Genomic DNA, 111,711 nt, shown 5'->3' on the forward strand with positions numbered 1-111,711 from the left:
TGGCCAGATCCAGCGTCCAGTCCTCGAAGCGCAGCAGCTTGCCGCCCTCCCCGCCCGGCGCCGCGGGGCCGGAGGCGCGGCGCAGCACCGCCTTGATGCGGGCCAGCAGCTCGCGCGGGCTGAAGGGCTTCGCCAGATAATCGTCGGCGCCCATCTCCAGCCCGACGATGCGGTCGGTTTCCTCCCCCATGGCGGTCAGCATGATGACGGGGGTCTGCGCCGTCTCCGGCGCGGCGCGCAGACGGCGGCACAGGCTGAGCCCGTCCTCCCCCGGCATCATGAGGTCGAGCACGATCATGTCCACCCGCGCGGTGTCGAGCGTGCGCATCATTTCGGCACCATCCTTGGCGCCGGTGACGCGGAAGCCGTGGCGCGTCAGGAACTGCGCCAGCAGCGAGCGGATTTCGCGGTCGTCGTCCACGACCAGGAGGTGGGGCGTGCGGTCCATGGCCCGCATGATCCGACGCGCGGGCGCGGGGGTGAAGGGAAAATGTGTAACGGCGCGTAACGGCCGGGGCACCTGTTACACAGCGTTACCAAATGACCGGTCGCCGGACATCAACCCGCAACGTAGGCGGCGCAGTCTCAGGCCATCGGGAAGGCACAAAGCCTTTCGAGAACGCCTTCGAAAACGAGGAGCACCACCATGAAACGCGCCATGATGACCACCGCCGCTCTGGCTCTCGGCCTCGGCCTCGCCGTGCCGGTCTTCGCCCAGCAGCAGCCCGGTCCCGGCGCCGGTCCGGGGGCTGGTCCGGGCGCCGGCCGCGACCACGGCCGCATGTTCTCCCGGATGTGCGAGGACCAGGACGCCCGGCTCGCCGGCATGCTGGCCTTCGCGGAGAAGAAGCTGAACATCACCGACCAGCAGCGCGCCGCCTGGACCAAGTTCGCCGACGCGGCGAAGGGTGCGGAAAAGCCGATGCAGGACCTGTGCGCCAAGTACAAGGACCAGCCGATGCCGACCACCGCGCCGCAGCGGCTTGAGCGCATGGAGGCGATGACGGCGGCCCATCTGGCCCAGATCCAGCAGGTCCGCCCGGCGGCGACCGACCTCTACGCCCAGCTGACCCCCGACCAGCAGAAGATCGCCGACCAGTTCATGAACCGCGCCGGCGGAGGCTTCGGCGGCCATCGCGGCATGCATCACGGCATGGGCGGGCATGGTATGGGTGGCCATGGCTTCGGCCCGGCGAACGGCCCGGCCGGCGGCCCTGGCCCCCGCAACGGCTGATCTCGCGCATCAGCCTTTCAAAAGACGGGCCGCCGGTTCCCCCCGGCGGCCCGTTTTGCGTGTCAGATCACTCCGCTCCCGGGACGCCCTTCGAGGTCGAATACTCGAAATGCAGCGCCTCGCCCGGGTGGACCAGCGGGTGGATGGCGTGGGCGGCCTGCGCCGCCTCCGAAAAGCCGCAGAGGATCAGCTTCAGCTTGCCGGGGTAGGTGGCGATGTCGCCGATGGCGTAGACGCCGGGGGCGCTGGTGGCGCAGCCGGGCAGGCTTACGCCGATGTGGCTGCGCTCCAGGTTCAGGCCCCATTCGGCGATCGGGCCGAGGTTCATCGACAGGCCGAAGAAGGCCAGCAGCGCGTCGGCCGGCAGGTCCTTCTCGGCCCCGTCCATCGTGGCGACGCGCACGGCCGACAGCTGGCCGTTCTCACCGACGAGGCCCGCCAGCTGGTAGGGCACGACCATCTCGACCTTGCCCTCGCGCGCCAATGCGTCCATGCGGGCGACGCTTTCCGGGGCGGCGCGGAACTTCGGGCGGCGGTGGATGACGTAGACTTTCTCCGCCACGTCGGCCAGCGACAACGTCCAGTCCACCGCCGAATCGCCGCCGCCGGCGATCACCACGCGCTTGCCGGCGAAGTCCTGCTTGCGGCGGACCATGTAGAAGACCGACGTGCCTTCATACCGCTCCAGCCCGTCCAGCGGCGGGCGGTTCGGGCCGAAGGCGCCGCAGCCGGCGGCGATGATCACCGCCTGCGTGTCGATTCGCGTGCCGATGCTGGTTTCCACCAGCCAGCGCCCCTCGTCCGTGCGGGTCAGCTTTTCGACCTGCTGGCCCAAGTGGTAGGTCGGCGCGAAGGGTGCGGCCTGCTCCGCCAGCTTGTCGATCAGGTCGGCGGCCTCGATGGCCGGGTGGGCCGGGATGTCGTAGATCGGCTTTTCCGGGTAGAGCGCGGTGCACTGCCCGCCCACCATGTCCAGCGCGTCCACGACGTGGCAGCGCATCTTCAGCATGCCGCATTCGAAGACGGCGAACAGGCCCACGGGGCCGGCGCCGACGATGACGACATCGGTGCGATGGACGGTCTGCGGCATGGAAGCGCTACCCTTTGTTCCGAAAGTCCCAAGCGATGTGCCGCATTCAATGGGACGTTTTCGGGGTTGCGGTCAAGGCCGTCGCGACCGTCATGCGCCTTTGGCAGAGGAGGCGCGCGCAGAAATCGCACTTTTGTCTAAAATTTCTAATTTAACGCCCTTCATACTGGAGTAGGGTATACTCCATGCATCGCCGACCGGAGCTGCTCTCATGAAGGAATTGCGCTGCCTCGTGTTCACCGACCAGGAAGTGGTGAAGGCGGTGCTCGACCGCCGGCGGCGGATGCGCGAGCCACTGCCGCGTGGGACCGTCGGCACGGTGACCTACCGCATGAACCAGGGCGTCGAGACGGTCATCCAGGTCACCGGGGATGAGGGCGACGACCGGACCATGGTCCTGCACGAGGCGGAGGTGGCCGCCGCCATGGTCGCCTACTGCATGGGGCGCAAGATCCCCCTACCAGTCGATTCCGACAAGATGCTGCACGTGATCAACGACAGCCTGACGCTGATGATCACCATGAACTTCAACAAGGCCCCGCGCCTGGTCGAGGGCAAGGCCGGCGAGGACAGGCAGGCCGCAGACAAGCAAGCAGACGTGGAAACCATCGCGCCCCATGCCCTGAAGGCCCGCCGCCCGGCCACCGCCCGCATCTGACTTCGGTCATTTCCGGCCGGGTCGTGACCTTGGTCGCGGACCCGCCTTTCCGGCTTGCGGGCGGTGCCGCCGTTCCCCCACAATCCGGCGCCATGACACAGCCGCCCCCTTCCCCGCCCGCCCGGCGCACCGTTCTCTTGCCCGATGAGGCCACGACCGCGCGGCTCGCTCAGCGGCTGGCGTCGGCGCTCGCCCCCGGCGACCTCATGGCGTTGCGCGGCGATCTCGGCGCCGGCAAGACCGCCCTGTCGCGTGCCCTGATTCGCGCGGTGACGGAAGAAGAGGCGGAGGTGCCCTCCCCCACCTTCACGTTGGTGCAGACCTACGAGACGGACATCGGCCCGGTCTGGCATTTCGACCTCTACCGCCTGTCCGGCCCCGACGAGGTGACCGAGCTGGGCTGGGACGAGGCGCGCGCCGAGGCCGTGCTGCTGGTGGAATGGCCTGACCGGCTGGGCCCACTGCTGCCGGCCGATCGTCTCGACATCACAATGACCTTCACCGGCCCGGACAGCCGCCAAGCCGACCTGATCGGCCACGGCATGTGGGAAGACCGCCTCCGCACCTTCGACCTGTCGGGACTGGAGCAGCCGTGACTGACCGCGCATCCGCCATCGCGGCCTTCCTCGCCCACCACGGGCTGGACACGGCCAAGCGGCAACCGCTGGCCGGCGACGCCTCCGCCCGTCGTTACGAGCGCGTAACAACCACGGATGGCGGCACGCTGATCCTCGTGGACACGCCGGCCCCGGCCGAGGATCTGCTGCCCTTCATCGCCATCGGCGACACGCTGTGCGGCCTGGGATTCTCCGTGCCCGGCATCGTCGCGGCGGAGGTGGAGGCCGGGTTGGCGCTCCAGGAGGATTTCGGGGACGACACCCTGTCGCGCCTGCTGGCTGCCGGTGCGGATCCGCGCCCGCTCTACGAGTTGGCGACCGACGTCCTGATCGAGCTGCACCGCCGCTTCCCCGTGAAGGAGGCCGCCCGCCTCGGCCTGCCCAGCTACGACGCCGCCCTGTTCGCGCAGCAGGTCGCCCTGTTCGCGGAGGTGTACGTCCCCGCCGCGACCGGAAAGGCAATTTCCGACACGGTCCTGGCCGACCTCGAAGCCGCTTGGGCGGCGGTGATCCCCGCGGCCTGCGCCGGGCCGCAGTCGCTTCTGCTGCGCGACTACCACGTCGACAACGTGATGCGCCTGCCCCGCCCCGGCCTGAAGGCGGCGGGCCTGATCGACTACCAGAGCGCCGGGCTCGGCCCCGTCGCCTACGATCTGGTGTCGCTGTTGGAGGACGCGCGGCGCGACGTGCCCGCCGACCTCGCGGAGTCGTTGCTGAACCGGTACGTGTCCGCCTTCCCCGACCTGGACGCCGCGGCTTTCCGCCGCTCCTACGCGGTGCTGGGGGCCGTGCGGCACGCGCGGATCGTCGCCATTTTCGTGCGGCTGGCGCTCCAGCAGCGCCGCCGCGGCTACCTCGTCCACCTGCCGCGGGTCTGGCGGCTTCTGGAAGGCCAGCTGTCCAAGCCGGAGTTGGCCCCCATCGCCGACTGGTTCGCCCGTCACCTGCCGCCGGGAACCCGCGCGGACTTCGTCGTTCCGGAGCCGGATTGAGAATGTCGCCTGTTGTAACGCCCAAAAAAGCCCCCCAGAAAGCCCCCCAGAAAGTCCCGAAGAACGCCATGGTCATGGCCGCCGGCCTCGGCCTGCGCATGCGCCCGCTGACCCTGGAGCGGCCCAAGCCCCTGATCCCGGTGATCGGCAAGCCGATGCTCGACCACGCGCTCGACCGGCTGGAGGAGGCCGGCGTCCAGAAGGCCGTGGTGAACGCCCATTACAAGGGCGCGATGATCGCCGACCACCTGAAGGCGCGCACCCGCCCGACCATCGCCCTGTCGCCGGAAGACACGCTGCTGGAAACCGGCGGCGGCGTGAAGAAGGCCCTGCCGCTGCTGGGCGCGGACCCGATCTACGTCGTCAACGCCGACATCCTGTGGCTGGACGGCCCCTCCCCCACGCTGGCGCGGCTGGCCCGGCACTGGGATCCGGAGGCGATGGACGCGCTGCTCCTGCTGATGGCGACCACCAAGTCGGTGGGTTACGAGGGGCGCGGCGACTACCACATGGACCCGATGGGCCGGCTGGTCCGCCGCAGCGAGATGGAGATCGCCCCCTTCGTCTTCGCCGGCGTCCAGATCGTCAAGCCGGAGCTGTTCGCGCAGGACACGCCCGACGGCGCCTTCTCCACCAACCTGATCTGGGACCGCGCGCAGGAGGCCGGGCGCCTCTACGGCCTCGCCCACGACGGTCTGTGGTTCCACATCGGCACGCCCGCCGCACTCCAGGAGTCCGAGGATCTGCTGTCGATGAGCGACGTGTCGGTGGTCACCACCTAAAGCGTCGCCGCCGCAACTTTTCACCACAAAGGCACAAAGGCACAAAGAACGTCACAAAGGGGCTTCGGTGCGGCACAGTCATGCCCGTTGCATTTGATCTCTTCTTTGTGAAAATCTTTGTGTCCTTTGTGCCTTGGTGGTGTCTAATCTCTACGACGTGAACGTTCCGGGACATCGATGACCAGCAGCGCGGAACCGAAGGTCTTCACGATTCCCTCCGGCGTCTCCTTCGTGGACACGCTGGCGGCCGGCATCGTGGAGCGTGTGGGCGACGACCCGCTGGCGCTCGCCGCGGTGACCGTCCTGCTGCCAACGCGCCGGTCCTGCCTGTCGCTGCGCGACGCGTTCCTGCGCCGCTCCGGCGGCCGGCCGATGCTTCTGCCCCGCATGAGCCCGCTGGGCGAGTTGGACGCCGACACGCTCAGCCTCACCGCGGAGGAGCTGCCCGGCGTCCCGCTGGAGCTGCCGGGCGCGGTCACCCCGCTGAAGCGGCAGCTTCTGCTGGCGCGGCTGATCCTCCAGGCCCACGGCGTCTCGGCCACCACCGCGCAGGCGGTGCGGCTGGGCGCCGACCTCGGCCGGCTGATCGACGCGGTGTGGACGGAGGGCGTGGCCTTCGACCGCCTCGCCTCCCTGGTGCCGGAGGATTACGCCCAGCATTGGCAGGTGACGCTGGAGTTCCTGAAGATCGTCACAGAGCACTGGCCGACCATCCTCGGCTCCATCGAGCTGACCGACCCCGCCCAGCGCCGCAACATCGTGCTGGAGACGCAGGCCGCGCTCTGGCGGGCGGAGCCGCCACAGGGGCTGGTCATCGCCGCGGGCTCCACCGGCTCCATCCCCGCCTCGGCCGAGTTGCTGGCGGTGATCGCCCGCCTGCCGCAAGGCGCCGTCGTCCTGCCCGGCCTGGACCAGGAGGCCGACGACACGGCTTGGGACGCCATCCGCCGCGACGAATCGCACCCGCAGCACGGGCTGGCCCACCTGTTGGACCGGCTGGGCACCACGCGCGACGGCGTCCGGCGCTGGAACGATGTGGAGGAGCCGCGCGCCGTCCGCGCCCGCCTGATCGCGGAGGCCATGCGCCCCGCCGCCACCACGGAAAGCTGGCGGGCGCTGGAGGGGCTGGACGCGTCGGCGCTCGCCAACCTGACCCGAATCGACGCCGCCACGGCGGAGGAGGAAGCGTCGGCCATCGCGCTGCTGATGCGCCACGCGCTGGAAACGCCGGAAAAGCGCGCCGCGCTGGTCACCCCCGATCGCAACCTCGCGCGCCGAGTCGCCATGGCGCTGTCGCGCTGGGGCATCGCGGTGAACGACTCGGCCGGCCAGCCGCTCGTCCACACGGCGGTGGGCACCTACCTGCGCCTGACCGCCGAGCTGGCCGCCAGCCGCGCGCACCCGCTGGCCCTGCTGGCGCTCGCCAAGCACCCGCTGGCGGCCGGCGGGCGTGACCCGTCCGACTTCCGCAGCGCCGCCCGCGCGCTGGAGCGCACCGTCCTGCGCGGCCCCCGCCCGGCGGAGGGTTTCAGTGGCCTGATCGCCGCGCTGAAGGGCGCGGAGTATTTCGCGCAGCACGAGGGGCGCCGGGACCAGCAGGCCTTCCTGCTCGATTGGCTGGAGGATCTCAGCAAACTCGCGGCCCCCTTCATGGAGGTGTTGTTCAGCGAGGCGCCGATCGCCGACCTCGTGCGCGCCCACATCGCCTTCGCGGAGAAGCTGGCCGCCCGCACCGATATGCCCGGCGAGAAGTTCCTCTGGCTCCAGGCCGACGGCGAGGGGGCGGCCGGTTTCGTGCACGAGCTTCTGGAGGCCGCGGAGGGCTTCCCGGCCGTGCCCGGCACCGACTATCCGGCGCTGCTCGACGCGCTGATGGCGATGCGGCCGGTCTACCAGCGCTACGGCCTGCACCCGCGCCTGTCGATCCTCGGCCCCATGGAGGCGCGCCTCCAGCATTTCGACCTGATGATCCTCGGCGGGCTGAACGAGGGCACCTGGCCGCCCGACCCGGCCGCCGACCCCTGGATGTCGCGCCCCATGCGCCGCGACTTCGGTTTGCCGAGCCCGGAGCGCATGGTCGGCCTGTCCGCCCACGACTTCACCCACGCCTGCGGCGCGCCGGAGGTGGTGCTGACCCGCGCGGAGCGCGTGGACGGCACGCCGACCGTGCCGTCGCGCTGGCTGCTGCGGCTGGAAACCGTGCTGCGCGCCCTGAACCTCGACGGCCGCATCGACCTCGCCGGGGAGCCTTGGCTGGCCTGGGCGCGCGGCCTGGACGAGCCCGACGCCGTGCGGCCCGTTTCGCCCCCGGAACCGCGCCCCCCCGTGACCGCGCGGCCGCGCAAGCTGTCGGTCACCAAGATCGAGCGCTGGATGCGCGACCCCTACGCCGTCTACGCGGAGCATGTGCTGCGCCTGCGCAAGCTGGACCCCATCGCCGCCGATCCGGGTGCCGCCGACCGCGGCCAGTTCATCCACGGCGCGCTGGACGCCTTCGTGCGCGAGTATCCCGGCCCGCTGCCCCAGGATGCGCTGCACCGCCTGCTCGACCTTGGGCGCCAATCCTTCGGCCCACTGTTGCAGACCCACCCCGACGTCTGGGCCTTCTGGTGGCCGCGCTTCGAGCGCATCGCCGAATGGTTCATTGCCCTGGAGCGCGACCGCCGCCTGACCGTGAAGCCGCTGGCGACCGAAGTCAGCGGCGAGCTGACGCTCAACGGCCCCGCTGGCCCCTTCCTGCTGACCGCCAAAGCCGACCGCATCGATTCGACCGGCGAAGGGTTGGTCCTGATCGACTACAAGACCGGTACCCCGCCCTCGACTCGCGAGATCGAGCTGGGCTTCGCCCCGCAGCTGCCGCTGGAGGCCGCCATCGCGCTGGCCGGCGGCTTCGGCGGCGTGGCGGCTGGTAAGGTTGCGGAACTGTCCTTCTGGCGCCTGTCCGGCGGCGACCCCGCCGGTGAGGAAAAGCCGGTGAAGGGCGACCCCGCGACGCTGGCCTCCGAGGCCCGCGCCGGCCTGGAAGAACTGATCCGCCACTTCGACGACCCCGCCACCCCCTACCGCTCCTGCCCCCGCCCGGCCATGGCGCCGCGGTATACGGACTACGCGCATCTGGCGCGGGTGCAGGAATGGTCCGCTGGTGGCGATGGGGGTGAGGGATGATGATGCACGGATACCCCCACCCCGACCCTCCCCCGCTGAGCGGGGGAGGGAGACAGGACCTTTGTCGGAAATCAGCGGCAGTCCCCTCCCCCGCCCAGCGGGGAAGGGTTAGGGAGGGGGCACCCCCCGCCCGCACGTCGCACAAAGCACCAACGCCATGAACCTCCTCGACTTCCCCGCCCGCGAATTGCCGCTCGACCCCAACGTCAAGCAGCGCCAGGCCTCCAACCCGCTGTCGTCGGTGTGGGTGGGCGCGTCGGCCGGGTCCGGCAAGACCAAGGTGCTGACCGACCGCGTGCTGCGGCTGATGCTGGCCGGTACGGCGCCGGCGCGCATCCTCTGCCTGACCTTCACCAAGGCGGCGGCGGCGGAGATGTCCATCCGCATCAACCGCACGCTGGGCATCTGGGCGACACTGCCCGACGCCGACCTGGAGGACCGCCTCTACGACCTGTGCGGCGAGCGCCCCACGGCGGAGACACGCACCGCCGCCCGCCGCCTGTTCGCGCAGGTGGTGGACTGTCCGGGCGGCATGAAGATCCAGACGATCCACGCCTTCTGCCAGTCGCTGCTGCGCCGCTTCCCGCTGGAGGCCGGGCTGGCCCCGCACTTCGAGGTGATGGACGAGCGCACCGCCGCCGGCCTGCTGACCGAGGCGCGCGATGAGGTGCTGCACGCCGGCCGCGCCGCCCCGGACACAGCCCTCGGCAAGGCCATGGCCCGCCTGACCGCCGACCTGAACGCGGAGGAGTTCGCCGACATCCTGGCGGAGTTGGCCAACGAGCGCGGCCGCATCCAGCGCCTGTTCGAGCGATTCGGGAACGTGGAGGGCGCCGTCGACGCCGTCCACCGCGAGTTGGGGGTGGAGCCCGGCACGACCGAGGCCGACATCCTGCATGAGGCCTGCGCCGACGCGTCGCTGGACGTGCCCACCCTGCGGGAGGCTTGCCGGGCGCTGAGCACCGGCACCAAGACCGACGAGGAGCGCGGCATCGGCATCCAGAGCTGGCTGGACGCCGCGGAAAGCCGCGTGCGCGCCTTCCAGGCCTACGCCCGCCTGTTCCTGACCGCCGAGGGCACGGCGCGCAAGACGCTGATCACCAAGAAGCCGGCAACCAACTTCCCCGCCGCCCTTATCGCGTTGGAGCGCGAGGCCGAACGGCTCGTTTCGCTGATGAAACGGGTGAAGTCGGCCGGAGTCGCCGCCTCCACCACCGCCCTCCTCACGCTGGCCGAAGCCCTTCTGCACGCCTATGACGCCAAGAAGAAGGGCAAGGCGCTGCTGGACTACGACGACCTGATCCTGGCGGCCAACACGCTGCTGCGCGGCAAGGACGGCGTCCCGGCGGTGCCCTGGGTGCTGTTCAAGATGGACGGCGGCCTGGACCACATTCTGATCGACGAGGCGCAGGACACCAACCCGGAACAGTGGGCCGTCGTGTCCTCCATCGCCGAGGAGTTCTTCGCCGACCTGTCCGCCCACAACAGCACCGGCACGACACGCACCGTCTTCGCCGTGGGCGACGAGAAGCAGTCGATCTTCAGCTTCCAGCGCGCCGACCCGGCCGAATTCGCGCGCATGCGCCGGCATTTCCAGACCCGCGCCGAAACGGCGACGCGGATCTGGCACGCGGTGGAGCTGGACATCTCCTTCCGCTCCACCGCCGCCGTGCTGCAAGCGGTGGACGCCGTGTTCCGGCTGGACACCGCCAAGGACGGCGTGGCGTCGGAGGTCAGCCCGGTGATTCGCCACCGCGCCTTCCGCCGCGGCCACGCCGGGCTGGTGGAGCTGTGGCCGCCGGTCAAGCCGGCGGAGGTTGCCGACCCGCCCGCCTGGGCGCCGCCGGTGGAGCGCGAATCGGCCGATTCGCCCTCGGCCCGGCTGGCGGCGGTCATCGCCGACACGATCCGCGACTGGACGCAACGCGGGGAGACGCTGGAGTCGCGCGGCAGGCCGATCCAGCCCGGCGACGTGATGGTGCTGGTCCGCCGCCGCACCAGCTTCGTAACGGAGCTGGTGCGCGCGCTGAAGGACCGCGCCGTGCCCGTCGCCGGCGTGGACCGCATGGTGCTGACCGAGCAGCTGGCGGTCATGGACCTGATGGCGCTGTGCGAGTTCCTGCTGCTGCCGGAAGACGACCTGACGCTGGCCACCGTGCTGAAGGGGCCGCTGATCGGCCTGACCGAGGAGCAGCTGTTCGACCTCGCACACGGCCGGCGCGGCACGCTGTGGCAGGCTCTGGTCGCCAAGGCGGAGGAAGATCCAGCCTACCACCCGGCGCGCCGCTACCTGGGCGGCCAGCTCGCCCGCACCGACTTCCTGGCGCCCTACGAGCTGTTCGCCGGCCTGCTGGCCGCCCCCTGCCCGGCCGACGAGCGGTCGGGGCGCCGCGCCATCCTGAAGCGGCTCGGCCCCGACGCGCAGGACCCGTTGGACGAGTTCCTGGCTGTTTGTCTCGCTTTCGAAAAGACCGAGCCGCCGTCCTTGCAGAACTTCCTCGCCTGGCTCGCCGCCAGTGAGGCGGAGATCAAGCGCGAGCTGGAGCAGGGCGGCGGCCGCGTGCGTATCATGACGGTGCATGGGTCGAAGGGCTTGCAGGCGCCCATCGTCTTCCTGCCCGACACGCTGGGCACCCCGACGCAGAGCCCGCCGATCCTGTGGCCGGACGAGGGCTGCGCCGTCCCGCTCTTCGCCGCGCGCCGCAGCCAGGAGGACGCGCTGTGCGCCGAGGCGCGGTCCCGCGCCAACCGGCGCCGCGACCAGGAGTACCGGCGCCTGCTGTACGTGGCGCTGACCCGTGCGGAGGATCGGCTGTACGTCTGCGGCTACCAGGGCAAGCGCGACCCGTCGGAGGCCTGCTGGTACAAGCTGGTCGAATCCGCGATGGGCGAGATCGGCGTGCCGCATCCCTTTGATTTCGCATCTCTTTGTCCCGACGGCTGGACCGGGGACGGCTGGCGCCTGCACGACCCGCAGACCGCAGCACCAAAGCCGGACGGCGCCGACGCTGGCCGCGTGGTGGAGGCGTACGCGCCGCTGCCCTGGCTGACCGCAAAGGCGCCGGAGGAGCCGGAGCCGAGCCGCCCCCTGACCCCTTCCCGCCCGGACGGGGACGAGCCGGCGGTGCGATCCCCCCTGGGCGAGGACGACGGGGCGCGGTTCAAGCGCGGCCTGCTGGTCCACCGGCTGATGCAGTCGCTGCCCGACCTGCCGCCCGACGCGCGGGAGGCCGCCTGCCGCCGCTTCCTCGCCCGCCCCGCGCACGAACTGGCGCCGGACCGGCAGGACGAGATCGCCCGGGAGACCATGGCGGTGGTGAACAGCCCCGACTTCGCACACCTGTTCGGCCCGAACTCCCGCGCCGAGGTGCCGGTGGTCGGCGTGGTGGAGGGGCGCGCCCTGTCCGGCCAGATCGACCGGCTGGTGGTGGAGGGCGACACGGTCTGGATCGTCGATTACAAGACCAACCGCCCGCCGCCCCGCCGGGTGGAGGACGTGCCGACGGTCTATGTGCGGCAGATGGCCGCCTACCGCGGCGCCATGGCGGCGGTCTATCCGGGCAAGCGCGTGCGCTGCGTCCTGCTGTGGACCGACGGTCCCTATTTGATGGAGCTTCCGTAAGGTGACGGCTCTTCCGTGACTTGACCGGCCGCCTTACGGCGACTCGGGCGCGCGAATGGTTTCGGGATCGGAACTTTTCAACGTGCGCCGGGTTGCAGGAACCGGCGGATTGGGTTGACCGGGCCGCATTTGCCGCTCTGCTTGACCGGACCGGGGAGACGGCCCTACATTTTGGCAAAGTTCCACGACAGGGATGGGATCGTCGGCGGTACGGTTTCCTTACGGCGGCATCCCTGAACCCAGGCAAGAGGTCACATGAGCAACCCCATCAAGGTCACCGACGACAGCTTCGAACAGGATGTGCTGAAGGCCGAGGGTCCGGTCCTGGTCGATTTCTGGGCGGAGTGGTGCGGCCCCTGCAAGATGATTGCTCCGGCGCTCGACGACCTCGCCAAGGAGTATGGCGGCAAGGTCACCGTCGTTAAGCTGAACATCGACGACAACCCCGGCACCCCGACCAAGTACGGCGTGCGCGGCATCCCGACGCTGATGATCTTCAAGAACGGCCAAGTCGCCGCCACGAAGATCGGCGCCCTGCCGAAGACCGCCCTGTACAGCTGGGTCGATCAGTCGCTCTGATCCGCCTCACGGTGCGCGTTGCAAAAGCCCCGCCCCACGGCGGGGCTTTTTGCGTTACGGGATTTTTGCGTTACGGTGGGGGCATGGCCTACCGTCTGCCCCCGCTCAACACCCTGCGTCTGTTCGAGGCCGCCGGTCGCCGCCTGAGCTTCAAGGCCGCGGCGGAGGAGTTGTGCCTCACCCCCAGCGCCGTCAGCCACGGCATTCAGACGCTGGAGGACTGGCTGGGGGTGGAGCTGTTCCTGCGCGGCAACCGCAGCCTGGCCCTGACCCCGGCGGGCGAGGCCTATCTGCCGCGGGTGCGCGATGCGCTGCACTCCCTGGCGCTGGCCACGGAAAGCGTGCCCGGCCGCCAGCCCAGCGGCCGGCTGTCGGTCAGCGCCGCCCCGACCTTCGCGCTGCGCTGGCTGATCCCCCGCCTGCCCGCCTTCCGCGAGATCCACCCGACGCTGTCGGTCAGTCTGGACACCAGCCACCGCCGGGTCGAATTCCCGCGCGACGGCATCGACGTGGGCATCCGGCTGGGCCGCGGGCCCTGGCCGGGCCTCGCCGCGCTGAAGCTGCTGGACGAAGAACTGGTGCCGGTCGCCGCCCCGGCGCTGGCGGCGCGCGCCGCCACCCCGGCCGACCTCCTGGCGCTGCCGCGGCTGCACGTCGCCAGCGTGTCGGAGGACTGGGCCGCCTGGGCGGAAGGCGCCGGCCTGCCGCCCGCCGCCTTGGCCGAGGGCCTGCGCTTCGACGCCATCCACATGGCGGTGGACGCCGCCGTCCGCGGGCTCGGCGTCGTCATCGGCCGGCGCCCGACCATCGACCCGGAGCTGGAGGCCGGCCGCTTGGTCGAGGTCACCGGGCCGCGCCTGCGCGCCCGCGCCGGCTGGTGGATGGTGACCTCCCGCGACAGCCTGCAACGGCCGGAGATCGCCGCCTTCCGCGCCTGGATGCGCACGGAGTTCAATCACCAGCGATGAGCAGAACCGGGTGAATTCCGCTCACCCGAGACGGAAAAGCTCTCGTTTGCCGGGTGATGCCGTGCGCCGGATGCTGATGCTCCGTTCACCCCGCCGACGGAGCCAGCCATGGCCATTCCCGTGTCTTTCCGCCCGCAGCCGCGCCACCTGTCCCTGGCGTTCCACCCCTTCACATGGCTCGCCCGCGTTTGGCGGCAACGCCGGGAGAACGCGCAGCTCTTGTCCATGACCGACCGGGAACTGCGCGACATCGGGATCACCCGCTACGAGGCGCAGATGGAATCCCGCAAGCCCTTCTGGCGCTGATCGGTATCTTCCGGCCTTTCACGCCGGATCGCCTCCAGCAGGCCGGCCGCCCCGGCCTCGCAGAGGTCCAGCACCTCGGCGAAGCCCTCGGCACCGCCGTAGTAAGGATCGGGCACATCGCGCCCCGCCGCAGTGGGCGCGTAGTCGAGGAACAGTGCGACCGTCGCACCGCTGGTGGGCGGCGCCATGCGGCGCAGTTGCGCCAGATGGCCGCGATCCATGGCCAGGATGTAGTCGAAGGCCGCGAAGTCGCCGCGCGTCACTTGGCGGGCGCGCAGGTCCGACAGGTCCACGCCGCGCGACCGGGCGGCGCTCTGGCTGCGGGAGTCCGGCGGTTCCCCCACATGATAGGCGTCGGTGCCGGCCGAATCGGCCTGGATGCAATGCTCCAGCCCCGCTTGCTTTACCAGGGTGCGGAACACACCTTCGGCGGTGGGCGACCGGCAGATGTTGCCCGTGCACACGAACAGGACCTTGACCATCCCGACTGCCTTCCTCTTTCCTTGCTCCGATCGAAAGAAGTACCAGCCGTTTCCCGATCCTGCCAGGGCGCCCATGACGACCGTCAGCTCCACCATCGCGAACCACATCAAGCCGACCGACTCCATCGTCATCCTGACCGGGGCCGGCATCTCCAAGGAATCGGGCCTGGACACCTTCCGCTGCGCCGACGGCATCTGGGCCAAGGTGGACCTGGAGGACGTGGCGACTCCGCAGGGCTTCGCCCGCGACCCGAACCTGGTGCACCGCTTCTACAACGACCGCCGCCGCGGCCTGCTCGACCCGGCCATCCAGCCGAACGCCGCCCACACAGCGCTCGCCGAGCTGGAGCGCCGCTGGAAGGGGGAGCTTCTGCTGGTCACCCAGAACATCGACGACCTGCACGAGCGCGCCGGCTCCAAGACGCTGATCCACATGCATGGGGAGCTGCGGAAGGTCTTCTGCGTCCACTGCCGCACGGTGGAGACCTGGGACGGCGACCTGTCGGTGCACGACATCTGCCCGACCTGCGCGCGCAAGGGCAGCATGCGGCCGGACGTGGTGTGGTTCGGGGAAATGCCCTACCAGATGGACCGCATCTACCAAGCGCTGGGGGCCTGCGACCTGTTCGTTTCCATCGGCACGTCGGGCAACGTCTACCCCGCCGCCGGCTTCGTGGCGGAGGCCCGCGGTGCCGGCGCCCACACGGTGGAGCTGAACCTGGAGCCCTCGCTCGGCGCCAGCCACTTCGCCGAGGCGGTGAACGGCCCGGCGACCGAGGTGGTGCCCGCCTTCGTGGCCGAGCTTCTGCGGCTTTGACCGAATCCCTGGAGTCTCTGTTCGACCGGGCGCGCGCCTGCCGCCTTTGCGAGGGCTCGCTGCCGCACGGCTGCCGCCCGGTGCTGCGCGGCAGCCCCAAGGCGCGGCTGCTGATCGTCGGTCAGGCGCCGGGCGCGCGGGTGCACGCCACCGGCATCCCCTGGAACGACCCGTCCGGCGACCGGTTGCGCCAGTGGCTGGCCATGGACGGCGCAGCCTTTTACGACGAATCGTGCATCGCCGTGATGCCCATGGGGTTCTGCTACCCCGGCACGGCGCCGAAGGGCGGCGACTATCCGCCGCGTCCGGAATGCGCCCCGCTGTGGCACCCGCCGCTGCGCGCCGCGCTGGCCGGCGTGCGCCTCACCCTCCTGGTCGGCAGCTACGCGCAGGTTTATTACCTGGGCGACCGCCGCAAGCGGACCATGACCGACACGGTCGCGGCCTGGCGGGATTATCTGCCGGAGTTCCTGCCCCTGCCGCACCCGAGCTGGCGCAACACCGCGTGGCTGAAAAAGAACCCCTGGTTCGAGGCGGAACTGGTCCCCGCCCTGCGCCGCCGTGTCGCAGAGGCGCTGGACGGCTGATCACTCCATGCTTTCGATGCGCTCCATGTCGTCGTCGGAGAAGCCGAAATGGTGGCCGATCTCGTGGATCAGGACGTGGCGGACGATGGCGAACAGGTCCTCGCCGGTCTCGCACCAGTAATCCAGGATCGGGCGGCGGTAGAGGAAGATCATGTCCGGGCCGCTGCGCAGGTCCGCGACGCTCTGCCGGGTCATATCCACGCCGCGGTAGAGGCCCAGCAGGTCGAAGGGGCTTTCCAGCTCCATCTCGCGCTCGGTCTCCTCGTCGGGGAAGTCCTCGACCTGGATCAGAAGGTTCCCGACCGGGGCCAGAAGCTCCTTCGGGATGGTGTCCAGCGCCTCCTCCGCCATCCGCTCAAGGTCGGGCGTGGAGGGAGGAACGGTGTGGGTGTGTGCCGGTTTGCGGTTCATGCCGAAAAGGTAGCGTCGCTTGCAGCCCAGGCCAAGCGGCGCTAAACCGGGATCCACGTTTGATGAATGTCTTTTAACGAACTACGGGGGGACGCAGGCCATGTCGGACAAGCTGGTGGGCACCAAGAGACAGACCGCGCTGAAGGAACTGCACGGCTGGTCGGAGGTGCTGGAGCGCGACGCGATCCGCAAGACCTACCATTTCCCCGACTTCCCCGCCGCCTGGGGCTTCATGAGCCAGGTCGCGCTGCTGGCCGAGCGCGTCGGCCACCATCCGGAATGGTTCAACGACATGGGCCGGGTGGAGGTGATCCTGTGCACCCGCACCGTCGACGGCCTGACCCAGGCCGACGTGGACTTCGCCCACCGCCTGGACCAAATCGCCCCCCGCGACGACCGGTAACGAGACGGCAGTTCCTTACGCCGGCTCCAGCGTCACCTTCACGTCGGCCGGGCGGCCGAAGAAGGGGGCGGTGGTGACCAGCAACGGGCAGCCGGCGGCGGCGTAGGCGGCGGCGTTCTCCTCCGTCACGCCCCCGGCCGCGGCGACGACCGGGACAGGCGTCAGGCCGCGCGTCGCCTCGATGACAGCGCAGGCCTCCTCTGGGCTGCGCTTTTCCAGCTGGATCACGTCGGCCCCGGCGTGGGCGAGCGCGATGGCTTCCTCCACCGAATCGGCCTCGACGACGATCTTCTTCTCCGGCGCCTTGCGGCGCGGCGCAGCGCGGCGATCCAGTCCTCCGGCGGGCCGGACAGGAAGGCGCGGTGCTCCGGGAAGACCAGCAGCGTTTCCGACAGGCCCAGCCGGTGCATCACCGCCCCGCCGGCCAGCACCGCCTTGACCGACAGGTCCTTGGCGCCGGGGAAATTCTTGCGCGTGCAGGCCACCGTCACACCAGGCGCGGCCTCCACAATGCGCCGCGCGCGGGTCGCGATGCCGGAGGCGTATTCGACCAGCGTCTGGGACACCTTCCAGGCCCGGTGCAGGGCGCCGGCGCTGCCCGTCCCCTCCAGGAACACCGCACCGGCCTCCACCGCCGTGCCGCTGGGGCGGACGGACGACACAGTCCCGCCGGCCTTCTCGATCAGCCGCGCGGCTTCTTCCGTGCCGGCCAGCACCATGGCCCCGCGCGCGGCGAAGCGGATGCGCGCGGGCGCGTCGGCGATGCCCAGGCTGTCGGTGGTCAGGTCGCCGTAGGGAACGTCCTGGGCGAGAAGCGCATCGAGCGCGGCATCGGACAGGACGATCATCGGCGAAGCCTCTTTTAAGGTCGGATCAGAGCCACCCGCGGCGGCGGAAGTACCAGAGCGGCACGACGGCCGACAGCACCATCATGACGATCGCCATGGGGTAGCCGAAGTCCCAGTCCAGCTCCGGCATGTGGTGAAAGTTCATGCCATAGGCGGACGCGATCAGCGTCGGCGGCATCAGCGCCACGGCCACCACCGAGAAGATCTTGATGATGGCATTCTGCTCGATGTTGATCAGCCCCAGCGTGGCGTCGAGCAGGAAGTTCGCCTCGTGCGCCAGGAAGCCGGCGTGCTCGTTCAGGGAGCGCAGGTCGCGCGACAAGGTCTTCAGCGCGGCCTTCTGCTCCTTGGTCAGGCGGCCGGCGCTGACCGAGGTCAGGAAGGCGACCAGCCGGTCGAGGCCCGCCAGACTGTCGCGCACCTTGTGCGTCAGGTCGCCGGCCCGGCCGATGCCGCGCAGCACGTCCTGCAGCTCGTCCGGCTTCTTGGCCTGCTGGCCGAAGCCGTTGCTGTCAAGCGATTCGGTGAAGATGCGCGTGGACAGCCCGTCGATGCGGCCGCCGATCAGCTCCAGCACGTCAGCGACCCGGTCGATGACCGCGTCCAGGATGCCGAGCAGCGCGTCCTCGGCGCTCGCCAGCAGCTCCGGCTGGCGCATGGTCCGCGCGGCGAAGGTGGCGACGGAGCGGGGCTCGGTGAAGCGCACCGTGATCATATGGCGCGGGGTCAGGACGAAGGTGATCTCGCCCTGCTCCGGGTAGGGCGTGTCGGCCCGCGCGATGACGGAGGAGGTGAGATAGAGCGCGTCGCCTTCCGTGTAGAGCTGGCTGGATGCCTCAATCTCCTTCATCTCCTCGCGCGTCGGCAGGTCGCAGCCGGTGGCGGCGCCCACATGGGCGCGCTCCGCCTCATCCGGGCGCAGCAGGTCGATCCACACCGTGCCGGCCGGCAACGGTTCGCCGAGGCTGAGCGGCTGCTCGACGACCCGGCCGCCAACACGGGCGTGGACCGTGATCATGCAAGAGCCTCGGCGGGAACCGGCGCACCGGCGGCGCGGCAGGCGGCGGCCAGCGTGTTCAGCATCAGGCAGGCGATGGTCATCGGCCCGACGCCGCCCGGCACCGGGGTGATGGCGCCGGCGACCTTCACCGCCTCCTCATAGGCTACGTCGCCGACCAGCCGGGTCTTGCCGGCTTCCGTGCCGGGCACGCGGTTGATGCCGACGTCGATCACCACAGCGCCCGGCTTGATCCAGTCGCCGCGCACCATCTCCGGCCGGCCGACGGCGGCGACCAGGATGTCGGCGCGGCGGCACTCGCCGGGCAGGTCCTGCGTGCGGGAATGGGCCACCGTCACCGTGCAGTCCTGCTGGAGCAGAAGCTGCGCCATCGGCTTGCCGACGATGTTGGAGCGGCCAAGCACCAGCGCCCGCTTGCCCTTCAGGTCGTTGCCCAGCACGTCGCGGATCAGCAGCAGGCTGCCCAGCGGCGTGCAAGGGACGATGGCGCCGGGGCTGCCGATGGCGAGCAGGCCGGCGTTGACGACATGAAAGCCGTCGGCGTCCTTCTCCGGCACGATGCGGGCCAGCACCTTGGCCGTGTCGATGTGCTTGGGCAGCGGCAGCTGGACCAGGATGCCGTGCACGGCCGGGTCGGCGTTCAGCCGGTCGATCAGGGCCAGCAGGTCGGCCTCCGCCAAGTCGGCGGGCGTGTGGTGGTCGAAGCTGTTCATGCCCAGTTCGACCAGCGCGCGCTCCTTGGAGCGGACGTAGACCTGGCTCGCCGGATCCTCGCCCACCAGCACGACCGCGAGGCCGGGGGTGACGCCGTGGCTGGCCTTGAGGGCGGCGACACCCTCCGCGACGCGCGCGCGAAGGCCGGCCGCGAAGGCCTTGCCGTCGATGATCTTCGCCTCAGCCATCGGTACCCTCCTCGCTCAACAGCGCCGTCAACCGGCGCATCAACTCGGCCGGGTCGCCGGCCACATGCACGATCTTGTTCCGGTCGGTGGCGCCCGCCACCACCGTCAGGCTGGTCTTGGGCAATTTCCACGCCTTGGCCAGCAGCTTCACCACTGCCTCGTTGGCCTTGCCGTTCTCCGGCACGGCCGTCACCATCACCTTCAGCGCCTTGTTCCCCGACGCCGTGTCGGCCAGCCCGGATATGGCGTTGCGCGACGCCTTGGGCGTCACGCGCAGCGCCAGACGGACTCCGTCGGAAACGGCGTCAATGGGACCCGGCATCAGAAGCGCGGCCAGTATTCCGCCATCAGGTTGCGGACGAAGAAGATCAGCAGGATCAGGATCATCGGCGACAGGTCCATGCCGCCGAAGTTCGGCATGACGCGGCGAATCGGCCGCAGCGCCGGCTCCGTGATCCGGTAGAGGAAATCGCCGATCGCGTACACCGCGCGGTTGCGCGTGTTGACCACGTTGAAGGCGACCAGCCAGCTCAGCACCGCCGAGGCGATCAGCAGCCAGACATAGAAGCTGAGAACGGTGTCGATCAGCAGGTACAGCGCAATCATGCCCGGCCCGTCCCAATTCGTTCGATTTTGCGGGGCACCCTAAGCACAAGCGGCAAGGCCTGTCCAGTGCCGCGCGGAGGGCCGGCGCCCGCCCCTTTCGGGCGGTGTCGCGGGGCCGCGATTTGGGTGTGTTCAGAAGGCTTGACAGGCCCGGCCCGCATCACCATTATCCGCCCCACGCCGGTGACGGTGTGTGGGGCCGTAGCTCAGCTGGGAGAGCGACGCGTTCGCAATGCGTAGGTCGGGAGTTCGATCCTCCTCGGCTCCACCATTACTTGTGTTCCCATTGATTTGGTTGGGAAATCCGCCCCTGATGGGGCGTTGAACCCGGTGTGTGACACCGCCCTGTCGCACGCGGCGTCGGCCGAATCGCCTCCATCCCCTTCAAAATCCGCCGTTTCAGCCCGTCCTGGGTGTCGCACATCCCTGTCGCCCAAGCGGCGTCCCACAGGGCTGTGGATGCGGGGAGCCGTGTGGCAGTACCGGACACGGGTTCCGGCCGACCTCCACGCGGTGCTGGGCCGGAGCCACATCAACCGATCCCTCAGGACCAGCAGCTACCCCGACGCGATCCGGGCGGCTCGCCGGATCGCCTTCGAGATCGAGCAGGAATTCGATGCGGCTCGCGGGGGCGCCGGAAGCGACCCGGCCGACGCCGCGTGCGACAGGGCCTGCCCGCCGCCATCCGTCCCATCGGTGACGGCCGACGCCGTCTTGTCCGAGCCCACCGGCCCCGCCATCCACATCGACCTCGATGCCCTGGCCAGCCGCATTGCCGAAAAACTCCAGGCCGCCCAACAGGTCGCCGCGGAGGCGGCTGTGCCCGCCGCCGAGCCCGCCAAGGGGAAGACCATCCAGCAGGTCTACGACGCCTACATGGCCGATCCTGGCGTCATCCGGTCCGGTAAGACCGTTCTGGCCTACGAGACGGTGTTCGGCCTGCTGATCGAGATCATCGGCCAGAACACGCCGGTGTCCGACATCGGTCGGGAGACCTGCCGCGAGGTCATGGACACCCTCCGGTGGCTGCCGCCTAACTCAACCAAGCGGTACCCGAACCTGACCGCCCGCGAGATTGTCCAGAAGACCCGCGCCGCCGGCAAGGCATCCGGCCTCAGCCCCGCGACCGTGAACGGGTACATGACCAAGCTCTCCGCCCTCCTGACCTGGGCGGTCAACGAGGGATTTATCGACCGGAATCCTGCCAAGGGGCTTGGCGTCGTGGACACCACCAACCGCAAGGACAAGCGGCAGCCGTTCACCCCGAAACAGCTTCAAGCCATCTTCACCGCCCCCCTCTACACCGGTTGTCAGGACGACGACTACGGCTACGCCAAGCCCGGAGAAGCCCGTCCCCGGCGGGGACGCTTCTGGGTGCCGCTGATCGGCGTGTTTTCGGGGATGAGGCTCAACGAGATCTGCCAGATGAACACGGAGGATGTCCGGGTGATCGACGGCACCCTGTGCTTCGTCGTCACGGCCGAGGCGATCAAGGGGACCGACGACAAGCGGCTCAAGACTGGCAGCAGCGAGCGGGTCATCCCAGTCCATCCGACGCTGCTCGCGGCGGGATTCGAAGAGTATGTCAGCGAGCAGCGGCGGAAGAAGAACGCCAAACTGTTTCCGGAGCTACTTCCTGCAAAAACCGGTTATTATTCGGACGTATTCTCGAAGTGGTTCCGCCGCTTCCTACAGAAGGCGGGTGCGTCGGCGGGCAGGACGTGCTTCCATAGCTTCCGCCACAATTTCCGCGATGCTCTCCGGGAGGCTCGGGTTGACCGTGAACTTGCCCTGGCCCTTGGCGGTTGGGCCGGCGACAACGGCGACATGGGCTCGGAAAGTGCCGAGTTCTATGGCCGGGGGTTCCGGGCATCGACCCTGTTGGCGGCTATTTCCAGGGTCAGCTACCCGGAACTTGATCTTTCTCATCTGCGCACCTCTCTGTGAAGCCGTGCAGCAGACGGCGAGATGGCTGCTCGGTTGACAGATCTCGGCTCTATGATAGCGGACAGAGGTTCGGGAGGAGCACCTGTGTCCGAGTTGCTTTCCGCTGACCTAAATGCGGGTTGAGGCGACCGATGAAGCGTCTGTGGACCATAGTCGAATGCTCTATTGGCTCGTGGACGGCCACCGTCGGCCTTGATCTTTGGTCATGGTGTATTGGAGCCGGTTGGGATTTGCGACCATCCAATTTTTGGATTGAAATCGGTCCTGTTTACTTCGATATTAACCATGAAGAGCCATGGCCGGCAGATTTTGAGAGTATTCCAAATTTTACAACCCTCCTTCATCGACTCGTATATGGGAAGCTCGACGTAAAATTCGAAATCGACATCAACATATGGCGGATCGGTGTCAGTATGGCTGATCCACGTGATTGGGGTCTGTACTGTGGACCTCTAAATGTTCAAATCGAGTACTGCAAAAGGTATGCCGAAAAGCGCTGAGACGGCGTCGGCCGTCACCGATGGGACGGATGGCGGCGGGCAGGCCCTGTCGCACGCGGCGTCGGCCGGGTCGCTTCCGGCGCCCCCGCGAGCCGCATCGAATTCCTGCTCGATCTCGAAGGCGATCCGGCGAGCCGCCCGGATCGCGTCGGGGTAGCTGCTGGTCCTGAGGGATCGGTTGATGTGGCTCCGGCCCAGCACCGCGTGGAGGTCGGCCGGAACCCGTGTCCGGTACTGCCACACGGCTCCCCGCATCCACAGCCCTGTGGGACGCCGCTTGGGCGACAGGGATGTGCGACACCCAGGACGGGCTGAAACGGCGGATTTTGAAGGGGATGGAGGCGATTCGGCCGACGCCGCGTGCGACAGGGCGGTGTCACACACCGGGTTCAACGCCCCATCAGGGGCGGATTTCCCAACCAAATCAATGGGAACACAAGTAATGGTGGAGCCGAGGAGGATCGACATGTAGCCCTCGATCAGGATCGTCGGTTGGCATTGTCGGTCGCTCTTCGCCAGCCGTCGAGACGATCTTGTCCGGGGAGGGGCGTGGCAGACGGCCGTGCGGCAGTGCGCGGGCATGTTCGCCTGTGTCGGTCCGCGCGTTACCCCGGTCTCATCGCGGCTTGGCTGAGGATTTCCAGGACCACATGGATCTTGGGGAAATCCATGACGGTGTGGATTCAGTCAGCCCTGTTCGGGATGGCTGTCTGGACCCGCCACAGCGGGAGCGGGTTCCAGAGCAACATGGATGTGGCCCCAGACTCCTATGGAATCTCTCCTGCCGATGCTGCGATGGTCACCCGCTGCGGCGCGGCGATGTCGCCGGTCAGCGAGGCAAGGGGCGGGGATCGCCCAGGGGCTCGGTGCCATCGTGGCCTTGCTGGAGGCCAACAGAACGTCGGCGGAGCCGGTCCAGGATGTCCTGGATCTCGGGGCTGGGCGGCTGGCTGGCGGCGATCCGGACTTCCAACTGCTTGCGGGCTTCAGCCTCGATGTACTCTGGTCTCGTCATGAACCGGAAGCGGGAATTGGCATCGGCCTTGATCTGGGCCCACTGGTAGACCTCCTGCTTGATCTGGGTGAGCAGCCGATCCTCGTCCGACTTCACCGTCATGTGGTCGGGGTGGATGCAGCATCGGTCGCCGCACGTCATCTGGATCTGTGGGCGGGAAACCAGATCGGAGTGGAGTGGCTCGCCCCGGAAGACGGCGTAGGCCAGCGGGCGGACGCTCACGCGCCGTCCATCGACTTTGATCTCGGGGTACCCGTTCTTGTCCACCCGACCCTTCCAGATCAAGCATCCGGTTCCTGGAACATACTCGCTGTTTTCGATCAGCCGTTCCTCAATTGGTCTGGGTTTCTTCATACAATTCTTCCATTTTTCTGGAAATACTTTATACCATGCCGCATCTTTTCTGGTCGAAACTCCAGCCGTGACTTTGTTCTTGGCAGAACCCCATCCTGCCCCCGGCCATTCTGGAGACTCGGCCAGACGGTTGCGGTGGCCGTATGCTGGTTCCAGGCCGGCCTGGGCCAGGGTTCACGCTGGTGCTGACCGGAACCGGGATGCCAACGGGGAGAGGCTCGTTGGCCACGCCTACGGCGCGGCCAACGCCTGGAACGAGCCCAATCGGGTTTGAGGCGAGGAGGTCGGCAACACGCTGGCTCCGCCAGCGAAAGCGGGCCCGAGCCGGCCAGGGGGCCGGCGGCAGGATCGGTACGGCTCCGCCCCCCTCCCGTACCAGGACACGGTGCCGGACGGAGCGGACGAGCGAAGCGAGACCGCGAAGGGCGGGCACCGCAGGTGCGACCATGACCCAGATCAGGACGGCATGGCCCGATGCCATGTCGATGACGCAGTCACCAACACGGGGCGGAGCAGTCCCAAATCGAGGGCGAAGCCCGAGATTGGGGCGGCGAGCCCCAGTGTTAGGCTTGGTCTGTCTTGGCAGGCCAGGAGTGAGGCGGGGGAGTGGGTCTTCTCCTTCGGAGAAGAACACTTTCCCCCCCTTATTCCGGGTTTGGCAAGGGAGAGCGGTGCCTTTTAGTTGGTAGAACGCTTTCCCCCCTTTATGGGCAGTGGGCTCAAGCCCAAGCGTCGGTGAGCCGGTCCAGGACGGCCTGGGACGAGCATTGAGCCCGCACAACAATCCGGTCCTCGCCGTCCTGGCGGGCATCCAGGATCGTGACGCCGTTCTCGCCGTCGTGGAAGAAACTGTGGAACCGGGACCAGTTCAGGAGGTCCAGAACCAGGACGGCGGTGTGGCAGCAGGAGGCGGAGTTGCGGCGGATGTCGGTGATCATGGCGGAACCTCATGGTGACGGTTGCCCATCCGGGCACGGGGTATTTACACCGGGGGGTCGCCGCGGCCGTTCCAGGGGAGCCTGGATCTCCGGTGCCACGATGCCGTGCGGACCGCCGGTGCCGACGGTGACAGCCGGCGCGATTCCTGGGATGAGATCCACGCCCCCTGGAAGGAGCCCAGGAGGTCGTGGACATTCGCCTGCCGCCGCTTCCAGGTGGGCTTGGACCGGCCTCAAACGCACCGGTGGGGACCCGTCAGACCAAGTCCACCAGCTTCCGCTTCGCCTCGGAGTCGCCCTCGATGTACCGGCTGGTGGTCTGGAGGCTGCGATGGCCGGCCATCTCCATCACGTCCTTCAACGACCCACCGACCGTGCTGGCCTTCCTCGCCGCCGCGGTGATGAAGGTCCGCCGGCCGGAGTGGCTGCTGCACCCGGTAAAGCCCAAGCGGGTGTACAAGTCGTGGAACCATCGGACGACTGATCCGGCCGACATCGACCGGCCCCGCTCGCTGTAGATGACCGGGTCCTCAGGCCGCGGCCTCCGGACCCGGTGCAATTCGATCAGGGCCTGTCGCAGGTCCCGGTTGAGTGGTATCTGCCGGCCGGACCGCATCTTGGCCGCTCTGTCCTCCAGGGCCAGCACTTCGGCGATGTCGCTGTTGGCGTCCATCACCATGCTCCAGGTGAGCATGGCGACCTCCCTGGCCCGCAACCCGGCCTTGGCCGACAGGAGGAACATGACCGTGTCGCGGGCCGCGTTGCGGGTCCCCGACAGGTACATCAACACCGCCCTGGATTGGGCCACCGTCAGCACCTTCGCCTGCTTCCCGGCCATGTCGGACTCACAAGGAAATCGTCGATCTCCCGCAGGGTATGACGAGTCCAAAAGCTGTCAACGTGGCCCAGCCCGTGAACCCGTTGGAAACCCTCAATTCACAAGAGATCCCGGAAAAGATGGTGAGACTCCACGGCCCCATGAGGTGACCCGCCGCCGCTCCCGCAGAACGGCGCCGGACCCCTGGGGCTCGACCAACGCGGCCGTCACCTTACGCGATGGAACCCGCCCGTCGAGCCGGAAGCACTCGACCGACGGCATGATGTCATTTTGGTTCAAGCTGTGGTAATCAAAAGGGGCACCACCTTTGCGAGCCGGCTGGCCCGAAGCCTACCGGATGCGAACAGTCACGAGCGGGCTATGGAAGCTGCCGATGCATGTCTGCACGCCATTGAAGAGGTTGCCGGATTGTACCATCGCCTCTTGCTTCTGGTAGGTACCGATCCGGCAACAGTGAGTGACTGCATCAAAAATGTGGCCGGCAGGTTCAACCTCCCGGTGACCAACCTGAATGCAGAGTTGGCAGCCATGTTGTTGGAAGTGCCTTCTCGTCAGCGTCAGATAAGGGCCAACAAGGCAGTGGGTGACATTTTGGATTCCACGTCGATGGACATGGTCATGCTTGACCATACGGATCTCCTGTTCAGTCCCTCTCTCCGGCTCGACCCATTGGCTCTTTTGAAGAGCCTATCCAGGAACAAGACCATTGTTGCCGCATGGCCAGGGGCGGTAAGAGGGGACGTTCTGATGCACGCGGAAAACTGGCACCCAGAGTACCAGCAGCATCCTGTAGACGGTGTTCGGGTCTTCTCGGTTGATCAACAAAACTAATGATTGTCAAACTATAAGCTGGGGCGCCAGGGTATGAAGTACGGGGATTTGGTCAGGTTTGACCCAATTGAGTCGGTGATCGAGCTTCGTCACGCAGACAAGGCGGAAAGGGCGAGAGCCCTGGTCGAGACTTATGTCATCTCCGACGAGATGGCCGACCGCCTGAAGTCTATCATCATTCCAAATCTCCAGTTCGAAACCCCCTCTGACAACAAGGGGCTGCTGGTAGTCGGCAACTACGGTACCGGTAAGTCGCACCTGATGGCGGTGCTGTCCGCTTTGGCGGAAAACGCCGAGCTATTGCCGTCGGTCCGCAACAACGCTGTGCGGACGGCAGCCGGTGCGATGGCTGGTCGGTTCAAGGTGGTGCGCACGGAGATCGGCTCAACCAAGATGCCGCTGCGGGACATCATCGTTCAGGAGATCGAAAGTCACCTCGCCGAGCTTGGCGTGGCCTACAGCTTTCCCCCCGCGGAGACCTTGAGGAACCACAAGGGCGCCTTTGAGGAGATGATGCGGGTATTCCACGAGGAATTCCCCGACCACGGACTGCTGATGGTCGTGGACGAGTTGCTCGACTACCTGCGGAGCCGCAACGCCCAGGATCTCATTCTCGACCTCGGCTTCCTCCGTGAGGTGGGGGAGGTCTGCAAGGATTTGCGCTTCCGGTTCGTCGCGGGCGTCCAGGAGGCGATCTTCAACAATCAACGGTTCTCCTTCGTCGCGGACGACCTGCGTCGGGTCCAGGCCCGGTTCGACCAGATCCTCATCGCGTCGCGCGACATCAAATACGTTGTGGCAGAGCGTCTCCTGCAAAAATCGGCTGACCAACAGTCGAAGATCCGGGCACACCTCTCCAAGTTCACCAAGTTCTACGGCCGCATGAACGAGCAGTTGGACGAGTTCGTCCGGCTGTTCCCGATCCACCCGGACTATTTCTCAACCTTTGAACGTGTTCAGGTCGCGGAAAAGCGGGAGGTGCTGAAGACCATCTCGCACTCCATCAAGCGGGTGCTGAACCACGATGTTCCAACGGGGCAGCCGGGGTTGATCGCGTACGATCAGTACTGGGCGACCTTGTCCACGGAACCGTCTCTCCGTGCGGTACCGGAGATCCGCGACGTGATCACATGCGCGACCACACTTGAAGATCGGATCGACAAAGCGTTCACCCGCCCCCAGTACAAGCCCCTGGCGAAGCGAATCATCCACGCCCTGTCGGTGCATCGCCTCACTACAGGGGACATTTACCGGCCGCTGGGTGCCACTCCGGAGGAGTTGCGGGACGGTTTGTGCCTCTTCCAGCCCGGCATTGAGGAGATGGGCGGCGATCCCGCCGAGGACCTCCTCACCCAAGTCGAGGCGGCGATCCGCGAGATCCACAAGACGGTGTCGGGCCAGTTCCTCACCATCAACAAGGAAAACCGGCAAGCCTACCTCGACCTGCGGAAGACCGACGATTACGACGCCCTGATCGACAAGCGGGCGGAGACCCTGAGCGACGACCAATTGAATCGCTACTACTACACCGCCCTGAAGCAGGCGATGGAGTTGACCGACGTTCCAACACAGGTGACTGGGTTCCATCTATGGCAGCGGGAACTGGAGTGGCGGGACCGCATGGTCACGCGTCGGGGCTATCTGTTCTTCGGAACGCCGAACGAGCGGGCAACAGCGATCCCGGTGAGGGATTTCTACATTTACTTCCTCCAGCCCTTCGACACGCCGGTCTACAAGGACGAGCAGCGACAGGACGAGATGCTTCTGCGGTTGGACCAGCGTGACGAGACCTTCACCAAGGCGTTGCGGGGCTACGCGGGAGCCCTGGAGCAGTCGGCGTCGGCGTCCGGGCAGGCCAAGGACACCTACGATACGAAGGCTCGCGGGTATCTGAAGGCGCTCGTCGCGTGGCTCCGCGAGAACGCCACGCGCTGCTTCGAAGTCACCCACCAGGGCAAGTCTAAGTCGTTGTTGGAGTGGCTGAAGGGGGGCTCGGTTCGTGACCGATTGAACCTCGGACCGAATCAGACGGCCGACTTCCGACAGATCATCGATCTGGTGGGGTCTGTCTGCCTGTCCAAGTGGTTTGAGGAGCAAGCGCCGGAATATCCGACCTTCACACGTCTCCTGACTGCGGAGACGCGACGCACCGCCGTGGCGGATGCTCTGCGAGCCATCGCCGGTGGGCCGCGCACCCAGCAGGCAAATGCGGTTCTGGATGCCCTGGAATTGCTGGACGGCGACAAGATTCAGCCGACCAAGTCCCGGTACGCCAACCTCGTCCTGACGAAGCTCAAAGCCAAGGGACAGGGGCAGGTCGTCAACCGGTCGGAGTTGCTGGAAGATGACAACGGGGTGGAGTATTTCGCCGTCAAGCCGTTCCGCCTGGAGCCAGAATTGCTCCTCGTCGTGTTGGCCGCCCTTGTCCACGGCGGCCACCTCGTCCTTTCCATCCCCGGCGACAAGATCGACGCCACCAAACTCGGCACCTTGGCGGCGACGCCGCTCGACGACGCTCTCCAATTCAAACATATCGAACAGCCGAAGGATCTGAACCTGCCGGCCATCCGGGCATTGTTCGATCTCCTGGGTCTCGGCGGTGGTCTCGCGAACAACGTCGCCCAAGGGCAGGATAAGCCGGTCACGGAACTCCAAGATAAGGTCGCCGCGTCGGTGAAGAAGCTGGTGGAGGTACGGCACCAGATCGCGGGCGGGGTGAACTTCTGGAAGGCCCAGGTCATCGATGAGGCGGAGCGCGACAAGATCATCGTCAAGCTGGACGCTGCCAAGGCTTTCCTGGAGAGCCTCCAGGCGTTCAACAGCCCCGGCAAGCTGAAGAACTTCCGTCACGATGAAGCGGCGGTGAAGGAGCACGAAGCCGCGTTGGCGACCCTGACCCAGGCCGAACGGCTGGTGGAATTGATCCGCGATCTGATGCCTGAGGTCGGCTACATCTCGGAGGCGGAACTGGTGCTGCCCGTGGATCATCCATGGATGGCTCAAGTCACCGCCGTCAGGAACGCGGTGATCGCGGAACTGAAGGATGATGCCCGAAGGACGGAGACCGGCTTCGTGAAGTCGGTCAAGGACCGCATCGGCCAACTGAAGCGGGACTACGTCAAGGCGTATTCCGATCTGCACACCAGGGCGCGGCTGGGGCCATCCGACGACAGCAAACGGTCCCGCATCCTGCGCGACGACCGGTTGGACGCCTTGCGGATGCTGGTGACCATCGACCTTCTGAACAAGGCCGAATTGACCGACCTCCAGAACGACCTCAACGGGCTGAAGGAGTGCTCGAAGCTCACGGAGACGGAGTTGGAGCAGCAACCGATCTGTCCCCACTGCAACTTCCGGCCGGCGGTCGAAAAGGTCGAGGTCTCCGCCTCGCAACGGCTGGATCAGTTCGGTGACCGGCTGGATCGGATTCTGCTGGGCTGGACGCAGAACCTCTACCTGAACCTCAAGGACCCCACCGTGAAGGAGTCCCTGGAACTGCTACCACCGGAGCAGAAGGGGCTGGTCGAGGACTTCCTGGAAGAAGCCGTCCTGCCGGACCCTGTGGACGCCCGCTTCGTCACCGCAGTGTCGGAGGCCCTGAAGGGGTTGCAGAAGGTGGTCTTGACCACCGACCAAATCCGGGACGCTTTGCTGAAGGGGGGCTCTCCCGCCGGCATCGAGGACCTCAAGGAGCGCTTCAAGGCATTCCTGGACGACGCGACCAAGGGCAAAGAGAAGAACAAGGTGCGGGTGGTCATCGCCGCCACCACCACCGACGGGAAGGATTGAGTTCGCCATGCCGAAGAACACCGACACCGGACACCTGCTGACGCCAGCCCAGCCCGATCTCTATGACACTTCGTACGAGGAGCGGGTTGAACGGGGCGAACTTCGCCCCGTGGAGTGCCTCGGCCGCACCTTTCCGTCTGACGATGCCCGGCGCGCCCACTACCTTGGGCTGCTCCGCGAGAAGCTGAAGGACCCCGCATTCCGCAACCAGCCGGGTTTCCCCGTCGGGAGCGACGAGGACATCCTGCGGCTGTCAGACCCGCCCTACTACACGGCCTGTCCGAACCCGTTCCTGGGCGAGTTCGCCCGGCACATCGGCACCCCGTACGACGCCGATGACGACACCTACTCCAGGGAGCCCTTCGCCATCGATGTCAGCGAAGGGAAGACCGACCCGCTCTACACCGCCCACGGATACCACACGAAGGTTCCGCACAAGGCGATCATGCCAGCCATCCTGCATTATACGAAGCCGGGCGACGTAGTCCTGGACGGCTTCTGCGGGTCGGGCATGACCGGCGTCGCAGCCCAGATGTGCGGCTTCCCCGATGCGCCGTTGAAGAAGCAGATCGAGGACCAGTTCAAGCGGAACGGTTTGGACCGCCCCGTCTGGGGCCCCAGGAAAGCAATTCTGAACGATCTTTCGCCCGCCGCCACTTTCATCGCCGCCAACTACAACACGCCGTTCGATGTGAAGGCGTTCGAGCGGGAAGCAAAGCGCATCCTGAAGGAACTCCGGACTGAAATCGGGTGGATGTACGAGACCACCCATACCGATGGAAAGACCAAGGCAGTCATTGACTATGTGGTCTGGAGTGAAGTCTTTTCTTGTCCGGACTGTTCGGGCGAAATCGTGTTCGTAAAGGAAGCTCTCGATCCGGCGACAAAAAAAACCCGAGAGAAATTCCCCTGCCCTCATTGCGGGTGTGAGGTGAACAAGGACAGCCTGGAACGACGTTTCACCAATCTCGCCGACCCGGTGACGGGAGAGGCATGGGAGAGAATTCGGCTGGACCCCGTTCTGGTTTGCTACTCGATGGGGAAGAAAAAGTACCAAAAAGATCCTGACAGGACGGATATTGACATAATTTCCAGAGTGTCCTCCCTGCCGCTTCCTTCTGGGTTCCCGAGTTCAGCTTTCCCCGTCGAGAATATGTATCATGGGTCTCGGATTCAGCCGAAGGGGTTCACGCGGGTTCACCATTTCTTCCTGCCCCGAGCAGCACAGGCTCTTCATTCCGCATGGAAAAAATCGACCGAAGTCGGCGATGTTCGTCTACGGAATGCTCTGCTGTTCTTCTTCGAACAGGCGATCTGGGGCATGTCTGTATTGAACCGATATTCACCAAGTCATTTCTCCCAGGTAAATCGTCAACTAACCGGGGTTTACTACGTTGCATCGCAACATTCCGAAGTTTCTCCGTGGTATAATCTGGATGGAAAACTCGGGAGAATTGTAGCGGTCTTTAGTCGAAGCTATCACAGCGTCAATGGAGCGATGGTTCGGTGCGGTTCGGCGACCCATTTGGGCCTTCCCGAGCATGCGGTTGACTATATTTTTACCGACCCACCTTTTGGGGCGAACATATTCTACGCTGACCTCAACTACTTGGTAGAATCGTGGCATGGTGTCTGGACCAACGTCGGCCCCGAAGCAATTGTTGACAGCGCCAAGGACAAGACGCTGACCGACTACCAGAGGCTCATGCGGGACTGCTTCGCCGAGTATTTCCGGGTCCTAAAACCCGGCCGGTGGATGACGGTGGTGTTCCACAATTCCCAGAATGCCGTATGGAATGCGATCCAGGAGGCCCTGCTCTCCGTTGGCTTCATTATCGCCGACGTGCGTACCCTAGACAAGCAACAGGGGTCCTACCGGCAAGTCACCAGCACCGCTGTCAAGCAGGATCTGGTCATCTCGGCCTACAAGCCGTCGGAGCGGTTTGAGCGGAGCTTCGAGGTCAAGGCCGGCACCGATGACGGAGTCTGGGAATTCGTCGATGCCCACCTTGGGCAGCTTCCCGTATTTGTCTCGGCCAAGGAGGAGCAGGTGGACGTGGTGGCCGAAAGGCTGGACCATCGGCTGTTCGACCGGATGGTGGCGGTCCATCTCCAGCGGAACGTGTCGGTTCCAATGTCGGTGGCTGCGTTCTACGCCGGTCTGGAGGATCGCTACCGCAAGCACGACGGCATGTACTTCCTCGCCACGCAGGAGGACGAGTACCTGAAGAAGCGGGCGAAGGTGCAGGAGGTTCGTCATCTGGAGATGTTCCCGGATAGTGAGGCCAACACGATCCAGTGGCTCCGGCAGGAACTGGGCCGCCGGCCGCGATCCTACGCCGACACCCAGCCGGAGTTCATGCGGTTGTCGGTGGGCTGGGCGAAGCACGAGAAGCCGGTGGAGTTGGCGGACATCCTGGACCAGAATTTCCTGCTGTATGACGGCACGGGCGACGTTCCGAGTCAGATCCATGCCTATCTTTCGACCAACTACAAGGAACTGCGCAACCGGCCCAAGGACGACCCTGAGCTTCGCCGGAAGGCCAAGGACCGATGGTACGTTCCCGATCCCAACAAGCTCCAGGACATGGAGGCGAAACGCGAGAAGCAGCTTCTCCGGGAATTCGACAGCCTTCTGGATTCCCGTGAGAAGCGGATCAAGCAGCCGCGTCACGAGGTGATCCGTGCCGGGTTCAAACGAGCCTGGGGCCTGCGAGACTACACCACCATCAAGGCCGCTGCTGCTAAGGTCCCCGAGGAGGTGATCCAGGAGGATCAGCAGCTATTGATGTGGTACGACATGGCAATGACCCGGCTCGGTGAAGACGGGTTCTGACGCCGGGAGTCGTTCATGCTAGAGCCTGGGGGGTGGCGCTGGAGCCGGGACTACAGGCAGTTCTGCCGGGTCGTCGAGACGGAGACCCTGTGGGGGCAGAGCTTCTGCCGGGTCTGGCTCACCGGCCAGGACGTGATCGTCCGGGTGGCGGCCGACCGTCTCGACGACCTGGAGCCGGCCCTGGCGACGGAGGCCGACCGCATCACCTTCCTGGCGTCGGCGGCCCGCGTTTCCGAAGCGGTCGCGCACGACACGCTGCTGGCCCCCATCGCCGCCTCGGTGGTGCCCCTGCCGCACCAGATCACGGCCCTGTCGCGGGCAGTTTCGGACGACCGGGTCAGGTACCTGCTCGCGGATGAGGTTGGTCTGGGTAAGACCATCGAGGCGGGGCTGATTATCCGAGAGTTGAAGCTCCGGGGACGGGTGAAGCGGGTGCTGGTGCTGGCGCCTAAGGGGCTGGTGACGCAGTGGGTGGCCGAGATGCAGACCCATTTCGGCGAGGACTTCCGCCTCCTGCTCCCGAACGATTTCGCCGCCTACCGGCGGGTGACCGGGGAGGACAACATCTGGTCGGCCTTCGACCAAGCCATCGTCCCGATGGACTCCGTCAAACCCTTGGACAAACGGCGGGGGTGGAGCCGGGAGCGCATCGCCGCGTTCAACCGCGACCGCTTCAACGACCTGATCGCCGCCAACTGGGACTTGGTGGTGGTCGATGAGGCCCATCGTCTCGGCGGAAGTACCGATCAGGTCGCCCGGTTCAAGCTCGGGCAGGGGTTGGCAGAGGCGGCGCCCTACCTCCTGCTGCTGTCGGCGACCCCGCACCAGGGCAAGACCGACAACTTCCACCGGCTGGTCTCGTTGCTCGACGCCAAGATGTTCCCCGACACGGGCAGCGTGACCAGGGAGCGCGTTGCTCCGTACGTGATCCGGACCGAGAAGCGGGATGCCGTGGACTGGGACGGCAAGCCCCTGTTCCGCCCCCGCCAGACGCAGTTGTTCCAGGTGGGCTGGCAGCACCGCCACGACCTTCAGCGACAGCTTTACGAGGCGGTCACCGACTACGTCCGGTTCGGGTACGCCCAAGCCCTGAAGCAAAAGAAGCGGCACATCGGTTTCCTGATGATCCTGATGCAGCGGCTGGTGACCTCGTCCACCGCCGCCATCCGGGCAACCCTGGAGCGGCGCCTGGAGATCCTGGCGGAACCGGACGACCAGCTTTCCCTCTTCCCCGCCATGGACGACGATGATTTCTCCGAGATGGACGCCCAGGACGCCCTGGATGCCCTGATTCACGCCCGCTCGGCCAATCGCAACGAGCGGGCCGAGATCCAGGTGTTGCTCGACCTTGCAAAGCGGACCGAAGCGGCGACGGCGGACGTGAAGGCGGAGGCCCTGCTGGACACCGTCTACCGGCTACAGCAGGAGGAAGCCGATCCGAACCTCAAGGTGCTGATCTTCACCGAGTTCGTGCCGACCCAGGCGATGTTGGCCGCATACCTCGAACAGCGGGGTTTCGCCGTTGTCATCCTCAACGGCTCCATGGACATGGATGAGCGGCGGGAGGTGCAGCGGGCGTTCGCCGACGAGGCTCGGGTGCTGATTTCGACCGATGCGGGCGGCGAGGGTCTGAACCTCCAGTTCGCGCATGTCGTCATCAATTTCGACCTGCCGTGGAACCCGATGCGGTTGGAGCAGCGGATCGGCCGCGTGGACCGTATTGGCCAGCGACACACCGTGCGGGCCATCAACTTCACCCTCCAAGGCACCGTGGAGAGCCGCGTTCAGGAGGTGCTGGAGAGCAAGCTGGCGGTCATCTTCGAGGAGTTTGGGGTGGACAAGGCCGGCGACGTGCTCGACTCGGGGCGGGCCGAGCAGTTGTTCGATGACCTGTACGTCGAGGCGATCCGCGACCCGGATCGGGTAAACGAGATGGTCAACACCCTCGTGGAACAGATCCGCGACGACGCCCGCTCGGGCCGGGCTGCCTTTTCCGTACTCGGCCCCGCCCAGAACATCAATCAAGATGAGGCTCGCCGAATCATGGATCATCCGATGCCCGCCTGGGTGGAAAGGATGATGGTCAGCCACGTGCGCGCCCAGGGGGGCGTTGCCGAACGCCGGGAGCGGGCGTGGTCGTTGACATGGCCGGGCGGCGAGACGTGGCCGAAGGTTTCCTTCAGCCCGCCGACAACCGACACCTCGCCCGACCTTGTTCATATGGGTCTGGAGAACGAGCGGGTTCGCGGCCTGACCCTGGGAATCCCCCGGTTTTCGGAAGGACAGCCAATTCCGGTCGTCCGCCTTGCCGGTATCTCCGGCGATCTGGCCGGCATCTGGTCGCTGTGGCGGGTCGCGCTTCAGGCCGGCGACTGGAAGCGACAGCGGATCGTCCCCGTGTTCGTGCACGATGACGGACGAGTCCTCGGGCCTACCGCCCGTCACATTTGGGACCGGCTGCTCACCGACGACGTGAGCGTGATTGGCTACCGCGATGGGGCCCTGGCCGCGACATTGGCCGCGCGCAGCCAGCGGGAAGCGGAACCCCACTGCCGGCCCGCCTATGATGAACTTCTCACCGCCCACCGAGCCCACCTGGACCTGGAGAGGGAACGCAATCAGCATTCCTTCGCCGTGCGGCGAAAAGCCATCGAGAGCATCGGTTTGCCCCAGGTAAGGGTTCACCGCCTCACCAAGCTGGAGCAGGAGGCGGCGGCGTGGCAACAAGCGGTGGACGCGATGACGCGGGTGGTACCGACGCTCGACCCGCTGCTGATGATCACCTTGGGATGATGCTGACATGAATTGGGTCGATGCGGTCACGAAGGACCTGAATCCGGAAATCGCCCCACTCGTTGCGGTCATCGACCCCGACGGCATCTTCCGCGAGGAGGCTGTGCTCGCCGCCGTACAGGCCAGAGGTTACGCCGTCGTCCAGTTCGAGGACGAAATCCAGTTCCGCGTCGAATTTGAGGCGAAGTTCCGGGGCCGGGAGGATAGGCACCTTCTGATCGTGCACCACGGTGGGCGACGGGAAGACCTGCCCTACGATTTGGTGTCGGCCGCGACGGTGGTGTCGGCCAGCCTGCCCTCCTTGTTTCCAAACCTCAGCTACCCCGTCCTCCGCGGTTTGGACCCGAACGACCTTCCGGTGTTGTTTGGCGTGCAGCAGGCGGAGAACCCCAGTCGGATGAACGACGGAGAGACCAAGAAGTTCGCCCTGCTCCACGTCTACGGGATCGTCCCGGAGCTTCTTCGGTCGCCGGCCGATCTGCTTCGGGAACTTCTTCGTCTCCACCACGCGGCGCGAACCCTTCCGCCGGTGTTGGCGAACTGGTTGGTGGAGCGGCTGAAGGTATCCGGGGGGCTGAGCGGGTACCCGCTGGACGACATAGTCACCGACCGCTCCGTGTTCTTCTCCTTCCTTCAGCGGCGCTGGACAGCCTTCCTTTACAAGTTGGCCAGACTGCCCTTGCCGGAATCCATTGAGCCGTTGCCCGATGTGCCGTTCGACCACCCGAATGTGAGGGTCTACATTGACAACCTGTTCATCGACGGCACCCTCTCGCCGGTGGAGTTTCCGTATGACCTGAACACTGGCGACGAATGGGTGCAGGTCGGCGTCGCCGGCGCTGGCGACGAGGGGACCCGAAACCAAGACCGCCTTGCCAGACTCCTGCCGGTTTTGGAACACGACGTGCCGGATGAAGATGCTCGGGCAAGAGCGTGGACCGCCTTTGCCTACCGCTGGGCGGAGGCGTCAGTACTGTGGCACCGGCTCAATCCCGCAACCAAGACCGAGTTTGCCTCGCAGTTCCAGGGGCTCCAGAATCTGATCGACGACCGTTTCGAACGGTGGCTCACCCTGCGGTATTCCGGTCTGCACAGCCAGCCCCCGGTGCCGCCCGCCGTGCTGCACCACGTACCGCGGTCGATGGCACGGCGGTTGGAGGACCGCAAGGCCAGAAAGGCGGCGCTGCTTGTCCTGGACGGCTTGGCCCTTGACCAGTGGCTGCTCCTCAAGGATGCGGTGGTCGCCGCCGTGCCAACCAGCACCACCATGGTGGAGGAAGCGGTTTTTGCCTGGATTCCTACTTTGACCTCGGTCAGCCGGCAGGCGTTGTTCTCCGGCCGGCCGCCGATCCAGTTTGCCGGGTCTATCGCGACCACGGCGAAAGAAAAGGCACAATGGCTCCAGTTCTGGATGGACCACGGGTACACCAGCAAGCAGGTCGAATACCGCAAGGGTTTGGGCGTCCAAGGAGATCTTCTTCAAATAGAAGAGCTTGCCTCCAATCCCAACGTCAAGGTAGTTGGTCTCGTCGTGGATAAAATCGACAAGATCATGCACGGCATGGAGCTTGGAATGGGCGGGATGCATAATCAGATTGACCTATGGGCTCGGTCAGGATACTTGTCCGCCCTCGTCAAGCTGCTTTTGGACAATGAGTTCCACATCGTCATCACCTCCGACCACGGGAACGTGGAGGCGTCGGGAATCGGCCGCCCGTCGGAAGGGGCAATAGCCGAAGAGCGGGGAGAGCGCGTGCGGACCTACTCCTCCCAGCTATTGCGCGAGCAGATGATGAAAGCCTGTCCCACGGCGGTGCAGTGGGCCCCCGTAGGGCTTCCGGCCGATTACCTTCCCCTTCTCGCCCGCGGCCGGGACGCGTTTGTTCCGGCGGGGGAGGTCGTTGTTGGACATGGCGGTGCCTCTATCGAGGAGGTAATCGTCCCATTCATTCGTATCGAAGGACTGTAGATGAACACGAGCCCGGTGGTCGGCTTCAACCAGCGCATCAAGCTGGAGTGGATGGCGGCGACCGCCAGGATGGTGACAAGCGGGTCCCCGTATAGTGAAATTGTCGGGGGTCTTCGTGAACTGCTGAAGGACGAACTCTCGGTTGGCGGTGACCCAGAGCGGGGCAACCGAGAAAAGGCGATCACCATCTTGAAGCGGATTTGGCTGACAGTGGATGAGCAAAACATTCAGTTGCGAGACGACGGACTCGCATTGCTTGTCCGGCTGCCAAACCACCTTCATGTTGCCGTTCACTGGTCCATGGCGATGGCCGCATACCCGTTTCTTGGCGAGGTCGCCCAGGTGGTTGGGCGTCTTCTTCAGCTTCAGGACGAAGTCGCCGCTACCCAGGTTCAACGTCGGCTTCGGGAGCGTTTCGGAGAACGTGAGACAGTTGCGCGGGCGGCACGGCGAGTGCTTCGTACGTTTATTGATTGGGGGGTTCTACAAGAATCTGGTGTGAAGGGTATCTACCACCCTGTACCGCGGGTGTCTCTGAAGGACGACATACTGCTCTCGTGGATGGCCGAAGCATTCATCCGTTGTTTCGATAACCAGATGCGGTCGGTTGAGGAAATACGGCGAGCCCTCGCCTTCTTCCCGTTTGATACTACGCCTCTTGACACGACCGCTTTGCCGTCGAATGCGCGGCTGGAGGTGTTTCGGCAGGGAGTCGGTGAGGTTTTGGTGAGGATCAGCAAACGAGAGGCGATTGATCACTGACGCTACCGCTACCTGGAAGCCCGGAGATCAAATTGCGAACATCACCTCTTGGTTGCGTTGACGGGATCATAAACACTTGACATCGCCAATACCCTCTATGGGGGTGGTCGACGCCAACGGGTAACTTATAGTAGTGGAAATTCATTCGCTTTTTTTATTGCATTCCGCTGCAACAGCTATCGGGACTGGTCGGACTTTTGGGAAACACAGGATTTTCAACGGTTTATCGGATTTCGCGACTGGGCCAAAAAAGTGTGGTAGTTCACGGCTGGAATTTTGCTTGTAGTATCTGGTTGCCGATAGAAAGGACTCCTGACTTCCCCACGTCTTGGTTCACAGAAACCGAGGCGGCTGAACATGGAGTTATCGAATGCCGGATTTTCGAACTGACCCCGAATACTACTTCTATTCTGATGGAAGCATCTGGGTCCCTTGGGCTCTGGATGACCGGCGTATGTGCGCACGCTCCAAGGGGCACAGACATGAAATTGTGGAGGAGTACAACAAGTACTCTCATCCGAGTTTCGGCCCAGATGGATATCTGTACTTCCGCGATGGGGAGTACATGGGGGCCCTTTTTTCTTTGATCACTGACGCCATCGAGTATGTCGAAGAGGAAATCAACGCTCAAGTTCTGTTCGACCGCAAACTCTGGCCAACGCTCATGGGCACAATTTCGGCCAAAGACCGCGACCGGATTTTGGCCGAGAAATTCTATCAAAGCCGGCTTGACCTCGTCAGCTTTGCTGAAGAAGGACGAGATCTGCCGCTGCCTTCTGAGTACCCTCCGGAAATCCACACTCCGAGTGCTTCTGACATTCTCCGTTATGTCACGAGCATTGAGGGAAAACTCTTCCTCATCGATAGCCAAGGGGATACGGAAGCAGAGGACAATTGAAGGGGTCCGGCGCCGTTCTGCGGGAGCGGCGGCGGGTCACCTCATGGGGCCGTGGAGTCTCACCATCTTTTCCGGGATCTCTTGTGAATTGAGGGTTTCCAACGGGTTCACGGGCTGGGCCACGTTGACAGCTTTTGGACTCGTCATACCCTGCGGGAGATCGACGATTTCCTTGTGAGTCCGACATGGCCGGGAAGCAGGCGAAGGTGCTGACGGTGGCCCAATCCAGGGCGGTGTTGATGTACCTGTCGGGGACCCGCAACGCGGCCCGCGACACGGTCATGTTCCTCCTGTCGGCCAAGGCCGGGTTGCGGGCCAGGGAGGTCGCCATGCTCACCTGGAGCATGGTGATGGACGCCAACAGCGACATCGCCGAAGTGCTGGCCCTGGAGGACAGAGCGGCCAAGATGCGGTCCGGCCGGCAGATACCACTCAACCGGGACCTGCGACAGGCCCTGATCGAATTGCACCGGGTCCGGAGGCCGCGGCCTGAGGACCCGGTCATCTACAGCGAGCGGGGCCGGTCGATGTCGGCCGGATCAGTCGTCCGATGGTTCCACGACTTGTACACCCGCTTGGGCTTTACCGGGTGCAGCAGCCACTCCGGCCGGCGGACCTTCATCACCGCGGCGGCGAGGAAGGCCAGCACGGTCGGTGGGTCGTTGAAGGACGTGATGGAGATGGCCGGCCATCGCAGCCTCCAGACCACCAGCCGGTACATCGAGGGCGACTCCGAGGCGAAGCGGAAGCTGGTGGACTTGGTCTGACGGGTCCCCACCGGTGCGTTTGAGGCCGGTCCAAGCCCACCTGGAAGCGGCGGCAGGCGAATGTCCACGACCTCCTGGGCTCCTTCCAGGGGGCGTGGATCTCATCCCAGGAATCGCGCCGGCTGTCACCGTCGGCACCGGCGGTCCGCACGGCATCGTGGCACCGGAGATCCAGGCTCCCCTGGAACGGCCGCGGCGACCCCCCGGTGTAAATACCCCGTGCCCGGATGGGCAACCGTCACCATGAGGTTCCGCCATGATCACCGACATCCGCCGCAACTCCGCCTCCTGCTGCCACACCGCCGTCCTGGTTCTGGACCTCCTGAACTGGTCCCGGTTCCACAGTTTCTTCCACGACGGCGAGAACGGCGTCACGATCCTGGATGCCCGCCAGGACGGCGAGGACCGGATTGTTGTGCGGGCTCAATGCTCGTCCCAGGCCGTCCTGGACCGGCTCACCGACGCTTGGGCTTGAGCCCACTGCCCATAAAGGGGGGAAAGCGTTCTACCAACTAAAAGGCACCGCTCTCCCTTGCCAAACCCGGAATAAGGGGGGGAAAGTGTTCTTCTCCGAAGGAGAAGACCCACTCCCCCGCCTCACTCCTGGCCTGCCAAGACAGACCAAGCCTAACACTGGGGCTCGCCGCCCCAATCTCGGGCTTCGCCCTCGATTTGGGACTGCTCCGCCCCGTGTTGGTGACTGCGTCATCGACATGGCATCGGGCCATGCCGTCCTGATCTGGGTCATGGTCGCACCTGCGGTGCCCGCCCTTCGCGGTCTCGCTTCGCTCGTCCGCTCCGTCCGGCACCGTGTCCTGGTACGGGAGGGGGGCGGAGCCGTACCGATCCTGCCGCCGGCCCCCTGGCCGGCTCGGGCCCGCTTTCGCTGGCGGAGCCAGCGTGTTGCCGACCTCCTCGCCTCAAACCCGATTGGGCTCGTTCCAGGCGTTGGCCGCGCCGTAGGCGTGGCCAACGAGCCTCTCCCCGTTGGCATCCCGGTTCCGGTCAGCACCAGCGTGAACCCTGGCCCAGGCCGGCCTGGAACCAGCATACGGCCACCGCAACCGTCTGGCCGAGTCTCCAGAATGGCCGGGGGCAGGATGGGGTTCTGCCAAGAACAAAGTCACGGCTGGAGTTTCGACCAGAAAAGATGCGGCATGGTATAAAGTATTTCCAGAAAAATGGAAGAATTGTATGAAGAAACCCAGACCAATTGAGGAACGGCTGATCGAAAACAGCGAGTATGTTCCAGGAACCGGATGCTTGATCTGGAAGGGTCGGGTGGACAAGAACGGGTACCCCGAGATCAAAGTCGATGGACGGCGCGTGAGCGTCCGCCCGCTGGCCTACGCCGTCTTCCGGGGCGAGCCACTCCACTCCGATCTGGTTTCCCGCCCACAGATCCAGATGACGTGCGGCGACCGATGCTGCATCCACCCCGACCACATGACGGTGAAGTCGGACGAGGATCGGCTGCTCACCCAGATCAAGCAGGAGGTCTACCAGTGGGCCCAGATCAAGGCCGATGCCAATTCCCGCTTCCGGTTCATGACGAGACCAGAGTACATCGAGGCTGAAGCCCGCAAGCAGTTGGAAGTCCGGATCGCCGCCAGCCAGCCGCCCAGCCCCGAGATCCAGGACATCCTGGACCGGCTCCGCCGACGTTCTGTTGGCCTCCAGCAAGGCCACGATGGCACCGAGCCCCTGGGCGATCCCCGCCCCTTGCCTCGCTGACCGGCGACATCGCCGCGCCGCAGCGGGTGACCATCGCAGCATCGGCAGGAGAGATTCCATAGGAGTCTGGGGCCACATCCATGTTGCTCTGGAACCCGCTCCCGCTGTGGCGGGTCCAGACAGCCATCCCGAACAGGGCTGACTGAATCCACACCGTCATGGATTTCCCCAAGATCCATGTGGTCCTGGAAATCCTCAGCCAAGCCGCGATGAGACCGGGGTAACGCGCGGACCGACACAGGCGAACATGCCCGCGCACTGCCGCACGGCCGTCTGCCACGCCCCTCCCCGGACAAGATCGTCTCGACGGCTGGCGAAGAGCGACCGACAATGCCAACCGACGATCCTGATCGAGGGCTACATGTCGATCCTCCTCGGCTCCACCAATTCCCCCTCGCGGTCGAGGGGATGGACGATGAAGCGGCCTGGGGCCGCTTTTTTCATGCCCGAAATTTTAAAAAAGGGCGACGGCCCCCTCCCACCCGCTCCCGCGGGCACCCTCCCCCGCTCTCGGCGGACCAAAGGTCCGCCTGCCGCGTCAGCGCAAACCTTTGGTTTGCGCGAGAGCTTCGCGGTGGAGGGAGGGACAGCGGCAGTCCCCTCTCCCGCAACGCGGGGGAGGGTTAGGAAGGGGGCAACAGTGCCTACCCCCGTGCCCGCAAGTACGGCGTCATGCGCCACTCCGCGTAGCGGATCAGCCGCGAGGCGAGGAAGTTCAGCAGCAGGTAGATGCTGCCCGCCACGATGAAGATTTCGAACACCGCGAAGGTCTGGGCGATGATCTTGCGGGCGATGCCGGTGATCTCCAGCAGCGTGATGGTGCTGGCGAGCGAGCTGGCCTTCACCATCAGGATCACCTCGTTGCCGTAGGCCGGCAGCATCTGGCGGATGGCGATCGGCAGCACGATGCGGCGGAACAGCAACGTGCGCGACATGCCGCAGGCGCGCGCCGCCTCGATCTGGCCCTGCGGCACCGACAGGATGGCGCCGCGCAGAATCTCGCTGGTGTAGGCGCCGGTGTTCAGCGTCAGCGCCAGGATCGCGCACCAGAAGGGCTCGCGCAGGAAGGTCCACAGGAAGCTGCCGCGCACCGCCTCGAACTGGCCGAGCCCGTAGTAGATCAGGAAGATCTGCACCAGCAGCGGCGTGCCGCGGAAGACGAACACGTAGGCGGCCATCAGCCGCTCGGCCACCGGGTTGCCGGACAGGCGCAGCAGCGCCGCCGCGAAGGCGACCGCGGCGCCGAACAGCAGCGCCAGCCCGACCAGTTCCAGGGTCACGGGGATGCCGCCCAAGAGGGTCGGGACGCTGTCCCACATCAGTTCCCAGTTCACCGGTCAGGCCCTCCGCACGCCGCGGTTCGCGCGGCGCTCCGCCCGCTCGAACGCCGCCGTCGAGACGGTGGTCAGCACGAGGTAGAGCGCGGCCGCGGTGGTGTAGAACAGGAAGGGCTGGCGGGTGGAGCCCGCCGCCACATGTGCCACGCGCATGATCTCGGCCAGCGCCGTGACGGAGATCAGCGCCGTGTCCTTCAGCGTCAGCTGCCACACGTTGCCGAGCCCCGGCAGGGCGTAGCGCATGGTCTGCGGCACAAGGATGCGGCGCAGGATCAGCCAGCGGCTCATGCCGCAGGCGCGCGCCGCCTCGATCTGGCCGTGCGGGACCGCCTGCACGGCGCCGCGGATCACCTCCGTCGAATAGGCGCCGGAGATCAGCCCGACCGACACGACGCCGACCGTGAAGGCGTTGAGTTCGATGTAGCCCTCGTAGCCGAAGACCCGGCCGATCGCCATGACGATGCCGCCGCCGCCGAAGAACAGCAGGTAGATGACCAGCAGTTCCGGCACACCGCGGACGATGGTGGTGTAGACCTCGGCAAGGCCGTTCAGGACGACGTTGCGGCTGAGCTTGGCCGACGCCCCCAGCGACCCGAAAACAAGGCCGAGCGCGAAGGACGACAGCGACACGGCGACGGTCATCGCCGCCCCGCCCAGAAGCTGGCCGCCCCACCCGTTCGGGCCGAAGGAGAGAAGTTCGAACATGGACACTCGGCATTAGGCCCCTCTCCCGCTCTCAGCGGACCAAAGGTCCGCCTGTCGCGTCAGCGCAAACTTCGTTTGCGCGAGAGCCGGGGGGCGGGAGAGGGGTAGAAGGCAGCGGTTACTTGATCGAGATGTCGTAGCCGAAGTGCTGGGTGCTCAGCTTGGTGATCGTGCCGTCCGTGTTGGCCTCGGCGATCGCCTTGTTGAACAGCTCCTTCAGGTCGGCGTCCGCCTTGCGCAGGCCGACGCCCACGCCCTTGCCCAGCACGCCGCGCGTGAAGCCCGGGGCGAACAGGGTCATGTCCTTGCCCGAGTCGGACTTGACGATGGCGCTGACGGCCGAACGGTCGCCGAAGATGGCGTCGACGCGGCCGGCGGCCAGGTCGATGCCGGCGTTGTCCAGCTTGTCGTAGGTGCGCACGGCCACCTTCGGCAGGTACTTCTCCATGAAGTTGGCCTGGATGGTGGAGGTCTGCACGCCGACCGTCTTGCCCTTCAGGGCCTCGCCCAGCTTCTCGATGGCGGCCTTGCCGGCCGGGTCGTCCTTGGAAAGGTCCACGCGCTCCGCCTCAAAGGCGACCTTGGTCAGCGGCGAGGACTTCATGGTGCCGAACATCGACGGCTCGCTGCCGTAGGGGCCGGCGAAGGTGATGACCTTCTCGCGCTCGTCGGTGATCGACATGGCGGCCATGATGGCGTCGTACTTGCCCTGCTGGAGCGCCGGGATCATGCCGTCCCAATCCTGGGCGACGATCTCGCACTCGGCGTTCATCTTCTTGCAGAGCGCCATGGCGAGGTCCGGCTCGAAGCCGACCAGCTTGCCCGACGGGTCCGTCGCGTTCCACGGGGCGTAGGCGCCCTCGGTGGCGATGCGGATCTTCTTCCAGTCCTTGGCTTCGGCCATGCCGCCGACGGACGCAACAATGGCGCCCAGCGCCAGCGCCGCAACGATCTTCTTCACGGAAAACCTCCTCTGTTCAGATGCCTTTTATGGACGGTTCTTCTGACCGGGCAGGCACTGAGCTTTACGGTTTCACAACGCCAGTCAAGTACATTAAGCGTTCAGCCACCCCTTCAGCCGCCGTTCGACAGGTGACGCGAAAGGAACTGTCGCACGCGCTCCGATTCCGGATTGACCAGAACCCGCTCGGGCGGCCCTTGTTCCTCGATTCGGCCCTGGTGGAGGAAGACGACCTCCGACGCGACCTCGCGGGCGAATCCCATCTCGTGCGTCACCAGGATCATGGTGTTGCCCTCCTCCGCCAACTGGCGGATGACCAGCAGCACCTCGCCCACCAGTTCGGGGTCGAGCGCCGAGGTCGGCTCGTCGAACAGCATCACCTTGGGCTGCATGGCGAGCGCGCGGGCGATGGCGGCGCGCTGCTGCTGCCCGCCGGAGAGCTGGACCGGGTAGCTGTCGGCCTTGGACAGGATGCCGACCTTGTCGAGCAGCGCGCGGGCGCGGTGCACCGCCTCCGCCTTCGGGACGCCCAGGACGTGCACGGGCGCCTCGATGACGTTCTCCAGGATCGTCATGTGGGTCCAGAGGTTGAAGTTCTGGAACACCATGCCGAGCCGGGTGCGCAGGCGATCCACCTGCCGGGCGTCGGCCGGGATGGTGCGCCCGCCGCGGCCCTTCTTCAGCCCGATGGCCTCGCCGCCGATGACAATGCGCCCCTCGTCCGGCACCTCCAGCATGTTGATGCAGCGCAGAAGCGTGCTCTTGCCGGAGCCGGAGGAGCCGATCAGCGTGATGACGTCGCCCTCGTGCGCCGTCAGGGACACGCCCTTCAGGACCTCCAGCGGACCGAAGCGCTTGTGGAGATTGTCGACGATGACGGCTTCGGGGGCGTTGGGATTGGTGGGCGGATGTCGGTGCATTCGGGCCTGTTGGCGGGGAGAGAGGTACGACCAATCATGGACTTCGCCGATAAGCTAGACCGCCGGCCAATCCCCCGCAACGCGGATTTTGCAATTCCCCTCTGGTAAATAGCAACTTACCAGAGCATGAGCACCAGCAGTTGCGGCGCCAGGATGCGCAGACACATCGCCAGCGGGTAGACGGTGGCATAGGCCAGCGCCGGCGCCTCCGACGTCACCAGTGCGTTGGCGTAGGCCAGCCCCGGCGGGTTGGTCTGCGCCCCGGCCAAAACACCGCAGATGGTCAGGAAGTTCAGCCCCATCACGCCCCGCGCCACCAGCCCGGTCAGCAGCAGTGGGACCAGCGTGACCAGCACGCCCCAAGCCATCCAGGGCAGGCCGGCGCCGCTCGCCATCGTCTCCACGAAGCGGTCGCCGGACGCGATGCCCAGCACCGCCAGGAACAGGACGATCCCCAGCTCGCGCAGGGCCAGATTGGCGGCCGGCGGCATGAACCAGACCAGCGGCCCGAGATGGCCGAGCCGCGCCAGCAGGATCGCCACCACCAGCGGCCCGCCGGCCATGCCGAGACGCAGCGGCGCCGGCATGCCCGGCAGGAACAGCGGAATGGAGCCGAGTGCCGCGCCCAGCGTGATGCCGACGAAGACCGGGATCATCTCCGCCGTCTGCAGCCGCCGTTCCGAATTGCCGATGATGCAGGCGACGGCGCGCAGGTCGTCGGGCTTGCCGATCACCGTCAGGATGTCGCCGAACTGCAGCTTCAGCGCGGCGTCCGGCACCAGCTCGATCCCGGTGCGGGTGACGCGGCTGACCACCACGTCGCACACGCCCTTCAGGTTCAGCGCGGCGATGGACTTGCCCAGCGCGGCGTTGGCGGTGACCACGATGCGCTCCCACCGCAGGTCACTGCCCTGGGTGGTCAGCCGCACCTCGGCCGGCACGCCCAGCAGCATGCGCGCCTGCTCCAGCTTCAGCCGCGGGCCGACCACGTGCAGCACGTCGCCGCAGGCCAGCCGCGTATCGGCGGTCGGCACGCGCAGCTGCCCGTCGCGCAGCAGGCGGGACACGCAGACGCCCAGGCTGTCCAGGATGGTCAGCTCGGCCAGCCGCACGCCGTGGACCGACAGGTTCCGCACCGCGATGTCCATGGTTTCCAGCGCCGCGACCTCCGCCCGGCGCGCCGCCTCGAAGCCGCGCGCCTCGGCCTGCGGGTCGATGCCGAAAACGGCGCGCACCCCGGCCATGGCCAGCAGGTTGCCGGCGATGCCGAAGGGGTAGGTGACGGCGAAGGCCAGCCCGGGCAGCGCCATCACCGCGGCGTCGGCCCCCACCTCCTTCAGCACCTGCTGGGACGCGGCCAGCGCCGGGGCGTTGGTCACCCCGCCGGCGAAGACGCCGAGGCCGGAGCCAGCGGCAGCAGGCCGGCCAGAACCAGCAGGGCGGTGATCAGGATGCTCGACCCGACCATCAGCAAAGCGAGGCCGTTCAGCGCCAGCCCGGACTTCTTCAGCGCGGCGAAGAAGCCGGGGCCGACCTGGATGCCGATGGTGTAGACGAACAGAATCAGCCCGAAGTCGCGGATAAAGTCGAGCATCTCGCCGTCGAAACTCACGCCGGCCTGTTTGGCGAGGTGCCCGCCGGCGATGCCCGCGAACAGCACGCCGCCGATGCCCAGCCCCACGCCGCGCAGCTTGACGTGCCCCAGCGCCAACCCCGCGGCGGAGGTGACGCCCAGCATGAAGACCACCCGCGCGATGGGCGGCATGCCCTGAAAAACGTTGATAAAGATTGCGGCGAACAGGTCGGCGAGCGCGTGCATGGCCCAGTTCCTCGCGGTGGAGGGAAAGGACCGCCCCCGCCCCTACCAGAGGAAGAGGACGATCAACTGGGGGGCCAGGATACGCAGGAACATTACCACCGGGTAAACCGTGGCGTAGGCCAGGGCCGGCGCCTCCGACGCGCTCATGGCGTTGGCGAAGGCGAGGGCTGGCGGATCGGTCATGCTGCCGGCCAGAAGCCCGCAGATCGTCAGATAATTCTGCCGTTTCACGGCGCGGGCGTAGAGCCCGACGACGAGCAGTGGAATCAGTGTGACCAGCGCGCCGCAGCCGATCCACAGCAGCCCGTCGCCCTCCACCAGCGTCTCCACGAAGCGGTCGCCGGACAGCAGCCCGACCACCGCCAGGAACAGCACGATGCCGATCTCGCGCAGCGCCAGGTTGGCGGCCGGCGGCATGAACCACACCAGCGGCCCGATGTGCCCGATGCGCGCCAGCAGGATCGCCGCGACCAGCGGCCCGCCGGCCAGCCCCAGCTTCATCGGGGTCGGCATGCCCGGCAGGTAGATGGGGATGGAGCCCAGGATCACGCCCAGCATGATGCCGAGGAAGACCGGCACGAACTCCACCTGCTGGAGCCGGCGCGCCGAGTTGCCCATCAGCGCCGCCACCCGGTGCAGGTCGGACGGCTTGCCGATGGCGGTCAGGATGTCGCCGAACTGCAGGTGCAGCGCCGGGGTCGGCACCAGTTCGACGCCGGCGCGGTTCACCCGGCTAACCACCACGTCGTAAGCGTCGGCGAGACTCAGCTGCCCGATGGTCTTGCCCAGCACATGCTCGTTGGTGACGACCAGCCGCTCCCACCGCATGTCGGTGCCCTTGGTGGTCAGCGTCACCTCCGCCTCCTGCCCGAGATAGGTCTTCATCCGCTCCAGCTTTTCCCGCGGACCGACCAGATGCACCACGTCGCCCGGGTGCAGGCAGGTGTCCGGGTGCGGCACCTGGAGGTGCCCTTCCCGCAGCAGCCGCGACACCATCACGCCCAGGTCGCCGAACAGCTGGATGTCGCGCAGCGGCGTGCCGAAGGCCGCCGGGTTGCGCACGGCGACGTCCAACGTCTCCAGCGTCTCCACCTCCGCGCGGCGCGTACGCTCGAACGCCTCCGCCTCTGCCACGGGGTCGACTCGGAACAGGACGCGGACCACTCCCATGGCGATCAGGATGCCGACGATGCCGAAGGGATAGGCGACGGCGTAGCCGAGGCTGGGCGTGTTGATCTCGGCGGCGCTCGCCCCGACCTCCCGCAGGATGCCCTGGGCGGCGCCCAGCGATGGGGTGTTGGTCACGGCCCCGGAGAAGATGCCCAGCACCGCCGGCAGCGGCACCCCGCCGACGAGGTGGATCGCCACCGCCACCAGCACGCCCAGCCCGACCAGCGACGCGGCCAGCGCGTTCAGCGTCAGGCCGGACTTCTTCAGCGCGGCGAAGAAGCCGGGGCCGACCTGGATGCCGATGGTGTAGACGAACAGGATCAGCCCGAACTCCCGCAGGAAATGCAGGACGTGCAGGTCGAAGGTGAGGCCCAGCGCCTTGGCGACGTGCCCGCCGGCGATGCCCGCGAACAGCACGCCGCCGATCCCCAGCCCGACCCCGTGCAGCTTCACCTGCCCCAGCGCCAGCCCCGCCGCCGCGACGGCGCTGAGGGCCAGCATGATTCGGGCGATGTCGGGCAATCCATTGAACAGGTCGAGCAGGGAGATCATGGAGCGGATCCAGGCCGGTCACGGGTCGCGCGGCGCGCGTGGTTGTGGTTATGGATGCCCGCACAATTCCGCATTGGCAATGGGGGCTTTTCCGGAGGGCATTAGCCCGTCCGATACCCCAATCAAAATTTCGCCACTTTCTCGGCATAGACAGAGGACAGCCGTCAGGCACGATGTGACCAGGAAGGGACGTGACCCCCGTCCCCGACCTCTGCGACACACACATCGCGACTGACACTGCGCGACCGACACCGCGCGACTGATAGGGCGACCGCCACGCGGCGCCCCCAGCCAGGCCCCGGCTGGATCCGCGGCCATCGCAAGAACCCCCTTGCGATGGCCGTTTCTTTTTGGGGCCGTTTCTTTTTGGCCTCTCCGCTCCCTGTGCTATAGCTCCCCGGCCTCCGTCCACAGCACGAGCCCGCCCGTCCCCATGCCCGTCTTCGCCGGTACCGAGCTGACCTGCCTTCGCGGCGACCGGCTGGTCTTCACCGGGCTGGATTTCCGGATCGAGCCGGGGGAGGCGCTGGTCCTGCTCGGCCCCAACGGCAGCGGCAAGTCGAGCCTCCTGCGGGTGATGGCCGGTCTGCTGAAGCCGCTGCGCGGCCAATTGTCCTGGGACGACATCGCGGTGACCGAGGATCCCGACGGCCACCGCTCGCGCATCCATTACGTCGGGCACCTCGACGCGGTGAAGCCGGTGCTGAGCGCGGTGGAGAACCTGGCCTTCTGGGCAAACCTGGGCGGGGCCGCCGACCCGCGCACCAGCGCGCGCGCCGCGCTGGACCGTTTGGGCGTGCCGCACATCGCCAACGTGCCGGGCCGCTACCTGTCGGCCGGGCAGAAGCGCCGCCTGAACCTCGCCCGCGTGCTGGCCGCGCCGGCCACCCTGTGGCTGCTGGACGAGCCCACCGTGGCGCTCGACCGCGCGGCCATCGCGCTGTTCGAGGAAATCATCGCGGAGCACCGCGCCGGCGGCGGCATGGTGGCCGTGTCCACCCACGTGGACATCGCCATGCCCGGCGCCCGCGACCTGCACCTGGACGACTTCACCCCCATCCCGCACGACGCGGACGAGGATGTGGACGAGGATATGGAAGGGGAGCACGCGGCATGACCCGCTTCCTGCGCCTGGTCGGGCGCGACCTGCGGCTGGCGCTGCGCCAGGGCTCCGACGCGTCCATCGCCGTGATGTTCTTCGTGCTGTGCGTCGTGCTGTTCCCCTTCGGCGTGGGGCCGGAGCCGAACATCCTCGCCCGAATCGCGGCCGGCGTGATCTGGGTCGCGGCCCTGCTCGCCTCGCTGCTGTCGCTGGAGCGGCTGTTCCAGAACGATTACGAGGATGGCTCGCTGGAACTGCTGTCGCTCTCCACCCTGCCGATGGAGGCGGTGGTGCTGGCCAAGACGCTGGCGCATTGGCTGGTGACCGGCGTGCCGCTGATCGTCGCGGCCCCCCTGCTGGCCGTGCTGCTGAACATGAACGCGGAGGGCTTCGGCATCCTGGTGCTGACCCTGCTGGTCGGCACCCCCATCCTCAGCCTGATCGGCAGCATCGGCGCTGCCCTGACGCTGGGCGCCCGGCGCGGCGGCGTGCTGCTGTCGCTGCTGATCCTGCCGCTCTACATCCCGGTCCTGATCTTCGGCGCCGGGGCCATCGACGCCGCGCTCAACGGCCTCACCCCACGCCCGCACCTGCTCCTGCTCGGCGGCCTCCTGGCCGGCGCCCTGCCGCTGGCCCCTTGGGCGAGTGCTGCGGCGTTGCGGCAAGCGGTTGAGTAGGGGTCGATCATCGCAGTGCGTTGAGGGCGACGATCATCCCTTTCAGTGACGGAAAGCGCTCCGCAGGTCCATCAACCCGGTCGTCGCGTCACGCCTCGGGATCTCCCCTTTCCGAACACGCAGCCACAAGATGTTGGCGCATTCAACGAGAAGAAGTTCCGGGGCGGCCAAGGTCCGCCCCTCCGCAACCGCTTCGGCTGTGCCGCTGTCGGGTTCCGGAGCCAGCCACTTCACGGCGACGCTCGCATCCACGATGATGGTGGTGCCGAGCCGGTTCATGACCGGCCCAATTGTTCGGAACGCTCGTCGCGCATCTCACGCAGGATGTCGGCACTGTCCGAAAACACCCGGTTGCCGTAACTCGCCCGGCGCTGGCGCATGCGTTCCCAAAAGTCCGGGGGCGGCACGTTGACCGACTGCTCCAGGGTTTCCCGGATTTCCTCCTCCAGCGAACGGCCGGCGGCGCTGGCGCGCTCGTTCAGCGCCCGCAGCACCGATTCGCCGATGTCCCGCACCGTGATCATGCCCATGGGAGCTCCCTGAGAACGCTGGTCCTTTCGCGCATCACGCACCATCGTAGCATGGAACCCCCGGGACGGGGTGTCGTACCGTCTACGCAAGGCCCCAAGGCTTGGCAGAACGTGGCCCCCACCCCGAAATCGCCCTACCGCCGGGGCTTGCGGGATGACCAAGATCAAGGCGAATCCCCTCGCGCTGGGGCATCAGTGCGCTTATATCGTCCGCAGCACGACCAGAGGTCATGGGACCTATGCACCGTTTCGCCAACCCTGCCCGCTTCCAGCGCCTGTCGGCGGCGATCCTGCCGTGGAGCGCGGGGGCGACCGTGATCCTGCTGATCGTGGGGCTCTACATCGCCCTGTTCAGCTCCCCGGCGGACTACCAGCAGGGCAACACGGTGCGGATCATGTACATCCACGTCCCTGCGGCGTGGATGAGCCTGTTCGTCTACGTCAACATGGCCATCGCCGCCGCCTGTGGGCTGGTGTGGAAGCACCCGCTGGCCGACCTGTTCGCCAAGGCCGCCGCCCCGGTGGGCGCGGGCTTCACCTTCATCTGCCTGGTCACCGGCTCGCTCTGGGGCGCGCCGATGTGGGGGACCTGGTGGGTGTGGGACGCGCGGCTGACCAGCGTGCTGATCCTGTTCTTCCTGTATCTGGGCTACATGGCGCTGGTGAACGCCTTCGACGACCCGCAGCGCGGCATGCGCGCGGGCAACGTGCTGCTTCTGGTCGGCGTGGTGAACGTGCCGATCATCAAGTTCTCGGTCGAGTGGTGGAACACGCTGCACCAGCCGGCCAGCGTCATCCGCATGGGCGGTCCGACCATCGACCCGTCGATGCTGGTCCCGCTGGTGGTCATGGCGCTGGGCTTCACCACCTATTTCGTCACGGTCGTGCTGCTGCGCCTGCGGTCGGAGATCGTGCAGCGCAAGATCCAGACCCTGCGCCTCACCGAGGCACAAGGCTAGGGGCGCGGGGCTGAGGAGCGGATGATGGCTGAGTTTTTCGCGATGGGCGGCTACGCCGCGTATGTCTGGCCGGCCTACGGGCTGGCGGCGCTGGTGATGGTCGGATTGCTCGTCGCCACGCTGAAGGGGCTGCGCGGGGCGGAGACGACCCTGAAGGTGCTGGAAGGCAGCCGCCCCGCGCGGCGGCGCCCTCGCCACAAGGATTCCAAAGGGCAGGCCGCGGCCCCGTCCGCGGCGGAGGTGAGCGAAGGATGACCCGCAAGAAACGGCGCCTCTACATGCTGGGGCTCGCCCTGCTCGGCCTGGGTGCTGCTACCGCCCTGACCCTGACCGCCTTCGAGGACAACATCGTCTTCTTCTTCAGCCCGACCCAGCTGCAGGCGCAGCCCGTTGGCGACCGCAACTTCCGCCTGGGCGGGCTGGTCGAGCAGGGCAGCGTGACGAAGCTGCCGGACGGCGTCACCACCCGCTTCGTGGTGACCGACACGGTCAACTCCGTCCCCGTCACCTACCGCGGCCAGCTGCCGGACCTGTTCCGCGAGGGCCAGGGCGTGGTGGCCGAGGGCCGGATGGCCAGCGGCGTCTTCCAGGCGCGCGAGGTGCTGGCCAAGCACGACGAGAACTACATGCCGCCCGAAGTGGCGGACGCGCTGAAGCAGGCCGAGCATTTCAAGGCGACGGCCAAGACGCTGAAGCCCAGCTCATAGCTTGTTTCTAAAGGGTTTATTTCTGAAGGGAGCAGCGGGACCGTGATCCCCGAACTCGGCCATTACGCGCTGGTGCTGGCGCTGTTCGTGGCGCTGGTGCAGTCCGGCGTTCCCCTGGTTGGTGCCGCCACCGGCAACGCCGCCTGGATGGGCGTCGCCCGCCCCGCCGCCGTGGCGCAGATGCTGCTGGTCCTCGTCGCCTACGGGGCGCTGACCTGGGCGCATGTGGTGTCCGACTTCAGCGTGATGAACGTCGTCCAGAACAGCCACTCCGCCAAGCCGATGCTCTACAAGGTGTCGGGAGTGTGGGGGAACCACGAGGGCTCGATGATGCTGTGGATCGTCATGCTGACGGTCTTCGGCGCCGCCGTCGCGGTCTTCGGGCGCAACCTGCCGCCCAGCCTGAAGGCGCGCGTGATCGCGGTGCAAGGGCTGATCGGCGTCGGCTTTCTGCTGTTCATCCTGACGACCTCCAACCCCTTCATCCGCGTGGTCCCGGCGCCGCTGGACGGCAACGACCTGAACCCGCTGCTGCAGGACCCCGGCCTGGCCTTCCACCCGCCCTTCCTCTACGCGGGCTATGTCGGCTTCTCCATCGCCTTCTCCTTCGCGGTCGCAGCATTGATCGAGGGGCGTGTGGACCCGGCCTGGGCGCGCTGGGTGCGGCCCTGGACGCTGGCCGCCTGGTCGACCCTGACCGCCGGCATCGCGCTGGGCTCCTGGTGGGCCTACTACGAGCTGGGCTGGGGCGGCTGGTGGTACTGGGACCCGGTGGAGAACGCGTCCTTCATGCCCTGGCTGGCCGGCACGGCGCTGCTGCACTCCGCCATCGTGGTGGAAAAGCGCGACGCGCTGAAGACCTGGACCATCCTGCTGGCGATCATCACCTTCTCGCTCTCGCTGATGGGCACCTTCCTGGTGCGCTCCGGCATCCTAACCTCGGTGCACGCCTTCGCGGTGGACCCGGCACGCGGCGTCTTCATCCTGGTTCTGCTGGGCATCGCCACCGGCGGCTCGCTCCTGCTCTACAGCCTGCGCGCGCCGACCCTGAAGGCCGGCGGCCTGTTCGCGCCGATCAGCCGCGAGGGCTCGCTGGTGCTGAACAACCTGCTGCTGTCCACCGCGACGGCGACGGTCTTCATCGGCACGCTGTACCCGCTGTTCCTGGACGTGATGAAGCTGGGCAAGGTCTCCGTCGGCGCGCCCTTCTTCAACGCCACTTTCGTGCCGGTCGCCATCCCCATGGTGATCGCCATGGTGGTCGGCCCCTTCCTGGCCTGGAAGCGCGGCGACCTGCCCGGCGCGCTGACCCGCCTGTGGTCGGCCGGCGTCGCCGTGGTCGTGTGCGTCGCCATCGCCGCCTACATCACCAACGGCGGCGGGCCGCTGCTGGCGCTGGTCGGCATTGCGCTGGCCGCCTGGGCCTTCTTCGGCTCGCTGGCGGAGTTCGCGGAGCGCATCCGCCTGTTCCGCGTGCCGGTGAAGGACAGCTGGAACCGCGCCGTCCACCTGCCGCGCAGCGCCTGGGGCATGACCATCGCCCACGCCTGCATGGGCATCTCCATCCTCGGCATGACCGGGACCTCGGCCTGGCAGACGGAGGTCATCCAGGCCATGAAGCCGGGCGAGACCGCCCAGCTTGCCCAGTATTCCGTCCGCTTCGACAGCGTGGGCGAGGTGCAGGGCGCCAACTTCCGCGCCGAGGAGGGTGTGTTCACCGTCACCCGCGACGGCCAGACGGTCGCCACCCTGAAGCCGCAGCGCCGCAGCTACCCGGTCACCCGCATGACGACGACCGAGTCGGCCATCCACACCACGGTGTTCAGCGACGTCTACATCGCGCTGGGCGACCCGACGCAGAACGGCACGGCCTGGATCGTGCGGCTCTACCACCACCCGCTGGTGCCGTGGATCTGGCTGGGCGCCTTGGGGATGATGGCGGGCGGCCTCGTCAGCCTGTCCGACCGCCGCTTCCGCGTCGGCGCGCCGGAGCGCCGCCGTTCCGCCGCCAAGCCCACGTTGCAGCCTGCCGAGTAAGGGTCCCGTCCGATGCGCCGCCTGATCTTCCTGTTGCCGCTGCTGCTGTTCGTCGGCGTCGGCGTGGCCTTCCTCCTGGGCTTCGAGCGCGACCCGCGCGACATCCCCTCCGCCCTGATCGACAAGCCAGCGCCGGAGTTCGCCCTGGCGCCGCTGCCCGGCCACAAGGAGGGCGTGTCGTCGGCCATGCTGAAGGGCGACGTGACGCTGGTGAACGTCTTCGCCTCCTGGTGCATCCCCTGCAAGGCGGAGCACCCGGTCATCACCCGCCTGTCGAAGGAGCTGGGGGTGACGGTGCGCGGCATCAACTACAAGGACAAGACCGAGGACGCGCTGGACTGGCTGAAGCGCAACGGCGACCCCTACGCCAGCATCGGCGCCGACCAGGACGGCCGCGTCTCCATCGACTGGGGCGTCTACGGTGTGCCGGAGACCTATCTGATCGACCGCCAGGGCCGCATCCGCTTCAAGCAGGTCGGCCCCCTGACCCCGCAGGTGGTGGACGAGCAGATCCTGCCCATGATCAAGCATCTGAGGGCCGCGTCATGAAGGCTGTCATCCTCGCCGCCTTCCTGGCGTTGACGCCCCTGACCGCCTTCGCTGTCCAGCCCGACGAGGTGCTGCCCGACCCGACGCTGGAAGGCCGCGCGCGCGAGATCAGCAAGGACCTGCGCTGCCTCGTCTGCCAGAACCAGTCGATCGACGACTCCAACGCCCCGCTCGCCCGCGACCTGCGCCTGCTGGTGCGGGAGCGGCTGAAGGCCGGCGACAGCGACCAGCAGGTCGTCCATTTCGTCACCGACCGCTACGGCGACTACGTGCTTCTGCGCCCGCCTTTCAAGGCGACGACGCTGGTCCTGTGGATCGGCCCCTTCGCCATCCTGGCGATCGGCGCCATCGGCACGGCCCTGTACCTGCGCGGCCGCAAGAGCGCCGCCGTCGCCGCCGGTGGTGACACCGCCCCCCTGACCGAGGACGAGCGCCAGCGTCTGGACGCCTTGCTCCGGAAGGAAGACGCCTGATGCTGTTCTGGATCGTCGCCGCCGTGATGACGGCGGGCGTGGTGATGCTGATCGTGCCGCCCCTGCTGAAAAGCCAGGCCGCCGCCCCCGATGCCCGCGCCGACTTCGACCTGGAGGTCTACCGTGACCAGCTGGCCGAACTGGAACGCGATCAGGCCCGCGGCCTGATCAGCGAGGCCCAGGCCGCCGCCGCGAAGGCGGAGATCGGCCGCCGCATGCTCGCCATCGCGGACCATCCGAACGCCGCCTCTAAACCGGCCGCCGCCCCGCGCAGCGGCAAGGTCCTGGCCGGCCTGCTGGTCCTGGCCCTGCCGCTCAGCGCGCTGGCGGTCTACGGCAAGCTCGGCCGGCCGGAGCTGCCGGCCCAGCCGCTGGCTTCCCGCGACCTGAACCAGGAGCGCGGCGCCCCGCCCAAGAACGTGCTGGCCGCGCTGGAGAAGCTGAAGGCGCAGTTGGACCAGAACCCGGACGACGCGCAGGGCTGGTCCATCCTCGGCCAAGCCTACGCCAAGATGGGCCGCGTGCAGGAGGCGGCCGACGCTCTGCGCAAGGCGGCCACCCTGTCCAAGGGCGACCCGGACATCCTCGGCACCTACGGCGAGGTACTGATCAGCGCCAACGGCGGCACGGTGACGGAGGAGGCGCGCACGGCCTTCGAGACCATCCTGACCAAGGACGCGAAGGAGCCGCGCGCCCGCTTCTATCTGGCGCTGGCCCGCCGCCAGGCCGGCGACGTCAAGGGGGCGCTGGAGCGCTGGGCCGCCCTGATGGCCGACTCGCCCGCCGACGCCCCCTGGGTGCCGGTGGTGCAGGGCCAGATCCAGCAGGCCGCGAAGGAGCTGGGGCTCGACCCCGCCGCCGTCACGCCCAAGACCCTGCCGCCGGAACAGGCGCCGGCCGCTCAGAACCAGAATCCGGGCCAGGGCCAGGGCCAGGATCAGGGCGGTTCGCCGCAGGACCGCGAGCAGATGATCCGCGGCATGGTCGCCAACCTCGCCGCGAAGCTGGAGGCCAACCCCGCCGACGTCGACGGCTGGCTGAAGCTCGCCCGCTCCTACAACGTGCTGGGCGAGCGCGACAAGGCCGCAGAGGCCGCGCGCAAGGCCAAGGAGCAGGCACCGGACCGCCCCGACGTCCTGGTCGCCTACGCCGGCGCGCTGCTGTCCATGGAACCCCCGACCGACAAGCCCGGCCCCATGCCGGCCGAGGCGGTGGGCGCTCTGCGCCAGGCGCTGACCACTGAACCGACGAACCGCGACGCGCTCTGGCTGCTCGGCCTCGACGCCGCCGACACCGGCCGGACCGCGGAGGCGTCGGACCTGTGGAACCGCCTTCTGGCGCAGTTCCAGCCGAACGACCCGGAATACGCGCTGATCCGCGCCCGCATCGACTCGCTGAAGGCCGGGGGCTGATCCCGGCCGGCGGCGCCCTCGCCGCAAAAGATCACGCCGGATCCCGGCGCCGGGGTCGTAGGAACGGGCTCCCTTGGGTCCTAGGCCATTCGTACGCAAACCAAAGGCCGAGTCCACCACCTTCCGATGCACGCTAAATTGGCGTGTGGTCCCACCATCCGGTTTCCTCACTCCATGCCCAAAGACAACGGCCCGGCCACCGCATCGCCCGCGGCGGCCACACCGCCGCTTCGCCGCCCGCGGCTGGAGGCCGCCATCGGCTGGCTGGCGGCGGCCGGGCTGGTGTTCCTGCTGGCGGTCATGGCCGTGGTGGCCTACGAGTCGCGCCAGCGCGCCATTGAGGAGGCGACGGAGCGGGCGGAATCCGCGGCCCACGTCCTGGCGGAGCACGCTGCCCGCCTGTTCGACGCCTCCGACCTGCTGGTGGAGCACACCGCGCAGCGCATCCGCGACCTGAGTTGGGACGAGATCGAAGCGTCGAAGGAAACCTGGGACAGCCTGCGCGCGGAGGTCGGGCACCTGCCCTTCCTGGACGCGGTCTGGCTGAACGACCAAGCCGGGCTCCTGCGGCTCAGCACCATCGGTTTTCCCACGCCGCCGTCCGACGCCCACGACCGCGACGCCTTCCTCGCGCATCTGTCCGGGCCCGACCACCCCTACATCAGCCAGCTGATCGTCGGCCGCGTGACGCAGAAGCCGACCTTCCTGGTCAGCCGGCGCCTGGGCAACCGCGACGGCACTTTCCGCGGGATCGCCTCGGTGACGGTGGATCCCGCCTATTTCGAGGAGTTCTACCGCAACCTCGACCTGCCCAGCGATCCGTCCATCCTGCTGTTCCGGGCCGACGACCTCGCCGTCCTGGTCCACCACCCGGACGGGAACCCGCAGGCGCCCGCCCCGGTGCCGGACTTCGTCAAGCGTTCGGTGCAGGCCCATCCCGCCATGGCCGTCGCGACCGGCGACGACGCCATCGTCGCCCACCGGCGGGTGGAGAATTGGCCGGTCTATGTCGCCGTCCGCATCGGCCTGGAGCCGGTCCTGGCGGACTGGCGCGCGGCGCTCGCCCCCTACGCCGGGCTGGCCGCCCTGGCCGCCGCGGCCCTGCTGGTCCTGTCCGCCTTCGGCTTCCGCCAAGCCCACGCCGCCCGCCTGGTCCAGGAACGTCTGGAAGCCCGCGTGCAGGAGCGCACCGCCTCGCTGGAAACGGCGCTCGCCCAGCGCGACGCGGTGCTTGCCCAAAAGGACCTGCTGATGCGCGAGGCCAACCACCGCATCAAGAACAGCCTGCAGGTGATCTCCAGCCTGTTGTCGCTGCAGGGCCAGAGCACCGGCAACGCCGAGACCCGCGAGAGCCTGCACGAGGCCGGCCGCCGCGTCCACGCGGTCAGCGACATCCACCAGCTGCTCTACAAAGTCGACGACATCCAGCTCGTTCCCTTCCACGAGTATCTGACCGCCCTGTGCCGCGACCTGGAACGCTCCGCGCTCGCCGAGAGCGACGGCTGGCGGCTGACCCTGACGGTCGAGCCGGTGGAGGTGCCGAGCGACCAGGCCGTGCCGCTGGGGCTGATTGCCAACGAGCTGTTGATGAACGCGGTCAAGCACGCCTATCCCAGCGAAGGCCCAGGCGCTGGATCCAAGCCCATCGTGGTCGGCCTCCGCCACGATGGTGACTCCGTGCGCCTGATCATCGAGGACGACGGCGTCGGCCTGCCGGACGGGTTCGACTGGCGGCGCAGCCGCAGCCTGGGCATGCGGCTGGTCCACGCCCTGACCAACCAGCTCGACGCCACCCTGTCGGTGGAGCCGCGCCGGCCCGGCACCAGCTACCGGCTGGACATGCCCCTCGTCCTGGTCGCCTCCTAAACAAGCTTTAGGACCCCGCTCGCAGAGGAATGTCCAGCCGCTGCACCGCGCAGGTGGCCGGACCGCTTCGGCAATGGCGGAATTCCACCCGCATCATCCCGTCGTTGCGGTCGGGATCGGCGAAGCGGACCGGCCCTTTCAGCGGCAGGACCGCGCGCAGAGGCCCATCCTCCCTCTCCGACCGGATCGCGGCGGGAAAGCGTCCGGCTATGCGCGCGCGCAGCAGGGCCGGCACGTCGACGCGCAGCACGGGCGGAACGACCCGCACCCCGGCTTCCGGCTTCAGGGTCAGGACCAGCGCGCTCTCCTTGCCACGGGTTTCCAGGGTGGCGGACAGCGGGCCGGCGGGCGTCGGCGCGCGCCACGCCCGCGCCGGATCGGCGGCGCAGGCCGTGGGAATGGACAGCGGGCCGATCACCGGGACGACCGCCAGCAGCATGACGGCGGCGCAGGCGGCGGTGCGGCTGGCGGAGACGTTCATCGGATGACGCTTGCGTGAGGGCATGACAGGAGGGAGGATGCAACCGGGCGTAACGGCCGGCAAGCCCTCCGACACGGGAACCGGCCGGGCGCCTTCGGCTTGCTCCCACCGACGAGACGCGCGTGCCCGATTCCGCACCAACGCCCCGAGCACCCGGCCAACCCCTCGCCGCCGTGGGCTGGATGCTGGTCTGCGCGCTTCTCGTGGCGGTGGGAAACACCCTGGTCCGTCATGTGACCGTGGAGTTGCACGCGTTCGAGGTCGTGTTCTTCCGCAACCTGTTCAGCGTTCTGTTCGTTCTGCCCTGGCTGGCGGCGTCGGGGTTCGACAGCCTGCGCACCGGCCGGTTGCGGCTGTACGCCTCGCGTTCGCTGACCAGCCTCCTGGCGATGCTGGCGTGGTTCTACAGCGTGGCCCACATGCCGTTGCCGGAGGCCACCGCGCTGGCCTTCACGGTGCCGCTGTTCGTCACCATCGGCGGCGCGCTGTTCCTGGGGGAACGGGTGCGCCTGCGCCGCTGGGCGGCCGTCGCGGTCGGCTTCGCCGGCGTGCTGGTCATCATCCGGCCGGGTGCGGCGAGCGTCAGCCCGGTGACCTTCGTCCTGATGTTCCACTGCGTCGCGGCCGCGGCCACCACCCTGCAGGTGCGCGCGTTGGCCATGAAGGACAGCGTGCTGGTCGTCGTCGCCTACATGGGGCTGTTCCTCACCCCCATGGCCCTGCTTCCGGCCCTGTTCGTCTGGACGTGGCCCAGCTGGACGGCGCTGGGCTGGCTGGCCGTCCTCAGCGCGGTCATGACGTTGGCGCAGCTCGCCATGACCCGCGCCTTCAGCCTGGCCCCGGCGTCGGCCATGATGCCCTACGACTACATCCGCCTGCCCTTCACGGCGGTGCTCGCTTGGCTGCTGTTCGGGGAGGTGATGGACGCCTGGGGCTGGGCCGGCGCCGCGGTGATCGCGGCATCGGCGCTCTACACCGCGCACCGCGACGCGCTCCAGAACCGCGCCCGGAAGCTCCGGGGCGCGGACGTCCGGGAGGAGGCGCCGGCCCCGCTGCCCCCCTCCGCGGCCGGGTCCCGCCCGCTGCGCTGAAAAACGCTTACGTGGGCGTGAGGCGCCGCCGCTCCGCCTCCAGGACGGCGCGGGCGCGCTCCTGGTGTTCCGGCTTCATGCTGCTGCGCACGGCCTGGATCGCCGCCGTCACGACGGCGGCGTCGTCCGCGAAGCCGATCACGGCCACCCAGTCCGGCACCGCGTCGGACGGCAGGATGAAATAGGCCAGCGCCCCCATCAGCATCGCCTTGGCCCGGAAGGGCGTCACCGGGTCCGTGGCGCAGAAATAGGCAGCCAGGGCCTGGTCCAGAACCGGGACGCGGTGCAGGTTGGCGCGCAGCTTGTCCCAAAGGCGGCGGCGGACATAGCGCTCGTCCCGCTCCGCGCGGACACGGTCGATCACCGCGGGCAGTTCTCGCCGCGTCCCTGGGCCTGTCTCCGTCCTTGCCCCGTTGTCGGCGGTCTGCATGGCGTCCTTCCCAGGCCCGAACGCCGCATCCCCCGGGCTCGTGTTCCGGCGGGGGCGGCGCTCTGTTACACAGATGCGTGGACCGTGAACGCGGCAGCCACGTCCGCGGTCCCGCGGAGGCCATGGAAAAAACGGAGGAGGACCAACGCCATGACGATGAAAAAGGGCTACAAGGACCTGCTGGCCGAAGCCAACAGCCGCATCCAGGCGATCACCCCGCAGGAGGCGCTGGCCCTGCACGGCGATCCCGACGTGGTCTTCGTCGACATCCGCGACCCGCGCGAGTTGGCCCGCGACGGCATGATCCCCGACGCCTTCCCGGCGACCCGCGGCATGCTGGAGTTCTGGGTCGACCCGGAGAGCCCCTACCACAAGCCGATCTTCGCGTCGGGCAAGCGCTTCGTCTTCTACTGCGCCAGCGGCTGGCGCTCCGCGCTCGCCACCGACACGGTGCAGGGCATGGGGCTGGAGAACGTCTGCCACCTAGAAGGCGGCTTCAAGGCCTGGAAGGAGGCGGGCCTGCCGGTCGCAGCGGTGGAGAAGGCCGCCGAGAAGAAGGAAGGCTGACGGCCATGGAACCCCATTCTATGGAACAGCGCATCAGCCTGATCACCCTGGGCGTCGCCGATCTCGCGCGCAGCCGCCGCTTCTACGAGGAAGGGCTGGGCTGGACGCGGTCGCCCGCCAGCCAGGAGGCCATCGCCTTCTACCAGTTCGGCGGCATGGCGCTCGCCCTCTACGGCCGCGAGGCGCTCGCCGAGGACGCGCATCTGGCGGAGGCCGGCCCGACCTCCGGCTTCGGCGGCATCACGCTGGCCCACAACCTGCGCAGCCGCGAGGAGGTGGACGCGCTGATGGCCCGGGCGGCGCACGCCGGCGCCCGCGTCCTGAAGCCGGCGCAGGAGGTGTTCTGGGGCGGCTACAGCGGCTATTTCGCCGACCTCGACGGCCATCCGTGGGAGGTCTGCTGGAACCCGCACTTCCCGCTGGCCGAGGACGGGAGCCTGCGACTGCCGGGCTGAGGCCCCTTAGCAGCCAAAATCAACGGCCCAAAAAAGAAAATCCGCCGCCGGGACACCCCGGCGGCGGAAAGTCTTGGAGGAAACAACCAGGCTGCAAAGAACCGGTGTTAGTGGCCAGAGATCAATGGCCAGAGATCAATGGATCGTCTCGCCGTGCAGGGAGAGGTCCAGGCCGTCGCGCTCGACGTCCTCGTCCACGCGCAGGCCCATCACCACGTCGATGACCTTCAGCAGGACGAAGGTGGCGATGGCGCACCAGCCGATGGTCCAGGCGATGCCCTGGATCTGGATCCACACGGCCGAGGCGTTGCCTTCCAGCAGGCCCAGCGTGGCGTTCGGGGTGTCCTTCAGGACGGAGGCGAAGGCGCCTTCGCTGTTCGACACCGACATCTTGGCGAACACGCCGGTCAGCAGGGCGCCGACCAGACCGCCGACACCGTGCACGCCGAAGGCGTCCAGGCTGTCGTCATAGCCAAGGGCGCGCTTCAGGCTGGTGGCCGACCAGAAGCAGATCACGCCGGCGACGATGCCGATGACGATGGCGCCCGTCGGGTCGACGAAGCCGGCGGCCGGGGTGACGGCCACGAGGCCGGCGACCGCGCCGGAGATGATGCCGAGGACCGACGGCTTGCCCTTGGCGGCCCACTCCGCGAACATCCAGCCCAGCGCCGCACCGGCGGTGGCGATGTGCGTGGCGGCCATGGCCATGCCGGCGCGCGGACCGGCGGTCAGCGCCGAGCCGGCGTTGAAGCCGAACCAGCCCACCCACAGCAGCGAGGCGCCGATCAGCGACAGCACCAGGTTGTGCGGCATGAAGTTTTCGTTCGGGTAGCCCTTGCGCTTGCCGATGACCAGCGCGGCGACCAGACCGGCGACGCCCGCGTTGATGTGCACGACCGTACCGCCGGCGAAGTCCAGCACGCCCAGGCCGAACAGGAAGCCCGTCGGGTACCAGACCCAGTGGGCGATCGGCGCGTAGACGACCACCGACCACAGGGCCGTGAAGACCAGCAGCGAGGAGAACTTCATGCGGTCCGCGAAGGCGCCGGTGATCAGCGCCGGCGTGATGATCGCAAAGGTCATCTGGAACATCATGAAGACCGGCTCGGGGATCGTCGTCGGGACGCCGGCCGAGGTGCTCTCACCCAGGGTGAAGGCCTTCGTGAAGTCGAGGCCGTTCAGGAACAGGCGGTCCAGGCCGCCGATGTAGGCGCCCTCGCCGGTGAAGGCCAGGCTGTAGCCGATGACGTACCACAGGACGCTGATCAGGCAGGTGATCGCGAAGCTCTGCATCACGGTGGCCAGCACGTTCATCTTGCGGACCATGCCGCCGTAGAACAGGGCCAGGCCCGGGATCGTCATCATCAGGACCAGCGCGGTGGACACCAGCATCCACGCCGTGTCGCCGTTGTTCAGGGTCGGCGCGGCCGGGGCCGCGGCCGCGGCCGCATCCTGGGCAAGGGCGGCTTCGGGCAGACCGGCCAAGCCCAGGATGGCCGCCATCGTCGGCGCGGCAAGAAGGAAGAGACGGCTCATCGAGGCTCCTCATGTATTCGTAGCATCGGCCCGGTTCGCCCCGTCCCCGGGTCAAAGACGGGGCGGCGGGAGGGGCCAAGGTCGACCGAACAGTTACAAGAAGCGTGCCAACCCAAAAGGGCTAGGAATCGGCAGGGTTGCGGTCATAGGACTGACCACGATTCACCTCATACCCCGAGTCGCGACGGGCCGTTGCACAGTTTTTAAGCAGCCCGCCGACCCATCCGCGCGGGCGGACATTCTTCGGATTCGCGTGTTATGGGGGGAGGGAACGCCCCGTTTTCACCCGGCTTCGGCCGGAGTCGTGGGCGTTTGACTAATTTTTAGGCAGAAGAGTGCGCTACTTTCCTGCACATGGGCCACCCCTGGGCTCGGGCGGTCGGCCTATTTCCTCGCTGTCCCCCTCGGCCTATTGGCCCGACCGGGGGAATGTGGCACGGTCACGCTCGCGACACCGATTGAGATGTGCGCCGATCGGGACGTGCGCCGAGCCACCCTCTGCGCGGCCCCGGATGGCCGCCGCGGATGGTCGGCGACAAAAAGAATGAAAGGGAGTCCACCATGCTCGACAAACGGGATCTGCGTCTGGCGCCGCGCCGTGCGGTGGCCTTGGTCCTGGCCGGCGGGCGGGGCAGCCGTCTGAAGCAGCTCACTGACCGTCGCGCCAAGCCCGCCACCTATTTCGGCGGCAAGTTCCGGATCATCGACTTCGCGCTGTCGAACTGCATCAACTCGGGCTTCCGCCGCATCGGCGTGCTGACCCAGTACAAGTCGCACAGCCTGCTGCGCCATTTGCAGCGCGGCTGGAACTTCTTCCGCGGCGAGATGAACGAGTTCTGCGACCTGCTGCCCGCCCAGCAGCGCATCAGCGAGACCGCCTGGTACCAGGGCACGGCCGACGCCGTGTACCAGAACCTGGACATCCTGCGCGGGCACGAGCCGGAATACATCCTGATCCTGGCCGGCGACCACATCTACAAGATGGACTACGGCGCGCTGCTGCTGGACCACATCGCCAAGAAGGCCGACGTGACCGTCCCCTGCGTCGAGGTCCCGCGGGAGCAGGCGAGCGGCTTCGGCGTCATGCACATCGACGAGACGCACCGCGTCATCGACTTCATCGAAAAGCCGGCCGACCCGCCGCCGATGCCCGGCAAGCCGGACAAGGCGCTGGCCAGCATGGGCATCTACGTCTTCAACGCGGAGTTCCTGTACGACCAGCTGGAGCGCGACTTCAACGAACCGGGCTCGAGCCGCGACTTCGGCAAGGACATCATCCCCTGGATGGTGAGGAACGGCTGCCGCGTGATGGCGCACGACTTCGCGGAGTCGGCGATCCTCAACGGCCACGAGTCGGAGCCCTATTGGCGCGACGTCGGCACCATCGACGCCTACTGGGAGGCCAACCTGGACCTCTGCCACGTCACGCCGCAGCTGAACATGTACGACCGCGAGTGGCCGATCTTCACCTACCAGGAGCAGCTGCCCCCGGCGAAGTTCGTCTTCGACGACGAGGACCGGCGTGGCATGGCGGTGGACAGCCTGGTGTCCGGCGGCTGCATCATCTCCGGCTCGCTGGTGAAGAACTCGCTCCTGTTCAGCGAGGTCCGCGTCAACTCCTTCAGCGAGCTGCACGAGGCCGTGGTCCTGCCAGACTGCGACATCGGCCGCCACTGCCGCCTGAAGAAGGTCGTCATCGACCGCGGCGTGGTGATCCCGGAAGGCCTCGTCGTCGGCGAGGATCCGGAACTGGACGCCAAGCGCTTCTACCGCAGCGAGGGCGGCGTGTGCCTGATCACCCAGGACATGATCGACCGCCTGGAGAAAGAGGGGTAACAGCCCCTCTCTCCGCTCGGTAAAAGACCAAGAAGAAACGGAAAGACCCACCTCGCATGCGCGTCCTGTACGTCACGCCGGAATGCTACCCGCTCGTCAAGACCGGCGGGCTGGCCGATGTCTCCGCGGCCCTGCCCGTCGCCCTCAACCGGTCCGGCGCGGACGTCCGCCTGCTGATGCCGGGCTATCCGGCGGTGCTGAACGGCTTGGCCGACCTGCAGCCGGTGGGCGAACCGGTCACCGATCTGCCCGGCGGCGCCCCCGCCCGGCTGCTGATCGGCCGGACGGCGGACGGGGTGCTGGCTTACGTGCTGGACGCGCCGTCGCTCTACGACCGGCCGGGCAACCCTTACCTGGGGCCGGACGGCCGCGACTGGCCCGACAACGCGGAGCGCTTCGCCGCCCTGTCCTGGTGCGCAGCCGCCTTCGCGGCGACGAAGGCCTATGATCCCTGGTGGCGGCCGGACGTGCTGCACGGGCACGACTGGCAGACCGGCCTGATCCCGGCCTATCTCGAACTGCGCCCCGACCGCTTCGCCGGCCCGTTCCGCCCTGGCACGGTGCTGACCATTCACAACATCGCCTACCAGGGCCTGTTCGGCGCCTGGATGATGAGCGACCTGGGCCTGCCCTCCGCGGCCTTCCGCGTCGACGGCGTGGAGTATTACGGCGGCGTCGGCTTCCTGAAGGCCGGCTGCTACTACGCCGACCGCCTGACGACGGTCAGCCCGACCTACGCCCACGAGATCCAGACCGACGAGCACGGCGCCGGCCTGCAAGGCCTGCTGGCCGGCCGGTCCGACACGCTGACCGGCATCCTGAACGGGGTCGACTACGACATCTGGGACCCGACGATCGACCCGCTCATCACCGCCCGCTACAGCGCCGACGACCTCGGCGGCAAGGACCTGTGCAAGGCCGACCTCCAGGCCGCTCTCGGGCTCGACCGCCGGCCCGACGCGCCGATCGCCGGCGTGGTCAGCCGCCTGACCGGGCACAAGGGCCTGGACCTCGTGCTGGAGGCGGCGACCCAGTGGATCGCCTGGGGCGGCCAGATCGCCGTGCTGGGCAGCGGCGAGCCGGCGCTGGAGGCGGGCTTCCGCCACCTCGCCACCTGGTATCCCAAGTCGGTCGGCACGCGCATCGGCTACGACGAGGCGCTGTCCCACCGCATCCAGGCCGGGTCCGACCTGCTGCTGGTGCCGTCCCGGTCGGAGCCCTGCGGCCTGACCCAGCTCTACGCCCTGAAATACGGCACCCTGCCGCTGGTCCGCCGCACCGGCGGTCTGGCCGACACCATCGTGGACGCCAACCCCGCCGCGGTGAACGACGGCAGCGCGACCGGCTTCCAGTTCGTCAACGCCTCCGTCCAGGAACTGACCTGGGCGCTGCGCCGCGCCATGCTCACCTACCGCAAGCCGGAGCGCTGGCACGCCATGCAGCAGCGCGCCATGACCCGCGACTTCGGCTGGCACGGCCCGGCCGAGGAGTACATGGAACTGTACCGCGAGGTCGCCCCGGCGCTGGTGGTGTGAGCCGAGGGGAAGCGCGGGATTCTTGGCCGGCAAGGGGGTCTTCACGGATTACACGGATTTTTATTTTAATACTGACCTTACTCCATATCGCTAGTTCCGTTTACTGGTACCTTCGGAGTAATGGCCGGGAAATCCGTGTCTAAATCCGCGAAATCCGTGAAGACCCGGTTGCCTGCAACGGTGTTCCAGCCCCCACGCCGCCATTGCGCATATCCCCCGTCCGCCCTATGTTCCGGCCCAAACCAGGGCTCCGGGCACCGATGACTGACCTTTCGCACATCCGCAATTTCTCGATCATCGCGCACATCGACCACGGCAAGTCGACCCTTGCCGACCGGCTGATCCAGCAGTGCGGCGGCCTCGATTCGCGCGAGATGCGCGAACAGGTGCTCGACAGCATGGACATCGAGCGCGAGCGCGGCATCACCATCAAGGCGCAGACCGTCCGCCTGCTCTACAAGGCCAAGGACGGGCAGCAGTACACGCTGAACCTGATGGACACGCCGGGCCACGTCGACTTCGCCTACGAGGTCAGCCGCAGCCTCGCCGCCTGCGAGGGCTCGATCCTGGTGGTCGACGCCTCCCAGGGCGTGGAGGCGCAGACGCTCGCCAACGTCTACCAAGCGATCGACAACAACCACGAGATCATCCCCGTCCTCAACAAGATCGACCTGCCGGCGGCGGAGCCCGACCGCGTGAAGCAGCAGATCGAGGACGTGATCGGACTGGACGCTTCCGACGCTGTCGAGATTTCGGCCAAGACCGGCCTGAACATCGACGCCGTGCTGGAAGCCGTGGTGCAGCGCCTGCCCGCCCCAAAGGGCGACGCGGATTCGGAGCTGAAGGCTCTGCTGGTCGACAGCTGGTACGACCCGTACCTGGGCGTGGTCATCCTGGTGCGCGTGGTGGACGGCCGGCTGAAGGTGAACCAGAAGGTCCGCTTCATGGCCACCGGCAGCGCGCACGAGGTGGACCGCGTCGGCGTCTTCACCCCAAAGGCCCTGCTGACCGGTGAGCTTGGGCCGGGCGAGATGGGCTTCATCACGGCGGCCATCAAGGACATCACGCAGACCAAGGTCGGCGACACCATCACCGAGGACCGGAAGCCCGCCGCCGAGCCGCTGGCCGGCTTCAAGCCCTCCATCCCCGTGGTGTGGTGCGGCCTGTTCCCGGTGGACGCCGCCGACTTCGAGCGGCTGCGCGATTCCTTGGGCAAGCTGAAGCTGAACGACGCCAGCTTCCATTACGAGGCCGAAACGTCTGCCGCGCTGGGCTTCGGCTTCCGCTGCGGCTTCCTCGGCCTGCTGCATCTGGAGATCATCCAGGAGCGGCTGGAGCGCGAGTTCAACCTGGACCTGATCACCACCGCGCCGTCGGTGGTCTACAAGCTGCACATGACCGACGGAACGGTGCGGGATCTGCACAACCCGGCCGACATGCCGGACGTGATGAAGATCGACCGCATCGACGAGCCGTGGATCCGCGCCACCATCATGCTGCCCGACGAGTATCTGGGCGGCGTGCTCCAGCTCTGCACGGAGCGGCGCGGCCAGCAGATCGAGCTGACCTACGCCGGCGCCCGCGCCATGCTGGTCTACCGCCTGCCGCTGAACGAAGTGGTCTTCGACTTCTACGACCGGCTGAAGTCGATCAGCCGCGGCTACGCCAGCTTCGACTACCAGATGGACAGCTACGAGGAAGGCGACCTCGTGAAGATGTCCATCCTGGTGAACGCGGAGCCGGTGGACGCCCTGTCGATGATCGTCCACCGCTCCCAGTCGGAGCGGCGCGGCCGCCAGCTGTGCGAGCGGCTGAAGGAGCTGATCCCGCGCCAGCTCTTCAAGATCGCCGTGCAGGCCGCCATCGGCGGCAAGATCATCGCCCGCGAGAGCATCGGCGCGCTGCGCAAGGACGTGACCGCCAAGTGCTACGGCGGCGACATCAGCCGCAAGCGCAAGCTGCTGGACAAGCAGAAGGAAGGCAAGAAGCGCATGCGCCAGTTCGGCCAAGTCGAAATCCCGCAGAGCGCCTTTATCGCCGCCCTGAAGATGGGCGACGAGTGAGCCAGTCGGACGTGTAGGTTGGGTGAAGGCGCAGCCGAAACCCAACAGGTTCGCACAAAAAAGGGGGCCTTCCGGCCCCCTTTTCCATTTGCGATGTGGTCGGCGGGTCAGTGGCTGGCCATCTTTTCCTTCTGTTCCAGGCTGATGTATTTCCGGGTGATCGGCTCGACCAGCTGGTTCATCTTCTGCGCCATGGCTTCCTCCTCGCGCAGCGACTGCTGGAAGCCGGAGATGTTCTTGAAGCCGGCGGCCTCGGCCATGACGATCAGCGACTTGTAGGCGGCGATCTCATAGTTCTCGAAGGCGTGGTTCGCGAACATGTTCTTCAGGATCTCGTCGGCGGCCGGCACATGGGCCACGGCGCCGACGTTGCCCATCAGGCCGAAAATGGCCTCCTTGATGCTCGACGGGGTGACGCCGACCTCCTTCATCGCCTCTTCGATGCGCTTGCGCTGCTGCTCGGTCTCGGCGATGTGCTGGCGCAGGGCCTGCTCCAGTTCCGGGTAGTTCTGAACCCGCTCCACTTGGCGGTTCATGATCTGCAGCGCTTCCATCTCCAGCGCGTGCGTGTTGCGGAGACCCGCAATGAAAATGTCGTTCACAACATTCGACGGCGAAGCCATAACAGAAAGCTCCTCGGCTGGTTTGATACGCGCCCAACCGGGAAACGCCGCAAAAGTTCCTGCGTTCGAAATTACTTTTTGATCTTGAGCAGTCGCTTCATGAAACGGTCATGGTGCAGACATGATCACGCATTGGCACCGTTCTTCTTTGTTACGAAGCGGAGGATGGGATGGATCACCATGCGCCGAAAAAATGTTCGTAAGCCCCACGATCCCGCTTTTCTCCATCGAAAGCTCCGAAAAATGTCGGGTGACTCCCGCGGCCGGATCGCCTATCACACGGGCAGGCTTCCGAACGGATGATGTCCCTTGACACGCACACGCACGTTTGGCCTGTCCGCCGTCGTCCTCGCCGGTTTTCTCGCAGGCTGCACCCCGAACTACTCCCCGAACACCTACGCCGCCACCGCCACCCAGCAGGCGAACAAGGTGGAACGCGCCGTCGTGGTCGGGTTCCGCCAAGTCGCGATCAGCACCAACGGCACCGTGGGCGCGGTCACCGGCGGGGCGGCCGGCGGCGTGCTGGGCTCGCAGGCGGGCGCCATCGGCATGAACGCGGCGTTGGGCGCGGTCACCGGCACGGCCCTCGGCGGTCTGCTCGGCACCTCGATCGAGCATGTGACCGGCGACACCACCGGCTGGGAATACATCGTCCGCAAGCCGGATGGCGAGCTTCTGTCGCTGACCCAGAAGGAAGAGCGGCCGCTGGCCGTCGGCCAAAAGGTTCTGGTCATCACCGGCAGCCAGGCCCGCATCGTCCCGGACTACGCGACGGAGACCGACCCGGCCCCTGCCAAGGACAAGCCCAAGGCCGACGAAAAGACCGACCAGAAGCCGAAGTCCGAGGAACCGGCCAAAGCCGACGAGGCGAAGCCCGACGCGGCGGCCGAGTCCAATGCGGCCGACTCCAAGGCTGTTGAGGCAAAGGAACTTCCGCCTCCCGCAACACCGGCGCCCGCTGCAACGGCCGAGCCCGCCCCGGCGGCGGAGCCGGCGGTGAAGAGCGGCCCCATCTCCATCGCGCCGCCCGCCGCGTCCCCACCCGCGCCCGTACCCGCACCGGCGGCCGACGCGGCGCCCGTCCAGGCTCAACCGACCACCAGCACCGCCGCGACCAACGCCGGCATGTAGGGCAGGCGGAATCGCCATGGCCGCGGCTCCGGCACCGCGGGGGCATCACCCCCGTCGCCGAGCCCTCCGCCGGAGCGGTCCATCCGTCCGGCCTCCAACACCACCGTCGTCATCGCGTCGAACACGCCCATGGCCGCAGCCCTCCCTGTGTCGGGGGGTACCGTGCGCCGGTGTGGAAAATCTTGGAAACGAATAGGCTTTATGAGGATCATCACAGATCGTGATGGTCCATCCCCGCGTTTCTCCTGTACCACAGTCACGCGGCGCCGCGTTGAACATCCAGCGCGTTGAACCCGGCGCATCCCTCTGCTTGAATGGCGCGACCATGCCGGCCAACCTCGACACCGACCTCCTGCGCGCCTTCGTCGCCGTTGCCGACGCGCGCAGCTTCACCCGTGCCGGCGACACGCTGGGGCGCACACAGGCCGCCGTCAGCCAGCAGGTCCGCCGGCTGGAGGAGGTCGTCGGCAAGCGCGTGTTCCAGCGCGACACCAAGAGCGTCAGCCTGACCGGCGAGGGCGAGCTTCTGCTGACCTACGCGCGCCGCATGCTGACTCTGAACGACGAGGTGATGGCGCTGATGCGCCGCCCCGTCTCGGTCGCCAGCGTGCGCATCGGCTCGCCCGACGACTATGCCACCATGCTGCTGCCGGAGGTGCTGGCCCGCTTCGCCGCCGTCTATCCGGAGGTGACGGTGGAGGTGGTGTGCGACAACAGCCCCGATCTGGTGGCGGAGATCGAAAAGGGCCGCTACGACCTCGCCCTCGTCACCCGACACCCCGACACCAAGAGCGGCGAGTTGGTGCGGCGGGAGCCGGTGGCCTGGGTCGCCCCGCCGCTCAACGCCAGCCACAACGCCGGCAAGGGCTTGATCGAACGGGAGGATCCGCTGCCGCTCGCCCTTTTTCCCAAGGGCTGCGTGGTGCGCGACCTCGCGGTGGCGACGCTGGAGGAAATCGGGCGCGGCTGGCGGGTCGCCTTCACCAGCAAGAGCGTGGTCGCCGTCCACGGCGCCGTGCTGGGCGGGCTGGGCGTCACGGCCATGGAGGCCTGCACCGTGCCGCCGACGCTGCGCCGCCTGACGGAGGCGGACGGCTTCCCCGCCCTGCCCGACGTGGACATGGCGCTGCACCGCGCGCCCGGCGTGGCGGCGAAGCCCGTCCGGCTGCTGGCCGACGCGATCCATGATTTGCTGGGGCCCGCGGCTCCGTAGCCTTGCCCGTAACATCGTCATCGGCAGGCCTCCATCCACTCATCGTCCGGTTGCCCGGGTGCTGCGCGCCGATGCACAATGGGTGGTCACGAAAAGGCCAGCCACCATGAAGAAGCGTTCCGGCATCGCCCTGCGCGTCCGCTCGTCGGGCCTGAAGGCCCTCGCGCTGCAACTGATCCTCGCCACGGCCACCCTGTGGTTCGCGCCGGGCGCCATGGCGCAGAGCCCGGTCGCCATCGGCGCCCCCCTGACCGGCGAGGTGGTGCTGAACCGCGACATCGAGGTGCGCATCGGCCCGAACGAGGACGCCCGCATCGTCATGACGCTGTCGCGCGGCAAGGCGCTGAACGCGCTCGGCACGCCGCGCGGCACCGGCTGGACGGAGGTCGCCATCGGCGGCCAGCCGATCGGTTACGTCCCGGTCGATTCGCTGGACCCGGCGCTGATGGTGGCGCGGCCGGTCAGCACGGCGGGCGGCAGCGGTGGCGCGCGGGCGGCCAAACCGGGCGAACCGGCCGTCCATCACCGCAACGCCGCCGTGGTGCCGCGGGCCGCCTGGGAGATCGCCGCCCAGGTGCCGGCCCAGGGCTATGTGGTCGCGACCCAGCCCATCGCCGCCACCGAGATCCTGGACAGCAAGAAGCGGCGCGGCTTCACCCTGCGCAAGGGCGACGTGGTGGGCGTGATCGACGCGTCCAACGGCCGCGCGACCCTGTCCATGCCGGGCCGATCCAAGGCTGTGGCGACGGTGGACGGGCTGGTCGGGGTGGTCGCCCCCTACCCGCTGCCCGGCATGCCGCCGCTGGAGCCCGGGCCGCTCTACGCCGCGCGGCTGGGCGAGTATGTCAGCCACGCCGAGGGGATGCGCGCCTGGCAGGAGTTCACGGCCGGCGCCGGGTCGGCCTACCGCGACCTGCCGCCGATGGTCTGGCCGGTGTTCCGCGGCCCCCGCACCACCTACGACATGGGGCTGGGCCCCTTCACCCGCACCCAGGTGGACAACGTCTGCGGAGCCCTGGCGCAGCGCGGGCGCGACTGCTGGGTGATCGAACTCGACACATTCTAAAAATCTTAATTCTTTCCGTACAAACTGCATGAAATTTCGAAATTGGCCCCGCACAGCTTTACCGTGTTAAGCTCCCTGTTTCCCGCCGGTCCTGATCGGGCATCCAGCATGACCAACGCCGCCCCGCATCCTCCCGCTTCCACGGGCGCCACCCCGGTCGGCCCCGAAAAGATTGGCCCTGCGCAAGGCGGGGGCGAGGACGACTTCCTCTTCCTGGACGACCAGGACGAGGGCGGCGACGGGCGCGAGCCCGCGCTGACCAGCCCGGCGAACCGCTGGAAGATGCTGATCGTCGACGACGAGCCGGAGGTGCATTCCATCACCAAGCTCGTCCTGGCCGATTTCTCCTACAAGGGACGCTCCGCCCACTTCCTGTCCGCCTATTCCGCGGCCGACGCGAAGGACATCCTGGCGCGCGAGGACGACATCGCCATCATCCTGCTGGACGTGGTGATGGAAACCGACGACGCCGGTCTGCAGCTGGTCCACCACATCCGCGAGGTCCTGAAGAACCGGCACGTGCGCATCATCCTGCGCACCGGCCAGCCCGGCCAGGCGCCGGAGCGGGCGGTGATCCTCGACTACGACATCAACGACTACAAGGCAAAGACTCAGCTGACCGCCCAGCAGCTCTTCACCACCACGGTCGCCGCGCTGAGGTCCTACGAGGACATCATGGCGATCGAGATGAACCGCCGCGGGCTGGAAAAGATCATCGAGGCATCGTCGTCCCTGTTCCAGGTGCGGTCGATGAAGCTGTTCGCCGCAGGCGTGCTGACCCAGCTGTCCGGCATCCTCGGCGTCGGGCCGGACGCCATCCTGTGCGTGCAGCGCGGCGCGGTGCTGGGCGGCGCGCGGGGCGGCCCCGCCCGCGACGGGCTTGCCCATAACGAACTCTATGTGCTGGCCGGCTCCGGGCGATTCGAGTCGCTGATCGACGAGCCGGCGGCCGACCACGTCGACCCGCCCGTGCTCGGCGCCGTCCTGCGCTGCCTGGAGACGCGCAGCAACCATTACGACGCCGACCACTGCACCCTGTACATCCGCACCCCCAACGACCGGGAGAACGTGGTCTACCTGCGGTCCGACCGGCCGCTGTCGGAGCTGGACCGGAACCTGATCGAGGTGTTCTGCCGGAAGATCTCCGTCGGCTTCGACAACCTGCACCTGTTCGAGCAGCTGCGCCGCACCCAGCAGAGCACGCTGATCGCCATGGCCGGCATGGCCGAGCGCGGGGCCGACGCGCCGGAGTCCGTTCCCCGCATCGCCCTGGTGGCGGAGCGGATCGCCCGCCGCCTGCGCGACCGCGGCCACTTCGCGCACGCCATCGACGAGCATTTCCTGGAATCGGTGGGGCTGGCGGCCATCCTGCACGACGTCGGCAATGCGAACATCGACCCGGTGATCCTGGGCAAGGCCGGTCCCCTGTCGCCGGAGGAGCGGGAAGCCATGCAGCGCCACACGCTGGCCGGGTGGGAGCTGCTGGAGCGCGCCAGCCGCCGGTCGGACAGCCGCACCTACCTGCATCTGGGGGCGGAAATCGCACGGTCGCACCACGAGAACTGGGACGGCACCGGCTATCCGGACCGGCTGCGCGGCGACGCCATCCCGCTGAGCGCCCGCATCGTCGCGGTCGCCGACAGCTTCGACGCCATGACCCGCGAGCGGCCCTACCGCAGGGCCCTGGACCACGACGTGGCGGTGTCGGAGGTTCGGCGCCAATCCGGCACCCGCTTCGACCCGGTGGTCGTCGAAGCCTTCATGGACGTGGCCGGCGACTTCCGGCCCATCTGAGTGCGGCCCGGCTGAGGCGTGAGCGAGAGCGGCCCTCAGCCCTCGCCCGTCATCAAGCCGTCCACCATCTCCTTCAGCGGGCCGATCTGCACCGGCTTGTGCAGCAGGCGACAACCCAACGCGGCCGCCTCCGCCTGCCGTTCGGGGGTGGTGTCGCCGGTCAGGATCAAGGCCGGCACCGGGGCGCCGACATGGTTGCGCACCATCTCCACCGCCTGGGCGCCGGTGCCGCCGGCGGGCAGGAAATGGTCGGCCAGGACGAGACCGGGCCGCCCGGTCGCCTGCGGCAGACGCTGCGCCAGTTCGTTCAGAGACAGCGCGGACAGCACCTCGTAGCCCCAGCCTTCGAGCAGGAGCGCCAAGCCCTCGACGATGGAGCGGTCGTCGTCGACCACCACGATCAGCCGGCTCGGCCCCGGTCCCGGAACTCCCGGTCCGTCGTGACCGCTGCTGTCTGGGCGCCCGGCGTCTCCGCTCCCATCCCCGGTGCCGGAGACGTCGGACGCGGCGCACTGGTGGGACCACGCCCCCAACGCGGTTTCGCCCGGCAACGGGACAGCACCGGCGCCGATGGATAGGACTCCAATCATATCGTTCGATGCTTGCAACATGGGAACTCTCACCAGCGCTCCGACGACCGCAGTCCGGTCATTGTCCGATCAAAGACAACATAAAAGATAAAAATTAACGTCCGACTACCCAAAAACCCCGAGAATTCATTTCAGAAAAGAAATATTTCCGCCCTGCGAAATTTATGACTCGGCTCGACATCACTCTTTGCCCATACAGGGAAACAGGATTTTAGACCGTTTATTCGCTTTATCTGATTGAGGAAGACCGCTCAACCCCGAAAAAACGCATATGCACGAATCAATGCGGCCGCAATCCGGGACTGTAGCCCCCCGCAACCATACGTCTCGGATCCGGAACAATCCATGGGGCAGGAGGCGCACCGACCCTGGCCGAAGGGTTGCCCGAAAGAAAAAGGACTCCCGCCGGCCGGCGGGAGTCCTCAATTTGTCGCAGGACCTTTTGCGTCAGGAGCCTTTGCGTCAGGCCCCCTTTTGTCAGGAGCGCAGCACGCCGCCCGTCGCCTTGACGACCGCAGCGACGATCTTCTGGCCGATCGCCTCGATCTCCTCGTCGGTCAGAGTGCGCTCGGTCGGCTGGAGCGTGACGGACAGCGCCACCGACTTCCGGCCTTCCTCGACGTTGGTGCCCTGGTAGACATCGAACACCGCCACGTCCTTGACCAGCGCCTTGTCGGCCCCCTTGGCGGCGCGGACCAGCTTGTCGGCCTCAACGTCCTGGCCGACGACGAAGGCGAAGTCGCGCTCCAGCGGCTGGAAGGGCGAAAGCTGGACCAGCGGCTTGGCCGTGCCGCCCTTCTTCTTGGGCAGCGGGATGGTGTCCAGGAAGACCTCGAACCCGACCACCGGACCCTTCACGCCCAGCGTGTCGAGCACCGTCGGGTGGATCTCGCCGAAGCGGGCCATCACCGTGGGACCGAGGCGCAGCACGCCCGACCGGCCGGGGTGGTACCAGCCCGGCGCATCGGTGGTGACCTGCAGGTTGGCGGTCGGGGCGCCGGCGGCCTCCAGCACCGCGAGTGCGTCGGCCTTGGCGTCATAGGCGTCGACGCCGCGAGCCTTGACCGCCCAATGACGCGGCACCGCGTTGCCGGCGCGGATGCCGGCGGCCACGATGTCCTGCCCGTCCGGCGTCGGCTTGCGGAAAGCCGGGCCGACCTCGAACAGGCCGACGTCGGCGAAGCCGCGGTCGGCGTTGCGACCGGCGGCCTGGATCAGGTTGCCCAGGATCGACGGGCGCATGACGTCAAGGTCGGCGCTGATCGGGTTGACCAGCGTCAGCCCGGCGTCCACGCCGCCGAACAGCGCGGCCACCGGGCCGGCCATGAAGGACCAGGTCACCGCCTCCGACAGGCCGCGCATGGCCAGCGTGCGCTTGGCCAGCCCGACGCGGCGCTGCTTGGTGGTCAGGGCCGGACGGGTCAGCACGCTCTCACGCGGCAGCGGCGTCGCCGGGATGGCGTCGAAGCCGTGGACGCGCAGCACCTCCTCCACCAGATCGGCTTCGCCGTGGATGTCGGCGCGCCAGGAAGGCGGGACGACCCGCAGGGTGCCGTCGGCGTCCTCGCCCGCGATCTCGCAGCCCAGCGTGGTCAGGATGCGCAGTTGCTCCTCGCGCGGCAGGTCGACGCCGCCCAGGCTGGCGACGCGGCCCGGCCGCAGGGTCAGCGTGCGCCGCCACTCCGGCTCCTGCCCGGCAACGACGAGGTCAGACGCCTCACCGCCGCAGATCTCCAGGATCAGGCGGGTGGCGCGCTCCATGCCCGGGATCACGGCAGCCGGGTCGACGCCGCGCTCGAAGCGGTAGCGCGCGTCGGACTCGACACCCAGCCGGCGGCCGGTCTGCGCCGTGCGCACCGGGTCGAACAGGGCGGCCTCGACGAAGACGTTGACCGTCTCTTCGGTGCAGCCGGTCTCCTCACCGCCGACGATGCCGGCCAGCGACTCCGCGCGCTCGTGATCGGCCACGACGGTCATCGCGCCGTCGAGGTCGTATTCCTTGCCGTTCAGCGCCTTCAGACGCTCGCCCGGGCGGGCCATGCGGACCACGATGCCGCCCTTCACCTTGTCTGCGTCGAAGACGTGCAGCGGACGGGCCGCATCGAAGGTCATGTAGTTGGTGATGTCGACCAGCGCGGAGATCGGACGCAGCCCGATGGCCGTCAGCTTGTCGTGCAGCCACTTCGGCGACGGTCCGTTCTTCACGCCGCGGATGGTGCGGCCGACGAACATCGGGCAAGCGTCCGGCACCTCGATGGCAACGCCGATCGGGCTGGGGAAAGAACCCTTGACCGGGTCGGCGTTGAGCGGGCCGTCCTTCAGCGGCTTCAGCGTGCCGAGCCCCGCGGCGGCGAGGTCGCGGGCGATGCCGCGCACACCGGCGCAGTCGGCGCGGTCGGGCGTCAGGCTGATGTCGATGACCGGATCGCCCAGGCCGGCATACTCGGCGTAGGCCACGCCGACCGGCGCGTCCTCGGGCAGCTCGATGATGCCGTTGTGCTCCTCCGACAGCTTCAGCTCGCGTTCGGAGCACATCATGCCGTTCGACTCGACGCCGCGGATGACGCCCTTCTTCAGCGTGATGTCGGAGCCGGGGATGTAGGCCCCCTCCGGCGCGAAGACGCCCTTCAGGCCGGCGCGCGCGTTCGGCGCGCCGCAGACGACCTGCAGCTTCTCCGTGCCGGTGTCGACGACCAGGACGCGCAGCTTGTCGGCGTCCGGGTGCTTCTCGGCGGAGACGACGTGGGCGACGCGGAAGGGCTTCAGCTCTTTCGAGCGGTCCTCCACCCCCTCGACCTCCAGGCCGAGGGCGGTCAGCTTCTCCACGATCTGGTCGAGCGTGGCGTCGGTCTCCAGATGGTCCTTCAGCCAGGACAGCGTGAACTTCATGGGTCCGGCTCCTTTAGCGCGTCAGGCCCTGGGCCATGCTGGGAACGTCGAGCGGCACGAAGCCGTAATGCTTCAGCCAGCGGAGGTCGGCTTCGAAGAAGGTGCGCAGGTCGGGGATGCCGTACTTCAGCATCGCCACGCGCTCGATCCCCATGCCGAAGGCGAAGCCCTGGTACTTGGTGCTGTCGATGCCGCAGGCTTCCAGCACGTTGGGGTGCACCATGCCGCAGCCCAGGATCTCCAGCCAGTCGCCGTAGTTGCCGAGCTTCAGCTCGCCCCCCTTGCGGGAGCAGCCGATGTCCACCTCGGCCGACGGCTCGGTGAAGGGGAAGAAGCTGGGGCGGAAGCGCAGCGGCAGGTCGTCCACGTCGAAGAAGGCGCGGCAGAACTCGATCAGGCAGCCCTTCAGGTGGCCCATGTTGGTCGCCTCGTCGATGACCAGCCCCTCGATCTGGTGGAACATCGGGGTGTGGGTCATGTCGTAGTCGGACCGGTAGGTGCGGCCCGGCGCGATGATGCGGATCGGCGGCTTCTTGTTCAGCATGGTGCGCACCTGCACCGGGCTGGTGTGCGTGCGCAGCAGCATCTTCTTGTCGCCGTTGTCGGGCAGATAGAAGGTGTCGTGCATGTCGCGGGCGGGATGGCCCGGCGGGAAGTTCAGGGCGGTGAAGTTGTGGAAGTCGTCCTCGACGTCCGGCCCCTCGGCAACGCTGAATCCCATTTCCGCGAAGATCGCCACCATCTCATCGATGGTCTGGCTGATCGGGTGGATGCGCCCCTCCGTTTCCGGCCGGACCGGCAGGGTGACGTCGATGCGCTCCGCCTTCAGGCGGGCTTCCAGGTGGGCGCGGGCGAGGTCGGCCTTGCGCGCGTCGATGGCGGCGCCGATCTCGTCCTTCAGCGCGTTCAGCTGCTGGCCACGCTCGCGGCGTTCGTCGGGCGACAGGCCGCCCAGCTCCTTCATAAAGCCGGTGATGCGCCCCTTCTTGCCCAGCGCCGTCACCCGCACCTCTTCGAGGGCGGCGAGGTCGCCGGCGGCGTTGACCTGCGACAGGAGTTCGTCTTTCAGCGCATCGAGCATGTCATTTCCCGCGAGCCATAAGGAAGAGCGAGCGTAAAGAAAAAGGGAGCCGGCCCAAAGGCACGGCTCCCTTCTTTCGTGTCAGGCGCCTGATTGAGGCTCCGCAGTGACGCGGAAGCCTTACGCGGCGGCCTTGGAGGCGAGAGCGGCCTGGGCCTGGTCGACGATGGCCTTGAAGGCCTCCGGCTCACGGGCGGCCAGGTCCGACAGGACCTTGCGGTCGATCTCGATGCCGGCCAGCTTGATGCCGTTGATGAAGCGCGAGTAGGTCAGGCCGTACTGGCGGACGCCGGCGTTGATGCGCTGGATCCACAGGCCGCGGAAATCGCGCTTCTTGTTGCGGCGGTCGCGGTAGGCGTAGCGAAGCGCCTTTTCGACCTTCTCGATCGCAATCCGGAAGTTCTTGGAATTGCGGCCCCGGTAGCCCTTGGCGAGCTTCAGGATCTTGCGGTGACGGGCGTGCGTGGTGACGCCGCGCTTAACACGAGCCATGGTTCAAATCCCCTTTAGTATCAGGCGTTGCGCAGCCAGTTCTTCAGCACGATCTTCTGGTCCGGTTCGGACAGAGTCATCATGCCGCGCGCGTTGCGCTTCATCGTCGGGGACTTGTGCTCCAGGCAGTGGCGCTTGAAGGCCGCACCAGAGCGGACCTTACCGGACGCGGTCACCTTGAAGCGCTTCTTGGCGCCACTCTTCGTCTTCAGCTTGGGCATTTTCGATCCTTTGTCTGGATGTTCCGAACTTGGCGGTTGGGCATGCCCTGGGCCTCAGGCCCGGCCTCGCCGCCCGTTGGAGCGCAGGGTTATACGCGCCGCGACGCCACAACGCAAGGGCCAGCCGCAAGGGGCAGCCGTGGCGCGCAGGCCGAAGTTTGCGGCGGCGGTCATTGCGGGCGGCGCAGGTACATCTTTCCGACGCCGTTCAGCGCGGTGAACAGTTGGGTGAACTGCGCCAGGAAGGCATCCCAGGACAGGGCACCGGCCTTCTCGGCAACGGCCTCGTGAATGGCGCCCAGCGTCGCGCGGCCATCCACCCGCGCCAGGATCGGGCCGGCGAGGCGCGGCAGCGGCAGGGGGATCACGGCGCCCATCAGATCCGCCTCCAGCACGCCACCGGGCGGTAGGCCCTTGGCCAGCGCCGCCCCGTCCAGGTCGCGCAGCACCGGCACCACCTCCGGGCCGTCCGGTCGCGCAATTGCGGCCTCCGCATCCTGCGGGCGGACGAGGTAGGCGATGTGCTTGGTCATGGTGCCGGTGACCTGCTCCACCCAGGCGGCGCGCTCCAGCCAGGGCAGCCCCTCCAGCCGCTTCAGCAGGCGCGGGTCCTTGATCCAGACCGAGGGCTCGTAGCGGGCGGGCTCCATCAGCGCGGCGACGGCGAGGCCGCCCGACGCGGCCAACGCCGCCAGCTCCGCCACCGTGTAGGGGCGGTCGCAGGAATGCAGCAACAGGTCGTAGAGGTCGGCGTCGGCCTGTTTGTGGTCGCCGATGAAGGGGTTGTTCAGCAGCCAGTTGGACCGCGGCAGATGCCCGATCAGGCGCTTGGCGAGTGCCACCTTCTCGGCCGGCGGCAGGTCGTCCGTGATGGTGCGCAGCGCTGCCTGCATCGGGTAGACGCCGGTGCGGCCATAGGGCGCGTAGACCATCAGCCCGATGCCCCCGCCGGGCTTCAGCGCCCCGGCCAGAGAGCGCAGGCCGGCCGACGGGTCGTCCAGGTGGTGCAGAACGCCGCAGCAATCGATGTAGTCGAATGGGCCCAGCCCATCCAGTTCCAGCAGGGAGCCACGGCGGAAGTCGATGTTGGTCAGCCCGCGCGCCCTGGCCCGCGCCTCGGCGATCTCCCGCGCCGCGTCGGACAGATCCAGGTAGGTGACGCGCCCCGGGTTGCCGGCGTCGGCCAGCTGCTGCGCGATCATGATCGTCCCGTCCCCGGTCCCGCCGCCGGCCACCAGCACGGTCAGCGGCTTGGCATGGTCGAGCCGCCCGCCGAAGACGAAATGGTTCACCTCGTCCAGGTGGCTGGGCGAGCCGGTGATCAGGCGCTTTTTCTCGTCGGCCGGGTTGCGCGCCGGGTAGGGGTAGGCCTCGTACTGGGCGCGCAGGGTGTCGATGCTCATCAAACAGGCAGCCGGTCAGGTTGGCGGGTGCGCGACCATAGCACCCCGGCGGCCAAAATTCCCCCCTCCCAGCCCAACCGGGAGAGGGGAATGCCGGGATTACGCGCCCAACCCCTCCGCCGCCCGCACAACGCCGACCTCCAGGCCGTTGCGGTTTGTGACGCGCTGGCTGAGCAGCTGTTCGGCGCGGGTCCACATTTCGTCCGGCAGGGCCTTGGTCGCGCGGATCAGGGCGGCCAGGGCCACCTCGCGGGCGCGCGGGGTGCCGTCGTCGATCTTCAGCGCGATGCCCAGCCCCTGCTTCGGCAGCACGGCGACGCCCACGGCCTCCGCCCCGCCCTTGACCAGCACCTGCCCGCCGGCCGCCTGCATCATCGCGGTGTCGAAGGTGTCCTTGCCGGCGATCAGGTAAGGATGCGCCCGCCAGGCGCGGCGGATGCGGGTCACCGCCTCGGCGCGGGCATCGGGCAGGTCCTTTGGGTCGCCGATGCGGGCCATGGCGTAGGCGATGGCGCCCAGCGGGATGCCGATGGTCGGGATGGCGCAGCCGTCCACGCCCCAGGGGGCGTGCGACAGGTCCTGCCCGGTCATCTGCTCCGTCACGCCCAGGATGCGCTGCTGCACGGGGTGGTCGAAGCGGACGTAGCCCTTGGTCGGCTCCCCCTTGTGCAGGGCGGTGGTCAGGAAGCCCGCGTGCTTGCCGGAGCAATTGTTGTGGAAGGCGGTCGGCGTCTCGCCGTGGCGGATCATCTCATGGGCGGTGTCGGGGTCGGTCGGCAGGTGCGCCCCGCACTCGTAATCGTTCACCGTCAGGCCGATGCGCTTGATCCACGCCTCCGCCAGCCGGGTGTGCCGGATCTCCCCGTTGTGGGAGGAGCAGGCGAGCGCCAGTTCCTGGTCGCTGAGGCCGTAGGCGTCGAACGCGCCGGTCTCCACCAGCGGGATGGCCTGGATGGCCTTGACGGCGGAGCGCGGGTAGACCGGCGCCTGGATGTCGCCCCATTGGGCCAGCACGCGGCCGTCGGAATCGACGATGCAGGCGCGGCCGCGGTGGACGGATTCCACCATGCCGCCGCGCGTCACCTCCACGAGGATCGGCGCCTCGGGCGGTCCGGACAGGTCGGCGTGGGCCTCTGTACCAGAGGAATCATGGGCGTGGCCGTGGTGATCGCCGTGGCCGCCGCAGCAGGAGGAATGGTCGTGGCTCATGGGGCGAAGCTTGCCTCTCTCTGCGCCCCGAGGCAAGGTGTCGCACCCTCGGACCCGCCATGCTGTTGTTGATTGCGGGCCGGAACCAGCAGCGATTTTCGGACCATGCGTGGATATTTCGCCGTCGGCGTCGAACGGATCAGCAAACCCGGCAACGTCGGGAACCTGATGCGCTCCGCCCATGCCTTCGGGGCATCCTTCTTCTTCGCCATCGACCCGGAGCCCGACCTGCGCGAGGCGCAATTCGTGGACACCTCGGGTGCTGCGGAGCATCTGCCGCTCTACGTCTACGACCGGGTGGCGGACCTCGCCCTGCCCAAGGACTGCCAGCTTGTCGGCGTGGAACTGACCGAGGACGCGGTGGACTTGCCCAGCTTCCGCCACCCGACCCGCGCCGCCTATGTGCTGGGGCCGGAGCGCGGCAGCCTGTCGGCGCCCCTGCTGGAGCGTTGCGATTTCGTGGTGAAGATCCCCATGAAGTTCTGCATCAACGTCGGCGTGGCCGGTGCGCTCGTCATGTACGACCGCATGATCAGCCTCGGTCGCTTCGCCGAGCGCCCCGTGCGCGTCGGCGGCCCCACCGACCTTCGGCCCGAGCACAAGCACGGGCGGCAGATCATGCGCAACCCGGAACGACGCCGGCGCATGCGCGGCGAGCAAAAGCCGCTTGTCATCCGCGACGACGAGTGAGGGAGCGTCGCCCGCTCAGAACTTCACGAACGGATTCAGGATCAGCCCGAGCGCGCCGGTGAAGCGCAGCAGACCGTCCGTGACGGCGAGGCACAGGCAGCCTTCCTCGTCCGCGACCGGGCGGTGGCGGATGGAGCCGTCGGCGACGGACAGGTCGCCGCGGCCGAACTGGCCCAGGTCGTCGGTGAAGCCGCCGTCCAGCACCAGCGTCAGCTCGATTCCGCGGTGGGTGTGGTGCGGCGGGCCGACTCCGGGACCGAGCCGCATCAGCCGCGCCTTGGACCGGCTACCTGGCGGCCCGGACAGGGTCCTGGAAAGCGGGATATCGCAGCAGTCCATGCCCCGCATCAGCCGCGTCCACGGCAGCCGCGACGGGTCGTCGCCGATGTAGCGGCGCAGCGGTTCCGGGATCAGCGGCACAGGCACCGGCTTCGACGGGCGCACCGGGGCGGCCGCGCGGGGCAGCGGCGGGTGCTCGTCCAGACGGGCCAGCACGGCCTCCAGGCTCGTGGGATCCACCGCCTCCGGCTCGATCTCCTCCAGCAGCGCGCCGCCGACCGCTTCCATCTCCGCGACGTTCAGGCGGCAGCAGGGGCACAGGGCGAGATGCGTGGCGACGGCGAGCGACACCGCCTCGTCCAGCGCCCCGCCGGCGTAGTCGATCAGCAGCGTGTCGCCGGGATGATGGGTCGGCACGGTCATGCGGTGTCCCTCAGGGCCTTGCGCAGGCGTTCCATGGCCAAGCGCAGGCGCGACTTCACGGTGCCGAGCGGGATCCCTCGCTCTATGGAGATCACGCTGTGGGGCTTATCCTCGAAATAGGCAAGCCGAAGCAACTCCGCTTGCTCCGGCGGCAAATCCTTCAGGGCCGCCCGCAGGCGACCGGCGGATTCCTGGGTCTCCAGGCGGCGGTCGGCGCTTTCCGGGCGGTCGGGCACCAGGGCGGGGACGAGCGCCGGGTCGTCGGGGTCGATCTCCGGCCGCTGCTCCCGCCGCAGGACGTCGATTCGCTTGTTGCGGGCGATGGTGAAGACCCAGGTGCTGGCCGAAGCCTGCGCCGGGTCGTAGGTCTCGGCACGCCGCCAGACCAGAAGCATCACCTCCTGCACCAGTTCCTCCGCCCCCGCCGCGTCGCAGCCCTGCCGGCGCAGATAGGCCTTCAGCCGCGGGGCGAAATGGCCGAACAGCGCCGCGAAGGCGGCGCGGTCACGGTCCCGCCCGACCGCGAGCAGCCGGTCTTCGAGCGTCTGGTCCGATCCGGCGTCTGGAGAACCGATGTCCTGCATGGGCGCATTCAAGGGGAACGGCGCGCGCGGCACAAGGGGCCGCACCATGGGCGGAATAAGGGGCGGCACAAGGGACACCGCAAGGGGACACGTGCGCCGCCCCTCGGCAGAGCGCGGGGCTGGGCGTCGCAGGGCGTTCGGTGTCTTGGCGGCGGTTCGGGTCACGTGGCTTGTACGCGGCCGTTCGGTGGCCGGATCACCGCGACCGGCCGGAAGCCGTGACCTTCATTTCCCTTCGTCGTCCAACCTTGGATTCGCCCACCGAATTGGGGTAGTGTCCGGGTCGCTTCCGAACCCCTCCCGCAAAACCATTCGAGCGTTCGCCCAACGATGTTGCCTGTCCGCACCATCCGCCGCGCCGCCGGCGCCGCGCTGGCCCTGGCCTGCCCTATCCTGGTTGCAACGGCCACCACGGCGGGGGCGGCCGACCCGCGCCTGCTTGGCACCTTCAAGGACTGGAACGCCTTCGCGTTCGAGGAGGGCGGGCGCAAGGTCTGCTACGTCTCCAGCCAGCCCAAGAAGAAGGAGCCGGCGGCCGCCAAGCGCGGCGACATCTACGTGCTGGTGACCCACCGCCCGGCCGAGAAGACGCTGGACGTGGTCAGCTTCATCGCCGGCTATTCCTACAAGAAGGACGCCGACACGGTGGTCGAGGTCGGCGGCAAGACCTTCAAGCTGTTCAACGAGGGCGAGACCGCCTGGGCCCGCGACGCCGAGACGGACAAGGCGGTCACTAACGCCCTGCGCGATGCCAAGGGCAAGCCGATGGTGGTGAAGGGCGTCTCCGCCCGCGGCACCAAGACCACCGACACCTACAGCACCGACGGCGCCGCCCAGGCTTTGGACGCCATCAACAAGGCCTGCGACGTCAAGCGCTGAGCGAATTGCTGGGTTTCTCAGCGCTTCGTCTTTTGACTCTTTCCGCTCATGGCCCTATCTAGGGGGCCATGAGCGCCTCCAACCATGCTGCTGCCTTTGCCCTGCCGGCGACCGACGCTGACGGGCGCAAGAACCTTGTCGGCCTGTCCCGCGACGAGCTGGAAGCCGAAATGCTGTCCATTGGCCTGGAAAAGTTCCGGGCCCGCCAGCTTTGGCACTGGATCTACCACCGCGGGGCCACCGACTTCACGGTGATGACCACGCTCGCCAAGCCGGTGCGCGAGAAGCTGGCCGAGACCTACGCCGTGGCCCGGCCGACCGTGGTGCGCGACCTGAAGTCGGTGGACGGCACGCGCAAGTGGCTGCTGCGCATGCCCGACGGGCAGGAGGTGGAGAGCGTTCACATTCCGGAGGAAGACCGCGGCACGCTCTGCGTCTCCTCCCAGGTCGGCTGCACGCTGACCTGCCGATTCTGCCACACCGGCACGCAGCGTTTGGTGCGCAACCTCGACGCCTCGGAGATCGTCGCGCAGGTCATGCTGGCCCGCGACGCGCTCGGCGAATGGCCGGCCCCGCCGGACGGGCGCATGATCTCCAACATCGTCATGATGGGGATGGGCGAGCCGCTCTTTAACTACGAGAACGTCGCCAAGGCGCTGAAGATCGTCATGGACGGCGACGGCGTCTCCATCTCCAAGCGGCGCATCACGCTGTCGACCTCGGGTGTCGTCCCGGCCATGAAGCGCTGCGGGGAGGAGCTGAACGTCAACCTCGCCGTCAGCCTGCACGCCGTGACCGACGAGCTGCGCGACATCATCATGCCCATCAACCGGAAATATCCGCTGAAGGAGCTGATGGACGCCTGCCGCAACTACCCCGGCCTGAACAACGCGCGGCGCATCACCTTCGAATACGTCATGCTGAAGGGCATCAACGACAGCCCGGCCGATGCGCGGGCGCTGGTGAAGCTGCTGGACGGCATCCCGTCGAAGATCAATCTGATCCCCTTCAACCCCTGGCCGGGTGCGCCGTATGAGCGCTCCACCGACAAGGCGATCCAGGTGTTCGGGGACATCGTCAACAACGCCGGCTACGCCAGCCCGGTGCGGACGACCCGCGGCGAGGACATCATGGCCGCCTGCGGCCAGCTGAAGAGCGCGTCGGTGCGCCTGTCCGCAGCCGACCGCGCTGCCATCGAGAAGGTGCTGGCCGAAAAGGACGCGGCGCTGGTCGGGTAAGGTGTTTCTCCCCTCTCCCTCCGGGGATGGGAGAGGGGTATAACGCCCGGACCCGTGTTTTGGGACCCGTGTTTGGGGCCCGTGTTTTCCGGAGTGCCGTCCTTGCCCGCCTTTTCCGTGGACCCCGGTCTGGTTCTGTTTCTGCTCTGCGCCGCGGCCATCTGGCCGCTGATGCGCGTCTGCCGGCGCGCCGGCTTCTCGCCCTGGTGGGCGCTGCTGATCTTCGTTCCGGTGGTCGGGCAGATTCTGGTGCTGGGGTTCCTGACGGTGCGGCGCTGGCCCGCCCGGCTGGCGGTCGATCCGCCCGCCCCCCGCCGCAAGGAGCGGAGGACCGCCTGATGGACGCCGCCATGGAACCCATCGTTTCCCTTCTGAACACCGTCTACTGGCAGCCCTGGGCCGCCATCATGTCCAGCGACCCGTGGACATCGAACCTCGTCATGGCGATCCTGCTGATGCTGAAGCTGGTCTTCGGCGGCTGGGTGGTGGCCAAGGGCGGGCGCAGTCCGCTGTGGGCGCTGGTGATGCTCATCAACGGCGCGGACATCCTGGCCATGTGGCTGTACGCCTACATCCGCTGGCCATTCGTGGACCGCAAGCCTGCGGAAGCCGTTGCCGTGGACGCCGCAACGGATTGATTCGCATCGGTCGTGGGGCTACTGTCCCGCACCGACATCTTTCTCCATCCGCGTGAGTAGTCCCATGAGCGGCGCGTCCGGCAAACAGATCAAGAAAGTGGTGCTCGCCTATTCGGGCGGCCTCGACACCTCGGTCATCCTGAAGTGGCTGCAGGAGACCTATCAATGCGAGGTGGTGACCTTCACCGCCGACCTCGGCCAGGGCGAGGAGCTGGAGCCGGCGCGCAAGAAGGCCGAGCTTCTGGGCATCAAGCCGGAGAACATCTTCATCGACGACCTGCGCGAGGAATTCGTGCGGGACTTCGTCTTCCCGATGTTCCGCGCCAACACCCTCTATGAGGGCACCTACCTGCTCGGCACCTCGATCGCCCGGCCGCTGATCGCTAAGCGCCAGATCGAGATCGCCAACCAGGTCGGCGCCGATGCGGTCGCCCACGGCGCCACCGGCAAGGGCAACGACCAAGTGCGGTTCGAGCTTGGCTACTACGCGCTCCGCCCGGACATCAAGATCATCGCCCCCTGGCGCGAGTGGGACCTGAGCAGCCGCACCCGGCTGATCGACTACGCCGAGAAGAACCAGATTCCGATCGCCAAGGACAAGCGCGGCGAGGCGCCCTACTCCACCGACGCCAACCTCCTGCACATCTCGTATGAGGGGAAGGCGCTGGAGGATCCGTGGGTCGAGCCGTTCGAGGACATGTTCACCCGCTCCGTCGCGCCGGAGAAGGCCCCGGACACCCCGACCTACGTCGAGGTCGAGTTCAAGCGCGGCGACGCGGTGGCGATCGACGGCAAGGCCCTATCCCCGGCGGCCCTGCTGACCGAGCTGAACCGGCTCGGCGGCGAGAACGGCATCGGCCGCCTCGACCTCGTCGAGAACCGCTACGTCGGCATGAAGTCGCGCGGCGTGTACGAGACGCCGGGCGGCACCATCCTGTTGGCGGCCCACCGCGCCATGGAGAGCATCACGCTCGACCGCGGCGCCGGCCACCTGAAGGATGAGCTGATGCCGCGCTATGCGGAGCTGATCTACTGCGGCTATTGGTTCAGCCCGGAGCGCTTGGCGCTCCAGGCCCTGATCGACCAGACGCAGGAGACGGTCAACGGCGTGGTCCGCCTGAAGCTGTTCAAGGGCAACGTCACGGTGGTGGGCCGCAAGTCGCCGAACAGCCTCTACCGCATGGACTATGTGACCTTCGAGGAAGACAGCGTCTACAACCAGAAGGACGCGGAAGGCTTCATCAAGCTGAACGCGCTCCGCCTGCGCCTCGGCGCCATGGCCCGCGCGAAGGTCTGATCTTTCGCGCACATACCCGTGCACATGGGCGTGTTTGCAACGAGGGGGCTCCGGCCCCCTCGTTTCGTTTCCGGAACCTGCACCGCCTTCTACCGCAAATCCTTGAACCGCTCCGTCGCCTGGACCAGCGCAGCCCGGATGCCCGGCTCCATGGCGGAATGGCCGGCGTCGGGCACCACGCGGTAGTCGGCTTCCGGCCAGGCGCGGCGGAGTTCGTCGGCGGTGGAGATCGGGCAGACGACGTCGTAGCGGCCCTGGATGATCGCGCCCGGCAGGTGGCGGATGCGGTGGACGTCGCGCAGCAGCTTGTCTTCCGGCGTGAAGCGGTTGGACCGGAAGTAATGCGCCTCGATGCGGGCAAGGCCCAGCGCGTGGGTGTCCTCCGCGCTCGTCGCGATCAGCTCCGGCGAGGGCAACAGCGAGGAGCAGGAGCCCTCATACATGCTCCAGGTCCGGGCGGCGGCCATGCGGGTGACCGAATCGGGCGCGTCGAGCCGCTTCCAGTAGGCCTCCAGCAGGTCGCCGCGCTCCTCCGCCGGGATGTGCCCGACGAAGGACGCCCAGGCTTCCGGGAAGATCGTGCGCATCGAATAGAGGAACCAGTCGATCTCCGACTTCCGCATCAGGAAGATGCCGCGCAGGATCAGCCCCAGGCAGCGGTCCGGATGGGTCTGCGCGTAAGCCAGCGCCAGGGTCGAGCCCCAGGAGCCGCCGAACAGCAACCAGCGCTCGATCCCCAGATGCCGGCGCAGGCGCTCAGCGTCCTCCACCAGCAGTTCCGTGCTGTTGCGCCGAACCTCGCCGAGCGGGGTGGAGCGACCGGCCCCGCGCTGGTCCATGATGATGATCCGGTAATGGCCGGGATCGAAGAAACGCCGGTGCGTGGGCGACGCCCCCGCCCCCGGCCCGCCGTGCAGGAACAACACCGGCACGCCGCGCGGATTGCCCGACTGCTCCCAATACAGCGTGTGGATCTCGTCGACGGGAAAGAAACCGGTCTGGAACGGGTCGATGGGCGGAAAAAGCTCGCTGCGGGGCATGGGGCGGTCCTGTGAATCCAGCCGGTCCAGTGTAGGGCTCGCGCTTCCGTTCCGCCACTGGCACGCGCGACCTAAGACGATCGAACGCCGATGTTGGGGCTCAGTCCGCGTCCTCGTCCTCCGGATCATTGCCGGACACCGGCGGTTCGGTCTTCAGTGCGCCAGAAACGCGGGGAACGGGCGCGCGGCCGTCCTCCAGCCGCTCGATCTGCTCAGGATGCGTCGCCTCGATCATCGGACCGCTGCGCAGCCCTACCCAGCCGCGCACGCGGACGCGCCGCCCCTCGTAGGACAGCGGGTCGATGCCCGCCTGCGTGAAGGCACGCAGGGCACCGCGCCCGATGTGGACGGTGACGTCGGTGCGCCAGTCCTCGCCGAAGTCCAGGTAGGCCTCGCTGCCCGCCTTGGTGACGCGCAGCACCCGCCCCTCCAGGACCTGGAAGCTGTCGCGGTCGCGGGCCACCGCGTCCGGGTCGTCGGCCGCACGCACCCCATAGGCATGCGTGCGCCAGACGCCGAGGCCGGCGGTGCGGGCGGCGTCCTCCGCCGCCAGCATCTCGCGGGCCAGCGCGCGGCTGTCCGGCTGGGTGTGCACGCGGGCAAGGCCGCGGGCCAGCAGCGCCCCTTGCAGCCACAATCCGTCGTCCCTCTGCAACTGGGCCACAAGGCGCCCGTGCCGGTCGGTCCGCGCCTCCCCGCGCGGGCTCAGGTCGCGGCCCAGCGCAAGCTCCGCCAGCGCGGCGGTCGCCGCCTCGGCCAGCGGCCAGCGCGTGCCGGGCTGCGCGTTCGGGGGCGGCTTGGCGGCCTCGATGCCCGCCAGGCGCAGACGGCGGCCGTCCTCCAGCTCCAGCGTGTCGCCGTCGACCACCACGGCCGCGCGCAGCCGCTGTGCCGCGGCCTGAATGGGCGCGAGGGCCACCAGCAGCAACGCCAGGAGGACGGACGGAAGGGAGCGGGTCATGACGCGTCGGCGGATGGAACAACCCGGCCATGGCCGAGTTTGATTGGAGGACAGTCCCTACCGGTATGACGCGCCATGACGAACCAACGCAAGCCGACCGTCGCCGCCCCCCTGCGCCGAATCGCCGCCGCGCTTCTGGCCGTCCTGCTCGTCACGGGGTCCGGCGCGCCGCCCGCCCGCGCCCAGCTGCTGGGCAGCTCCAGCGAGGAGGCGCTGGGCGCGCAGGAACACCCGAAGGTCCTCGCCCAGTTCGGCGGGGCTTACCAGGACCAGCGGCTCCAGGCCTACATCGACCGGATCGGCAACCGGATGGCCGCGCAGACCGACCGCAAGGGCCCCTGGACCTTCACCGTGCTGGACAGCGACGTGGTGAACGCCTTCGCCTTGCCCGGCGGCTACGTCTACGTCACCCGCGGCCTGCTGGCGCTCGCCAAGGACGAGGCGGAGGTCGCCGGCGTTCTGGGGCACGAGATCGGCCACGTCATCGCCCACCACACGCGGGAACGGCAGACCGGCCAGACCATCGCCGGCCTGCTGGCGGCGGGCATCGGCTTCGTCCTGGGCAGCCCGGAGCTGGCGCAGCTGGCCAACGTCGGCGGGACCGCCTTACTGGCCAAATACTCGCGCGGCCAGGAGTCGGAGGCCGACCGGCTGGGCATCGATTTCCTGGTGCGCGCCGGCTACGACCCCTTCGCCATGGCGACCTTCCTGGAGACCATGCGCCGCGACAGCCAGTATGAGGGGCTGCGGGCGGGCAAGGGGGCGAGCGAAGGCGGGTTCGACTTCTTCGCCAGCCACCCGCAGACCGAAACCCGCGTGGAGGAGGCGGCGGCCATCGCCCGCAAGCTGCCCCAGGGCGGGGCGCGGCCCGTCGATCCCTACATGACCGCCATCGACGGCGTCATCTACGGCGACAGCCCGGAGAACGGCTTCGTCCGCGGCCGGACCTTCGCCCACCCCGCGCTCGGCATCGCCTTCGACGTGCCGCAGGGCTTCGGCCTGCTGAACGGGGCGGAGCAGGTGATCGCCAAGGGCCAGAACGGCGGTGCCATCCTGTTCGACGCCGCGGCCCCGCAGAGAGCGTCCGACCCGGCGCGCTACCTGACCGGCGAGTGGGCGCAGAACGCCCCGCTGCAAGGCGTACAGTCCTTCACGGTCAACGGCCTGCCGGCGGCGACGGCGGTGACGCGCGGGGAGACGGACAGCGGCAACGTGGACGTACGCCTGGTCGCCATCCGTGGAGACAACGGCGCCAACGGGGGCGTCATGTACCGCTTCACCATGCTGGCGCCGAGCGGCGCGCTCGGCCGCTTCGACCCGGTCTTCCAGCAGACGGCCAACAGCTTCCGCCGCCTCAGCCGGCAGGAAGCGGCGGCGCTGAAGCCCCGGCGCGTACGCGTGCTGACCGCGCGACCCGGCGACAGCGTGGAGGGGTACGTCCGGCAGATGCCGCAGGAGCCCTACGCCGAGGAGCTGTTCCGCATCATCAACGATTTGCCGCCTGGGGCACCGCTGCGGCCGGGCCAGCCGGTGAAGGTCATCGCTGGCTGACATCCTCCGGGCAGCACCGCCGTCGCATGGGGTGACCGTTGAGGGACGCGGCGTCATGACCGATTGCCGACGGCGGCGTGCGTCTGTACGTTCCGGGGGATGGACGATCACCCCGCACCGCCGCCGACGCCGAAGGCCAAGTTCCGGAAGGCGCGCCACAGCGCGCGCGCCGCCGCGCTGGGCCGCCAGCGCCTGCGCCTGCCCATCGCGGCGGTGCTGGTCGCCGGCTTCGGCTCGTTGATGCTGCTGGCGGTGGCCAGCGTTCTGGTCCTGGGGCTGGTCAGCGCCAGCCGGAACACCTTCGCCCTGCTGAACGACCGCGCCGACCTCGCCCTGTCCGGGGTGGAGGTGCGCGTCCGCAACCAGCTGAACCCGGCGCGGGACATGGCCCGTTTCGTAGCCGGATTGATGGAGCGCGGAGAGCTGGACCCCAGCGACACGCGCGCCCTCCAGGATACGTTGCGCGGCGCGCTGGCCGGCGCGCCCGACGTCACCGGCATCGCCTTCTTCCACCCCGACCGGACCGGCCTGCGCGCCGACCGGCTGGGCAGCGAGTTGCACATCGTGCGCGAGGATCTGCGCGGCGAGACGACGGCACCGCCGGAACTGGCCAACGGCGTCGACCGCACCACGGCCGTCTGGGCCGATCCGCTGTGGGCGAAGGAGGCGGGGACCAGCTTCGTCACGCTGTTCCAGCCGGTCCGCCGCAACGGGCGCTACCTGGGGCAGGTGGTGGTGGGCGTGTCGCTGGGCGACCTGTCGCGCTTTCTGGCGACGCTCTACGTCGAACAGGGGTTGAACGCCTTCGTGCTGTTCGACAAGCAGCATGTCCTGGCGCATCCTTCCCTGGCCGGAATGAAGTTCGACTTCTCGAACAAGACGGACGGCCCGCCCCTTCCGACGGTGGACGAGGTCGCTGACCCGGCGCTGTCCGCCCTCTGGGTGTCCGGAAAGCCGGTTCAGGCGCTGAAGAAGCGCATCGAGGGCCGCGTCGTCAGCGTGCTCGACGACGATTACTTCTTCCTGATGCGCAGTATGGCCGGCTATGGCCGGCAGGACTGGACGATCGGCATCAGCTTCCGCTCCAACGAGGTGGAGACGGAGATCCGCCGCCTTTACACCACGGGGCTGGCCGGGCTGGGCATCCTGCTGATCTCGGTGGCGGTGGCGCTGCTGGTGGGCCGGCGCATCAGCGCCCAGGTGGCCCGGCTGGCCGAGGCCGCCGACCAGGTGCGCAGCTTCGACTTCCGCAACATCCCGGAGCTTCCGGATTCCCGCCTGCGCGAGCTTGCCCGCGCCAACCGCGCCTTCAACGCCATGGTCGCCGGCCTGCGCTGGTTCGAGACCTACGTGCCCAAGGCGCTGGTCCTGCGGCTGATGCACCAGCGCGGCGCCCAGGCCGGCTTCAATTCCGAGGAGCGCGAGGTGACGGTGATGTTCACCGACATCCGCGGCTTCTCCCGCATGGCGGAGCATATGGGGGCCGCCGACACCGCCGCCCTGCTGAACGAGCATTTTACCCAGCTCGCCACCTGCATCGAGGCGGAGGGCGGCACGGTGGACAAGTTCATCGGCGATTCGATCATGGCCTTCTGGGGTGCGCCGGAGGAACAGCCGGACCACGCCGCCCGCGCGCTGCGCGCCGCCCACGCCATCGCCCGCACCGTCCACGCCGACAACCGCCGGCGCGAAAAGGCCGGGCTGCCGCCGATCCGGGTGCGCATCGGCCTGCATTCCGGCTCGGTCGTCGTCGGCAACATCGGCTCGGAAAGCCGGATCAACTACACAATCGTCGGGGATACGGTGAACGTCGCCGCCCGCATCGAGGAACTGGCCTCCAGCCTCCAGGGCGACAGCGAGGTCATTGTGCTGGCAAGTGCAGCGACCGCCTTCCACGGCGACGGCGCCGCCCCACTGGACTGCGTCGGCGGCCAACCGTTGCGTGGCCGGAACGGCACCACGGAAGTCTGGCGCGTGTCCCTGGACGCAGACGTTGCGGATGCGGAACAACCCCTTGTCCCCTCTCCCCTCTGGGGCGCGTAGCCGACGGCCGCAGGCCGATTGGGCGCCGAAGGCGGCCAAAGGCGAAGCGGGGGCGCGAGACTTGCGAGCGCCCAGGTTAGGGTGAGGGGGCGCCCGTAGGGCGTCAAACCACTGCAATGAGCGTGGTTTTCCGGCCTTGCGGCCGCCCCCTCATCCTAACCTTCTCCCCAGGGGGGAGAAGGGATTTTGAAGCTCTCACGCATCGGCCAGAAGGTCGTCGAAGCCTTCGACGCGCTTCAGCATCGACTGCCGCAGCTTCAGCAGCGCCCGGTGCTCCAGCTGGCGAACGCGTTCCTTGCTGACGCCCAGCTCGCGGCCCAGTTCCTCCAGGGTGGCGCCCTCCTCGCGCAGGCGGCGTTCCTGGATGATGGTGCGTTCGCGCGGGCTGAGTTCGCCCAGCGCTTCCGACAGCCACTGCGACCGGGTGCGGCTGTCCCGCATGCCGATCACCACCTCCTCCGGCGAGGGCCGCTGGTCGGCGAGAAAGTCCTGCCAGTCCTCGTCGGACCCGTCGGCGACCGGCGAGTTCAGCGACTGGTCGGAGGCGGACAGCCGCATCTCCATCGACTCGACCTCGGTGACGTCGACCTGGAGTTCGCCGGCGATCCACTCCCGGCCTTCCTTGGTCAGCCCGCCGCCGCTGCCGCCGCTGCCATTTCCCTGGTTGATGCTTTCGATCTTCGCCCGCAGGCGCCGCAGGTTGAAGAACAGCGACTTCTGCGCGGCCGTCGTGCCGGTGCGCACGATCGACCAGTTGCGCAGGATGTAGTCCTGCATGGCCGAGCGGATCCACCAGGCCGCGTAGGTGGAGAATCGCACCTCGCGGTCCGGCTCGAAGCGGCTGGCGGCCTGCATCAGCCCGACATTGCCTTCCTGGACGAGATCGCCCATGGGAAGGCCGTAGTTCCGGAAACGGGCTGCCGTGGCCACCACCAGCCGCGTGTAGGCCCTGACCAGCTCATGCAGCGCCCGCTCATCACCCGCCTCACGCCATTTCCGGGCGAGGTCGAATTCGTGGTCACGAGTCAGCAGAGGCTCGCGCATGGAGGCCTTGATGAAACTCAGGTTCGCGCGCTGAGTCTCGGGATCGTCGATATACGCCATACGTCCCTTCCTTCCCGTCTGGGCGGCCTTTGTCCTTGGTCCGGACTCCTTGAGGGGACGTTCAACCTTGATTGACCCCTGGGTCCGATGGTCCGTCGGTTCTTCACGGGATGCCGACGGTTGGGACAACAGCCGTTACCTCGCCCCGTTACATGATCATACGCACAATGGGGGGCGTCGGATCAGCCCTACCAAATGGTTAAGTGGGCTATCGATCCGTGTAGGGACGTACGGCAGATGGAAAAAGGGGAGATGGCGTCAAACCTGGAACAGGTCCAGGATCTCACCCGAAGGAGACAGACAGCCGCAAACGAGGTGCCCCCCGAAGCCGCAGCCGCCGTCGAGCGTCGCGACGAAATCGGTTACGGAAACGCCGCGGCCGGCCGGGTCAAAGCCCCGCACCACCCGCGAAAAGCCGCCGTAAGGCACTGACATCTGGGCGAAATTCGCCGATCCCCACCAGAAGGCGTCCCCCTGGTGGGTGAGCGGCCGGCGCACGTCCACGCCGGCGCTGACCAGCAGCACGCCGCCCTCCCCCCGGTCGGGGTCTCGCGCGGGGTCGAGGCAGTAGGCGGCGCGCCGCAGCGCGTTGAACACATTTTCGTGACCGGGCCGCTGCTGCATGGCTTGGCGCAGCCCCTGGGTCCAGCGGCCCAGCATCATGGTGCCGCCGCGCGCCGCCGCCATGCCCTGCTCCACCGTACCGCCATAGGCGGCCAGCGTGGTGCCGGCGCCGTGCTTGGTCATCCAGTCCAGCACCTGCTGCGGATCGGGCGCGAACTGCAGCTGCAGCAGCTTCTGCCACATCTCCTCCTGCGCGCCGCGCAGGTAGACGATGTCGTCGGCCTCCATGCCGCGCCAGCTCAGCAGCCAGATGCGGAAGGCCAGCAGGGCGTCGATCGTTTCCAGGATGCGCTCGCCCCAGCCGATCATGTTGCCGAGGTAGACGAGCCGGTCGCCGGGCTGGAACCGCGAGGCCACCACCTCGTGCACCGCGTAGAGGTGGTCCAGCTGCGCGTGGACGGAGCCGATGGCCCAGATGCGGCGCGGCTGGCGAAGATCGACGAATTTCTGCGGTTCAGACATGCCGGCGCACGCTCATCCTATCCCTCGGCCCGATCCGGGCATCCCTGCTCAGGTCGGCAGGGCGGGAGTTTAGGCGGCGCGCACCCGCGAAGAAAGCCGAAAACATAAGACAAAGGCGCGGCCAAAAGGCCGCGCCTCCAAAGACATAGGACCCCAGGGGACCCCGTGGAACGCTCAGGCGGCCTTCTTGAGGACCAGCTCCAGACGCTCCGTCGCCTTCATCTCGTCGATCTTCTCGACGGCGGCCAGCTCGCGGGCCAGACGCTCCAGGGCGGCCTGATAGATCTGGCGCTCGCTGTAGGACTGGTCGGACTGGTCGGCGCCGCGGTACAGGTCGCGCACGACCTCCGCAATGGAGACCGGGTCGCCGGAGTTGATCTTGGCCTCATACTCCTGGGCGCGGCGGCTCCACATCGTGCGGCGGACGCGCGAACGGCCCTGCAGCGTCTCCAAGGCAACCTTGATGCGGTCCTTCGTGCTCAGGCGGCGCAGCCCGGCGGCCTTGGCCTTGCCGACCGGAACCTTGAGCGTCATGCGCTCTTTCTCGAACGTGATCGCGTAGAGCTGAACCTCCATACCCGCAATGCTGTGGGTCTCGATGCCTTCGACCCGACCGACGCCATGGGCCGGGTAGACGACGAAGTCACCGGCCTCGAAGTCAAGCTTGTTCGACATTTGGTTTGGCTCTCACTTCTCGCGATCGCGCCATTTTCCCGCCCCTTTGGAGGGGGCGAAAAAGGCCCTGAGACAACGAAGCCACCGTGGGGATGGGATCCTCCACGCCGCGATTGTTGTCCTGAGCCTCTTTTCAATGGGAAAACCGGCAATGACGCCTGGGCCGGCTCCGGGGCCGTATTATAGCGATGTTACGGTCGAGTTACAAAGGGTACGCGCGGGCAGCCGTCCGGATTCTTTTGCTGCCCGCCGATAGCCGATCTGTCGATTTTGCATGGCGGCGAAATCGGCGCACCCGCCGATTCGCCCCCGACTCAGTTGCCGGTGCCCGGCTTCGCGGAGAAATACTTGTCGAACTTGCCGTCTTCATCCTTGAAAGAGTCGGCGTCCGGCAGGGCGTCCTTCTTGCGGGTCAGGTTCGGCCACTGGGCGGCGTAATCGCGATTCAGCTCCATCCACTTCTCGGCCTTGCCGTCGGTGTCCGGCACGATCGCCTCGGCCGGGCACTCCGGCTCGCACACGCCGCAATCGATGCATTCGTCGGGGTGGATGACCAGCATGTTCTCACCCTCGTAGAAGCAATCCACGGGGCAGACCTCGACGCAGTCGGTGTACTTGCACTTGATGCAGCCGTCCGTCACGACGTAGGGCATGATTCGTTCTCCGCTGTTCTCGCCAGTTCCGGCGGTGTTCTCGCGCCGGGTTCCGAGTCGCTTCGATCAACGTTCCCACAAAATATTTTGGCGAAATATTCCGGTGAAACGTTCCCGCGCCGACGTCGTAGGGTTGATACCGGGAGCCCGCGTTTGCGCGCGGGGCCTCCAACAAACCTCAGCCCGACCGCGGCGTTTGCCTAGCACGCCGCCTAAGACGGGATCAACCCCGCCGCATGTGTGGGCGCTTGCGCCGCAGAGGGCGGCAGCGCCGGCAGGGCCGACGGACCGTCCTCGACCGCTGCCAGGAAGGCGCGTAGCGCCTCCGTCTCCGGCGTGTCCGCGCGGCGCACGAAGCGGGTCGGCATGCGCGCGATCTCCGGCGGCAGGGGGCGGGCGGTGAACATGCCGCGCCAGGGCTCCCGCTCCACCACCGCGCGCGGCAGCACGGCGACGCCCATGCCCGCCCCGACGCAGCCGAGGATCGCCTCCAGCGAGCCGAACTCCAGGACGCGGCAGGGCACGTGCCCGGCCTCGCGCATCGCCGTCTCCGCCCGCGCGCGGTAGGCGCAGCCGCGCCGGAAGGCCAGCAGGGTGGTGCGCCCCGCGTCCGCGGTGATGCCGGACGCGGATTCGACCAGCACCAACTCCTCCTCGAAGGCCGGCTGGCTGACCAGCTCCGGATGCTCCACGGCGCCGGCGACGAAGGCGCCGTCGACGCGCCCGGCCAGAACCTCGGCCACCATCACCTCCGACGGGCCGGGCACGATGGTCAGCTCGACCTCCGGGTGGTCGGCGTGGAAGCGGGCGAGGATCGGCGGCAGGCGCACCGCGGCGGTCGTCTCCATGGTGCCGACGGCGAGCCGCCCGCCCCGGCCGGCCGCGTCGGCCACCGCGTCGCGGGCCTGGGCAACCAGCCGCAGCACGCGGTCGGCGTAGTCGGCGAGCACGCGGCCGGCCGGCGTCGGGGCCATGCCGCGGCTGAGGCGCCGGAACAGGTCGACGCCCAGATCCTCCTCCAGCCGCTTCAGCCGCGCGGTCACGTTGGACTGGACGCAGTTGAGCGATTCCGCCGCCCGGCTGACGCTGCCCGTCTCGGCCACCGCTTTCACCACACGCAAACCCGCGAGATCCATGACACCGCTCCCCGGAGCCGTTCCCATCACTTCCAGTGAACCATAGCATCGAAACAATTCATTGGAAATGAAGCCGCCCGCGCGGGAGGATGGCGCCAGGAGCATGCTCCTCAAGTAAACAGATGCGGAGGAGACGTGTCATGGTCCGGGTGTTGATCGGGGGTGTCGTGGCGCTGGCGCTGGCGATGGGGGTCGGGCGCTTCGCCTTCACGCCGATCCTGCCCGCGATGCAGGCGGCGACCGGGCTGGGCGCCGACGGGGCCGGGCTGCTCGCCTCGCTCAACTACCTGGGCTATTTCGTCGGCGCGCTGGGCGCCGGGCTGGTGCCGCACGGAGCCGTGCGCACCGCGGTCTTCCGCACCGCGCTGATCGCCAGCGTCACCTCGACCGCCGGCATGGGCTTCACCGACGGCATGGCGGTGTGGGGCGTCCTGCGCTTCGTGTCGGGGCTGGCCAGCGCCGGCATCTTCATCCTGGGCATCGCCATGGTGCTGGACGCGTTGGCGCGTGCGGGGCGCGAGGCCTGGAACGGTTGGCTCTACACCGGCGTCGGGCTGGGCATCGCGGCGAGCGGCCTGTTTGTCGCCCTGATGGGCGGCCGGCTGGGCTGGCGCGGCGACTGGCTGTGGCTGGGGCTGATCTGCACCGGCGCCGGCGCCCTGTCCTGGCTGTGGGTCACCGAACCGCCGCCCGTTCCCGCGTCCGCCACCCCCGCTCCGGGCAAGACGACGGGAGGGGCGTCCCTGCGGTCGGCCCCGCTGGTGCTGCTGACGCTGGCCTATTTCCTGGAGGGGGCGGGCTACATCATCACCGGCACCTTCCTGGTCGCCATCCTGAAGACGATGCCGGAGACGGCGCGGCTGGGCGAGGCCGCCTGGATGGTGACCGGGCTGGCGGCCATCCCCTCCGGCCTGATCTGGGCGGCGGCCGGGCGGCGGCTGGGGCTGTGGCGGGCGCTGATCCTCGCGCACGTCGTGCAGGCGGCGGGCATCCTGCTGCCGATGACCGGCCAGCCGGCGGCGGCGGTCGTCTCCGCCGCGCTCTACGGCGGCACCTTCATCGGCATCGTCACGCTGTCCTTCACGCTGGGCCGCCAGTTGTCGGGCGGGGCGTCGGTCCGCGTGATCGGCGCGCTGACCGCCGTCTACGGGTTGGGCCAGATCATCGGGCCGCTGCCGGCCGGCGTGATCGTGGCGCGCACCGGCAGCTTCGATTCGGCTCTGCTCGGCGCTGCGGCGGCGGTGCTGGTGGGGGCGCTGCTTCTGCTCGCCGGCTCCTGGGCCGCCCGCCGCCCCGCGCCGGAGGTTGCCGTTCGCGCCGGGCCGGCGTAGCCTCTCCGCCATGTTCGACCCGCTCAACCCCCGAAATCCCCCGGATGACGCCCGCAAGCACGCCCCCGCGACGGAGCGCAACCGCGGCCCGATCCTGGAGGTGCTGCGCCGCGTCCTGCCGCCGCAGGGCCTGGTGCTGGAGGTGGCGAGCGGCACCGGCCAGCACGCGGTCGCCTTCGCCCAGGCGCTGCCCGGCCTGATCTGGCAGCCGAGCGACCCGGACCCCGACCTGCGCGCCAGCACCCGCGCCTGGGCCGTGTCGGTCGGCGTGCCCAACCTGCGCGACCCGCTGGACCTCAACGCCGCCGCGGCGGATTGGCCGATCGACCGGGCCGACGCCGTCGTCTGCATCAACATGATCCACATCGCGCCCTGGACGGCCGCGCTGGGCCTGTTCGCCGGGGCGGCACGCCTGCTGCCGGCGGGGGCGCCGCTGCTGCTCTACGGTCCCTTCCGGCGCGACGGCGGCCACACCGCCCCCAGCAACGCGGAGTTCGACGCCAGTTTGAAGGCCCGCAACCCCGCCTGGGGCGTGCGCGACCTGGGCGAGGTGGGGCGCGCCGCCACCGGCTTCACCTTGTCGGAGGTGGTGGAGATGCCCGCCAACAACTTGACCGTCCTGCTGCGCCGCCGCTGAACGGAGCGTCAAACCCGGCACCACCTTCGCCGGTGCGGTGTTCCGCCGCAGTTTCAGGCGCTGAGCATTTGCTATTGTTTCCCCACAAGCCTTCAGTTCGCAAACTTATTACAATTCGGGGGAAACGATGAAGCGGAAGCTGGTTCCTGACGTGGTGAAGTCGCAGGAACTCATCCTGGTGTCGGAAGACACCTCGGTCCTGACCGTCTCCAAGCTGATGGCGGAGAAGAACATCGGCGCCGTTCTGGTGGTCAACCACGGCGACCTCGTCGGCATCGTGACGGAGCGCGACCTGAACAACAAGGTGCTCTCCACGCAGATCGACGCGTTCGAGACCGAAGTGTCGGCGGTCATGACCCGCAATCCGGACACGCTGCCGCCCGACGCGGACGCCAGCGAGGCGCTGGCCCTGATGCATTCCAAGCATTACCGCCACCTGCCGGTCACCCAGGGCAAGCGCGCGGTCGGCATCGTCTCCATCCGCGACCTGTTCAAGCTCGCCTACGAGCACATGACCGCCGAGTCGTAAACCGGCCCTTCAATGAGAAAAGGCCGCCCCGGACGGGGCGGCCTTTTTCTTTTTCAGTGCGCCGCTTCCCGCCGCCGCTTGCGCCGGGAGGTCGCCAGCAGGTTCAGCGCCTCGACCAGCGCGGAGAAGGCGATGGCGAAGTACAGGTAGCCCTTGGGGATGTGGAAGCCCAGCCCGTCGGCGACCAGCGCGATGCCGACCAGCAGCAGGAAGGACAGGGCCAGCATCTTCACCGTGGCGTGACGGTTGACGAAGTCGCCGACCGGGCCGGAGGCGAACAGCATCACCGCCATGGCGATGACCACCGCGGCGATCATCACCGGCAGGTGGTTGGACATGCCGACCGCGGTGATCACGCTGTCCAGCGAGAAGACGATGTCCAGGAACATGATCTGAACGACCACGCCGGAGAAGCTGGCCACCTTCGGGGCGGAGCCTTCGTCCTCGTGCCCTTCCACCGTGTGGTGGATCTCCATGGTGCCCTTGGCCAGCAGGAACAGGCCGCCGCCGATCAGGATCAGGTCGCGGCCGGAGAAATCCATGCCCAGCAGGCTGACCAGCGGCTGGGTCAGCGTCGCCACCCAGGCGATGGAGGCCAGCAGCAACAGCCGCGTGATCAGCGCCAGCGCCAGACCCACCTGCCGCGCCTGCTTCTGCTGGTGGACGGGCAGCTTCGCCGCCATGATCGAAATGAAAATGATGTTGTCGATGCCCAGCACGATCTCCAACGCGGTCAGCGTCAGAAGGCTGGCCCAGACTTGCGGGTCGGCGAATAGGTCGAGCATTGAGAAAAGGGGCTCCGGCTGCTGCAAACACGGCGGTGCCCGCGCAGATGTGGTCGCGGTCCCTGAAACTCAATGGCCGAGGCTTCGCTTTTTTCTGAATTGCCGCGGATTAATCCTCGCTGTGCAAACGATCCATCGCGCGCCGGTCCCGCTTGGTCGGCCGGCCGGTACCGGGATCACGTTCGCCCTGGTCGCGGGGCGGCGGGTCGCGGTAGGGGTCCTGGATGGCCTCCTCCCGCACCGGTGGGGCGAGATCCTCGTACAGGGTACGCGCCTCCTCCGCCGGGCCGCGGCGGCTGCCCAGCGCGACAATCTTGATGACGCGGATGTGCCGCCCCTGCGGAAAGGTCAGCACGTCGCCCGGCTTCACCGCGTAATGCGCCTTGCTGACGAGCGTGCCCGACACGCGGACCGTGCCGCCATTGCACAGCTTGGCGGCAAGGCTGCGCGTCTTGAAGAAGCGCGCGAACCACAGCCACTTGTCGATCCGCAGCCGCCCGGCTCCGGGATCCGGCTGGCCGTCGTTGGGGCCGTCGTCGAGGTCGTCGAGGTCGCTCATGCGGTGCCCCCACCCTCCCGCTGGGCGGGGGAGGGCCTGTTTGCGAAGCCAGCGGCAGTTCCCTCCCCCGCCCAGCGGGGGAGGGTTAGGGTGGGGGTAATAACGTATCCGTTCATCCAATTCCCGAAAGCTGGCGCAGCTTGGCGAAGGGGTGGTCGGTGTTGACGGGCTTTTCCGGGCGGGGCCTGGGGCGATGGTTGCGCCGCCGCTTCCACGCGACCGTCCCATCCTCCGCCACGGAGCGCGTGTAGCCAAGCCCCTTCAGCACGGCGCCGAGATCCTCCGGCTTCACCCCGATCATCTGGCCGAGCGCGGCCTCCGTCACGACGGCGCCCTCCTTGGCGCCCTTCAGCAGCTCCGTCTCCAGCCGGTCGAGCATGTCCACGCGCAGCGCGCGTGGGCCGGCCGCGGGGTAGCCGATGGCCTCCCAGAAGGCGGGCGGCGCGCCGGCGGCCTCCACGGAGACGCGGCCGGGCGGCGGGATCGGCACCGGCAGTGGCAGCTTGTGCTTCACCGCCCACAGCAGCCCGCGCAGTTCCACCGCCCCCGGCTTGGCCAGCGCGGTCAGATACAAATGCGACACGCCGAGCCGCACCCCGTGCTTGGCCAGCGCCTTGCGGTCGGCCCTCTCCAGCCCCTCCACCAGCGGCGCGACGGGCGCGCGCGGCAGGGCGCCCATGTTCTCCACCAACTGAAAGGCCAGCCCGCGCGCCGTCCCGGTCAGATCAGCGGCGTCCCGCAAGGCGAGCAGCGGCTTCAGCTTCGCGGCGATGCGGTCCTTCAGCCAGCGCTCCAGCCGGGCGCGCACGCGGTCGAGCTGCCCCTGGTCCAGCAGTCCCTCGTCGAAGGGCAGCACCAGCGGGCTCAGCACCGACGGGCCGGGGCCGAGCTTCGCCACCGGCAGCCCATCGGCGGTCAGCACCCCGTCCATGCCCAGCGCGAAGACGTCGTCCGGCTCCTGTTCAAAGGCGCGCAGGCGCGACGCCACCTCCTCGCGCAGCGCGCGGCGGGCGGCGCTCATCAGGTTGCGCGCCTCCTCCGACCGTTCCGGCGCGTCGGGGACGAAGCGAAAGCCTTCCAAGCGCCCCACCGGGTGGCCCTCCACCACCACCTCCCCGTCGGCGCGCACGCCGCCCATCAGCTCCCGCCCGTCCTTCAGCGTGCGGGCCAGCGTGGCGGAGCGGCGGTCGATGAAGCGTTGCGTCAACCGCTCGTGCAGGGCGTCGGACAGCTTGTCCTCAATGGCGCGGGTCTGCCCCTGCCAGTGGACGGGGTCCTTCAGCCAGGCCGGCCGGTTGGAGATGTAGGTCCAGGTGCGGATGTGGGCGATGCGCGCCACCAGCGCGTCGATGTCCCCCTCCGTCCGGTCGAGCCGGGCGATCTGCTTCGCCACCCAGTCCTCGTCCAGCCGCCCGAAGCCGGTGCGCAGGTAGCGGAAGATCTGCCCCAGCAGCCGGGTGTGGGCGTCCGACAGCACCTTGCGGAAGTCAGGGACCTGACAGACCTCCCACAGCAGGCGCACGTTGTCGCGGCCCTTGGCGAGGTCCATGATCTCGTGGTCGCGCACCAGCGCCTGAAGCGCCAGATGGTCGTCGGCGTCGCGGGCGCGGATCAGCTCCGGGATCGGCGGACGCTCCTCCAGCGATTTCAGCAGGAAGCCCGGCGTGTCGAAGCGCAGCTTGCTGTTGCGCCACATCAGCGTCTTGATCGTCTCGAACTCGTGGTTCTCGACGCGGTCGACGACGTCGGCCTCCAGCTCCCCCACCTCGTCGGTGGTGCCGAATGTGCCGTCGCGCATGTGGCGGCCGGCGCGGCCGGCGATCTGCGCCACCTCCGGCGCGCGCAGGCGGCGCGGGGCGAAGCCGTCGAACTTCACGATGCGGGCGAAGGCCACATGGTCCACGTCCATGTTCAGGCCCATGCCGATGGCGTCGGTCGCCACCAGATAGTCCACCTCCCCCGCCTGGTAGAGCCCGACCTGGGCGTTGCGGGTGCGCGGGGACAGCGCGCCCAGCACCACCGCCGTGCCGCCACGCTGGCGCCGGATCAGCTCCGCCAGCGCGTAGACGTCGGTCGCCGAGAAGGCCACGACGCAGGAACGCGGCGGCAGCCGCGTCAGCTTCTTGTAGCCGGCGTAGGTCAGCTGGGAAAAGCGCGGCCGGCTGATGAAGTCCGCCTTCGGCACCAGCCGGCGGATCAGCGGCTGCACGGTGTCGGAGCCCAGGAACATGGTCTCCACCAGCCCGCGCGCGTTCAGCAGCCGGTCGGTGAAGATGTGCCCGCGCTCCGGGTCGGCGCAGAGCTGGACCTCGTCCACCGCCAGGAAATCCACCGCCCGGTCGAGCGGCATGGATTCCACCGTGCACACCCAATAGGACGGGTTGGGCGGCAGAATCTTCTCCTCGCCGGTGACCAGCGCCACGGCGTTCTTGCCCTTGATGGACACGATGCGGTCGTAGTTCTCGCGCGCCAGCAGGCGCAGCGGGAAGCCGATCATCCCCGTCCGGTGGCCGAGCATGCGCTCGATGGCGAGATAGGTTTTCCCGGTGTTGGTCGGCCCCAGCACGGCGACCACCCGGCCCCCGACACCCAGACCGCCCCCGGAATAATCAGGGACAGAGGTCATGGGGTAAGTTTTGGGCCTGGGGACCGCCAATGCAAGCGTAAGGGTGGCCGTCTCAAAGGTGGGGGCCCATCGCCGCCATCCCATCAGCGCCAATCCGCACCGCCACGCCGCATCGGCTTTATGCCTTTCGATCCAACGCGGTGCCGTCCCCGGCATTCTCGCCACCGCCTAGGCCCACGCGGCGATAGACCGCCGGGGATTATCGCGCTTACCCTGATGCGGCCCCATCCGGAGACTTCCATGCGCCGCTTCCCCGCCCGTTCCCTCGCAATCGCACTGACCCTCGCCACCTCCGCGGTCGCTGCCCTGCCCGCCCGCGCCGACGCGCCGCCGGTGACCGACGACGGCGCCAAGGCCCTGGCCGCCGCGATCAAGGACGGGCTGGCGCGCTGGTTCCCCAAGCCCAAGGAGGGCGGGACGGAGATGCGCTGGAAGGGCGAGCCCAAGGCGACCCCGGCCGGCGACCATTACGACGTCGCCCTGCCTCCCCTGACAGTCGTGAACGACGACGGCAGCACGGCGGAGGTCGGCAGCGTCGCCCTGACCGTGAAGCCTCAGGAAGGGGGCACCCACGCGGTGACCGCCGTCCTGCCGGACACCGTCCCGCTGCTCGACGGCGGCAAGCCGTCGGCCACCATCCGGATCGGCCAGCAGCGCTTCAGCGGCGTGTGGTCGGGCACCTATGAGTCCTTCCTGTCGGTCGACGCCAATTACGGCGACCTGTCGGTGACCAGCGACAAGAAGTCGGGCGGCAAGAAGGGCGACGCGAAGAACGGATCCCTGACCATCGGGGCCGTCACGATGGCCGGCGAGCTGAAGCCGGATGGCGCGACGTCCAACGGAGCGACCACCTGGAGCGGCCCCGGCGCCCTGTCGATCAGCAACGTCCGCGTCCTCGACGACCAGAAGAAGGACGTGATGACGCTGGCGGGCCTCACCGCCGAGGGCACCTACACGCGCGTCGACCTTGCCCGCTCCTCGGCGATGCAGCGCCTGGTCCAGGCCCACGCCGCGGCGGGGACGGAACCGCCGCCGGCGGAGCTGATGTCGCTGGTCCAGGGCATGATGGGTGGCGGGTCCTTCCGCTTCGGCCTGTCCGGCCTGTCCGGCCGCAACCCCGACGACGGCAGCCGCTTCGCGCTCGCCCAGTTTACCTCGCACGGCGCGACCGAGGATTTCGACAAGCCGACGGCCAGCGCCACCATGGGCTTCGAGATGGCGGGCTTGGAGGTGACGCCGGCCGTCGCCCCGCAGGGCTTCCTGCCGGACCGGGTTGAGCTTCAGCTGAGCCTCGCCAAGCTGCCGACCGCCTCGCTGTGGCAGGCCCTGGCCGACTACGCCTCCCTGGCCCAGGCCAAGGGATCGGACGAGGAGGAAGAGGACGACGAGGAGGAGGCCGCAGCCCCCGATCCGCAGGCGGAGGCGATCGGCAACCGGCTGGTCGGTGCCATGGCCGCCGTGGGCAGCGAGCTGCGCATCGACAAGCTGCTGGTGAACGCCCCGGCCGCGTCGGGCGACATGACCGGCGCCGTGCGCATGGCGGCCAACACGGCCTATGGCGCGGTGGGCGGGGCGACCATCCTGCTGCGCGGCCTGGACGCCGCCGCCAAGGCCCTGCAGCCCAAGCCCGGCCAAAAGGCCGACAAGGACGCGAAGGACACGCTGGGCGTCATCGCCATGCTCCAGGCCTTCGGCCAGGCCGGCAAGGACGCCTCCGGCAACGAGGTGCGCAGCTACAAGATCGACCTGACCGATTCGGGCCAGATCCTGCTGAACGGCGCGGACATGAGCGCGCTGATGGGCAGCGGCGCCCCCACCGAACCGGCCCCGACCGACAAGAAGGCGCCCAAGAAACTCTGATCCCGGCTCTGATCCCGGCTCTGATCCTGGTTGCCACTCCACCGCCGGTCGCGAAACTCGTCGCCGGCGCGCTTGATCGCTCTTGCATGGGACGGCGCACTTTCACATATCTGCGCCGTCCCAAGACCACCCACCAACAAGAACGATCAAGGATCCCACCATGACCGAGGAACGGCTCAGCTTCCAGGCCGAGGTCAGCCGCCTGCTCGACATCGTCGCGCACTCGCTCTACAGCGAGAAGGAAGTCTTCCTGCGCGAGCTGGTCTCCAACGCCTCCGACGCGTGCGACCGTCTGCGCTACGCCGCATTGACCCAGCCCGAACTGTCCGCCGACGACCCGAACCTGAAGGTCCGGCTGCTGGTGGACAAGGAGGCGCGGACCCTGACCGTCGTTGACAACGGCATCGGCATGAACCGCGAGGATCTGGTCGAAAACCTCGGCACCATCGCGCGGTCGGGCACCGCCGCCTTCATGCGCAGCCTGAAGGAGAATGAGAAGAGCGGCGATCAGAAGAAGGACGTCAACCTGATCGGCCAGTTCGGCGTCGGCTTCTACTCGGCCTTCATGGTCGCCACGGAGGTCGAGGTGCTGACCCGCAAGGCGGGCGAGGCGCAGGGCTGGCGCTGGCTGTCCGACGGCAAGGGCGAGTTCACCATTGCGGAGGTCGCCGACCTGCCGCGCGGCACGCAGATCAAGCTGCACCTGCGGGACGGCGACGACGAGTATCTGGAAGAGCACCGCCTCGCCACCATCGTCCGCAAATACTCCGACCACATCGCCATCCCCATCCTGTTCGGGGACGGTGACGACGCCAAGGCGCTGAACAGCGCGTCGGCCCTGTGGATGCGGTCGAAGAACGAGATCACCGCCGACCAGTACAAGGAATTCTACCACCACGTCGGGCACGCCTTCGACGATCCGTGGCTGACCCTGCACTGGCGGGCCGAGGGCGCCATTGAATACACGAACCTGCTGTTCGTGCCGTCCTCCAAGCCCTTCGACCTGTTCGACCCCAAGCGCGCCCACCGGGTGAAGTTGTACGTCAAGCGCGTCTTCATCACCGATTCGGCCGAAGGCCTGCTGCCGCCCTACTTGCGCTTCCTGCGCGGCGTGGTGGACAGCGAGGACCTGCCGCTGAACATCAGCCGCGAGATGCTCCAGCACAACCCGATGCTGGCCAAGATCCGCGCCGGCATCACCCGCCGCGTCCTGTCGGAACTGGGCAAGAAGGCCAAGGACACCGAGAAGGCGGAGGAATACGCGACCTTCTGGGAGAACTTCGGCGCCGTCCTGAAGGAAGGTCTCTACGACGACTACGAGCACCGGGACGAGTTGCTGAAGCTGATGCGCTTCCGCACCACCGCCGGCGACGGTCTGGTCTCGCTGGAGGAATATCTCGGCCGCATGAAGGAGGGCCAGGAGGCCATCTTCACGATCAGCGGCGACGACATCGAGACGCTGAAGCGCAGTCCGCAACTGGAAGGCTTCAAGGCCAAGGGTGTCGAGGTGCTGTTGCTGACCGACCCGGTGGACGAGTTCTGGGTGCCGTCGGTCGGCAGCTTCCAGGATAAGCCCTTCAAGTCGGTCACCCGCGGCGGCGCGGATCTCGGCAAGATCCAGGGCGGCGAGGACAAGCCGGCCGAGGAGAAGGCGTCGGAAGGCGAGCTGACCGACCTGCTGGCCCTGCTGAAGCTGACGCTCCAGGACGCGGTGAAGGACGTCCGCCCGTCGGAGCGCCTGACCGACAGCGCCGTCTGCCTCGTCGCCGACGAGAACGACATGGACATGCACCTGGAGCGGCTGCTGAAGCAGCACAAGCAGCTGGGCATGGACGCCCCGGCCGCCAAGCGCATCCTGGAGGTCAACCCCGGCCACCCGCTGATCAAGCGCCTCGCCGAGCGCGCCAAGGCCAGCGGTGCGGCGACCTCTCTGGACGACGCGGCATGGCTCCTGCTCGACCAGGCCCGCATCGTCGAAGGCGAAGCCCTCCCCGACCCCGCCGCCTTCGCCCGCCGCCTGGCGAGCGCCATGGAGAAGGGGCTGGCGTAAGTTTGCTCCCCTCTCCCGCTTTCGCCGGGAGAGGGGTTTTTTCTTGCGGATGCGACGCACCGCCCCTACCTTGCCCGTCTGGGTGCGGAGGGGCGCCCACACCCGAGAGAGGCGGTGCCACCCTCGCGGTTCTCGCTCGGGCAACGTTTGGCCAGGCGAGGGCCAGCCGACCAAATTTCCGACCGACCACCGTTTGCTGCCAGACATCGGGTTGCGGCAGAGCACAACGGGAGTCCGTCCATGGGGAACCACCCCACCCTTCCCGGCACCGTCACCGAGTGCCGCATCCAAGCCCACCGTCTCCTGAAGGCCGCCCGCGACGGCGACGACTCGGCGCTGCGCCGCCTGTCCGCCCTGCCCGCGCCGGAGCGCTGGCAGCTCAAGCACGCGCTGGCCGTCATCGCGCTGGATGCCGGTTTCCCCACCTGGCCCGCCCTGAAAGCCCATTTCGAAGGTCCGGACGGAGCGCCGGCGGTAGATACGGAACGCTTCTTCGATGGCCGGGGCAGCGCCTACCTGAACCGCTGGTTCCGCGACCTCGCCACCGCCGAGGAATCGCTGCGGGCCGACGGCGGGTGGCTGTTTCCCTACCGCCACCAGTTCTTCATCTGCGAGGCCGGGTTCCTGGACGCGCGGGGCATTCCCTCCGACGATCCGGACTGGGCGTTGATCGGCCACAACTGGGCGCGGCCGGCCGACGCCGCGGCCCACGCCCGGCTGACCCGGCGCCTTGCCGCGGCGGGACTCGCAGCGGGCGGCTAACGGCCAACCCGCTCCGCGGGGAAAACGAGCGTCATGGTGGTGCCGTGGCCCGGCGCCGTCTCGATGTCGAGGCGGCCGCCGTGCAGCTCCACCAGACGCTTGGTCAGCGGAAGGCCGAGGCCGGTCCCCACATGCTGCCGGCCGAGCGCGCTGTCGATCTGGCCCCAGGGCTCCAGGGCCCGGGCCAGTTCCGCGGGCGTCATGCCGATGCCGGAGTCGCGGACCCACAGCCGCAGCGTACCGTCCCCGGCCACCCCGCCGCCGAGCGTCACCAGCCCGCCGCCCGGCCCGCCGGCCGGGGTGAACTTCACGGCGTTCCACAGAAGGTTCAGCAACATCTGGCGGAGCTTGCGCTCGTCCGCGCGCAGGGTCGGTAGGGCGGCGGGAAGGACCGTCTCGATCCGCACCCCGGCCCGGCCGGCCCGCACCGAGAGCAGGCGGGCGCTGCCGATGGCGACGCCCGGCACCGCGACGACCTCCTCGGTCAGGTCGAGCTTGTCGGCATCGGCCTTGGCGAGGTCGAGGAGGTCGTTGATCAGGTCCAGCAGGTGCCGGCCGCTCTCGGCGATGTCGTGGGCATAGTCGCGGTAGAGCGGGGTGGCGTGCGGCCCCAGCACCTCCTGCTCCAGCAGTTCCGCGAAGCCCATCATGGCGTTGAGCGGGGTGCGGATCTCGTGGCTCATGCAGGCGAAGAACACCGTCTTGGCGCGCCGGGCCTCCTCCCGCTCCCTCCCCTGCCGGTCGGCAAGATCGGC

105 protein-coding genes, 1 tRNA gene and 1 pseudogene (2 of these 107 only partly in view) are annotated in these 111,711 nt (G+C 67.8%); 60 read left to right on the forward strand and 47 right to left on the reverse strand.

Annotation, left to right across the window (positions count from 1 at the left end):
* Positions 1-448 carry the 5' portion of a response regulator gene (locus M2351_RS14015; RefSeq protein WP_264656655.1) on the reverse strand. It extends 293 nt beyond the left edge of the window, so 448 of the gene's 741 nt are visible here — the first part of the coding sequence; the start codon lies at positions 446-448; its stop codon lies beyond the left edge, outside the window.
* 198 nt (positions 449-646) lie between these two features.
* On the opposite strand from M2351_RS14015, the gene M2351_RS14020 reads away from it, so the two are divergent.
* Positions 647-1,234: a Spy/CpxP family protein refolding chaperone gene (locus M2351_RS14020; RefSeq protein ID WP_264656656.1), complete on the forward strand. Its 588-nt coding sequence runs from the start codon at positions 647-649 to the stop codon at positions 1,232-1,234.
* Positions 1,235-1,301: 67 nt separating this feature from the next.
* Here M2351_RS14020 and M2351_RS14025 read toward each other — a convergent pair whose 3' ends face one another.
* Positions 1,302-2,324, reverse strand: a complete 1,023-nt coding sequence (locus M2351_RS14025) for an NAD(P)/FAD-dependent oxidoreductase (protein WP_264656657.1) — start codon at positions 2,322-2,324, stop codon at positions 1,302-1,304.
* A 211-nt stretch (positions 2,325-2,535) separates the two neighbouring features.
* On the opposite strand from M2351_RS14025, the gene M2351_RS14030 reads away from it, so the two are divergent.
* The 9 genes from M2351_RS14030 (at position 2,536) to M2351_RS14070 (ending at position 14,013) form a co-directional block, all read left to right on the forward strand.
* Positions 2,536-2,982, forward strand: coding sequence for a hypothetical protein (locus M2351_RS14030; RefSeq protein ID WP_264656658.1), 447 nt, complete (start codon positions 2,536-2,538; stop codon positions 2,980-2,982).
* A 92-nt stretch (positions 2,983-3,074) separates the two neighbouring features.
* Positions 3,075-3,578, forward strand: coding sequence for a tRNA (adenosine(37)-N6)-threonylcarbamoyltransferase complex ATPase subunit type 1 TsaE (gene tsaE, locus M2351_RS14035; protein WP_264656659.1), 504 nt, complete (start codon positions 3,075-3,077; stop codon positions 3,576-3,578).
* Entirely contained in the window at positions 3,575-4,591 is a 1,017-nt protein-coding gene (locus M2351_RS14040; protein ID WP_264656660.1) for an aminoglycoside phosphotransferase family protein, read from the forward strand. The genes tsaE and M2351_RS14040 overlap by 4 nt, the downstream gene beginning before the upstream one ends.
* 2 nt (positions 4,592-4,593) lie before the next feature.
* The gene (locus tag M2351_RS14045) at positions 4,594-5,373 is read left to right on the forward strand and encodes a nucleotidyltransferase family protein (RefSeq protein WP_406567386.1); all 780 of its coding nucleotides are present in this window, start codon (positions 4,594-4,596) and stop codon (positions 5,371-5,373) included.
* A gap of 177 nt (positions 5,374-5,550) precedes the next feature.
* Positions 5,551-8,538, forward strand: a complete 2,988-nt coding sequence (gene addB / locus M2351_RS14050) for a double-strand break repair protein AddB (RefSeq protein WP_264656662.1) — start codon at positions 5,551-5,553, stop codon at positions 8,536-8,538.
* 157 nt (positions 8,539-8,695) lie between these two features.
* Positions 8,696-12,160, forward strand: a complete 3,465-nt coding sequence (addA, locus tag M2351_RS14055; protein WP_264656663.1) for a double-strand break repair helicase AddA — start codon at positions 8,696-8,698, stop codon at positions 12,158-12,160.
* Positions 12,161-12,415: 255 nt separating this feature from the next.
* Positions 12,416-12,739 carry a thioredoxin TrxA gene (trxA, locus tag M2351_RS14060; protein ID WP_209766072.1) on the forward strand — a complete coding sequence of 108 codons (324 nt, stop codon included), beginning with the start codon at positions 12,416-12,418 and terminating at the stop codon, positions 12,737-12,739.
* Positions 12,740-12,822: 83 nt separating this feature from the next.
* Positions 12,823-13,707, forward strand: a complete 885-nt coding sequence (gene gcvA / locus M2351_RS14065; protein ID WP_264656664.1) for a transcriptional regulator GcvA — start codon at positions 12,823-12,825, stop codon at positions 13,705-13,707.
* A gap of 108 nt (positions 13,708-13,815) precedes the next feature.
* A complete protein-coding gene (locus M2351_RS14070) occupies positions 13,816-14,013 on the forward strand; it encodes a DUF1127 domain-containing protein (protein WP_264656665.1) in 198 nt (65 codons plus the stop codon).
* Here the strand turns inward: M2351_RS14070 and M2351_RS14075 are convergent.
* Positions 13,971-14,495 (reverse strand): low molecular weight protein-tyrosine-phosphatase, encoded by a 525-nt coding sequence (locus tag M2351_RS14075; RefSeq protein WP_264656666.1) that lies wholly within the window; start codon positions 14,493-14,495, stop codon positions 13,971-13,973. The genes M2351_RS14070 and M2351_RS14075 overlap by 43 nt on opposite strands.
* A 73-nt stretch (positions 14,496-14,568) precedes the next feature.
* On the opposite strand from M2351_RS14075, the gene cobB reads away from it, so the two are divergent.
* Positions 14,569-15,312, forward strand: coding sequence for a Sir2 family NAD+-dependent deacetylase (gene cobB / locus M2351_RS14080; protein WP_264656667.1), 744 nt, complete (start codon positions 14,569-14,571; stop codon positions 15,310-15,312).
* The gene (locus M2351_RS14085; protein WP_264656668.1) at positions 15,309-15,899 is read left to right on the forward strand and encodes a uracil-DNA glycosylase family protein; all 591 of its coding nucleotides are present in this window, start codon (positions 15,309-15,311) and stop codon (positions 15,897-15,899) included. The genes cobB and M2351_RS14085 overlap by 4 nt, the downstream gene beginning before the upstream one ends.
* Here the strand turns inward: M2351_RS14085 and M2351_RS14090 are convergent, their stop codons facing one another.
* Positions 15,900-16,310 carry a metallopeptidase family protein gene (locus tag M2351_RS14090; protein WP_264656669.1) on the reverse strand — a complete coding sequence of 137 codons (411 nt, stop codon included), beginning with the start codon at positions 16,308-16,310 and terminating at the stop codon, positions 15,900-15,902. It lies immediately after the preceding gene.
* A 100-nt stretch (positions 16,311-16,410) separates the two neighbouring features.
* Here M2351_RS14090 and M2351_RS14095 point away from each other — a divergent pair, with 100 nt between their 5' ends.
* Positions 16,411-16,713 carry a 4a-hydroxytetrahydrobiopterin dehydratase gene (locus tag M2351_RS14095; protein WP_264656670.1) on the forward strand — a complete coding sequence of 101 codons (303 nt, stop codon included), beginning with the start codon at positions 16,411-16,413 and terminating at the stop codon, positions 16,711-16,713.
* A 15-nt stretch (positions 16,714-16,728) separates the two neighbouring features.
* Here M2351_RS14095 and modD read toward each other — a convergent pair.
* From modD to M2351_RS14125, 5 genes and pseudogenes are all read right to left on the reverse strand, one after another.
* Positions 16,729-17,561: pseudogene (gene modD, locus M2351_RS14105) on the reverse strand (ModD protein).
* Positions 17,562-17,586: 25 nt separating this feature from the next.
* Entirely contained in the window at positions 17,587-18,579 is a 993-nt protein-coding gene (locus M2351_RS14110) for a magnesium transporter CorA family protein (protein ID WP_264656673.1), read from the reverse strand.
* The gene (gene folD / locus M2351_RS14115) at positions 18,576-19,481 is read right to left on the reverse strand and encodes a bifunctional methylenetetrahydrofolate dehydrogenase/methenyltetrahydrofolate cyclohydrolase FolD (protein ID WP_264656674.1); all 906 of its coding nucleotides are present in this window, start codon (positions 19,479-19,481) and stop codon (positions 18,576-18,578) included. The genes M2351_RS14110 and folD overlap by 4 nt, the downstream gene beginning before the upstream one ends.
* Positions 19,474-19,803, reverse strand: a complete 330-nt coding sequence (locus M2351_RS14120) for a DUF167 family protein (RefSeq protein ID WP_264656675.1) — start codon at positions 19,801-19,803, stop codon at positions 19,474-19,476. The genes folD and M2351_RS14120 overlap by 8 nt, the downstream gene beginning before the upstream one ends.
* Entirely contained in the window at positions 19,803-20,087 is a 285-nt protein-coding gene (locus tag M2351_RS14125) for a YggT family protein (RefSeq protein ID WP_264656676.1), read from the reverse strand. Before M2351_RS14125 ends, M2351_RS14120 begins: the two co-directional genes overlap by 1 nt.
* A 195-nt stretch (positions 20,088-20,282) precedes the next feature.
* On the opposite strand from M2351_RS14125, the gene M2351_RS14130 reads away from it, so the two are divergent.
* The 3 genes from M2351_RS14130 to M2351_RS14140 all read left to right on the forward strand — a co-directional run bounded on the left by M2351_RS14130 (position 20,283) and on the right by M2351_RS14140 (position 22,534).
* Positions 20,283-20,358: transfer RNA gene (locus tag M2351_RS14130), tRNA-Ala, on the forward strand.
* A gap of 188 nt (positions 20,359-20,546) precedes the next feature.
* The gene (locus M2351_RS14135) at positions 20,547-22,034 is read left to right on the forward strand and encodes a DUF6538 domain-containing protein (RefSeq protein WP_319801885.1); all 1,488 of its coding nucleotides are present in this window, start codon (positions 20,547-20,549) and stop codon (positions 22,032-22,034) included.
* A 131-nt stretch (positions 22,035-22,165) separates the two neighbouring features.
* The gene (locus M2351_RS14140; RefSeq protein WP_264656678.1) at positions 22,166-22,534 is read left to right on the forward strand and encodes a hypothetical protein; all 369 of its coding nucleotides are present in this window, start codon (positions 22,166-22,168) and stop codon (positions 22,532-22,534) included.
* On the opposite strand, the gene M2351_RS45085 is transcribed toward M2351_RS14140, so the two are convergent.
* The 4 genes from M2351_RS45085 to M2351_RS14155 all read right to left on the reverse strand — a co-directional run bounded on the left by M2351_RS45085 (position 22,487) and on the right by M2351_RS14155 (position 25,679).
* On the reverse strand, positions 22,487-23,116 hold the full coding sequence (locus tag M2351_RS45085; protein WP_406567388.1) for a DUF6538 domain-containing protein: 630 nt from the start codon (positions 23,114-23,116) through the stop codon (positions 22,487-22,489). The two genes, M2351_RS14140 and M2351_RS45085, sit on opposite strands and share 48 nt — an antisense overlap.
* A gap of 247 nt (positions 23,117-23,363) precedes the next feature.
* Entirely contained in the window at positions 23,364-23,903 is a 540-nt protein-coding gene (locus M2351_RS14145; protein WP_264656679.1) for a hypothetical protein, read from the reverse strand.
* Between the two features lie 719 nt (positions 23,904-24,622).
* Positions 24,623-24,841, reverse strand: coding sequence for a hypothetical protein (locus tag M2351_RS14150; protein WP_264656680.1), 219 nt, complete (start codon positions 24,839-24,841; stop codon positions 24,623-24,625).
* A gap of 256 nt (positions 24,842-25,097) precedes the next feature.
* The gene (locus M2351_RS14155) at positions 25,098-25,679 is read right to left on the reverse strand and encodes a tyrosine-type recombinase/integrase (protein WP_264656681.1); all 582 of its coding nucleotides are present in this window, start codon (positions 25,677-25,679) and stop codon (positions 25,098-25,100) included.
* A gap of 360 nt (positions 25,680-26,039) precedes the next feature.
* Here M2351_RS14155 and brxF point away from each other — a divergent pair, with 360 nt between their 5' ends.
* The 10 genes from brxF to M2351_RS14205 all read left to right on the forward strand — a co-directional run bounded on the left by brxF (position 26,040) and on the right by M2351_RS14205 (position 42,058).
* Positions 26,040-26,510: a BREX-3 system P-loop-containing protein BrxF gene (gene brxF, locus M2351_RS14160; RefSeq protein ID WP_264656682.1), complete on the forward strand. Its 471-nt coding sequence runs from the start codon at positions 26,040-26,042 to the stop codon at positions 26,508-26,510.
* Between the two features lie 33 nt (positions 26,511-26,543).
* Positions 26,544-30,299 carry a DUF6079 family protein gene (locus M2351_RS14165; RefSeq protein ID WP_264656683.1) on the forward strand — a complete coding sequence of 1,252 codons (3,756 nt, stop codon included), beginning with the start codon at positions 26,544-26,546 and terminating at the stop codon, positions 30,297-30,299.
* Positions 30,300-30,306: 7 nt separating this feature from the next.
* Entirely contained in the window at positions 30,307-33,135 is a 2,829-nt protein-coding gene (locus M2351_RS14170) for a site-specific DNA-methyltransferase (RefSeq protein ID WP_264656684.1), read from the forward strand.
* 144 nt (positions 33,136-33,279) lie between these two features.
* Entirely contained in the window at positions 33,280-35,928 is a 2,649-nt protein-coding gene (locus tag M2351_RS14175; RefSeq protein WP_264656685.1) for a DEAD/DEAH box helicase, read from the forward strand.
* A 7-nt stretch (positions 35,929-35,935) separates the two neighbouring features.
* Positions 35,936-37,897, forward strand: a complete 1,962-nt coding sequence (gene pglZ / locus M2351_RS14180; protein WP_264656686.1) for a BREX-3 system phosphatase PglZ — start codon at positions 35,936-35,938, stop codon at positions 37,895-37,897.
* A complete protein-coding gene (locus tag M2351_RS14185; RefSeq protein WP_264656687.1) occupies positions 37,898-38,659 on the forward strand; it encodes a hypothetical protein in 762 nt (253 codons plus the stop codon).
* 370 nt (positions 38,660-39,029) lie between these two features.
* On the forward strand, positions 39,030-39,557 hold the full coding sequence (locus M2351_RS14190) for a hypothetical protein (protein WP_264656688.1): 528 nt from the start codon (positions 39,030-39,032) through the stop codon (positions 39,555-39,557).
* Positions 39,558-39,742: 185 nt separating this feature from the next.
* Positions 39,743-40,324 carry a tyrosine-type recombinase/integrase gene (locus M2351_RS14195; protein WP_264656681.1) on the forward strand — a complete coding sequence of 194 codons (582 nt, stop codon included), beginning with the start codon at positions 39,743-39,745 and terminating at the stop codon, positions 40,322-40,324.
* Positions 40,325-40,580: 256 nt separating this feature from the next.
* Positions 40,581-40,799, forward strand: coding sequence for a hypothetical protein (locus tag M2351_RS14200; RefSeq protein ID WP_264656680.1), 219 nt, complete (start codon positions 40,581-40,583; stop codon positions 40,797-40,799).
* A 719-nt stretch (positions 40,800-41,518) separates the two neighbouring features.
* Positions 41,519-42,058: a hypothetical protein gene (locus M2351_RS14205; RefSeq protein WP_264656679.1), complete on the forward strand. Its 540-nt coding sequence runs from the start codon at positions 41,519-41,521 to the stop codon at positions 42,056-42,058.
* Positions 42,059-42,702: 644 nt separating this feature from the next.
* Here the strand turns inward: M2351_RS14205 and M2351_RS14210 are convergent.
* The 7 genes from M2351_RS14210 to M2351_RS14240 all read right to left on the reverse strand — a co-directional run bounded on the left by M2351_RS14210 (position 42,703) and on the right by M2351_RS14240 (position 49,522).
* Complete coding sequence (locus M2351_RS14210; RefSeq protein WP_264656689.1) at positions 42,703-43,392, reverse strand: ABC transporter permease; 690 nt, start codon at positions 43,390-43,392, stop codon at positions 42,703-42,705.
* A gap of 3 nt (positions 43,393-43,395) precedes the next feature.
* Positions 43,396-44,100 (reverse strand): ABC transporter permease, encoded by a 705-nt coding sequence (locus tag M2351_RS14215; protein ID WP_264656690.1) that lies wholly within the window; start codon positions 44,098-44,100, stop codon positions 43,396-43,398.
* 118 nt (positions 44,101-44,218) lie between these two features.
* A complete protein-coding gene (locus tag M2351_RS14220) occupies positions 44,219-45,061 on the reverse strand; it encodes a transporter substrate-binding domain-containing protein (protein WP_264656691.1) in 843 nt (280 codons plus the stop codon).
* Positions 45,062-45,174: 113 nt separating this feature from the next.
* Positions 45,175-45,981, reverse strand: a complete 807-nt coding sequence (locus M2351_RS14225; RefSeq protein WP_264656692.1) for an ABC transporter ATP-binding protein — start codon at positions 45,979-45,981, stop codon at positions 45,175-45,177.
* A 116-nt stretch (positions 45,982-46,097) separates the two neighbouring features.
* Positions 46,098-47,360, reverse strand: a complete 1,263-nt coding sequence (locus M2351_RS14230; protein WP_264656693.1) for a putative transporter — start codon at positions 47,358-47,360, stop codon at positions 46,098-46,100.
* Positions 47,357-47,800: an aspartate-alanine antiporter-like transporter gene (locus M2351_RS14235; RefSeq protein ID WP_264656694.1), complete on the reverse strand. Its 444-nt coding sequence runs from the start codon at positions 47,798-47,800 to the stop codon at positions 47,357-47,359. The genes M2351_RS14230 and M2351_RS14235 overlap by 4 nt, the downstream gene beginning before the upstream one ends.
* Before the next feature lie 42 nt (positions 47,801-47,842).
* Positions 47,843-49,522 (reverse strand): putative transporter, encoded by a 1,680-nt coding sequence (locus M2351_RS14240; RefSeq protein WP_264656695.1) that lies wholly within the window; start codon positions 49,520-49,522, stop codon positions 47,843-47,845.
* Positions 49,523-49,955: 433 nt separating this feature from the next.
* Between M2351_RS14240 and ccmA the strand changes: the two genes are divergently transcribed.
* Together ccmA and ccmB are read left to right on the forward strand one after the other, a co-directional pair.
* Entirely contained in the window at positions 49,956-50,639 is a 684-nt protein-coding gene (gene ccmA, locus M2351_RS14245; RefSeq protein ID WP_264656696.1) for a heme ABC exporter ATP-binding protein CcmA, read from the forward strand.
* Positions 50,636-51,301, forward strand: coding sequence for a heme exporter protein CcmB (ccmB, locus tag M2351_RS14250; protein WP_264656697.1), 666 nt, complete (start codon positions 50,636-50,638; stop codon positions 51,299-51,301). Before ccmA ends, ccmB begins: the two co-directional genes overlap by 4 nt.
* 42 nt (positions 51,302-51,343) lie before the next feature.
* Here ccmB and M2351_RS14255 read toward each other — a convergent pair whose 3' ends face one another.
* Both M2351_RS14255 and M2351_RS14260 read right to left on the reverse strand, forming a co-directional pair.
* On the reverse strand, positions 51,344-51,580 hold the full coding sequence (locus M2351_RS14255; RefSeq protein ID WP_264656698.1) for a type II toxin-antitoxin system VapC family toxin: 237 nt from the start codon (positions 51,578-51,580) through the stop codon (positions 51,344-51,346).
* Complete coding sequence (locus M2351_RS14260; protein WP_264656699.1) at positions 51,577-51,831, reverse strand: FitA-like ribbon-helix-helix domain-containing protein; 255 nt, start codon at positions 51,829-51,831, stop codon at positions 51,577-51,579. The genes M2351_RS14255 and M2351_RS14260 overlap by 4 nt, the downstream gene beginning before the upstream one ends.
* 239 nt (positions 51,832-52,070) lie before the next feature.
* Between M2351_RS14260 and M2351_RS14265 the strand changes: the two genes are divergently transcribed.
* From M2351_RS14265 to M2351_RS14300, 8 genes are all read left to right on the forward strand, one after another.
* Complete coding sequence (locus tag M2351_RS14265) at positions 52,071-52,790, forward strand: heme ABC transporter permease (protein WP_264656700.1); 720 nt, start codon at positions 52,071-52,073, stop codon at positions 52,788-52,790.
* A gap of 24 nt (positions 52,791-52,814) precedes the next feature.
* Entirely contained in the window at positions 52,815-53,045 is a 231-nt protein-coding gene (gene ccmD / locus M2351_RS14270; RefSeq protein ID WP_264656701.1) for a heme exporter protein CcmD, read from the forward strand.
* Positions 53,042-53,497, forward strand: a complete 456-nt coding sequence (gene ccmE, locus M2351_RS14275) for a cytochrome c maturation protein CcmE (protein ID WP_264656702.1) — start codon at positions 53,042-53,044, stop codon at positions 53,495-53,497. The genes ccmD and ccmE overlap by 4 nt, the downstream gene beginning before the upstream one ends.
* 42 nt (positions 53,498-53,539) lie before the next feature.
* A complete protein-coding gene (locus tag M2351_RS14280) occupies positions 53,540-55,534 on the forward strand; it encodes a heme lyase CcmF/NrfE family subunit (RefSeq protein WP_264656703.1) in 1,995 nt (664 codons plus the stop codon).
* A gap of 12 nt (positions 55,535-55,546) precedes the next feature.
* Positions 55,547-56,083, forward strand: coding sequence for a DsbE family thiol:disulfide interchange protein (locus M2351_RS14285; protein ID WP_264656704.1), 537 nt, complete (start codon positions 55,547-55,549; stop codon positions 56,081-56,083).
* Positions 56,080-56,556, forward strand: coding sequence for a cytochrome c-type biogenesis protein (locus M2351_RS14290; RefSeq protein ID WP_264656705.1), 477 nt, complete (start codon positions 56,080-56,082; stop codon positions 56,554-56,556). The genes M2351_RS14285 and M2351_RS14290 overlap by 4 nt, the downstream gene beginning before the upstream one ends.
* On the forward strand, positions 56,556-57,968 hold the full coding sequence (ccmI, locus tag M2351_RS14295; RefSeq protein WP_264656706.1) for a c-type cytochrome biogenesis protein CcmI: 1,413 nt from the start codon (positions 56,556-56,558) through the stop codon (positions 57,966-57,968). Before M2351_RS14290 ends, ccmI begins: the two co-directional genes overlap by 1 nt.
* Positions 57,969-58,142: 174 nt before the next feature.
* The gene (locus M2351_RS14300; RefSeq protein ID WP_264656707.1) at positions 58,143-59,834 is read left to right on the forward strand and encodes a sensor histidine kinase; all 1,692 of its coding nucleotides are present in this window, start codon (positions 58,143-58,145) and stop codon (positions 59,832-59,834) included.
* A gap of 7 nt (positions 59,835-59,841) precedes the next feature.
* On the opposite strand, the gene M2351_RS14305 is transcribed toward M2351_RS14300, so the two are convergent.
* Complete coding sequence (locus M2351_RS14305) at positions 59,842-60,315, reverse strand: hypothetical protein (RefSeq protein ID WP_264656708.1); 474 nt, start codon at positions 60,313-60,315, stop codon at positions 59,842-59,844.
* A gap of 122 nt (positions 60,316-60,437) precedes the next feature.
* Between M2351_RS14305 and M2351_RS14310 the strand changes: the two genes are divergently transcribed.
* A complete protein-coding gene (locus M2351_RS14310; protein WP_264656709.1) occupies positions 60,438-61,406 on the forward strand; it encodes a DMT family transporter in 969 nt (322 codons plus the stop codon).
* A gap of 7 nt (positions 61,407-61,413) precedes the next feature.
* On the opposite strand, the gene M2351_RS14315 is transcribed toward M2351_RS14310, so the two are convergent.
* Positions 61,414-61,836 (reverse strand): YkvA family protein, encoded by a 423-nt coding sequence (locus M2351_RS14315; protein ID WP_264656710.1) that lies wholly within the window; start codon positions 61,834-61,836, stop codon positions 61,414-61,416.
* Between the two features lie 150 nt (positions 61,837-61,986).
* On the opposite strand from M2351_RS14315, the gene M2351_RS14320 reads away from it, so the two are divergent.
* On the forward strand, positions 61,987-62,403 hold the full coding sequence (locus tag M2351_RS14320) for a rhodanese-like domain-containing protein (RefSeq protein ID WP_264656711.1): 417 nt from the start codon (positions 61,987-61,989) through the stop codon (positions 62,401-62,403).
* Between the two features lie 5 nt (positions 62,404-62,408).
* Entirely contained in the window at positions 62,409-62,858 is a 450-nt protein-coding gene (locus M2351_RS14325) for a VOC family protein (RefSeq protein ID WP_319801886.1), read from the forward strand.
* A gap of 135 nt (positions 62,859-62,993) precedes the next feature.
* On the opposite strand, the gene M2351_RS14330 is transcribed toward M2351_RS14325, so the two are convergent.
* Positions 62,994-64,394, reverse strand: coding sequence for an ammonium transporter (locus M2351_RS14330; protein WP_264656712.1), 1,401 nt, complete (start codon positions 64,392-64,394; stop codon positions 62,994-62,996).
* Positions 64,395-64,955: 561 nt separating this feature from the next.
* Between M2351_RS14330 and glgC the strand changes: the two genes are divergently transcribed.
* The 3 genes from glgC (at position 64,956) to lepA (ending at position 69,828) form a co-directional block, all read left to right on the forward strand.
* Positions 64,956-66,230 carry a glucose-1-phosphate adenylyltransferase gene (glgC, locus tag M2351_RS14335; RefSeq protein WP_264656713.1) on the forward strand — a complete coding sequence of 425 codons (1,275 nt, stop codon included), beginning with the start codon at positions 64,956-64,958 and terminating at the stop codon, positions 66,228-66,230.
* Positions 66,231-66,286: 56 nt separating this feature from the next.
* A complete protein-coding gene (glgA, locus tag M2351_RS14340) occupies positions 66,287-67,765 on the forward strand; it encodes a glycogen synthase GlgA (RefSeq protein WP_264656714.1) in 1,479 nt (492 codons plus the stop codon).
* 260 nt (positions 67,766-68,025) lie between these two features.
* Positions 68,026-69,828 carry a translation elongation factor 4 gene (gene lepA / locus M2351_RS14345; protein ID WP_264656715.1) on the forward strand — a complete coding sequence of 601 codons (1,803 nt, stop codon included), beginning with the start codon at positions 68,026-68,028 and terminating at the stop codon, positions 69,826-69,828.
* Positions 69,829-69,935: 107 nt separating this feature from the next.
* Here lepA and M2351_RS14350 read toward each other — a convergent pair whose 3' ends face one another.
* Entirely contained in the window at positions 69,936-70,451 is a 516-nt protein-coding gene (locus M2351_RS14350) for a ferritin-like domain-containing protein (RefSeq protein WP_264656716.1), read from the reverse strand.
* Between the two features lie 309 nt (positions 70,452-70,760).
* On the opposite strand from M2351_RS14350, the gene M2351_RS14355 reads away from it, so the two are divergent.
* A complete protein-coding gene (locus M2351_RS14355; RefSeq protein ID WP_264656717.1) occupies positions 70,761-71,582 on the forward strand; it encodes an outer membrane lipoprotein in 822 nt (273 codons plus the stop codon).
* On the opposite strand, the gene M2351_RS14360 is transcribed toward M2351_RS14355, so the two are convergent.
* Positions 71,540-71,713, reverse strand: coding sequence for a hypothetical protein (locus M2351_RS14360; protein WP_264656718.1), 174 nt, complete (start codon positions 71,711-71,713; stop codon positions 71,540-71,542). The genes M2351_RS14355 and M2351_RS14360 overlap by 43 nt on opposite strands.
* Positions 71,714-71,907: 194 nt before the next feature.
* On the opposite strand from M2351_RS14360, the gene M2351_RS14365 reads away from it, so the two are divergent.
* The 3 genes from M2351_RS14365 (at position 71,908) to M2351_RS14375 (ending at position 75,655) form a co-directional block, all read left to right on the forward strand.
* A complete protein-coding gene (locus tag M2351_RS14365; protein WP_264656719.1) occupies positions 71,908-72,795 on the forward strand; it encodes a LysR substrate-binding domain-containing protein in 888 nt (295 codons plus the stop codon).
* A gap of 106 nt (positions 72,796-72,901) precedes the next feature.
* Complete coding sequence (locus M2351_RS14370) at positions 72,902-73,861, forward strand: SH3 domain-containing protein (protein WP_264656720.1); 960 nt, start codon at positions 72,902-72,904, stop codon at positions 73,859-73,861.
* 108 nt (positions 73,862-73,969) lie between these two features.
* The gene (locus tag M2351_RS14375) at positions 73,970-75,655 is read left to right on the forward strand and encodes a DUF3369 domain-containing protein (protein WP_264656721.1); all 1,686 of its coding nucleotides are present in this window, start codon (positions 73,970-73,972) and stop codon (positions 75,653-75,655) included.
* Positions 75,656-75,690: 35 nt separating this feature from the next.
* Here M2351_RS14375 and M2351_RS14380 read toward each other — a convergent pair whose 3' ends face one another.
* From M2351_RS14380 to M2351_RS14410, 7 genes are all read right to left on the reverse strand, one after another.
* A complete protein-coding gene (locus M2351_RS14380; RefSeq protein ID WP_264656722.1) occupies positions 75,691-76,245 on the reverse strand; it encodes a response regulator in 555 nt (184 codons plus the stop codon).
* A gap of 477 nt (positions 76,246-76,722) precedes the next feature.
* On the reverse strand, positions 76,723-79,134 hold the full coding sequence (pheT, locus tag M2351_RS14385) for a phenylalanine--tRNA ligase subunit beta (RefSeq protein WP_264656723.1): 2,412 nt from the start codon (positions 79,132-79,134) through the stop codon (positions 76,723-76,725).
* Between the two features lie 13 nt (positions 79,135-79,147).
* Positions 79,148-80,215, reverse strand: a complete 1,068-nt coding sequence (gene pheS / locus M2351_RS14390) for a phenylalanine--tRNA ligase subunit alpha (protein WP_264656724.1) — start codon at positions 80,213-80,215, stop codon at positions 79,148-79,150.
* A gap of 120 nt (positions 80,216-80,335) precedes the next feature.
* Entirely contained in the window at positions 80,336-80,707 is a 372-nt protein-coding gene (gene rplT / locus M2351_RS14395) for a 50S ribosomal protein L20 (RefSeq protein WP_209772062.1), read from the reverse strand.
* A gap of 20 nt (positions 80,708-80,727) precedes the next feature.
* Positions 80,728-80,928 (reverse strand): 50S ribosomal protein L35, encoded by a 201-nt coding sequence (rpmI, locus tag M2351_RS14400; RefSeq protein ID WP_264656725.1) that lies wholly within the window; start codon positions 80,926-80,928, stop codon positions 80,728-80,730.
* Between the two features lie 170 nt (positions 80,929-81,098).
* Positions 81,099-82,331 carry a class I SAM-dependent methyltransferase gene (locus M2351_RS14405; protein WP_264656726.1) on the reverse strand — a complete coding sequence of 411 codons (1,233 nt, stop codon included), beginning with the start codon at positions 82,329-82,331 and terminating at the stop codon, positions 81,099-81,101.
* 99 nt (positions 82,332-82,430) lie between these two features.
* Positions 82,431-83,540, reverse strand: coding sequence for an asparaginase (locus M2351_RS14410; protein ID WP_264656727.1), 1,110 nt, complete (start codon positions 83,538-83,540; stop codon positions 82,431-82,433).
* A gap of 105 nt (positions 83,541-83,645) precedes the next feature.
* Between M2351_RS14410 and M2351_RS14415 the strand changes: the two genes are divergently transcribed.
* A complete protein-coding gene (locus tag M2351_RS14415) occupies positions 83,646-84,230 on the forward strand; it encodes an RNA methyltransferase (protein ID WP_264656728.1) in 585 nt (194 codons plus the stop codon).
* Between the two features lie 15 nt (positions 84,231-84,245).
* Here the strand turns inward: M2351_RS14415 and M2351_RS14420 are convergent, their stop codons facing one another.
* Together M2351_RS14420 and M2351_RS14425 are read right to left on the reverse strand one after the other, a co-directional pair.
* Positions 84,246-84,932, reverse strand: a complete 687-nt coding sequence (locus M2351_RS14420; RefSeq protein ID WP_264656729.1) for a ChrR family anti-sigma-E factor — start codon at positions 84,930-84,932, stop codon at positions 84,246-84,248.
* The gene (locus tag M2351_RS14425; protein WP_264656730.1) at positions 84,929-85,516 is read right to left on the reverse strand and encodes a sigma-70 family RNA polymerase sigma factor; all 588 of its coding nucleotides are present in this window, start codon (positions 85,514-85,516) and stop codon (positions 84,929-84,931) included. The genes M2351_RS14420 and M2351_RS14425 overlap by 4 nt, the downstream gene beginning before the upstream one ends.
* A gap of 330 nt (positions 85,517-85,846) precedes the next feature.
* Here M2351_RS14425 and M2351_RS14430 point away from each other — a divergent pair, with 330 nt between their 5' ends.
* The 5 genes from M2351_RS14430 to M2351_RS14450 all read left to right on the forward strand — a co-directional run bounded on the left by M2351_RS14430 (position 85,847) and on the right by M2351_RS14450 (position 89,568).
* Positions 85,847-86,395: an invasion associated locus B family protein gene (locus M2351_RS14430; RefSeq protein WP_264656731.1), complete on the forward strand. Its 549-nt coding sequence runs from the start codon at positions 85,847-85,849 to the stop codon at positions 86,393-86,395.
* Between the two features lie 68 nt (positions 86,396-86,463).
* On the forward strand, positions 86,464-87,633 hold the full coding sequence (rlmN, locus tag M2351_RS14435) for a 23S rRNA (adenine(2503)-C(2))-methyltransferase RlmN (protein ID WP_264656732.1): 1,170 nt from the start codon (positions 86,464-86,466) through the stop codon (positions 87,631-87,633).
* A 102-nt stretch (positions 87,634-87,735) separates the two neighbouring features.
* Positions 87,736-87,972: a DUF805 domain-containing protein gene (locus M2351_RS14440; protein WP_264656733.1), complete on the forward strand. Its 237-nt coding sequence runs from the start codon at positions 87,736-87,738 to the stop codon at positions 87,970-87,972.
* Positions 87,973-87,983: 11 nt separating this feature from the next.
* Positions 87,984-88,271, forward strand: a complete 288-nt coding sequence (locus tag M2351_RS14445) for a hypothetical protein (RefSeq protein ID WP_264656734.1) — start codon at positions 87,984-87,986, stop codon at positions 88,269-88,271.
* Between the two features lie 64 nt (positions 88,272-88,335).
* Positions 88,336-89,568, forward strand: a complete 1,233-nt coding sequence (locus M2351_RS14450; protein ID WP_264656735.1) for an argininosuccinate synthase — start codon at positions 88,336-88,338, stop codon at positions 89,566-89,568.
* A gap of 89 nt (positions 89,569-89,657) precedes the next feature.
* On the opposite strand, the gene pip is transcribed toward M2351_RS14450, so the two are convergent.
* Both pip and M2351_RS14460 read right to left on the reverse strand, forming a co-directional pair.
* On the reverse strand, positions 89,658-90,608 hold the full coding sequence (gene pip / locus M2351_RS14455) for a prolyl aminopeptidase (protein WP_264656736.1): 951 nt from the start codon (positions 90,606-90,608) through the stop codon (positions 89,658-89,660).
* A gap of 100 nt (positions 90,609-90,708) precedes the next feature.
* A complete protein-coding gene (locus M2351_RS14460) occupies positions 90,709-91,569 on the reverse strand; it encodes a thermonuclease family protein (RefSeq protein WP_264656737.1) in 861 nt (286 codons plus the stop codon).
* A gap of 75 nt (positions 91,570-91,644) precedes the next feature.
* On the opposite strand from M2351_RS14460, the gene M2351_RS14465 reads away from it, so the two are divergent.
* Positions 91,645-93,120 (forward strand): M48 family metalloprotease, encoded by a 1,476-nt coding sequence (locus tag M2351_RS14465; protein WP_264656738.1) that lies wholly within the window; start codon positions 91,645-91,647, stop codon positions 93,118-93,120.
* Between the two features lie 99 nt (positions 93,121-93,219).
* The gene (locus M2351_RS14470; protein ID WP_264656739.1) at positions 93,220-95,163 is read left to right on the forward strand and encodes an adenylate/guanylate cyclase domain-containing protein; all 1,944 of its coding nucleotides are present in this window, start codon (positions 93,220-93,222) and stop codon (positions 95,161-95,163) included.
* Positions 95,164-95,358: 195 nt separating this feature from the next.
* On the opposite strand, the gene M2351_RS14475 is transcribed toward M2351_RS14470, so the two are convergent.
* The 5 genes from M2351_RS14475 to M2351_RS14495 form a co-directional block, all read right to left on the reverse strand.
* Positions 95,359-96,267, reverse strand: a complete 909-nt coding sequence (locus tag M2351_RS14475) for an RNA polymerase factor sigma-32 (protein WP_264656740.1) — start codon at positions 96,265-96,267, stop codon at positions 95,359-95,361.
* Positions 96,268-96,525: 258 nt separating this feature from the next.
* Positions 96,526-97,353, reverse strand: coding sequence for a hypothetical protein (locus M2351_RS14480; protein WP_264656741.1), 828 nt, complete (start codon positions 97,351-97,353; stop codon positions 96,526-96,528).
* 174 nt (positions 97,354-97,527) lie between these two features.
* Entirely contained in the window at positions 97,528-98,028 is a 501-nt protein-coding gene (locus M2351_RS14485; RefSeq protein ID WP_264656742.1) for a CarD family transcriptional regulator, read from the reverse strand.
* Between the two features lie 314 nt (positions 98,029-98,342).
* A complete protein-coding gene (gene fdxA, locus M2351_RS14490; protein ID WP_264656743.1) occupies positions 98,343-98,681 on the reverse strand; it encodes a ferredoxin FdxA in 339 nt (112 codons plus the stop codon).
* 212 nt (positions 98,682-98,893) lie between these two features.
* Positions 98,894-99,817 carry a LysR family transcriptional regulator gene (locus tag M2351_RS14495; protein WP_264656744.1) on the reverse strand — a complete coding sequence of 308 codons (924 nt, stop codon included), beginning with the start codon at positions 99,815-99,817 and terminating at the stop codon, positions 98,894-98,896.
* A 140-nt stretch (positions 99,818-99,957) separates the two neighbouring features.
* Between M2351_RS14495 and M2351_RS14500 the strand changes: the two genes are divergently transcribed.
* From M2351_RS14500 to M2351_RS14510, 3 genes are all read left to right on the forward strand, one after another.
* Complete coding sequence (locus tag M2351_RS14500) at positions 99,958-101,148, forward strand: YbfB/YjiJ family MFS transporter (RefSeq protein WP_264656745.1); 1,191 nt, start codon at positions 99,958-99,960, stop codon at positions 101,146-101,148.
* Between the two features lie 10 nt (positions 101,149-101,158).
* Complete coding sequence (locus M2351_RS14505) at positions 101,159-101,785, forward strand: class I SAM-dependent methyltransferase (protein WP_264656746.1); 627 nt, start codon at positions 101,159-101,161, stop codon at positions 101,783-101,785.
* A 127-nt stretch (positions 101,786-101,912) separates the two neighbouring features.
* Positions 101,913-102,314 (forward strand): CBS domain-containing protein, encoded by a 402-nt coding sequence (locus tag M2351_RS14510; RefSeq protein WP_264656747.1) that lies wholly within the window; start codon positions 101,913-101,915, stop codon positions 102,312-102,314.
* Between the two features lie 53 nt (positions 102,315-102,367).
* Here the strand turns inward: M2351_RS14510 and M2351_RS14515 are convergent, their stop codons facing one another.
* The 3 genes from M2351_RS14515 to M2351_RS14525 all read right to left on the reverse strand — a co-directional run bounded on the left by M2351_RS14515 (position 102,368) and on the right by M2351_RS14525 (position 106,284).
* On the reverse strand, positions 102,368-103,099 hold the full coding sequence (locus M2351_RS14515) for a TerC family protein (protein WP_264656748.1): 732 nt from the start codon (positions 103,097-103,099) through the stop codon (positions 102,368-102,370).
* Between the two features lie 109 nt (positions 103,100-103,208).
* Positions 103,209-103,658: an RNA-binding S4 domain-containing protein gene (locus tag M2351_RS14520; protein ID WP_264656749.1), complete on the reverse strand. Its 450-nt coding sequence runs from the start codon at positions 103,656-103,658 to the stop codon at positions 103,209-103,211.
* A 112-nt stretch (positions 103,659-103,770) separates the two neighbouring features.
* Complete coding sequence (locus M2351_RS14525) at positions 103,771-106,284, reverse strand: helicase-related protein (RefSeq protein ID WP_264656750.1); 2,514 nt, start codon at positions 106,282-106,284, stop codon at positions 103,771-103,773.
* Positions 106,285-106,524: 240 nt separating this feature from the next.
* On the opposite strand from M2351_RS14525, the gene M2351_RS14530 reads away from it, so the two are divergent.
* From M2351_RS14530 to M2351_RS14540, 3 genes are all read left to right on the forward strand, one after another.
* Entirely contained in the window at positions 106,525-108,144 is a 1,620-nt protein-coding gene (locus M2351_RS14530; RefSeq protein ID WP_264656751.1) for a hypothetical protein, read from the forward strand.
* Between the two features lie 160 nt (positions 108,145-108,304).
* Entirely contained in the window at positions 108,305-110,194 is a 1,890-nt protein-coding gene (htpG, locus tag M2351_RS14535) for a molecular chaperone HtpG (protein ID WP_264656752.1), read from the forward strand.
* Positions 110,195-110,434: 240 nt separating this feature from the next.
* Positions 110,435-110,956: a hypothetical protein gene (locus M2351_RS14540; RefSeq protein WP_264656753.1), complete on the forward strand. Its 522-nt coding sequence runs from the start codon at positions 110,435-110,437 to the stop codon at positions 110,954-110,956.
* Here the strand turns inward: M2351_RS14540 and M2351_RS14545 are convergent.
* Positions 110,953-111,711, reverse strand: the 3' portion of a protein-coding gene (locus M2351_RS14545; protein ID WP_264656754.1) for a sensor histidine kinase. The gene runs 459 nt beyond the window's last position; the window shows 759 of its 1,218 coding nt (coding positions 460-1,218); the start codon falls outside the window, past its right edge; it ends in the stop codon at positions 110,953-110,955. The two genes, M2351_RS14540 and M2351_RS14545, sit on opposite strands and share 4 nt — an antisense overlap.

Origin of the sequence: Azospirillum canadense (genome assembly GCF_025961225.1) — a bacterium.
Lineage (GTDB): Bacteria > Pseudomonadota > Alphaproteobacteria > Azospirillales > Azospirillaceae > Azospirillum > Azospirillum canadense.

Excerpts from the sequence above, each read along its gene's own strand:
- M2351_RS14020 (WP_264656656.1), top strand. The coding sequence starts at position 647 with ATGAAACGCGCCATGATGACCACCGCCGCTCTGGCTCTCGGCCTCGGC.
- M2351_RS14025 (WP_264656657.1), bottom strand. The coding sequence starts at position 2,324 with ATGCCGCAGACCGTCCATCGCACCGATGTCGTCATCGTCGGCGCCGGC.
- M2351_RS14030 (WP_264656658.1), top strand. The coding sequence starts at position 2,536 with ATGAAGGAATTGCGCTGCCTCGTGTTCACCGACCAGGAAGTGGTGAAG.
- tsaE (WP_264656659.1), top strand. The coding sequence starts at position 3,075 with ATGACACAGCCGCCCCCTTCCCCGCCCGCCCGGCGCACCGTTCTCTTG.
- M2351_RS14045 (WP_406567386.1), top strand. The coding sequence starts at position 4,594 with ATGTCGCCTGTTGTAACGCCCAAAAAAGCCCCCCAGAAAGCCCCCCAG.
- addB (WP_264656662.1), top strand. The coding sequence starts at position 5,551 with ATGACCAGCAGCGCGGAACCGAAGGTCTTCACGATTCCCTCCGGCGTC.
- addA (WP_264656663.1), top strand. The coding sequence starts at position 8,696 with ATGAACCTCCTCGACTTCCCCGCCCGCGAATTGCCGCTCGACCCCAAC.
- trxA (WP_209766072.1), top strand. The coding sequence starts at position 12,416 with ATGAGCAACCCCATCAAGGTCACCGACGACAGCTTCGAACAGGATGTG.
- gcvA (WP_264656664.1), top strand. The coding sequence starts at position 12,823 with ATGGCCTACCGTCTGCCCCCGCTCAACACCCTGCGTCTGTTCGAGGCC.
- M2351_RS14070 (WP_264656665.1), top strand. The coding sequence starts at position 13,816 with ATGGCCATTCCCGTGTCTTTCCGCCCGCAGCCGCGCCACCTGTCCCTG.
- M2351_RS14075 (WP_264656666.1), bottom strand. The coding sequence starts at position 14,495 with ATGGTCAAGGTCCTGTTCGTGTGCACGGGCAACATCTGCCGGTCGCCC.
- cobB (WP_264656667.1), top strand. The coding sequence starts at position 14,569 with ATGACGACCGTCAGCTCCACCATCGCGAACCACATCAAGCCGACCGAC.
- M2351_RS14090 (WP_264656669.1), bottom strand. The coding sequence starts at position 16,310 with ATGAACCGCAAACCGGCACACACCCACACCGTTCCTCCCTCCACGCCC.
- M2351_RS14095 (WP_264656670.1), top strand. The coding sequence starts at position 16,411 with ATGTCGGACAAGCTGGTGGGCACCAAGAGACAGACCGCGCTGAAGGAA.
- M2351_RS14110 (WP_264656673.1), bottom strand. The coding sequence starts at position 18,579 with ATGATCACGGTCCACGCCCGTGTTGGCGGCCGGGTCGTCGAGCAGCCG.
- folD (WP_264656674.1), bottom strand. The coding sequence starts at position 19,481 with ATGGCTGAGGCGAAGATCATCGACGGCAAGGCCTTCGCGGCCGGCCTT.
- M2351_RS14120 (WP_264656675.1), bottom strand. The coding sequence starts at position 19,803 with ATGCCGGGTCCCATTGACGCCGTTTCCGACGGAGTCCGTCTGGCGCTG.
- M2351_RS14125 (WP_264656676.1), bottom strand. The coding sequence starts at position 20,087 with ATGATTGCGCTGTACCTGCTGATCGACACCGTTCTCAGCTTCTATGTC.
- M2351_RS14135 (WP_319801885.1), top strand. The coding sequence starts at position 20,547 with ATGCGGGGAGCCGTGTGGCAGTACCGGACACGGGTTCCGGCCGACCTC.
- M2351_RS14140 (WP_264656678.1), top strand. The coding sequence starts at position 22,166 with ATGAAGCGTCTGTGGACCATAGTCGAATGCTCTATTGGCTCGTGGACG.
- M2351_RS45085 (WP_406567388.1), bottom strand. The coding sequence starts at position 23,116 with ATGCCCGCGCACTGCCGCACGGCCGTCTGCCACGCCCCTCCCCGGACA.
- M2351_RS14145 (WP_264656679.1), bottom strand. The coding sequence starts at position 23,903 with ATGAAGAAACCCAGACCAATTGAGGAACGGCTGATCGAAAACAGCGAG.
- M2351_RS14150 (WP_264656680.1), bottom strand. The coding sequence starts at position 24,841 with ATGATCACCGACATCCGCCGCAACTCCGCCTCCTGCTGCCACACCGCC.
- M2351_RS14155 (WP_264656681.1), bottom strand. The coding sequence starts at position 25,679 with ATGGCCGGGAAGCAGGCGAAGGTGCTGACGGTGGCCCAATCCAGGGCG.
- brxF (WP_264656682.1), top strand. The coding sequence starts at position 26,040 with ATGGAAGCTGCCGATGCATGTCTGCACGCCATTGAAGAGGTTGCCGGA.
- M2351_RS14165 (WP_264656683.1), top strand. The coding sequence starts at position 26,544 with ATGAAGTACGGGGATTTGGTCAGGTTTGACCCAATTGAGTCGGTGATC.
- M2351_RS14170 (WP_264656684.1), top strand. The coding sequence starts at position 30,307 with ATGCCGAAGAACACCGACACCGGACACCTGCTGACGCCAGCCCAGCCC.
- pglZ (WP_264656686.1), top strand. The coding sequence starts at position 35,936 with ATGAATTGGGTCGATGCGGTCACGAAGGACCTGAATCCGGAAATCGCC.
- M2351_RS14185 (WP_264656687.1), top strand. The coding sequence starts at position 37,898 with ATGAACACGAGCCCGGTGGTCGGCTTCAACCAGCGCATCAAGCTGGAG.
- M2351_RS14190 (WP_264656688.1), top strand. The coding sequence starts at position 39,030 with ATGCCGGATTTTCGAACTGACCCCGAATACTACTTCTATTCTGATGGA.
- M2351_RS14195 (WP_264656681.1), top strand. The coding sequence starts at position 39,743 with ATGGCCGGGAAGCAGGCGAAGGTGCTGACGGTGGCCCAATCCAGGGCG.
- M2351_RS14200 (WP_264656680.1), top strand. The coding sequence starts at position 40,581 with ATGATCACCGACATCCGCCGCAACTCCGCCTCCTGCTGCCACACCGCC.
- M2351_RS14205 (WP_264656679.1), top strand. The coding sequence starts at position 41,519 with ATGAAGAAACCCAGACCAATTGAGGAACGGCTGATCGAAAACAGCGAG.
- M2351_RS14215 (WP_264656690.1), bottom strand. The coding sequence starts at position 44,100 with ATGTTCGAACTTCTCTCCTTCGGCCCGAACGGGTGGGGCGGCCAGCTT.
- M2351_RS14225 (WP_264656692.1), bottom strand. The coding sequence starts at position 45,981 with ATGCACCGACATCCGCCCACCAATCCCAACGCCCCCGAAGCCGTCATC.
- M2351_RS14235 (WP_264656694.1), bottom strand. The coding sequence starts at position 47,800 with ATGCACGCGCTCGCCGACCTGTTCGCCGCAATCTTTATCAACGTTTTT.
- M2351_RS14240 (WP_264656695.1), bottom strand. The coding sequence starts at position 49,522 with ATGATCTCCCTGCTCGACCTGTTCAATGGATTGCCCGACATCGCCCGA.
- ccmA (WP_264656696.1), top strand. The coding sequence starts at position 49,956 with ATGCCCGTCTTCGCCGGTACCGAGCTGACCTGCCTTCGCGGCGACCGG.
- ccmB (WP_264656697.1), top strand. The coding sequence starts at position 50,636 with ATGACCCGCTTCCTGCGCCTGGTCGGGCGCGACCTGCGGCTGGCGCTG.
- M2351_RS14255 (WP_264656698.1), bottom strand. The coding sequence starts at position 51,580 with ATGAACCGGCTCGGCACCACCATCATCGTGGATGCGAGCGTCGCCGTG.
- M2351_RS14260 (WP_264656699.1), bottom strand. The coding sequence starts at position 51,831 with ATGGGCATGATCACGGTGCGGGACATCGGCGAATCGGTGCTGCGGGCG.
- M2351_RS14265 (WP_264656700.1), top strand. The coding sequence starts at position 52,071 with ATGCACCGTTTCGCCAACCCTGCCCGCTTCCAGCGCCTGTCGGCGGCG.
- ccmD (WP_264656701.1), top strand. The coding sequence starts at position 52,815 with ATGGCTGAGTTTTTCGCGATGGGCGGCTACGCCGCGTATGTCTGGCCG.
- ccmE (WP_264656702.1), top strand. The coding sequence starts at position 53,042 with ATGACCCGCAAGAAACGGCGCCTCTACATGCTGGGGCTCGCCCTGCTC.
- M2351_RS14285 (WP_264656704.1), top strand. The coding sequence starts at position 55,547 with ATGCGCCGCCTGATCTTCCTGTTGCCGCTGCTGCTGTTCGTCGGCGTC.
- M2351_RS14290 (WP_264656705.1), top strand. The coding sequence starts at position 56,080 with ATGAAGGCTGTCATCCTCGCCGCCTTCCTGGCGTTGACGCCCCTGACC.
- ccmI (WP_264656706.1), top strand. The coding sequence starts at position 56,556 with ATGCTGTTCTGGATCGTCGCCGCCGTGATGACGGCGGGCGTGGTGATG.
- M2351_RS14300 (WP_264656707.1), top strand. The coding sequence starts at position 58,143 with ATGCCCAAAGACAACGGCCCGGCCACCGCATCGCCCGCGGCGGCCACA.
- M2351_RS14305 (WP_264656708.1), bottom strand. The coding sequence starts at position 60,315 with ATGAACGTCTCCGCCAGCCGCACCGCCGCCTGCGCCGCCGTCATGCTG.
- M2351_RS14315 (WP_264656710.1), bottom strand. The coding sequence starts at position 61,836 with ATGCAGACCGCCGACAACGGGGCAAGGACGGAGACAGGCCCAGGGACG.
- M2351_RS14320 (WP_264656711.1), top strand. The coding sequence starts at position 61,987 with ATGACGATGAAAAAGGGCTACAAGGACCTGCTGGCCGAAGCCAACAGC.
- M2351_RS14325 (WP_319801886.1), top strand. The coding sequence starts at position 62,409 with ATGGAACCCCATTCTATGGAACAGCGCATCAGCCTGATCACCCTGGGC.
- M2351_RS14330 (WP_264656712.1), bottom strand. The coding sequence starts at position 64,394 with ATGAGCCGTCTCTTCCTTCTTGCCGCGCCGACGATGGCGGCCATCCTG.
- glgC (WP_264656713.1), top strand. The coding sequence starts at position 64,956 with ATGCTCGACAAACGGGATCTGCGTCTGGCGCCGCGCCGTGCGGTGGCC.
- glgA (WP_264656714.1), top strand. The coding sequence starts at position 66,287 with ATGCGCGTCCTGTACGTCACGCCGGAATGCTACCCGCTCGTCAAGACC.
- lepA (WP_264656715.1), top strand. The coding sequence starts at position 68,026 with ATGACTGACCTTTCGCACATCCGCAATTTCTCGATCATCGCGCACATC.
- M2351_RS14350 (WP_264656716.1), bottom strand. The coding sequence starts at position 70,451 with ATGGCTTCGCCGTCGAATGTTGTGAACGACATTTTCATTGCGGGTCTC.
- M2351_RS14360 (WP_264656718.1), bottom strand. The coding sequence starts at position 71,713 with ATGGGCGTGTTCGACGCGATGACGACGGTGGTGTTGGAGGCCGGACGG.
- M2351_RS14365 (WP_264656719.1), top strand. The coding sequence starts at position 71,908 with ATGCCGGCCAACCTCGACACCGACCTCCTGCGCGCCTTCGTCGCCGTT.
- M2351_RS14370 (WP_264656720.1), top strand. The coding sequence starts at position 72,902 with ATGAAGAAGCGTTCCGGCATCGCCCTGCGCGTCCGCTCGTCGGGCCTG.
- M2351_RS14375 (WP_264656721.1), top strand. The coding sequence starts at position 73,970 with ATGACCAACGCCGCCCCGCATCCTCCCGCTTCCACGGGCGCCACCCCG.
- M2351_RS14380 (WP_264656722.1), bottom strand. The coding sequence starts at position 76,245 with ATGATTGGAGTCCTATCCATCGGCGCCGGTGCTGTCCCGTTGCCGGGC.
- pheT (WP_264656723.1), bottom strand. The coding sequence starts at position 79,134 with ATGAAGTTCACGCTGTCCTGGCTGAAGGACCATCTGGAGACCGACGCC.
- pheS (WP_264656724.1), bottom strand. The coding sequence starts at position 80,215 with ATGCTCGATGCGCTGAAAGACGAACTCCTGTCGCAGGTCAACGCCGCC.
- rplT (WP_209772062.1), bottom strand. The coding sequence starts at position 80,707 with ATGGCTCGTGTTAAGCGCGGCGTCACCACGCACGCCCGTCACCGCAAG.
- rpmI (WP_264656725.1), bottom strand. The coding sequence starts at position 80,928 with ATGCCCAAGCTGAAGACGAAGAGTGGCGCCAAGAAGCGCTTCAAGGTG.
- M2351_RS14405 (WP_264656726.1), bottom strand. The coding sequence starts at position 82,331 with ATGAGCATCGACACCCTGCGCGCCCAGTACGAGGCCTACCCCTACCCG.
- M2351_RS14410 (WP_264656727.1), bottom strand. The coding sequence starts at position 83,540 with ATGAGCCACGACCATTCCTCCTGCTGCGGCGGCCACGGCGATCACCAC.
- M2351_RS14415 (WP_264656728.1), top strand. The coding sequence starts at position 83,646 with ATGCGTGGATATTTCGCCGTCGGCGTCGAACGGATCAGCAAACCCGGC.
- M2351_RS14420 (WP_264656729.1), bottom strand. The coding sequence starts at position 84,932 with ATGACCGTGCCGACCCATCATCCCGGCGACACGCTGCTGATCGACTAC.
- M2351_RS14425 (WP_264656730.1), bottom strand. The coding sequence starts at position 85,516 with ATGCAGGACATCGGTTCTCCAGACGCCGGATCGGACCAGACGCTCGAA.
- M2351_RS14430 (WP_264656731.1), top strand. The coding sequence starts at position 85,847 with ATGTTGCCTGTCCGCACCATCCGCCGCGCCGCCGGCGCCGCGCTGGCC.
- rlmN (WP_264656732.1), top strand. The coding sequence starts at position 86,464 with ATGAGCGCCTCCAACCATGCTGCTGCCTTTGCCCTGCCGGCGACCGAC.
- M2351_RS14445 (WP_264656734.1), top strand. The coding sequence starts at position 87,984 with ATGGAACCCATCGTTTCCCTTCTGAACACCGTCTACTGGCAGCCCTGG.
- M2351_RS14450 (WP_264656735.1), top strand. The coding sequence starts at position 88,336 with ATGAGCGGCGCGTCCGGCAAACAGATCAAGAAAGTGGTGCTCGCCTAT.
- pip (WP_264656736.1), bottom strand. The coding sequence starts at position 90,608 with ATGCCCCGCAGCGAGCTTTTTCCGCCCATCGACCCGTTCCAGACCGGT.
- M2351_RS14460 (WP_264656737.1), bottom strand. The coding sequence starts at position 91,569 with ATGACCCGCTCCCTTCCGTCCGTCCTCCTGGCGTTGCTGCTGGTGGCC.
- M2351_RS14465 (WP_264656738.1), top strand. The coding sequence starts at position 91,645 with ATGACGAACCAACGCAAGCCGACCGTCGCCGCCCCCCTGCGCCGAATC.
- M2351_RS14470 (WP_264656739.1), top strand. The coding sequence starts at position 93,220 with ATGGACGATCACCCCGCACCGCCGCCGACGCCGAAGGCCAAGTTCCGG.
- M2351_RS14475 (WP_264656740.1), bottom strand. The coding sequence starts at position 96,267 with ATGGCGTATATCGACGATCCCGAGACTCAGCGCGCGAACCTGAGTTTC.
- M2351_RS14480 (WP_264656741.1), bottom strand. The coding sequence starts at position 97,353 with ATGTCTGAACCGCAGAAATTCGTCGATCTTCGCCAGCCGCGCCGCATC.
- M2351_RS14485 (WP_264656742.1), bottom strand. The coding sequence starts at position 98,028 with ATGTCGAACAAGCTTGACTTCGAGGCCGGTGACTTCGTCGTCTACCCG.
- fdxA (WP_264656743.1), bottom strand. The coding sequence starts at position 98,681 with ATGCCCTACGTCGTGACGGACGGCTGCATCAAGTGCAAGTACACCGAC.
- M2351_RS14495 (WP_264656744.1), bottom strand. The coding sequence starts at position 99,817 with ATGGATCTCGCGGGTTTGCGTGTGGTGAAAGCGGTGGCCGAGACGGGC.
- M2351_RS14500 (WP_264656745.1), top strand. The coding sequence starts at position 99,958 with ATGGTCCGGGTGTTGATCGGGGGTGTCGTGGCGCTGGCGCTGGCGATG.
- M2351_RS14505 (WP_264656746.1), top strand. The coding sequence starts at position 101,159 with ATGTTCGACCCGCTCAACCCCCGAAATCCCCCGGATGACGCCCGCAAG.
- M2351_RS14510 (WP_264656747.1), top strand. The coding sequence starts at position 101,913 with ATGAAGCGGAAGCTGGTTCCTGACGTGGTGAAGTCGCAGGAACTCATC.
- M2351_RS14515 (WP_264656748.1), bottom strand. The coding sequence starts at position 103,099 with ATGCTCGACCTATTCGCCGACCCGCAAGTCTGGGCCAGCCTTCTGACG.
- M2351_RS14520 (WP_264656749.1), bottom strand. The coding sequence starts at position 103,658 with ATGAGCGACCTCGACGACCTCGACGACGGCCCCAACGACGGCCAGCCG.
- M2351_RS14525 (WP_264656750.1), bottom strand. The coding sequence starts at position 106,284 with ATGACCTCTGTCCCTGATTATTCCGGGGGCGGTCTGGGTGTCGGGGGC.
- M2351_RS14530 (WP_264656751.1), top strand. The coding sequence starts at position 106,525 with ATGCGCCGCTTCCCCGCCCGTTCCCTCGCAATCGCACTGACCCTCGCC.
- htpG (WP_264656752.1), top strand. The coding sequence starts at position 108,305 with ATGACCGAGGAACGGCTCAGCTTCCAGGCCGAGGTCAGCCGCCTGCTC.
- M2351_RS14540 (WP_264656753.1), top strand. The coding sequence starts at position 110,435 with ATGGGGAACCACCCCACCCTTCCCGGCACCGTCACCGAGTGCCGCATC.